This is a genomic window from Natronorubrum texcoconense, from assembly GCF_900100335.1.
GTDB classification, from domain to species: domain Archaea; phylum Halobacteriota; class Halobacteria; order Halobacteriales; family Natrialbaceae; genus Natronorubrum; species Natronorubrum texcoconense.
This window is the reverse complement of the sequence record NZ_FNFE01000008.1, coordinates 112,227-208,817: the sequence shown is the minus strand read 5'-3', so window position 1 is coordinate 208,817 and position 96,591 is coordinate 112,227. Positions and strand designations below refer to the sequence as shown.

Annotated in this window: 90 protein-coding genes and 2 pseudogenes (1 of these 92 cut by a window edge); 36 read left to right on the top strand and 56 right to left on the bottom strand. The window is 61.4% G+C overall.

The window, feature by feature from the left end:
• The first annotated feature begins 653 nt into the window (after nucleotides 1-653).
• The gene (locus BLT08_RS20550) at nucleotides 654-2,435 is read left to right on the top strand and encodes a hypothetical protein (protein ID WP_090311784.1); all 1,782 of its coding nucleotides are present in this window, start codon (nucleotides 654-656) and stop codon (nucleotides 2,433-2,435) included.
• A 45-nt stretch (nucleotides 2,436-2,480) separates the two neighbouring features.
• Here BLT08_RS20550 and BLT08_RS20545 read toward each other — a convergent pair whose 3' ends face one another.
• Nucleotides 2,481-3,947, bottom strand: coding sequence for a flippase (locus BLT08_RS20545; protein ID WP_245724299.1), 1,467 nt, complete (start codon nucleotides 3,945-3,947; stop codon nucleotides 2,481-2,483).
• A gap of 393 nt (nucleotides 3,948-4,340) precedes the next feature.
• Here BLT08_RS20545 and BLT08_RS20540 point away from each other — a divergent pair, with 393 nt between their 5' ends.
• The gene (locus BLT08_RS20540; protein ID WP_090311779.1) at nucleotides 4,341-5,495 is read left to right on the top strand and encodes a glycosyltransferase family 4 protein; all 1,155 of its coding nucleotides are present in this window, start codon (nucleotides 4,341-4,343) and stop codon (nucleotides 5,493-5,495) included.
• Nucleotides 5,496-5,814: 319 nt separating this feature from the next.
• Here the strand turns inward: BLT08_RS20540 and BLT08_RS20535 are convergent, their stop codons facing one another.
• The 3 genes from BLT08_RS20535 to BLT08_RS20525 form a co-directional block, all read right to left on the bottom strand.
• The gene (locus tag BLT08_RS20535) at nucleotides 5,815-8,139 is read right to left on the bottom strand and encodes a hypothetical protein (protein WP_245724298.1); all 2,325 of its coding nucleotides are present in this window, start codon (nucleotides 8,137-8,139) and stop codon (nucleotides 5,815-5,817) included.
• A 270-nt stretch (nucleotides 8,140-8,409) separates the two neighbouring features.
• Nucleotides 8,410-10,260, bottom strand: a complete 1,851-nt coding sequence (locus BLT08_RS20530) for an asparagine synthetase B family protein (RefSeq protein WP_139171347.1) — start codon at nucleotides 10,258-10,260, stop codon at nucleotides 8,410-8,412.
• Nucleotides 10,261-10,761: 501 nt separating this feature from the next.
• Nucleotides 10,762-11,358, bottom strand: a complete 597-nt coding sequence (locus BLT08_RS20525; RefSeq protein ID WP_090311774.1) for a DUF7344 domain-containing protein — start codon at nucleotides 11,356-11,358, stop codon at nucleotides 10,762-10,764.
• Nucleotides 11,359-12,169: 811 nt separating this feature from the next.
• Between BLT08_RS20525 and BLT08_RS20520 the strand changes: the two genes are divergently transcribed.
• Nucleotides 12,170-13,120: a transcription initiation factor IIB gene (locus BLT08_RS20520; protein WP_090311772.1), complete on the top strand. Its 951-nt coding sequence runs from the start codon at nucleotides 12,170-12,172 to the stop codon at nucleotides 13,118-13,120.
• A gap of 23 nt (nucleotides 13,121-13,143) precedes the next feature.
• Here the strand turns inward: BLT08_RS20520 and BLT08_RS20515 are convergent, their stop codons facing one another.
• From BLT08_RS20515 to BLT08_RS20500, 4 genes are all read right to left on the bottom strand, one after another.
• Nucleotides 13,144-13,332, bottom strand: coding sequence for a hypothetical protein (locus BLT08_RS20515; protein WP_090311770.1), 189 nt, complete (start codon nucleotides 13,330-13,332; stop codon nucleotides 13,144-13,146).
• Between the two features lie 277 nt (nucleotides 13,333-13,609).
• A complete protein-coding gene (locus BLT08_RS20510; protein ID WP_090311769.1) occupies nucleotides 13,610-14,659 on the bottom strand; it encodes a DUF8008 family protein in 1,050 nt (349 codons plus the stop codon).
• 62 nt (nucleotides 14,660-14,721) lie between these two features.
• Nucleotides 14,722-15,102, bottom strand: a complete 381-nt coding sequence (locus BLT08_RS20505; protein ID WP_245724297.1) for a hypothetical protein — start codon at nucleotides 15,100-15,102, stop codon at nucleotides 14,722-14,724.
• Nucleotides 15,099-15,569 carry a hypothetical protein gene (locus tag BLT08_RS20500; protein WP_245724296.1) on the bottom strand — a complete coding sequence of 157 codons (471 nt, stop codon included), beginning with the start codon at nucleotides 15,567-15,569 and terminating at the stop codon, nucleotides 15,099-15,101. Before BLT08_RS20500 ends, BLT08_RS20505 begins: the two co-directional genes overlap by 4 nt.
• A gap of 416 nt (nucleotides 15,570-15,985) precedes the next feature.
• On the opposite strand from BLT08_RS20500, the gene BLT08_RS20490 reads away from it, so the two are divergent.
• Nucleotides 15,986-16,282 carry a helix-turn-helix domain-containing protein gene (locus BLT08_RS20490; RefSeq protein ID WP_090311765.1) on the top strand — a complete coding sequence of 99 codons (297 nt, stop codon included), beginning with the start codon at nucleotides 15,986-15,988 and terminating at the stop codon, nucleotides 16,280-16,282.
• Between the two features lie 322 nt (nucleotides 16,283-16,604).
• Here the strand turns inward: BLT08_RS20490 and BLT08_RS22745 are convergent, their stop codons facing one another.
• The 6 genes from BLT08_RS22745 to BLT08_RS20460 form a co-directional block, all read right to left on the bottom strand.
• Nucleotides 16,605-17,606: a hypothetical protein gene (locus BLT08_RS22745; protein ID WP_139171346.1), complete on the bottom strand. Its 1,002-nt coding sequence runs from the start codon at nucleotides 17,604-17,606 to the stop codon at nucleotides 16,605-16,607.
• A gap of 136 nt (nucleotides 17,607-17,742) precedes the next feature.
• Nucleotides 17,743-17,934, bottom strand: coding sequence for a hypothetical protein (locus BLT08_RS22740; protein WP_139171345.1), 192 nt, complete (start codon nucleotides 17,932-17,934; stop codon nucleotides 17,743-17,745).
• Between the two features lie 256 nt (nucleotides 17,935-18,190).
• Nucleotides 18,191-19,054, bottom strand: a complete 864-nt coding sequence (locus BLT08_RS22735) for a hypothetical protein (RefSeq protein ID WP_139171344.1) — start codon at nucleotides 19,052-19,054, stop codon at nucleotides 18,191-18,193.
• A 1-nt stretch (nucleotide 19,055) separates the two neighbouring features.
• Complete coding sequence (locus BLT08_RS20480; RefSeq protein WP_090311760.1) at nucleotides 19,056-19,259, bottom strand: hypothetical protein; 204 nt, start codon at nucleotides 19,257-19,259, stop codon at nucleotides 19,056-19,058.
• A 498-nt stretch (nucleotides 19,260-19,757) separates the two neighbouring features.
• Nucleotides 19,758-20,234, bottom strand: a complete 477-nt coding sequence (locus tag BLT08_RS20475) for a GNAT family N-acetyltransferase (RefSeq protein ID WP_090311757.1) — start codon at nucleotides 20,232-20,234, stop codon at nucleotides 19,758-19,760.
• 633 nt (nucleotides 20,235-20,867) lie between these two features.
• On the bottom strand, nucleotides 20,868-22,073 hold the full coding sequence (locus BLT08_RS20460; RefSeq protein WP_090311751.1) for an alpha/beta hydrolase family protein: 1,206 nt from the start codon (nucleotides 22,071-22,073) through the stop codon (nucleotides 20,868-20,870).
• Nucleotides 22,074-22,769: 696 nt separating this feature from the next.
• Here BLT08_RS20460 and BLT08_RS20455 point away from each other — a divergent pair.
• Nucleotides 22,770-22,928, top strand: coding sequence for a winged helix-turn-helix transcriptional regulator (locus BLT08_RS20455; RefSeq protein ID WP_090311749.1), 159 nt, complete (start codon nucleotides 22,770-22,772; stop codon nucleotides 22,926-22,928).
• A gap of 14 nt (nucleotides 22,929-22,942) precedes the next feature.
• Here the strand turns inward: BLT08_RS20455 and BLT08_RS20450 are convergent, their stop codons facing one another.
• Together BLT08_RS20450 and BLT08_RS20445 are read right to left on the bottom strand one after the other, a co-directional pair.
• A complete protein-coding gene (locus BLT08_RS20450; protein ID WP_090311746.1) occupies nucleotides 22,943-23,746 on the bottom strand; it encodes a DUF6036 family nucleotidyltransferase in 804 nt (267 codons plus the stop codon).
• Nucleotides 23,743-24,669: a MarR family transcriptional regulator gene (locus BLT08_RS20445; RefSeq protein ID WP_090311745.1), complete on the bottom strand. Its 927-nt coding sequence runs from the start codon at nucleotides 24,667-24,669 to the stop codon at nucleotides 23,743-23,745. Before BLT08_RS20445 ends, BLT08_RS20450 begins: the two co-directional genes overlap by 4 nt.
• Nucleotides 24,670-24,855: 186 nt before the next feature.
• On the opposite strand from BLT08_RS20445, the gene BLT08_RS20440 reads away from it, so the two are divergent.
• Nucleotides 24,856-25,236, top strand: a complete 381-nt coding sequence (locus BLT08_RS20440; RefSeq protein WP_090311743.1) for a MarR family transcriptional regulator — start codon at nucleotides 24,856-24,858, stop codon at nucleotides 25,234-25,236.
• Nucleotides 25,237-25,554: a hypothetical protein gene (locus BLT08_RS20435; RefSeq protein WP_090311741.1), complete on the top strand. Its 318-nt coding sequence runs from the start codon at nucleotides 25,237-25,239 to the stop codon at nucleotides 25,552-25,554.
• Nucleotides 25,555-25,766: 212 nt separating this feature from the next.
• Here BLT08_RS20435 and BLT08_RS20430 read toward each other — a convergent pair whose 3' ends face one another.
• From BLT08_RS20430 to BLT08_RS20410, 5 genes are all read right to left on the bottom strand, one after another.
• Nucleotides 25,767-26,591 (bottom strand): hypothetical protein, encoded by an 825-nt coding sequence (locus BLT08_RS20430; RefSeq protein ID WP_217636391.1) that lies wholly within the window; start codon nucleotides 26,589-26,591, stop codon nucleotides 25,767-25,769.
• Nucleotides 26,592-26,981: 390 nt separating this feature from the next.
• Nucleotides 26,982-27,779 carry a protein sorting system archaetidylserine decarboxylase gene (locus BLT08_RS20425; protein ID WP_090311737.1) on the bottom strand — a complete coding sequence of 266 codons (798 nt, stop codon included), beginning with the start codon at nucleotides 27,777-27,779 and terminating at the stop codon, nucleotides 26,982-26,984.
• Between the two features lie 149 nt (nucleotides 27,780-27,928).
• Nucleotides 27,929-30,055 carry a PAS domain-containing sensor histidine kinase gene (locus tag BLT08_RS20420; protein WP_090311735.1) on the bottom strand — a complete coding sequence of 709 codons (2,127 nt, stop codon included), beginning with the start codon at nucleotides 30,053-30,055 and terminating at the stop codon, nucleotides 27,929-27,931.
• A gap of 222 nt (nucleotides 30,056-30,277) precedes the next feature.
• On the bottom strand, nucleotides 30,278-33,118 hold the full coding sequence (locus BLT08_RS20415; protein ID WP_090311733.1) for a DEAD/DEAH box helicase: 2,841 nt from the start codon (nucleotides 33,116-33,118) through the stop codon (nucleotides 30,278-30,280).
• A gap of 92 nt (nucleotides 33,119-33,210) precedes the next feature.
• On the bottom strand, nucleotides 33,211-33,840 hold the full coding sequence (locus BLT08_RS20410) for a hypothetical protein (RefSeq protein ID WP_090311731.1): 630 nt from the start codon (nucleotides 33,838-33,840) through the stop codon (nucleotides 33,211-33,213).
• 459 nt (nucleotides 33,841-34,299) lie between these two features.
• Between BLT08_RS20410 and BLT08_RS20400 the strand changes: the two genes are divergently transcribed.
• The 3 genes from BLT08_RS20400 (at nucleotide 34,300) to BLT08_RS20395 (ending at nucleotide 36,255) form a co-directional block, all read left to right on the top strand.
• Nucleotides 34,300-35,292 (top strand): PGF-CTERM sorting domain-containing protein, encoded by a 993-nt coding sequence (locus BLT08_RS20400; protein ID WP_090311726.1) that lies wholly within the window; start codon nucleotides 34,300-34,302, stop codon nucleotides 35,290-35,292.
• Nucleotides 35,293-35,581: 289 nt separating this feature from the next.
• Entirely contained in the window at nucleotides 35,582-35,755 is a 174-nt protein-coding gene (locus BLT08_RS23210; RefSeq protein WP_175529399.1) for a hypothetical protein, read from the top strand.
• A gap of 272 nt (nucleotides 35,756-36,027) precedes the next feature.
• A complete protein-coding gene (locus tag BLT08_RS20395; protein ID WP_090311723.1) occupies nucleotides 36,028-36,255 on the top strand; it encodes a DUF8149 family protein in 228 nt (75 codons plus the stop codon).
• A 3-nt stretch (nucleotides 36,256-36,258) separates the two neighbouring features.
• On the opposite strand, the gene BLT08_RS23205 is transcribed toward BLT08_RS20395, so the two are convergent.
• The 4 genes from BLT08_RS23205 to BLT08_RS20380 form a co-directional block, all read right to left on the bottom strand.
• The gene (locus BLT08_RS23205) at nucleotides 36,259-36,396 is read right to left on the bottom strand and encodes a hypothetical protein (RefSeq protein ID WP_175529398.1); all 138 of its coding nucleotides are present in this window, start codon (nucleotides 36,394-36,396) and stop codon (nucleotides 36,259-36,261) included.
• 113 nt (nucleotides 36,397-36,509) lie between these two features.
• Nucleotides 36,510-37,178 carry a cytochrome c biogenesis CcdA family protein gene (locus tag BLT08_RS20390; protein WP_090311721.1) on the bottom strand — a complete coding sequence of 223 codons (669 nt, stop codon included), beginning with the start codon at nucleotides 37,176-37,178 and terminating at the stop codon, nucleotides 36,510-36,512.
• A gap of 50 nt (nucleotides 37,179-37,228) precedes the next feature.
• Complete coding sequence (locus tag BLT08_RS20385) at nucleotides 37,229-37,804, bottom strand: TlpA family protein disulfide reductase (protein ID WP_090311719.1); 576 nt, start codon at nucleotides 37,802-37,804, stop codon at nucleotides 37,229-37,231.
• Nucleotides 37,805-37,806: 2 nt separating this feature from the next.
• Complete coding sequence (locus BLT08_RS20380) at nucleotides 37,807-38,646, bottom strand: SCO family protein (protein WP_090311717.1); 840 nt, start codon at nucleotides 38,644-38,646, stop codon at nucleotides 37,807-37,809.
• A 160-nt stretch (nucleotides 38,647-38,806) separates the two neighbouring features.
• Here BLT08_RS20380 and BLT08_RS23520 point away from each other — a divergent pair, with 160 nt between their 5' ends.
• Complete coding sequence (locus tag BLT08_RS23520; RefSeq protein WP_245724294.1) at nucleotides 38,807-40,438, top strand: hypothetical protein; 1,632 nt, start codon at nucleotides 38,807-38,809, stop codon at nucleotides 40,436-40,438.
• A 161-nt stretch (nucleotides 40,439-40,599) separates the two neighbouring features.
• Nucleotides 40,600-41,787: an iron transporter gene (locus BLT08_RS20370; RefSeq protein WP_090311715.1), complete on the top strand. Its 1,188-nt coding sequence runs from the start codon at nucleotides 40,600-40,602 to the stop codon at nucleotides 41,785-41,787.
• A gap of 11 nt (nucleotides 41,788-41,798) precedes the next feature.
• Here BLT08_RS20370 and BLT08_RS20365 read toward each other — a convergent pair whose 3' ends face one another.
• A complete protein-coding gene (locus tag BLT08_RS20365; protein WP_090311802.1) occupies nucleotides 41,799-43,127 on the bottom strand; it encodes an RNA-guided endonuclease InsQ/TnpB family protein in 1,329 nt (442 codons plus the stop codon).
• 361 nt (nucleotides 43,128-43,488) lie between these two features.
• Between BLT08_RS20365 and BLT08_RS23200 the strand changes: the two genes are divergently transcribed.
• Both BLT08_RS23200 and BLT08_RS20360 read left to right on the top strand, forming a co-directional pair.
• On the top strand, nucleotides 43,489-43,665 hold the full coding sequence (locus tag BLT08_RS23200) for a hypothetical protein (RefSeq protein WP_175529389.1): 177 nt from the start codon (nucleotides 43,489-43,491) through the stop codon (nucleotides 43,663-43,665).
• Between the two features lie 1,679 nt (nucleotides 43,666-45,344).
• Nucleotides 45,345-46,550, top strand: coding sequence for a Cdc6/Cdc18 family protein (locus BLT08_RS20360; RefSeq protein WP_090311712.1), 1,206 nt, complete (start codon nucleotides 45,345-45,347; stop codon nucleotides 46,548-46,550).
• Nucleotides 46,551-46,837: 287 nt separating this feature from the next.
• On the opposite strand, the gene BLT08_RS20355 is transcribed toward BLT08_RS20360, so the two are convergent.
• Nucleotides 46,838-48,040: a M24 family metallopeptidase gene (locus BLT08_RS20355; protein ID WP_090311710.1), complete on the bottom strand. Its 1,203-nt coding sequence runs from the start codon at nucleotides 48,038-48,040 to the stop codon at nucleotides 46,838-46,840.
• 354 nt (nucleotides 48,041-48,394) lie between these two features.
• Here BLT08_RS20355 and BLT08_RS20350 point away from each other — a divergent pair, with 354 nt between their 5' ends.
• The 3 genes from BLT08_RS20350 (at nucleotide 48,395) to BLT08_RS20340 (ending at nucleotide 51,766) form a co-directional block, all read left to right on the top strand.
• Nucleotides 48,395-50,263 carry an alpha,alpha-trehalose-phosphate synthase (UDP-forming) gene (locus BLT08_RS20350; RefSeq protein ID WP_090311708.1) on the top strand — a complete coding sequence of 623 codons (1,869 nt, stop codon included), beginning with the start codon at nucleotides 48,395-48,397 and terminating at the stop codon, nucleotides 50,261-50,263.
• 3 nt (nucleotides 50,264-50,266) lie between these two features.
• Nucleotides 50,267-51,205 (top strand): trehalose-phosphatase, encoded by a 939-nt coding sequence (otsB, locus tag BLT08_RS20345; RefSeq protein ID WP_090311706.1) that lies wholly within the window; start codon nucleotides 50,267-50,269, stop codon nucleotides 51,203-51,205.
• A gap of 204 nt (nucleotides 51,206-51,409) precedes the next feature.
• Nucleotides 51,410-51,766, top strand: a complete 357-nt coding sequence (locus tag BLT08_RS20340) for a winged helix-turn-helix domain-containing protein (protein WP_090311705.1) — start codon at nucleotides 51,410-51,412, stop codon at nucleotides 51,764-51,766.
• 110 nt (nucleotides 51,767-51,876) lie between these two features.
• Here the strand turns inward: BLT08_RS20340 and BLT08_RS20335 are convergent, their stop codons facing one another.
• From BLT08_RS20335 to BLT08_RS20310, 6 genes and pseudogenes are all read right to left on the bottom strand, one after another.
• Entirely contained in the window at nucleotides 51,877-52,641 is a 765-nt protein-coding gene (locus BLT08_RS20335; RefSeq protein WP_090311704.1) for a zinc metalloprotease, read from the bottom strand.
• A gap of 186 nt (nucleotides 52,642-52,827) precedes the next feature.
• Entirely contained in the window at nucleotides 52,828-53,088 is a 261-nt protein-coding gene (locus tag BLT08_RS20330; protein WP_342707669.1) for a hypothetical protein, read from the bottom strand.
• Nucleotides 53,089-53,969: 881 nt separating this feature from the next.
• A pseudogene (locus BLT08_RS23785) lies at nucleotides 53,970-54,402 on the bottom strand (DsrE family protein).
• A gap of 307 nt (nucleotides 54,403-54,709) precedes the next feature.
• Nucleotides 54,710-56,752 carry a bacterio-opsin activator domain-containing protein gene (locus tag BLT08_RS20320; protein WP_090311700.1) on the bottom strand — a complete coding sequence of 681 codons (2,043 nt, stop codon included), beginning with the start codon at nucleotides 56,750-56,752 and terminating at the stop codon, nucleotides 54,710-54,712.
• 677 nt (nucleotides 56,753-57,429) lie between these two features.
• Nucleotides 57,430-57,681: an MTH865 family protein gene (locus BLT08_RS20315; RefSeq protein WP_090311698.1), complete on the bottom strand. Its 252-nt coding sequence runs from the start codon at nucleotides 57,679-57,681 to the stop codon at nucleotides 57,430-57,432.
• Between the two features lie 209 nt (nucleotides 57,682-57,890).
• Entirely contained in the window at nucleotides 57,891-58,661 is a 771-nt protein-coding gene (locus BLT08_RS20310) for a hypothetical protein (protein WP_245724292.1), read from the bottom strand.
• A gap of 177 nt (nucleotides 58,662-58,838) precedes the next feature.
• Between BLT08_RS20310 and BLT08_RS20305 the strand changes: the two genes are divergently transcribed.
• Entirely contained in the window at nucleotides 58,839-59,228 is a 390-nt protein-coding gene (locus tag BLT08_RS20305) for a CopG family transcriptional regulator (protein ID WP_090311696.1), read from the top strand.
• Nucleotides 59,229-59,253: 25 nt separating this feature from the next.
• On the opposite strand, the gene BLT08_RS20300 is transcribed toward BLT08_RS20305, so the two are convergent.
• The 10 genes from BLT08_RS20300 to BLT08_RS20255 form a co-directional block, all read right to left on the bottom strand.
• Nucleotides 59,254-60,951, bottom strand: coding sequence for a cobyric acid synthase (locus BLT08_RS20300; protein ID WP_090311694.1), 1,698 nt, complete (start codon nucleotides 60,949-60,951; stop codon nucleotides 59,254-59,256).
• A gap of 121 nt (nucleotides 60,952-61,072) precedes the next feature.
• Entirely contained in the window at nucleotides 61,073-61,285 is a 213-nt protein-coding gene (locus BLT08_RS20295; protein ID WP_090311692.1) for a hypothetical protein, read from the bottom strand.
• Between the two features lie 335 nt (nucleotides 61,286-61,620).
• Nucleotides 61,621-62,880 (bottom strand): Cdc6/Cdc18 family protein, encoded by a 1,260-nt coding sequence (locus tag BLT08_RS20290; protein WP_090311689.1) that lies wholly within the window; start codon nucleotides 62,878-62,880, stop codon nucleotides 61,621-61,623.
• Between the two features lie 355 nt (nucleotides 62,881-63,235).
• Nucleotides 63,236-64,693, bottom strand: a complete 1,458-nt coding sequence (locus tag BLT08_RS20285) for a hypothetical protein (protein WP_090311687.1) — start codon at nucleotides 64,691-64,693, stop codon at nucleotides 63,236-63,238.
• Complete coding sequence (locus BLT08_RS20280; protein WP_090311798.1) at nucleotides 64,690-65,511, bottom strand: ABC transporter ATP-binding protein; 822 nt, start codon at nucleotides 65,509-65,511, stop codon at nucleotides 64,690-64,692. The genes BLT08_RS20285 and BLT08_RS20280 overlap by 4 nt, the downstream gene beginning before the upstream one ends.
• Before the next feature lie 212 nt (nucleotides 65,512-65,723).
• On the bottom strand, nucleotides 65,724-66,458 hold the full coding sequence (locus BLT08_RS20275; protein ID WP_175529397.1) for a phytanoyl-CoA dioxygenase family protein: 735 nt from the start codon (nucleotides 66,456-66,458) through the stop codon (nucleotides 65,724-65,726).
• Nucleotides 66,459-66,553: 95 nt separating this feature from the next.
• Entirely contained in the window at nucleotides 66,554-67,354 is an 801-nt protein-coding gene (locus BLT08_RS20270; RefSeq protein WP_090311683.1) for a ZIP family metal transporter, read from the bottom strand.
• A 101-nt stretch (nucleotides 67,355-67,455) separates the two neighbouring features.
• Entirely contained in the window at nucleotides 67,456-67,872 is a 417-nt protein-coding gene (locus BLT08_RS20265) for a universal stress protein (RefSeq protein ID WP_090311681.1), read from the bottom strand.
• Between the two features lie 123 nt (nucleotides 67,873-67,995).
• Complete coding sequence (locus tag BLT08_RS20260) at nucleotides 67,996-68,724, bottom strand: hypothetical protein (protein ID WP_139171342.1); 729 nt, start codon at nucleotides 68,722-68,724, stop codon at nucleotides 67,996-67,998.
• A gap of 174 nt (nucleotides 68,725-68,898) precedes the next feature.
• A complete protein-coding gene (locus tag BLT08_RS20255; protein ID WP_090311677.1) occupies nucleotides 68,899-69,588 on the bottom strand; it encodes a cob(I)yrinic acid a,c-diamide adenosyltransferase in 690 nt (229 codons plus the stop codon).
• A 151-nt stretch (nucleotides 69,589-69,739) separates the two neighbouring features.
• Here BLT08_RS20255 and BLT08_RS20250 point away from each other — a divergent pair, with 151 nt between their 5' ends.
• The gene (locus BLT08_RS20250) at nucleotides 69,740-70,105 is read left to right on the top strand and encodes a winged helix-turn-helix domain-containing protein (RefSeq protein ID WP_090311675.1); all 366 of its coding nucleotides are present in this window, start codon (nucleotides 69,740-69,742) and stop codon (nucleotides 70,103-70,105) included.
• A gap of 92 nt (nucleotides 70,106-70,197) precedes the next feature.
• Here the strand turns inward: BLT08_RS20250 and BLT08_RS20245 are convergent, their stop codons facing one another.
• The 3 genes from BLT08_RS20245 to BLT08_RS20235 form a co-directional block, all read right to left on the bottom strand.
• Nucleotides 70,198-71,340 (bottom strand): SPFH domain-containing protein, encoded by a 1,143-nt coding sequence (locus BLT08_RS20245; RefSeq protein WP_090311674.1) that lies wholly within the window; start codon nucleotides 71,338-71,340, stop codon nucleotides 70,198-70,200.
• Between the two features lie 137 nt (nucleotides 71,341-71,477).
• Nucleotides 71,478-72,071 (bottom strand): DsrE/DsrF/DrsH-like family protein, encoded by a 594-nt coding sequence (locus BLT08_RS20240; RefSeq protein ID WP_090311672.1) that lies wholly within the window; start codon nucleotides 72,069-72,071, stop codon nucleotides 71,478-71,480.
• Nucleotide 72,072: 1 nt separating this feature from the next.
• On the bottom strand, nucleotides 72,073-72,318 hold the full coding sequence (locus BLT08_RS20235) for a sulfurtransferase TusA family protein (RefSeq protein WP_090311636.1): 246 nt from the start codon (nucleotides 72,316-72,318) through the stop codon (nucleotides 72,073-72,075).
• A gap of 245 nt (nucleotides 72,319-72,563) precedes the next feature.
• Between BLT08_RS20235 and BLT08_RS20230 the strand changes: the two genes are divergently transcribed.
• The 3 genes from BLT08_RS20230 to BLT08_RS20220 are packed head-to-tail and all read left to right on the top strand — an operon-like array spanning nucleotide 72,564 to nucleotide 74,852.
• Complete coding sequence (locus BLT08_RS20230) at nucleotides 72,564-73,757, top strand: MBL fold metallo-hydrolase (RefSeq protein WP_090311634.1); 1,194 nt, start codon at nucleotides 72,564-72,566, stop codon at nucleotides 73,755-73,757.
• A 20-nt stretch (nucleotides 73,758-73,777) separates the two neighbouring features.
• The gene (locus tag BLT08_RS20225; protein ID WP_090311632.1) at nucleotides 73,778-74,335 is read left to right on the top strand and encodes a YeeE/YedE family protein; all 558 of its coding nucleotides are present in this window, start codon (nucleotides 73,778-73,780) and stop codon (nucleotides 74,333-74,335) included.
• 55 nt (nucleotides 74,336-74,390) lie between these two features.
• On the top strand, nucleotides 74,391-74,852 hold the full coding sequence (locus BLT08_RS20220; RefSeq protein WP_342707668.1) for a YeeE/YedE family protein: 462 nt from the start codon (nucleotides 74,391-74,393) through the stop codon (nucleotides 74,850-74,852).
• A 155-nt stretch (nucleotides 74,853-75,007) separates the two neighbouring features.
• Here the strand turns inward: BLT08_RS20220 and trxA (BLT08_RS20215) are convergent, their stop codons facing one another.
• Nucleotides 75,008-75,451: a thioredoxin gene (gene trxA / locus BLT08_RS20215; protein WP_090311628.1), complete on the bottom strand. Its 444-nt coding sequence runs from the start codon at nucleotides 75,449-75,451 to the stop codon at nucleotides 75,008-75,010.
• Nucleotides 75,452-75,550: 99 nt separating this feature from the next.
• On the opposite strand from trxA (BLT08_RS20215), the gene BLT08_RS20210 reads away from it, so the two are divergent.
• Together BLT08_RS20210 and BLT08_RS20205 are read left to right on the top strand one after the other, a co-directional pair.
• On the top strand, nucleotides 75,551-75,964 hold the full coding sequence (locus tag BLT08_RS20210) for a hypothetical protein (protein WP_394328203.1): 414 nt from the start codon (nucleotides 75,551-75,553) through the stop codon (nucleotides 75,962-75,964).
• A gap of 23 nt (nucleotides 75,965-75,987) precedes the next feature.
• A complete protein-coding gene (locus tag BLT08_RS20205) occupies nucleotides 75,988-76,335 on the top strand; it encodes a DsrE family protein (RefSeq protein ID WP_090311626.1) in 348 nt (115 codons plus the stop codon).
• A gap of 22 nt (nucleotides 76,336-76,357) precedes the next feature.
• On the opposite strand, the gene BLT08_RS20200 is transcribed toward BLT08_RS20205, so the two are convergent.
• Together BLT08_RS20200 and BLT08_RS20195 are read right to left on the bottom strand one after the other, a co-directional pair.
• Nucleotides 76,358-76,711 (bottom strand): SHOCT domain-containing protein, encoded by a 354-nt coding sequence (locus BLT08_RS20200; protein ID WP_090311625.1) that lies wholly within the window; start codon nucleotides 76,709-76,711, stop codon nucleotides 76,358-76,360.
• Nucleotides 76,712-76,798: 87 nt separating this feature from the next.
• A complete protein-coding gene (locus BLT08_RS20195) occupies nucleotides 76,799-77,641 on the bottom strand; it encodes a universal stress protein (protein WP_090311623.1) in 843 nt (280 codons plus the stop codon).
• 438 nt (nucleotides 77,642-78,079) lie between these two features.
• Here BLT08_RS20195 and BLT08_RS23190 point away from each other — a divergent pair, with 438 nt between their 5' ends.
• The 8 genes from BLT08_RS23190 to BLT08_RS20165 all read left to right on the top strand — a co-directional run bounded on the left by BLT08_RS23190 (nucleotide 78,080) and on the right by BLT08_RS20165 (nucleotide 84,793).
• On the top strand, nucleotides 78,080-78,229 hold the full coding sequence (locus tag BLT08_RS23190; RefSeq protein ID WP_175529396.1) for a DUF7512 family protein: 150 nt from the start codon (nucleotides 78,080-78,082) through the stop codon (nucleotides 78,227-78,229).
• Complete coding sequence (locus BLT08_RS20190) at nucleotides 78,230-79,264, top strand: sulfite exporter TauE/SafE family protein (RefSeq protein ID WP_090311622.1); 1,035 nt, start codon at nucleotides 78,230-78,232, stop codon at nucleotides 79,262-79,264.
• 76 nt (nucleotides 79,265-79,340) lie between these two features.
• Complete coding sequence (locus BLT08_RS20185) at nucleotides 79,341-81,191, top strand: cation:proton antiporter domain-containing protein (protein ID WP_090311620.1); 1,851 nt, start codon at nucleotides 79,341-79,343, stop codon at nucleotides 81,189-81,191.
• A gap of 168 nt (nucleotides 81,192-81,359) precedes the next feature.
• Nucleotides 81,360-81,950 carry a vitamin K epoxide reductase family protein gene (locus tag BLT08_RS20180; RefSeq protein WP_090311619.1) on the top strand — a complete coding sequence of 197 codons (591 nt, stop codon included), beginning with the start codon at nucleotides 81,360-81,362 and terminating at the stop codon, nucleotides 81,948-81,950.
• 470 nt (nucleotides 81,951-82,420) lie between these two features.
• Complete coding sequence (locus BLT08_RS23670; protein WP_281245280.1) at nucleotides 82,421-82,555, top strand: hypothetical protein; 135 nt, start codon at nucleotides 82,421-82,423, stop codon at nucleotides 82,553-82,555.
• 110 nt (nucleotides 82,556-82,665) lie between these two features.
• A complete protein-coding gene (locus tag BLT08_RS20175; RefSeq protein WP_090311617.1) occupies nucleotides 82,666-83,070 on the top strand; it encodes a helix-turn-helix domain-containing protein in 405 nt (134 codons plus the stop codon).
• Between the two features lie 326 nt (nucleotides 83,071-83,396).
• Entirely contained in the window at nucleotides 83,397-83,756 is a 360-nt protein-coding gene (trxA, locus tag BLT08_RS20170; RefSeq protein WP_090311615.1) for a thioredoxin, read from the top strand.
• Complete coding sequence (locus BLT08_RS20165; RefSeq protein WP_090311613.1) at nucleotides 83,753-84,793, top strand: NAD(P)/FAD-dependent oxidoreductase; 1,041 nt, start codon at nucleotides 83,753-83,755, stop codon at nucleotides 84,791-84,793. Before trxA (BLT08_RS20170) ends, BLT08_RS20165 begins: the two co-directional genes overlap by 4 nt.
• Before the next feature lie 36 nt (nucleotides 84,794-84,829).
• On the opposite strand, the gene BLT08_RS20160 is transcribed toward BLT08_RS20165, so the two are convergent.
• A complete protein-coding gene (locus BLT08_RS20160; protein WP_090311612.1) occupies nucleotides 84,830-86,065 on the bottom strand; it encodes an FAD-dependent oxidoreductase in 1,236 nt (411 codons plus the stop codon).
• 805 nt (nucleotides 86,066-86,870) lie between these two features.
• Nucleotides 86,871-87,413 carry a peptide-methionine (S)-S-oxide reductase MsrA gene (gene msrA / locus BLT08_RS20150; RefSeq protein ID WP_090311608.1) on the bottom strand — a complete coding sequence of 181 codons (543 nt, stop codon included), beginning with the start codon at nucleotides 87,411-87,413 and terminating at the stop codon, nucleotides 86,871-86,873.
• A gap of 142 nt (nucleotides 87,414-87,555) precedes the next feature.
• Between msrA and BLT08_RS20145 the strand changes: the two genes are divergently transcribed.
• Complete coding sequence (locus BLT08_RS20145) at nucleotides 87,556-88,329, top strand: enoyl-CoA hydratase/isomerase family protein (protein ID WP_090311606.1); 774 nt, start codon at nucleotides 87,556-87,558, stop codon at nucleotides 88,327-88,329.
• Nucleotides 88,330-88,805: 476 nt separating this feature from the next.
• A pseudogene (locus BLT08_RS20140) lies at nucleotides 88,806-90,014 on the top strand (orc1/cdc6 family replication initiation protein).
• Between the two features lie 113 nt (nucleotides 90,015-90,127).
• Here BLT08_RS20140 and BLT08_RS20135 read toward each other — a convergent pair.
• The 5 genes from BLT08_RS20135 to BLT08_RS20115 form a co-directional block, all read right to left on the bottom strand.
• A complete protein-coding gene (locus tag BLT08_RS20135) occupies nucleotides 90,128-90,790 on the bottom strand; it encodes a 2,5-diamino-6-(ribosylamino)-4(3H)-pyrimidinone 5'-phosphate reductase (RefSeq protein ID WP_090311604.1) in 663 nt (220 codons plus the stop codon).
• Between the two features lie 110 nt (nucleotides 90,791-90,900).
• Complete coding sequence (locus BLT08_RS20130) at nucleotides 90,901-91,413, bottom strand: cupredoxin domain-containing protein (RefSeq protein ID WP_245724291.1); 513 nt, start codon at nucleotides 91,411-91,413, stop codon at nucleotides 90,901-90,903.
• Nucleotides 91,414-91,677: 264 nt separating this feature from the next.
• Complete coding sequence (locus BLT08_RS20125) at nucleotides 91,678-92,232, bottom strand: class I SAM-dependent methyltransferase (protein ID WP_090311601.1); 555 nt, start codon at nucleotides 92,230-92,232, stop codon at nucleotides 91,678-91,680.
• 39 nt (nucleotides 92,233-92,271) lie between these two features.
• Nucleotides 92,272-93,144 (bottom strand): ZIP family metal transporter, encoded by an 873-nt coding sequence (locus BLT08_RS20120; protein WP_090311599.1) that lies wholly within the window; start codon nucleotides 93,142-93,144, stop codon nucleotides 92,272-92,274.
• Nucleotides 93,145-93,200: 56 nt separating this feature from the next.
• Nucleotides 93,201-93,410, bottom strand: a complete 210-nt coding sequence (locus BLT08_RS20115; protein WP_090311597.1) for a hypothetical protein — start codon at nucleotides 93,408-93,410, stop codon at nucleotides 93,201-93,203.
• Nucleotides 93,411-93,575: 165 nt separating this feature from the next.
• Between BLT08_RS20115 and BLT08_RS20110 the strand changes: the two genes are divergently transcribed.
• Both BLT08_RS20110 and BLT08_RS20105 read left to right on the top strand, forming a co-directional pair.
• On the top strand, nucleotides 93,576-94,850 hold the full coding sequence (locus BLT08_RS20110) for a Single-stranded DNA binding protein (RefSeq protein ID WP_090311595.1): 1,275 nt from the start codon (nucleotides 93,576-93,578) through the stop codon (nucleotides 94,848-94,850).
• Nucleotides 94,847-96,591 carry the 5' portion of a hypothetical protein gene (locus BLT08_RS20105; RefSeq protein ID WP_090311593.1) on the top strand. It continues 91 nt past the right edge of the window, so only the first 1,745 of its 1,836 coding nucleotides appear in the window; the start codon lies at nucleotides 94,847-94,849; its stop codon lies off the right edge, out of view. The genes BLT08_RS20110 and BLT08_RS20105 overlap by 4 nt, the downstream gene beginning before the upstream one ends.

Below are 96,591 nucleotides of genomic sequence, written 5' to 3'. Positions count from 1 at the left end.
ATTCTCACTGCGACTCACCCCTCCACCCCCTCCATCGACCGAGTCCACATCCCCGCTGACGACGTCCTCCTTCATTCTCACTGCGACTCACCCCTTTACCGGCGACGCCGCGCCAGTTCTCGCTGTGAACTCATTTCTCACCCCCTGACGACGGATCTGCCATCTTCGTTGACGAACTTACTGCTGCCCACGCTGCCAGCGACGTTTTTGTCCGCCTCCCGCTACCGCTCCGTTCCGCCTTCCTGCCATATTCGATAGTAACCCCACCGGTGCAACTACCGAACGTGACAGCCACGTGCGTCCCCCTGTATCGGTAGTGCGCTCCGTCTTGACCATCTCTCTTGCGGATAAGTCTCTAGCCACTGTCAGTCCGGTATCCCGGCGTATCGAATCGTTCGGCCAGTTTCTGCCACCCTGAACGGACGCAATTTGTAGTAATACTATATTACTATAGGGCTAGAAGCGGTCTAGGAGCCGTATTCCTGGTAAATTATGATTACTTGGAACGTCTCGTGATCTCACTAATATATAAAATTTCGCGATTATTCGTCGATGGTTTCGTGAAGGAAAATTCAGATTGGAGATATAGTCTATTAATTTTAAGATAAGTAGAGGAGAAAGTTTATGGTGGTAGTATTAGATTACCCGATTGCATGGCACGCGAATCTTCGGTACCGGATGACGATCGATGCGTCGGCGACGAACTGTCGTCGACCAGTAATGACGAGACCAGTGAATTACTCGGCCGGCGATCCTACATGAAGTTGGCCGGAGCAACCACCGCGGCGGCAGCGGTATTTAGTACCGGTGCGAGCGCCGACGATGGCGACTACGACGTCATCGAGGCGCGCGGGCAGGTGATCAGGATCGGTAACGAGACCTTCGAAAACAAGCTCGTCGACGTCTCGAACGGAAACGGAATCACGTTCGTCGTCGACGGTGCGGCAACCATCCGAAACATCGGAATCAGCGGTCTCTACCAGGGAGATGGCTTCATCTTCTCGATCACCGCTCCTCGAGGAACCGTCGAGTTCGAGAACATCTACATCGGCGACGGCGCGAACAAGTCGGGCTCGAGCTTCGTCCACGGTCCGGGCGCAATCTTTTACCACGCCAGCGCCAGCGCCGACGTCGTGTTCCGCGAGTGCAACGTACAGGGCTATCCCAACAACGGCTGGTACTGTTCGAACAGTTCCAGGGGCGGATCCGTTACGTGGGAGCGATGTTTCGGGAAGAACAACGGCGTCACGACGTTCCGGGCCGCCAGCGGCGGCGACACGCTCCGCGACTGTGTCGCGTACAACGACAACACCGACTACTCGACCGAGTACGGCAGCTGGGGCAACTACAACGAGAGCTCCGGCCGCCCGCTGTGGGTCTGGCAACCCGGTGGCTGCACCGTCGAGGACTGTCACTTCGACGCCGGCCAGTACAACGCGGCCGTGATCACGCACCACGGAGCGTCGGTCGCGCTCGACGGCGGCGCCGTCGCGGGCGGCACGCAAGGGCGTGTCAACACCTCCAACGCGGGGAGCAGTCCCGACCTTTCCATCCCAGACGGCGTTCCGACCAGTGCAGAGCAAGCCGCTTCGGGCGAGTCGGATAGCGGGAGCGACGGCGGTTCGGAACCCGACGAGGAGGAACTCGAGCACACGCTCCTTTTCGACGGCGACGCGTCGGACGTGACGCGATACGAGTTCTCGGTCGACGGCGACGTCGAACCGTCGAACTACGAGGGCGCGACGATCGACGACGCGGCCGGGATCGAAGATGCCGTCGCCCACGGCGTCGTCGCCGACTGGCGCGACGCCTTCCGATTCAGCGGCGAGCTCGAGGCGCTCACCGTCGACGGACCGGCGACGGTGTTGCTCGACGACGAGGAGATCGATCCGGCCGACTACGGCGAGGACCTTCCACACGTCCTCGAGGTCGAGGGTCAGGGTGAGCCGACGAGTTTCGAGATCACGGTCGACGGCACGATCGAACTCGACTCCGAGGACGAACCCGAAGACGAGGCGACGACGATTTCGGGATCGACCGTCCAGAGTTCGGTCACCGACGACAGCCTGACGTTCCGGTTCTCGGGTGCGCTGACGGACGTCTCCATCATCGACGGCGAGGCCGCGGTCAGCCTCGACGACGAGGAGATCGACCCGGACGACTTCGGCGACCACGAACTGCTCCCCCACGCACTGGTCATCGACGGGACTCAAGACGAGGAGCCGAGCGCGTACTCGTTCGAGGCGAGCGGCGCAGTCTTCAAGTCGACGTACCAGGACGCCACGATCGACGCGAACGACGTGATCGAGGGGCGAACCGTTCGCGGCGTCGTCGACGACCACCTCGACGCCTACTGGTTCGAGGGCGGCATCGAGGACTTCACGCTCCGCGGCAGAGCGGAGGTTGACGTGCAGTACAACGTCCGCAATCAGTAATCGCGGCCGACACTCACGGCCAGTATCGACGAACGCCAACGACGCTCAGGTCAGTTGCGCGATCGTCTCGCGCGGGTCGATCACGCCGCTTGCCGTGACCAACACGCCCCAGATAGCGATCCCGGCACCGATCACGCCGAACAGTGCCGGCAGATTCGACGCGTACGGAATCAACAGCAGTACCGCGAGACCCATCCCGCCGGCGATCGCCGTCGTCACGACCAGCGAACGAGCGATCCGAACGAAGTCGAGCGAGAGTTCGCTGTGCATGACGTAGACGTTCACCAGCGTGTAGATCCCGAACGTGATCACCGTCGCGACGGCAGCGCCGGTGACCCCGTAGGTCGGGATCATCACGATGTTGAGGCCGACGTTCGCGACCGCCGTCGATCCCTTCGCGTACGCCCGCGTTTTCGCCCGACCCAGGAAGTCGAGCCCCTGCGTCGTCACGTCGGTAATCGCCTGGAAGACGACGTAGACGCCGAGCACCTGCAACACCGGCGCCGCGCCGGCGTACTCGGCGCCGAAGACGAGCGTGACGGCGGGTTCGGCCACGAGCATCATTCCAACTGCGGCCGGCACGTAGAGCAGGAACATGTACTCGAGCGTCGTCTCGTAGATGTCTGCAGCGTGCTCGAGCGAATCGTTGGCCTTCTCCTCGCCGTACGTCGGCGAGACCGAAAACCCGAGCGAGCCGGCCGGAACGAGCACGAACTCCGTGATCTGCTTGCTCAGCACGTAGTAGCTGACCGCGACGGGGTTGATGAAGAACGCGACCAGGACCGTGTCGATCTGCCTGTCGAGTACGCCGGCACCGTGGGTCGCCGTCAGCGGCACGCTGTACTTCAGCATCCGGTTCCGGAGCGACTTGCTGCCGCCGCCGTCGGCGTACTTCGTGTAGAATCGGCGATAGAGGAAGACCAGCCCGACGATCGTTCCGAGGAAGACGCCGACGATGTACCCGAAGAGCGCTCCGGCGACCCCCAGACCGAGGGCCGTCAGGATGACGACGAACACCAGCCGTGAGACGTTGTTGATGACTTCGATGATCGCGCTCAGATCGACGCGATTGAACCCCTGAAACAGGGTCATGTGGTAGGAGAACAGCGACTGGAAGATCAGGTAGCCGACGGCGATCACCATCAGCGTCGAGAGCTCGGGAATGTCGAGGGCGGCGGCGAGCGGCTCGCGGGCGATCAGCAGCGCTCCGGAGACGATCGCGAGCAACACCAGCCGGTAGCCCAGCGACGTCCGGAGGAGATAGGGGATAGCCGAGGGTTCGGTTTCCTTCTTGTCCGACACGTAGCGGGCGGCCGAGCGGCCGATCCCGAGGTCGGCACCGAGCTGGGCGACGGCGATAACGGAGATGATCGTAAACAACAGCCCGTACTCGTCGTTCGTCAACAGGAATCGCGCGAGCACGAGCATCAACAGCCCGTTCGCGAGGTTGTTCACGAGGCGGGCGCCAAGCGTCGCCTTGAACCCGTCGACGATACGGTCAGTGAGCGACATGCTCGAGTAGTCGTCGATCGTCGGTGTAGTTTCGACACGGGTCACCGGAACGGCACTCGACGTCTCCACCGACCGAGCGTCGGAGCCACGAAATATCGACTGCACCACCAGCGGACTCCGACGGGCGATTCGACCATCGAGCAGGTAGAGACGGTTTCGCTGTCACTGACCGATACCTACCCGAACGAAGCCATTGTAATCCTCCACATACCCGATGTTTTATACGTCATACCGCTAGCCGACTGCCGGACGCGGGCCGAACGTAACGGAGCGAGAACCGATACCCCCTCTCAGTCGGTATCAGGGCTACTGTCTCACAGTTTCGACCGACCTATGAGGCGAAGAGATAGTACGTCGAAGATAACAAAGCAGTACGAGAACATCTCACCGGGTATGAAAATCGGCTTCTATCACGACGCTGCAGGGACCCGCCACGCCGGCGGAATCGCCGTCTACACCCAGCAGCTAGCCGCCGCACTCAGCCGATCGAACGACGTCTACCTCTACACCCAGCAGGGGGAGCTGTCGTCCGTGCTAACCGAATCGGACGTCACCGTCGTCGAAACGCCGTCGTTCGACGACCACTGGCTCCACTCGATCGAGGCGATGAGTCCGCTCACCGATCAGGATCACTCGAAGCTCCTCATGACGTACTGGGCCGCTCGGAACGACGTCGTCGACCACATCGACGACCACCTCGACGTGCTCGTTACCGCCCAGTTCCTCGACGATCTCCTGCTCTCGAACCTGACCGACGTGCCGACTATCTACACCTTCCACCAGTTCTCCGACGTCGGTCTCGGAATCAAACTGCGCGATGCACTCTCCCAGACGGAGCTGATTCTGGCGAACTCCGACGATACCGCCCGGAAGGTGTCGGAGACGTTCGACTACGATATCGGAGAGGTGATCTACCCGGGTATCGATCTGGATCAGTTCCGACCGGACGTCGATCCGGCGATCGACAGCGACGACCCGATCGTCCTCTTCGTCGGTCGGCTCATCGAAGCCAAGGGTATCGGCGACCTGCTCGAGGCGGTCTCCCGTCTCGACGGCCGCCAGGAACTCCACGTCGTCGGCGGCGGCGACGAACGGTGGGTGCGACGCCGAGCCCGCTCCCTCGGGATCGCGGATGCCGTCGTTATCCACGGGGAGGTCCCCAACGCGGAGCTGCCAGCCTATCACGCCGGTGCCGACGTGTTCTGCCTGCCGAGTCACGACGAGAGCTTCGGCATGGCGAACGTCGAGGCGATGGCGTGTGAACTCCCGGTCGTCACGACCGATCTCGAGGGCATCGAAACCTACCTCGCCAACGGTGAGAACGGGCTCCTCGCCCGGGCTGGAGACCCGCAGGATCTCGCCGACAAACTGACGATGCTACTCGACTCACCGCAGCTTCGGGAGCGACTTGGCGCGCGCGCTCGCGAGGACGTACGGCGGTTCAGCTGGGACGAGCAGGCGCGGGACCTCGAGCGATTCTGTTACGAAACGCTCGACATCGACGTCCCCGCCGACCGACCCGAACCGGAGCCCGTTCCGGGAGTGTAGGAGAAGCCAGTCGAATCGGGGCCCTTCGGAAGTGGAGGATGAGTTACCTGAGACCGGCGCTCTTCCAAGAGTGGGATGCAAGACAGTCCAACTGAGCCGCGGCTCGCGGTGTGAGTTCGAAAGGTGGCTCCCGCGCCTGAATCGGAAACAGATGCTGGCACGCGAACTGCTCCGGTACTGGATGACGGTCGCCGGGAGCCAGTCGGTACTTCGAGAGCCGTGAATAAAAGTCCTTCCTACCCACACCGGTGACGTGAGTCGAAAGGCGAGTCGCGCGCGACCGAACGGACACCGACAATCGCCAGCAATGACGGAGGTGTTAGCGGCTTCGGACGTTGTACTCGACGTCCACGGTCGCGTCGCCGGTCACCCGGAAGTCGACGATCTCGCCGTCGAACCAGTAGGCGTCGAGCGAATCGTCGACGCTCCCGGTGACGGACGTTCCCTCGATGGCGTCACCCTCGTCGACGGACGCGTCGCGGTAGTTCGAGGCGATCACGTCGCCGTCGACCTCGAAGAAGTAGGTCGTCTCGCCGTCCGCATCCGTCCCGTCGATCACGACCGCGTGCGGGAGCAGTTCCGCGTCGCCGACCTCGGCAGGGTCGACGCGTTCCTCGTCGACGTAGACGTGCGCCGAGCCGTCGATGAACGTGATATCGCTGACTGCGCCGGAAAACCGGAAGCGCTGGACGCCGCGTTCGATCGATCCCTCGAGCGTGCTCTCGGAGATGGTCGTCGACTCCGTGGAGTCGTCGCCCGGCATCCGACCGATCGCGCCGTCGACGCTGACCTCGTAGCTCGCCGGCGACCTGTTGCCGACGATCGTCAGCACGTGCGGTTTCTCCGCACCGTACTCGCTCGGATCGACTCGGTCGTCGTTGACGAAGACCCGTGCCGGACCGTCGACGGTGAGGTTCTCGAGGTCGCCGCTGAAACGGAAGGCGTCGCGCCAGCCGGCGACGGTTCCCGTAACCGTCCCGCTATCGATCACGTCTTCGTCGTCGATCGTCGCGCTCCGTTCGTTTGATTTCTCGACCTCGCCGGAGACGCTGAACTCGTAGCGAGTGCCGCCGGACGTGCCGACGCCGTCGACGAGCAGCAGGTTCTCGAGGTCTGGCTCGCCGGAGTAGTCGTCGGGGTCGATCTCCTCGCCGTCGAGTTCGACTCTCGCGGCACCCTCGTGGAAGCCGACCTCGAGCAGTTCTCCCTCGAACTGGAAGCCATCGACGTTCTCGGGTGTCGTCACCCAACCGACGGCGCTGGTGCCGTCGATCTCGTCGTGCTCCTGCAGATCACCGCGCTCGGGGTTCGGTTCGATATCGCCGCTCGTCTCGAAGTAGTATCTCGTCGGTTCGCCCTCGCCGATGACGGTGAGCGTGTGGTCGGGACCGGTTTCGTCCTCCTCGTCGCCGTCGTCGCTGTAGTCGTCGGGATCGATCACGTCGCCGTTGACTTCGATCCTCGCAGCACCCTCGTGAAAGCCGACGTCGACGAGGTCGCCGTCGAAACAGAAGCCGTCGACGTGGTCGGGCGTCGTCACCCAGCCGACGGCGCTGGTGCCGTCGATCTCGTCGTGCTCCTGCAGGTCGCCGCGTTCGGGGTTCCCGGTGATCTCGCCGGTCGTCTCGAAGTAGTACCTCGTCGGTTCACCCTCGCCGATGACGGTGAGCGTGTTCTCGGGAAGGTCCTCGACCGGCGGAGTCGAGTCGCCGTCGTCGGAGCGTCCCCCCGAAGCCGCTTCCTCGGCGCTCTCGGGACAGCCCTCGGGGACGAAGTGCTGTGGGTTCCCGGCGTCACCGCTGCCGTCGTCGGTCCGAAGGTTCGAAAGCGAGAGGTTCGGGTTCCCGTTCGTGGCGAGACCGACCCCCCTTCCGTTCGTGATGAAATGACAGTCTTCGAACGTCGCACTCCCGCCGAAGCGGCCCTCCCATACCCATGCGCTCCGGCTTGCGGTCCGGTTTCCGCTCTTGTAGCTGACGCAGTTTCGCACGCTCGAGCCGTTGTCCGGGATTCGGAACGCGGTGTGATGACAGTCGTTACCGTAACAGTTCCGGAGGTGAATCTCTCCGCCGCGCCCGTTGGAGTTGGATCCGGGAGCGCTGCCGTAGATCCCGAGCGCGCCGGCGATCGAGAAGTTGACGTTGGTCACCTCGAGCCGACCGCTGTGATCGGGGGCGACCCAGACGACGCCGCCGCGTTCGTTGGAGGAGGCGCGTGGGTTCCCCTCGCCCGCGTAGACGTTCTCGAGGGTCGACGTGTTCCCGCCCGTGTCGGCGAGCGAGAAGAGGTAGTCGTGAGTGTTGTGGTGGAACGTTCCCGTGATGCCGATGTTGCGGATCGTCCAATCCGTTCCCTGGGCGACGATATTGATCGAGTTTCCGTTGCCGAGATCGATGAGTTTGTTCTCCCAGGTCTCGCCGGAGCCGATACGAATCACCTGTCCACGCGCGGTGATCGTCTCGTACTCGTCGCTCGATGCGCCGGCGACGCCGGATGCGGCACCTGCAGCAATCGCCGTCGCACTGGCCAACTTGAGGTACGACCGGCGATCGATCGTGCCGCGTTCGGACCAGGTCGACTGTTCAGTATTGCTATCGCTCGTCTCGGGATCACCTGGATCCCGTACCGGATAATCGCGTGCCATGCGACCGGAGAACGATACTATTGTACCATAAACTTTCTCGCTCAATTATGTACAAGAAATCGTGATTTTCATTAAATAGTGTATGAAATTCCATTCAATTTGCTAACAGAGTGGTAGTTCTTTTATTGAGTCGCGTAGAATCTGCTTCGAACCAGCGATACCGCTATCGGTCAACGGACATACCGAGCCGCCACCGTCCTGGAACGAAGTGGTCAGCGGTCTCGCGTCGTGGAGGATCGTTTCGCCAACTGGGTCTCACACCCAAAATCGCTAGCCGAAGGTCGTCTCCTGGTGTGACTCGAGGACGCTCCGCGAGGAGTGAATATCGTCGACGACGGACGTGATCGCGAAGACCCTGTAGATCGACGTCCGCTCGTGTTCGGCGGCGGCATCGAGGAACGCCTGCACGTCGTCGGCCGAGAGGACGTCGTCGACCGCGTTACACTGCTCGACCTGATTTCGGATGCAGCCGATCGTATCGGGGTCGACGGTCGATCCCTTCTCGAGCCCGTTGACCGACCGGATAATCGGCAACACCGTCTCGAATAGCCGCGGATACCGGGACAGCAGGTCGTCGACGTGGGCCGCGACCGCGTGGCGAGTCGATGCGACGGGAGCCCGGTAGTCGGGATGGACGTGCTCCGCCGCCGCCGGCGAGAGCTGCTCGAGGAACTCGCGATAGAGGCCGTATCGCGCCTTCTGATCGGCCGGACAGCTCATCGCGTAGCGGAAAAAGTCGAGCGAGTAGAACGGGGACGTACTCCAGAAGAAGAGCCGGTTGCGGTCCTCGCCCTCGAACAGGAAGTTCACGCCGCGTTCGTAGACGAGGAAGTGGACGTACTGCGACGCGAAGTCTTGCTCTGGGTACGTCCGGATTCGGTCGCGGACGCTCCGTCGGATCTCCTCGGCCGAGACGCCCGTCAGCCGCGCGACCTCCTCGAGATCCAGAAAGGAGTTCTCCTCAATGACGTACTCGACGAGTTGGGACTCGGTCGCGAGCGGGCGCGTGGGCGTCAGATCGGGGAGCGCCTTATCCCCGCCGTCGCCGGTCACGTACGTGATTCCCGCGCCGTGGTCCGAACGCAGCTTGCGGAAGAAATCGAGAATGAACGACGTGAGAAGCCCGATCTGACCGGTCTTCGACTTGATGAGCATGTCCAGATCTCCGCCTTTCGGCGGCTCGATCTGATAGCGATTCCACTCGATATCGAACGTGCGGGCGAGTTTTTCGGCGATCTCGACGTCCGAGTCGGCGACGTACGTCTCCGAATCCATCGTCGCCGCGGTCGCGGGCGTCTCCGTCGCGTGATACCCTGCCAGAACGGATCGGGAATCGAGTCCGCCGCTCAGCGAGATTATGTCGCCGTCTCCGTATCCGGATCTGTTCTCACACGCCGTCTCGAATCGGTCCGCGAGTTCGGCCGCGTTACGGGTCCGACTCCGATCAGCAGCCGTCTGCTGTTCGAAATCGAGCCGGTGCAGCGCAGTCCGCGTAACCACGCCCTCGTCCGGATCGAACGTGAGATGGGTTCCCGGTCGCAGCCGGGTCACTCGTCGCATGAGCGTCCGCTCGCCGAGCGAATACCCGAAGAGGAGAGACTGTGCGACACCGACGGGGTCGAACTCGGTATCGTCGAGCGCCTCGATGATGTAGCGAAGTTCTCGAGAGAAGAGGAGCGCGTCGTCGTCGTGGTAGTAGTAGACCGGAAGCCGTCCGAGCAGGTCGTTGCAGAGACCGATTCGCTCGCTCCGTTTGTCGTAGGCGACGAGCAGGAACTCCCCGTCGGTCTCGCGTACCCAGTTGCGGAGATACTCGCTCGAGCCGTCGTCCGCCAGCACGCGTTCACCGACCTCGAGCAGCTCCGATCTCAGCGACTGGCTCTCGCTATCGTAAATGCGTCCTTCGAGGTACACCCACAGCGCTTCGGTTTCGACTACCTGCGTCGGATACTCGGGATACGTCGTCGTTCCGGCGGTGTACGCATCCGTTTCGAGAAGCGTCTCGGCGCGGTACCGTTCGTCGTGACACAGCGGTTCGAGCGAGTCGGAAAACGATTCGTCAGCCGTCGACTGTCGCGTGCGAGCGGAGATACCGACCATGAACGCATCGAGGAAAGACACGTATATTGTAATGTTACGGTTTATGATCAGTAGCGCTCGAATCCACGGATTGACGCCGAGCAACCGGTCCGTTTGACTCGGTAAACGGACCGATCGAAAGACGTGCTTACGGGCGAGAGAACCGCCGCCGAAAAGGGAATCCGTCGCCGAGACGACCGCTGCCGGAAGCCGACGCTAACGGTGTTTTCTCCCGACAGACGGTAGGGAGAAGAGCGTGTTCGACAGGAGGTTCGCCGACGGTCCCACCGATCGTGAGAGTCCCAACGGGCCAGCTCCCTCGAGTCGACCGACTCGAGACAACGGACGAGCGGAGCCCGGAGAACGGGCGGTGGAAGACCAGACGTGCGGGAGACGTGTGCGTGTGGGAGCAGTAGACGTACGCGAGCGCAGTGAACGCGCGGAGAAGAGCCACACCGCACGAACGTTGCCAGCCGTCGATGTGGCTGTCGCCGGAGGGACGGTTAGTATCCCGAAAACGTCGGCACAAATCCGACAGTACAGTTACTCGATTCGCGAGAGTTTGCCGTCGACGTTGCGCTCTAGCTGTCGGTTGGTCACGACGTGGGCGACCGAGAGGAGGAAGAACGCGACGACGACGACGCCGGCGAGTCCGAGCGTCGGAATCGACGATAGCGGCGGGACACCGAGGAAGGCACCGGTAACGAGTGCCGCACCCACGACGCTGAGCGTCGCGTACCATCGGTCCCATCGATCCTGTCGATGCGTATCCGTATCGAGATACATCATCAACAGATCGGCGTTGTCCGCGAGCGAGATCAGACCGCGGTCCTGATCGTACTCGACGATCCCGGCATCGTCCATCTTCGGAAGATGCGTCTGGTAAAGGGCAACGTATACTCGCTTACGCTGGTCCGAACTGAGTGCGTTGACCTCCGTGTCGTTCTCCCAGGCGGCGATCTGCTCGGCGAGTTCACCGAGCGTGACCGTTTCGTCGGATTCGAGCAAGTACGCGAGGACTTCTCGACGCCGGCGGTTTTTCAGGAGCTCGAAAATAACGTCTTTCGAGAGCCGTTGCTCCTCGTCTGAGTCGGCGACCGACGCAATCTCGTCCGGAAGCGAGGTATCGATCGACGACATTAGTCTCGACCTCCAGGCACTGAACGGCCGGTCCAGCCCCATCCGTTGGAGGAGAAACGTCTACCATACTGTCGGGTCGACGGGTTCCGCTGTCTGTTTGATCGGCAAATCGCAATCACGATTGACACACCAAGTTGTACACCAATACTGACACTCTTAAGGACGGCCACGTTTCGCACCGGCTGCAAAGCGGGTACGGAGAGGCTTCCCGGGGTTGCCAACACCGCATCGAATCGAGACCTCGGCGATCGATCCAGGCGGCGGATCGGTACGAACGGTATCGATCGATTGTGGTCGAGTATCTTTCGCGTACGTGCGAAAGCGTCGAGGGCAACGAAACGCGTCTCCGGGTCGAGGGGCAAAGGTGCGACACGACACTGGTTCGGAACGTTTGCTCGTAGCGACATAAAGTCGAGCGACAGTTCGCACGGGAAACTCGAATTTACGCAGTGAACGCGTGATTTACGACGGCTCTCCGTCGGACCAATTGGCGTATTTCCCGTCTCGTGTCCACACTGCACACAGAAGAACGAAACCGGTTCCGGCTGCTGGTTGCCAGTAACTGACTGATGAGACAGATATCCGACACGGTTCGTAGACCGACTCGATCGGAGACGGCGATATCGTGTTGATACTGCTCCGCTCGACGCGACTCCCACCGCGTGATAGTCACTCGCAGCTCTCGGAAACCCCCGTACAGTGACGGCTGGGCGAATATTCGTCGTCAGTCGGCGATCGAAGCGGTAAGTCGGCGTTTCTCGCGAAACCATGTGAACCCCTTACAGTGCCGGCACGGCTCTTTCCGCTACTGATGACGCGGTCCATTATCGATCACACGGAGACAGAATCAACGAAAACGGAGCCCGGGCTGTGTCCTGACTGCGAAACCGATACGATCATCCACGACCCGGACCGCGGCGAACGAGTCTGTGAAGAGTGTGGTCTCGTCCTCACCGAAGATCCGATCGACTACGGTCCCGAGTGGCGGGCGTTCAACGCTCAGGAACACGACGAACTCTCCCGCGTCGGCGCGCCGCTGACCCAGTCGATGCACGACCGCGGGCTGACGACGACGATCGACTGGCGCAACAAGGACGCGAACGGACACTCGATGTCGGCCGACAAGCACGGCCAACTCCATCGACTCCGCGTCTGGCAGGAGCGAATCAGGACGAAAAACGCCGGCGAACGCAACCTCAAGTACGCGCTCTCGGAGATCGACCGCATGGTCAGCGCGCTCGGCGTTCCGCGACCCGTCAAGGAGACCGCGAGCGTCATCTACCGACAGGCGCTCGATCAGGATCTCATCCGCGGCCGTTCGATCGAAGGCGTCGCGACCAGCGCCCTCTACACGGCGTGTCGGAAGGAGGATATTCCGCGCAGCCTCGAGGAGGTAACCTCGGTTTCACGCGTCGATCAACGAGAGATTGGTCGGACCTATCGGTACATCGCGGACGAGCTCGATATCAACCTCGAGCCCACGAACCCGCGTCAGTTCGTCCCTCGCTTTTGCTCCGAACTCGACGTCGGGAAGGACGTCGAGACGAAGGCCGTCGAGATCATCGACACGACGACCGAGCAGGGACTGCACTCCGGGAAGTCCCCGACCGGGTTCGCCGCGGCGGCGATCTACGCGGCCGGCCTGCTCTGCGACGAGACGATCCCGCAGCGAGCCGTCGCCGACACCGCACAGACGACCGTGGTGACGGTTCGGAATCGGTACCGAGAACAGCTCGAGGCGATCGATCAGCAGCCGGCCTAACTGCGTGCTATCGAGACGGCTAGTTACATGATCGACCGCTCTTCATCCCCTCTCCTGTTCGTATAGAGGTCTTGATCCGCCACCGCGTGGAGGTTCGCGTACGGCACGAACGCGATGAACGCGTCGTCCTCGTCGTAGAGTTCGATGCCGTTGTCGGTGTGTTCGTATCGATCGCAGTCGATCTGCCCTTCGGGGAGGATTGCACGATACATAGCTGACGGGACGCTCGCCAGGCGGAAATAACTGCGGTAGGGGATCGCAAGACAGTGGTAAGCGGGATCGGAACTGCATCCGACTACTCACTGCTCGAGCGGCTCCGTGGACAGCTGTTGTCTCCGGACGGCATCGGGTCGGCGTCTCCGACGTGACCGCCGAGGACCGCTCGAGCGGTGGACCCGCGGCTACCGCCGTGATGCGAGCAGCCGCGCGTAGCTGCAGTGGAGCGTGGATGGTGGGTCTCGAGGGCCGGTTCCGGCCCCGTGGACGGGTCTACCCGTGGACGTCAGCTGTCTCCGGGTCGCTCGAGTCGGGCGTCTCGTTCTCGGTTTGGCTCGTCGACTCGGTCTGGTGGGTCGAGTCGGTCGCCTCGTCACGTCCCGCCTCACCAGGGATCGAGGCGTCCGCCGGGAGGATCACCCGTCGTTCGGTGTACTCGAGGCCGTTCTTGCGTTCGGTCTTTCGGCGGACCGCGAGCCGGTTCTTCGAGAGATCCAGGAGGGAATCGATCGTTCGCGAGACCAATTTCTTCGCGTAGCTCTCGCTGATGCCGGGTTCGGTGCGGCGGATCCAGTGTTTCAGATCGCTCGCGGTGACGAACTCGACGACGTCCTTACAGCCGCGTTCCCACGGATCGTCGCCGACGCTCGGGTCGGTTCGGGCCTGCCAGAGTTTCGCGGCCAATCTGGTGGGCAGGGCGTTCGCCGCACTTCGGCGGCGCTGGTCGTCCATCCGGGCGAGTTGCTGGATCGGGAGCAGGTCGCCGTAGGCGAGCGAGACGTCGCCGCCGCGCTCGAGCGGGTCGGCGTGCTCTGGCAGTCGGTAGTAGGCCGCACCGTCGTCCTTCTCGATTCGCTCGAGGCGGCCCTCCGGGACGGTGACGGCGTGCTCGTCGACATGTTCGGTCCGGAGGTGGGCCCCTTTCTCGAGTTCGCGGGACTGCAGTTCCGCGATCCGCTCCTTGTTCGCGCCGGCCTTGTTCAGCGCCGCGTCGGTGACGCTATCGAGGCGCGTCGTTTCGGTCTCGAGTCGATCGGTTTCGGAATCCAGGCGATCGGTGTCGCGCTCGAGTTGCTCGGTATCGGCCTCGAGTCGTTCGGTTTCGGCTTCGAGCTCCGCGACCCGATGGTCGAGCTGGTCGACGATCCCTTCGAGTCGGTCGCGGTCCCGCTCGAGGTCCTCGATCCGGTCGTCCTTGCGCTCGAGGCGGGTCTCGAGGGTCTCGAGACGCTCGCGGAGGTGGTCGAACTCGTCGCGTCGGTCGGACTGTGCGGGCTGGTTGGGTGTCGGTTCGTCGGTCTCGGCTGCTGTCGGTGATGGCATCGGTGTCGAATGGTGTGGGTGGTTGCACGACGATGCGGGGGCGTCGGGAGGTGTCCGAGTCGTCACTCGGGCGGCGGATCGTCGGACTCGGTATGAGAGCCTCGGTCGTCGGAATCAGTGTGCGGGCGGCGTTCGTCGGTGGCCGCGCAGGAGTGACTGTCGTTGGTGGTCGCGCGGGAGTGACCGTCGTCAGTATCGACGCGAGAGTGGAGCACGACCAGCAGTGGGTTGATTTGGGCGCGGATCTCCCGCAGCCGACGCCTGGTCCGGGCGCGCGTCTCGTCGTCGAACGCCTCCGTGTCGGGGATGGAATCGAGAAGCCGCGCGACGTGCGCGTCGAGTTCCTCGAGGTGATCGATGAACCACTCGGTGGTCATCGTCTCGGGGACGGGCGGGGAGTCAGCGTGACGGAACGGCTCGGAATCGTCGGAATCATCGCTCACGGCTCGGCCCCCGCGTCGCGTTCACCGTCGGCCTCCGCGTCGCGTTCACCGTCGGCCTCCGCGTCGCGTTCATCGTCGACTCCTGCGTCGCCGTCGGCCTCGAGACACGGATCGTCCGCCGCGTCGACGAGCAACAGGCCGGGGCGGTCGTCGATCACCGCGAGATCGTAGACGCGGACCGAATCGCCGGGCTCGAGCCCGAGTTCGGCCACGGCAGCCGATCCGACGGCGATCCGAGCCGCGTCGTGGCGGGTGCACAGCACGTAGGCGGCGATCGGCTCCGTCGACTCGGCCGCGGGGACGAGTGCGACGCCGTCCGCGTGGGCGATGGCGTGGACTCGAGCCCGGTCGGTCCAGTCCCGGTCGCCGAGCACGGCGGTCGAGAGCGTGACCGTCCGGCCGGTGCTGACGGCGTGCGTGCCGAGGTAGCCCCGGCCCGTGGGGACGACGTACCTCGAGTCGGTCATCGGCGGGGTCCTCCGCGGGACTCGAGAATGGCGTCCTCGCTGACGACGAGCGCGGTGTCGCTGAGAAGTGGGAGTGCGACGGCTTCGTCGTCCGGATTGATCGCGTAGCGAGTTGGTTCGTCGTGGTCACTACCTACGTAGTTGTCATCCGATGCATCTGGCTCGTGAACCCTACAGTTATGGGCTCGGAGGCTATCTTGTCGCATGGCTTCTAGAATCCCTAGAGGGGATCGGAAGCCGCGTCCGACGTGCTCCAACACGTTGGGCACTTTGCGGTGAGTCCCCAATGGACCGGCTTCCAGACAACCCATCACAGGTTGGCATTAAATAAGTTACTCACTATCTCTGAGTTGGGGTACTGTATCTATGATCTTGAGATGGGAAATACTGAGTGTTTATGGCACATCGGAGGGCATATGAGCACAGTCAGCAATACCGAAAACGTGGTTCGACAACCTGCGGAGTGGATGCAGCCCGTCGACGACCGAATCCTCGAGATCTTCCGTGAACACGGGAATCTCACCCCGGCGGCAGTCGAGGAGTTCGGCGGTCCCTCCAGTAGCCACGCCAGCCGCAGGTGTAAGCAACTGGCTCGATACGGATTGCTCGAGCAGATCGTTACCGGCCTCTATACGCTTACTGATGAGGGTGGAGCATATCTCGACGAGGAGTTCGACGCCAGCGAACTGGAAATTGCAACCGACGATTCGTAGCGATTTGTCGTTAACCAGTTTGGAGATTACATAACCAATCTAAACCGCCAGAGCGGACTCGTGAACATTAGCCTGTTATTCCCTATTTGTAGACTGTTGGTGCTAACAATCAAAAGATCGAATGATAGCTAAGGCGGTTGAATTAGCTATGATAACAGCAATCAAAAAGGAGATGAACACAGAAAATCCGATTTCGTGTTCATATAGGGAAAATAGATCTGTTCTACGTACAACCCCCAGGAGAGAGGATGAAGGGAGAAGATTAGGGTAACTAAGGCTGTATACTAAAACGTATCAGTGTCAAATAATCCTCAATCAGATCTTATTCTAGTTGAGATTGTATCTCGAATAGAGTCTCACGAACCATTATTAGAGTACTTTCTGCTTCTCTTTCGTTCGGAACTAGCTCAGGATGGGCTACTTGATTTCGGCGGTCTTTTAAATATTCTAGGTGTGACAGAATTAATGGACGATCATCTTTCTCGAACTGGTCATCCAGCTCAGATAAAGTTTGGCCAAATGTTCGGTCGTCGATCGTTCTACCGGTTTCGTCTCGGTACCATTCCTGCAGATGACGCTCAACTGTTCTTAATGAAAGCAATACAGAGCAGGTCGGTAGACCGAAACAAAGTGCATTGATAGATTCAGTCAAATCAGATTTTGATTTTTCTGGCAAAGCCCCCCACAGTTCATCCTGAAAAAGCGTAGCAGGATCATTCATTACTCTTTCTGAATCAATAGCGCCACGATGCTGTAAAGTAATACGCACTTCTTCAGACAATTCTTCAGTTAATATCCGCTGCCAGGTTACCGAAAGAGTAACCGCTTTCTCCTTCTCAAATTCCGTTGCTTGTCGAGGCTGTTTTTTAATCCGCTGGTATTCCATCCCCTCTTCATCAGATGTCTCATCATCAGGGATCCCCTCTTCATCAGATGTCTCATCATCAGGGATCCCCTCTTCATCAGATGTCTCATCATCAGGGATCCCCTCTTCATCAGATGTCTCATCATCAGGGATCCCCTCTTCATCAGATGTCTCATCATCAGACATCTCTATTTCTTTCAGTTTTTTTGCCTCGTCTTCAAATAGCCCTCCCTTCACATTCGTCATAAATTCCATTTGATATTCCACATCAGACCGTATTTTAGAATCAAAACCAGTCTCGTCAAGTGTTTCGATAATACTGTCATAGCAATTATGTATGCCTAACGCTGTAAAATCGTATCTACCAGCCATTCTTAGTCGCATTAAATTCCATCCCAACCGAAGAGCAGCTGGGAGTGTTACCGTCTTAGATGACCGATCCTGATCAATTTCGCTCATTGTCACATGACTATAGCATGTGATCTTTAGCTTTGGGATATAGCAGATCTGTCTGCTAAGAATATATTATGAAATATTAAGTTTTATATAGATTGGTGAATTTTCTCGCAAACCGTGAGTCCGAGTTGATCTGCGATTATAGTTCGAGGTGGGCGGTCGCGTCCGTGACTGTCAGTCCATGTTGATCCGCGATTTCAGCCGCGAGATTCAGGGCTTCTTCTTCTCTCTGGGTTGTTTTATGGTCCTGAGCGAGCAGTACTAGCGCGTAGATGATCAGCAAATCGTCCTGTGGGTGGCGCATGACGATCATGTTTGGTTCCGTCTTCACTGATAAAACCTCGTAGGCATATCCGACAAGTACGGTTATCGGGGTCCCATCCCGGTAGATCAGTGCTGTAGACGATGTGTGCCATCCGATATCTGCCGGTCAAATTTTTCGCGAGCGCGGCGCGCGCTCTGCACGCCGCGCAATTACCCTGCCCCCTTAGGGGCAGCGGTGGACCATCCGAGCAGCGTGGATTACACCTACTGACCGTCAGTGGTCTCTCCGGAGAGGTCTTCGCTGGAATTTAACCTTATTTTCGTTAGGTAACGGTGGTTATTACGGATATTACCCAAGCTATTGTAACAAGGTACATAAGCACAGACATCACCGTGAACAAGACATTTTCAAAATAATGGCTCTCAACAGAATTCCATTTGTCATCCTTTCTAAGAATCTCTTCGACTAAGCTGGTTTCAGCCTTTGATTCATCATTTATTATCAATTGAGAAAGTGTCGTACTCATCATTGTACTAGGTATTGCAACTGAGACATTTATTAGTAATAATTGATATACCTCAATGTTGGAACTCCAATAAAATATCATTCCAGACATAAATAGTAGTAGACCGAATAGAAATGCTCTTAATGTCGCTGCTATATATTCGGAATATATAATGTCTAAACGCTCTTGATTTTCGTAAATAGAGGTCTCTAAAGCTTTGGAAAATGGTATTCGTCCACTTTCTTCTTGGAATGATAGTTGAACAGGATTCGGTCCTAATACTGGTTCTCTTTTAAACCAAATCTCATTAGTGAAGTCATCGTCTGTGAATATTCCGATATACTTTGATATAGCAGTTGAGACTGAAGTGAAAGCCAAAAGAAGGAGTGTTCCAGCAATAAGATAATTCATTCCTATCGTCCATTGGATGGTCAAACTTCCAACAAAAGTGTTTGAAGCAACTTCGATATAGGCGTCTGGATCGTCAGGAAGCCCTATGATTTCATCACCTATTGCTGTATAGACTGTTACTGCAATTGCAAGAACTGCAATACATATCCCGAATAATCCTTGAGATAGCTTTTGTATATGATGATATCTCTCTTGTTGTAGTCTAAGCAGAAACCTCAGGTCTTCCTTATCGCCTGAGAACAACTGTGTTCTATTATCCCCCTTCAGCATGTTATAGCTCCTTTGCTGAATTTATCAAAGCCACAGCCATGAATACAAATAATAAGATCAGAACAAAGGGCACCGCTAATTCCGAGATGACTTGGACCATTCCACTTATGTCGCCACCTTGGGTCGCCTCATGGAATAATACAACAACAGTAACTGCAATAATTATCGAGAATAACAGCGATACGACTTCGGCGGCGTCAGCCATTACCGGTTTTAAATTCACGATGAGCAGATAAACCTTGTTCTCACTGATCAGGTTAGCTCAGTTGATAACAGGTATCTCGTCTGTCTAATTTCTACAATATTTTACTACCCCATTTTCATGTGCTTCAACTGGAGATCTGCGTACGGAGGTGGGGGTGGGCGTTGTAATTTTTTGGCTCAGTCGCAAGATTCCAAGCCTAATCTTCTTGCGCTATTGAAAATGGAAGACGACGGCGAGATCCGTGAGATCGTTCAACTGGTTGCGCTCACCAACAGCAAGAAACTCGCTAAGACGCTATGATCGTACGTCCGTACCGCATTTTCAGTAGAGCAGTAGGACCACTGTGCCTTCGGGTGCAAACCAGTCGCCGAAGCAAGAAGTCCATGACGTCAGTCATGGAACCCATCACAAACGAGAGACCACTTCGAAACCCGGCAGGACTCCCCGTTTTTGAAGAACGTTCTCGACGAGGGGCGTTCGCATGGGTGATACTGACGATTATCCGTTGCAGAGCAGTTTTTCGAAGTGGACCATCTCCATGTCGATTTCTGCGTGCCATTTCCGACTCGTCTCTCGGTAGCCCTCGTTTCGGTACAGTGACTGGGACGCCGCTAAATCCTCGCTCGTGTACAACACGACCCGTTCATAGACCTGTTCGCGCATCCGATCCTCAAGGGCAGCAATCAGCGCCCGCCCGTAGCCGCGTCGCCAGTGATCGGGACAGATACGGAGACTCTTGAGTTCGACCGTCCGCTCGTTCACGGGCACAAATCCGCCGATAGCGGCGATTTCGTCTTCGACCTCGCCAACCAGAAAGTCACCATCGGCGAGGTACGCGTCCGGAACGTTCCGCAGGTCGCGATTCATGGCGGGGAAAAACTGCGGAAGCGTCGCCCGAAACGCACGCTCGTGAACCCGCCAAACGTCGTTCTTGTCACGTGGTTCGTAGCGACGGATTGCTAACTGTTCACCCATACCAAGACGACGGTTCTCCCTTCAAGAAGATAACGGCTCTGATGCTACGTCCTGGCTGGCAAACCACCAGTCAGCACAGTCCTCACACTGTACCGATGAAAGAGGCCCGTTTCCCCCTGATATACACCCCTATCCCGACGCCGCACCTCATTTTCAATAAAGCAGATCTTCGTTCTTCGTTCCGTGTGCTCTTGAGCGAGCAGTGACAGTGCATAGACGATCAACAAGTCATCTTGTGGGTGGCGCATGACGCTCCTGTTTGGCTGCGACTTCACTCATAACCTCTCGCACCTCCAAATTTTCGCGCGCACCGCAAGAGTGCGTTTCGAGTGCTTCGACTGGAACTGCAGAAGCGGGGCGGTTAGTTTGGGACCTTGGCCTTAGCCACAGCTGCTTGAGGTTCTATTCACCCTCCTCAGTAGACTCGACAATGCTGGTTATTGAGGGCCGTCCGATATCCACAGCCCCATAATTGCTCCTCGAGGTCAACAATCCGACACTCCTGAGCGAGCATCGAAATGAGGTGTGTGGTCGTCGGATCGATGTGGTTCTGAATCCTACTAGCGTCGGCGACGTTCCGCGCCTGGACAAATAGTTGTTTCACGCGGCGAGGGCGTTCTCACCTGCTTTTTGTCACGTTGCTCCAGCGTTCGACCGCTCGAGCGTCTCGTCCAGCCAGTCGAACGTTCGCTGGTGGAACACTGACTGTCCCATCCCCTCACAGTGACCGCCGGCCCCTTCCGCGTCGGTGAACTCGAGGTACGTCGTCGGTGCCGAGAGCGACGATGCGAGATCTCGAGACTGGCTCGCGAGACGGTCCGATTCGTTGTCGGTAACGAGCGTCGGACACCGGATCGCGTCGACTCGATCCTCGAGCGTGTACTGCTGGAGTTCGCGGACGTACTCGCCGAGCGAGTCGACGCCGTGGGCGGCCATCCGGGAGCCGAAGTACTCGAGGGAGTGTGGATCCTCGAGGCGTTTGTCGAGCGTCGCATCGGCGTCGGCGTCGCCCTCGAGGACGGCTTCCCGAAGCTCGTCGGGGACCAGATTCAACACGAGTGACCCGAGGTCGGATATGCCGGGGTCGGCGACGAGCGCGGCGAGTCGATGGTCGCCCGTGGCCGCTCGGGGCGCGAGGTAGCCGCCGAAGCTTCGGCCGACCAGTGCGAGACGGGAGGAGTCGACGTCCGTCCGTCTGGCGGCGTAGTTGACGACCGGACGAAGCACGGTCTCGTAGTCCGGACGAAAGAACAGACGCTTCTCGTAGAGGGTTCCACCCTGTCCCGGCCCCTCGAACAGCAGGCAGTTGTAGCCGCGGGCGATTGCGGGTGCCGCCAGCATCGGATACGACTCCTCGACGGGAGAGTCGTAGCCAGGAAAGCCGATTACGGTCGGTCGGACCTGCCCCGATGCGTTCGGCGCGAAAAAGTAACCGTCGAGGGTCGTCCCCTCGAACGGAATGTCAACGATCTCGCAGTAGCGGTCGAACAGGGAGGTCGCATCTCGAAAACATTCGCGCTGTCGACGCCAGGCCTCGAGCAACTGTGGATCGTCGAGGTCGTGTCTGTGGAAGAAGTACGCCGAGCGGTAGTACTCCGCCGCGCGGAGAAACGCCTGCCGTGCGCTCACCCGGTGATCGCCATCGAGTGAGTCCTGGGCAGCGGTCTCGACTGATTCGGCTGTCTCGAACCACTCGTGATACCAGCTGTCGTACTCGCCGTCCGTGATCCGGTCGGCTGTGGCAAGACACTCGCCGATCTCCGCACAGCCGTAAACCGTCTTCGCCAGCGCCCGCTCGAACTGGGCCTCGAACTCGTCATCAAACTGAGCGACCGACATAGCTCTCGGACGACGACGAAAATAATAAATCCGCTACCTGCTGCGGACCGAGACAGACGACCACCACCCTCGAGATGGCTACACGCTCGTGGGTCACACTCCGGCAGTTCACTCAGCACGGCACCCAACCGGTCAGGAGTGGAATCCGACGAGCAAGGCCATGTACCTGCCGAACGGGATTGCTGACAACGGAGGTCATCAACAAGAACGAGCGGTGCGTGCCACAGTCCCCAGACCACACCCACGGCGAGTGACGCAACCAGCGCGGATTGACTGGCTTGTCTCCCTCTTGGAGGGAACCTCGCCATCCGTCTGCTGATTTAGACAACACTGATCGAATCAACTCCCTCAGAAAACGTCGGTACTGAACCGACGTCGAAGCCCCCCATCCGGTGGTGGTATGCCAACCGGACGGGCCGATCGGAAATCAACCGTCGGTGGCTGGTGACGGTGAACCGATCCCGATCGGTGACGGTGGGGTCGATGTCTCACGTCGAACGGACCCTGTCGGCAACGACAGTACCCCTTCCCCCCGTCGGTTGGGTTACTCGACCGGTGGAAAGTAAGCTTATTGGCCGTTAACGGGGTTCTGAGGCGGTGTTTGCCGGTATTTCGAATCCACTCGAGCAGCGTTTTGAGTTGCGTCTCGTATGCTGAACGACCAGAAGTGAGCTTGATACTCGAGGCTCGTATCGAATCACGCCGACGGTGCTCTCCCAGCGGCTGTCCGAACTCGCCGACGCCGACAGCCTCGAGCGTCGATCCGACGACGAGAGTCCCCCGCACGTCGAGTACGAGCCGACTGAAACGGCGACCGAACTTCCCCGCCAAGATGGTCGCCGTCCGTCTGCGTAGCGGTGGAGACCGGGCTACTCTACCGGACTGACTGTGTCGCCTTCTTGGCGTACCCGGTCGAATTCGACGAGATACGCGACCCTGTCCCGGACGTCATCGATGTCTAGTCCAAGATCGGCACCCAGTTCGTCGACGGTCATCGGTTCATGGAGTGCCTGGAGGACTTCGAGCCCGCGGTAGTATCGGTTCGTCAGCTCTTGGATGCGGTCCTCGATTGGTGTGGTCACCCCGTATCGCTCGTCGAGTTCGATCAGCGCCTCGTTGGCGAAGGTGGCAAACTGGTCGTCGCCGAGCCGGTCGATCTGCGCTTCGAGTTCCTCTCGGACGACGTCGTATTCGAGGCCAGCCTGTACGAGCATAGTCATGTCCTCGATATCGTCGTCGCGACCTGCGATCAGCTTAAAAAGGAAGATATCCACGTTGCTGACCAGCCGAACCCGCAACCGATCCGTCGCGAGGAACGGCTCGCTCCGGTCGCGCATCCCCTCGGTCAGCACGAGTTTGTTCGCGACCTGTTGATTGAAGATGTCGAGGCGACAGCCATCGTCGTTCTCGACGCAGCTGGTCGCACCCAGCGCCCGGTAATCGGCTTCCAGCGATTGCACCTCCGAATATCCGAGGTCCATGAGGACGGCCCACAGCTGGCTGTACGCGTCGGCGTCCGCGACGACGAGGTCAATATCCTTTGTCGCCCCCTTGAGGTCGCGCAGCGACATCGCGCCGCCACCGATCAGGTAAACCGTGAGCGGGTCAGACAGCCCATCTGCGATTCGCTGGAACTCGTTCTCGATGTATTCGCGGCCGAATGTTGGTCTCATTTGGGTAGTGGCACCTCGTAGTCAGCCGCCAGCTCCTGGAAATCGTCCCACTCCGGGAGCTGGTCGTCGTCGACCGCTCCGTGTGTCTCGAGGTACCGGAGCAGGGCGTCGGTGTCGTCTTCGAGGCCGTATTTCACCGCTCGCTCTCGAAGGTCGTTCTCGTCGATATCGACGTGGATGAGCAACAGGAGACAGTACGAGCGGTGGCGGGTGTCGTTGTCAATCAGCAGCGTGTGACAGCAGAGTTCCGCCGGCGAGATTCCCGCGACGTCCTCGGAGTAGAGATAGTAGCGGTGGCGGGTCAACAGAAACTGGAGGTCGAACGCCGCAAACCGAGCGAGGCCGGTTTCGTGGAAGCTCTCCGCGTCGACCTCCGTCGCTGTCTGCGCGAGAAATTCATCGTGACCCTCCCAGAGAATCGTGCCATTCGGGGCGACCGCTTCGAGACGCTGTCGGTGAAGATGGTGCGTCAATTCGCGTGCGAATTCATTGAGTCGGTCGAAGTCGGCGTTGAAGTCGTATCGGCTGTCGTCCGTGCCGACGAGACCACGATCGCGAAGCCGTTTTAAAACTCGGTTGACCGTGTTACGGTAGTTTTCGCTTTGGTCGGCGATTTCGGAGACGGTTCGCGGCTGATCGAGATAGTAGAGTACCTCGAGGGCCTTGCCGGTCAACAGCTCAGGGAAGTCGATGTGGGAGTGCTGGCGGACGAGGTCTTGGTAGACTTCGACGGCCCGGCTACCGGAGGGAACGACCCGTTTTCGGCGACCGTCGCGTTCCGTGTAGACGAGGTCTTTCTCGACGAGGTCCGCGACAGCCCGGGAGAGATAGCTCTCGCTATGGTCGAGCTTCGTCGCGAGCTCGGAGATCGTGTCACCGCGTTCGACGGTAGCGAGGACCTCGAGTTCGATGCGTCGAAGCATTGTGTAACATAGTACGAAACTCGTATATTAACAAGTTGCGATTAATGTTACAGACAGCGGGTACGGGTCGGCGCTGCTATAGTAACAACTGGAACTGTTTACACACCGATCGCATAGCCGTCGTACGATCGGGTGTGCACTGACTTCCAGTGGCTAATGTAACTTACCCAACAAAATCAGTTACACATGCCCGTCGATTACGAGAACTACCGGCCGACCGATCTCCCCGACGAGAACACGAACGTGCGTCAGATCCTCGAATTCCTCGCGACCCACCCCGAAACGGGCTACCGGGCCGGTGAACTCACGGAGGAACTCGAGATCCCGCGCGGGAGCGTCGGAACCACGCTGAGCCGACTCGAGAGTCGCGGACTCGTTCGTCACAAGGGCCAGTATTGGGCGATCAACCCGGAGGCCTACGACGCCCACACGGCGAGCGTCATCGGTCTCCAGACCGTCGCCGAACAGTTCGAAGGCGACTACTATGATCAGAATCCGGACTGGGACGACGACCTCCCCGATCTCGATGAGCAAGCGGCGGACGACGAGTCGTCGGAGGAGCGGTAAATGCACGAGCGCGGCGTCGTCGTTGCAACGGACCCGTTTGGCAACACGCCGCGTCGGCCGTATCTGCTCATCAGCGATGAGACCCATCCGTTTCCCGGGGACCAGTACATCGCGCTCGGAATTACGACGAAAGAGTACGCCGAGAGCGTTCCCCTCTCCGGTGCGTTCGAAACTGGAACCCTCAATCGCGACTCGTTCGTGTCTCCGTGGGCCGTCGTCTCGCTACAGGCCACCGACGTGGATCGGGCTGTCGCTCGCGTCACCACCGAGCTGATCGAGACCGTCACCGATCAAACGATGCGGTACATCTGCGAGTAAAAACACCTCCCCCGAAAACACACCCGAGCGCACACATCGGACGAGCGATCAGGCGTTCGACTCGTCCTCGAGTCCATCGACAGTCCTCGAGCGCCCGATCACCGGAATCGGACTCGAAATGTGGAGGAACTAACTCGCCTCTCGGAAGAACACGCGAAATCGGAGGCCGGTCAGTTCGAAGCTGAGAATCAGCGTGTGAGGTGAACTCGAGCTTACGCTTCAAATTCGAGGGACCAGTCTCCCAACGCACCGATTGATACCCATGCGGTTCCCCATGTGAGTCCCTCGAAGATGATCGGCTCGCCGTCAATTTCAGACCCAGTATCGCCGCTTTGTGAAAGTATGGGTGTGGCATATGCGGGGTCGTCTGTATTGCCCTCGGGAAAGGCGACAGCCGTGAGGAAGTCCAGGTCGCCCGCAGGATTGAACTCACCGGTAACTCGTATGCGATCAGCAACGTCGATTGGTCCGACAACTGCTCGGCCCGCACCCGATGTCGAAACTGGCATCGTTCGAATCTCTGCAGCAGGTGCACGAGGTTGAGCGACGTGTATACTCCAGTCAGTATCTGCATCGATATCTAAGACGTAGTCCCGAGCATCAGCCATGGCCATCGGAGAACCAGTCGAAAACTCGGGGGCACTGTCGCCCATTCTACTGATAATACCCGGGTGGCTGTACAGCGTATCGCCATCCGTTCGATTGAGATCAACTGAGAAGGGTGCGGTATCGCTTCCGAACTCGTAGGCGAGTATCGTGGGACCCGACTCGAGCGCAAAACTATCAGTCACAGTGCTCCCGTCACCATTGAATTCACCGACGACAGTGGCATCGAATGGGAGTTCGTAGAGATCTGAGATCTCTCTGATTGTGAGTAGTGTATCGGCATCCGACCGGTCTCCATCGGGACCACTGCTACTCGCTGTATCGTCATTCGCCGTATCGTCCTCACTACTATCGTCCATACCTCCGGTACAACCAGCAAGCCCCGCCACCAACGAGGCCCCTCCTGCAGTAAGCACCCCTCTACGTCTCATACAGTTAATAATCGGGGCAGCGTATATAATTCTATGAGATTGTATTCAAATTGTACCAGGCACATTTCCTTCATCATGAAATATCATGTTGGATAGTAAATCAAACTCACTGCACACCTGATCGCACGGCAGTTGTGCAGTGGCGTTCAGCGACTACTCTCTACTGTTTGCCGAGACCGACGACTGTCTCTACGACTGAGCCGATTGGCACAGTTCCGCTTTAGGTACTCACGGTTTCGTCCTCACGAACGTCAGCGTGGCTTTTCTATCGCGTTTTACAGCACGACTCTGGACAGATGCAGACACAAACTGTTCGCGAACCTCGTCCGGACGGTCACTGATGGCGACTCTCGGATCATCGTCGAGTCTGACAGAGAAGTAACGGTTGTGCTATACGTTTGGGTCGTCGCCCTCACCACCAAGGTCGCCACGGTCGAGATCGACATCCGACGCCGCCCCGAAATCGATCTCCCCGCCGACCGGCGTCTCGGCCTCGAGCACCACCGTCTCCCCGGCCGTCATCGCGTCCCCGATTTCGACGTCGATATCCTCGAGTGCCACCCCGGGCGGAAACAGGAGGTCCACCCGACTGCCGAAGGCGATATGCCCGATTCGGTCGCCCCGCTCGAGTTCGTCGCCGCGCTCGGCGTAGGGGTGAATCCGACGGGCGAACGCGCCGGCGATCAGCGTCACCTCGGCGTTGCTCGGCGGCTGGTCGGCTTTCGCGTGCGGGTCATCGGCGACCGAATCGTCGTCACCACTCTCATTCCCCATTCCCTCAGACGACTCAGAGGCCGGCAGGTTCGACGACTCGGTTTCACACCGCACGTGCACGCGCTCGTTCCGATCCGAGTCCTTCGAGAAGGCGGGCCGGTTCGCCCCGGAGACGTGCTCGACGTCGGTCACCGACGCGGCGAACGGCGCGCGGACGACGTGGACGTGCCAGACGTTCATGAAGACCCCCAGCCGCACGCGGTCGCCCTCCTCGCGGAGCACGGAGACGTTTCCGTCGGCCGGCGAGACCACGCCCGTCGGCGGCGGCGTTCGTTCCGGATCGCGGAAGAACGCGAGCGTTCCGGCACCGAGCGCGAGTGCAAAAATACTCGCCGTCACGCTGAAGACGAACGCGAACGGCGCGGCGAGCAACGGGAGAATCGCGTACTTCCAGGCTCCCGGCGCGAAGTTCATGGGCCAACCCACGTGACCGATTCGTATGGCCGTTACGGTGGACTGCAGCGGCGTGAGAGACGCGAGACGGAGCGCAACGCGGATTGTGACGGCAAAAGACGGTGATGCGCGACGGAAAACTCGCGCACGCACTCCAAACGAACCGACCCCTATCGAAGCCCCTCGGCCGGCCGGTGGCGCGGCAGCGTAAACGAAAACGTCGCCCCTTCCCCGGCCTCGGACTCGACCCAGATCTCGCCGCCGTGGCGCTCGACGATGCGCCGACAGAGCGCGAGCCCGATCCCCATGCCGTCGTACTCCTGGCGGCTGTGTAGCCGCTGGAACACTTGGAAGATCCGTTCGGAGTCGTCGGGATCGATCCCGATCCCCTCGTCGTGCACCGACAGCGTCCAGACGTCGCCGGTTCGCTCGGCCTCGATCCGAACCCGCGGCGGCTCGTCGCCCGAATACTCGATCGCGTTCGACAGCAGGTTCTGGAACAGCTGTCGAAGCTGATTCGCGTCGCCGTGTACCTCCGGCAGCGACTCCGCGGTAATCTCGGCGTCCTGTTGCTCGATCATCACCTGCAGGTCCGTCAGGACGTCCTCGAGCAGCGCGTCCAACTCCACGGGCTCGAACGGGTCCCCCTGGGAGTCGATGCGGGAGTACGCGAGCAGGCCGTCGATCATCGACCGCATTCGCTCGGCGCCGTCGACGGCGTAGTCGATGAACTCCTCCGCGTCCGAATCGAGCTCGTCCGCGTAGCGCCCCTCGAGCAACTGGAGGTAGCTCGAGACCATCCGCAGCGGCTCCTGGAGATCGTGCGACGCGGCGTAGGCGAACTGCTCTAACCGTTCGTTCGACTCCTCGAGTTCGTCGACGGTGTCGCTCAATCGGCGCTCGTAGGACTGGCGTTCGATCGCCGTCGCGATGATCGTCGCGACGCTCTCGAGGAAGTCGACGTCGTGCTCCGCGAACTCCCGAGACTCCGTATCGTAGACGGTGAGGATCCCCCAGGGATCGTTCAGCGGCCCGATGGTCACGCCGATACCGCTTCGGACGCCGGCCTCAGTCAGTCCCGTCGTGTCGGCGATCTGTGTGTCCGTCCCGAACGCTTCGATGATTACGGGCTCACTCGCGTCGAGAGTTACCGCCGCCAGCGAACTGCTCTCGCTCGAGCGACGCGTTTCGCTGTCGATGAGCGGGTCCGCACAGCCGACCTGTGAACGGACCCGAAACCGGCGCTCGGGAGCGGTCGGCGTCCGCTCGAACACCCCACAGCACTCGACGTCGAGGGCCGTCGTGACTAGCTCGGCCGCTTTGTCGGCCAACTCCTCGGTATCCGTGTTCTCGAGTGCGTGCCGTCCGAGGTAGGCGACCGACTCGAGTTGGGCGACCTTGGCCGTGAGCGTCTCCTCGGCCTCCTTTCGCGGAGAGATATCCCGGAACAGCCCCACGAAGTAGCGGTCGCCGTCGTACGTGAAATCGTTGAGTGAGACGCCGAGGGGCACCTCGTGGCCCGCTTTGTGCTGGCCCGGCAGTTCGACGTAGGTCCAGTTCAGATTTCGCTCACCGGTCTCGAGGTATCGCTGCAGCGCGTCGAGATGTGTCTGCCGAAGCCGCGGCGGAATGATGTTGACCTTGCTCGAACCGAGGAGTTCGTCCGGCGAATGGCCGAGAATGCGCTCGATGGCGGGGTTGGCGTACTGGATCTCGCTAGTTGTGTCGAGAACGATAATCCCGTCGGGAAGCGCGTCGGCGAGCGCCTGAAACGTTCGGCCGTACGTGAGTCCGCTATCCGATCCTGATCCTACCGCCGACTCCGAGCCCGCTTCCGACTCCGACTCCGAGCCCGCTTCCGACTTCGACTCCAATTCCGACTCCGACCCTGACCCCGTCGCGCCCGGTCGGCCGTCGACGATACCCGCGATCCGCGGCTCCTCCCCGTCGGACTCGAGGTGCTCGAGGTGGACGACTCGGGAGTCGACGCTCCCTGCTTTCGTCCGAATCGAGAGGGTCGTAGAAATCGGCTGCCCATCCTCGCCGGCGACGAGGGATTCGAGGGACGGTTCGTCGTCCGCCACAACGTCAGAGAACGACGTACCGAGGAGATCCGAACGACTGTAGCCGGTCAGCGACGCGAACGCGTCGGTGACGTCGACGATCGTACCGTCCAAGCGGGCGCGAAAGCCCGCGATGTCTGCCGCCGCGAGAAGCGATCCCAGCTCGAAGCCGTTCGCCGGCTCGTCGAGGTCCGGCTCTTCGGACGGGGACGACGAGGACGGACCGGATTCCATTGCGCGTAGTTGGCCAGTCGTCATTATAAGAACTGGGTTCGTGAAAGCGGCGTCCGGCGGGCGAGACGAAATGAGAGACCGCCGAAACGAACACGAGCAAGACCCCGGAAAACGGCCGCTTTAGACAGGCCGCAGTGCGTCAGTTCCGGTGTCGCTGCGACCGTCCTGGGTTGTGTCGGAAAAGGGGTACAGCCAGACCGTATCAGTCCCACGCAGGTCGTATCAGTCCCAGAACGACTGGGTTCGCGCGTACTCTCGCTCCTTCGAGAGGATGTCGCGATAGAACTCGTCCTCGTTTTCCCGGAGCTTGTTGATGATCCGGGCGGCGTTGTGCGGCCCGACGCCGCGGGCGGCCATCGCGATCACGGCCTGCTTCCCGTGGCTCTGGACCAGTCCGGCGCTGCGATACGCCCGTTCGGTCATCGCCGCCTGCTCCTCGTCTTTCTCCTCGGCACGAACCGCCTGTACGACCTCGTCGGCCCACGGATTCAGCGAAGCGATCCGGGTCGAACCGCAGTCGGGACACTCGGGCTGGTCGCGGACCCGCTTGACCTTCGTCTTCACCTTCCACTCCGTGCAGTGCGTACAGAGCAGGATGATCCGATCGTTCTGGATCCGCTCCCGGACGGTGTTGATGACGCTCGCGTCCGCGTTCTCCGGCGCCAGCAGTTCCTTCCCGCTCGAGGAGCGACCTCCCTGTCCGACCGGCGTTCGGCCCCGGTGGGTCACGAGTTCGATCTCGCCCGACTGGATCCCCTCGAGCACGGCGCTCGCCCGCTCGACGTCCAGATCCTCGTGGAACACCTCGCGGATCGACTCCTGGTACATCGGGGTGTCCTCGAGCGCCGCGAGCAGTCGGTCGTTCGAAATCCGCCCCGACCCGCTGGCCTCCCAGCGTTTGAGCGCGCCGAACTTCGCCGAGACCTGCGCCAGTCGGAAGGCGAGCGCGTCCGAGTTCTTGAGCCCGAGTTCCACGATGGCCTCGACGTGGCCGGGATCGGTCTCCTCGAGCACCGACAGCACGTCGCTCGTCGCGACCGAGTTCGGTACCTCGAGTTCGATCCGGTAGGGGTCCGTCTCGAGCCCCACCGACGAGCCCGACTGCTGTCCCAGAAGCGCCGAGATCACCCGTCCGAGCGTCTCGTTGGCCGTGTGGCCGAACGGCGCGTTCAGGACGACGGACCGGCCCTGGCGCTCGAGGACGAGTCGGTCCGCCGTCGGCATCGGCGCCTCGGATTCGATCTGCCGCTCGAGTTGGTCGCAGGCCTCGGTGAGCGTGTAGTCGTCCGCGGGATATCGGTGTGCCAACTCGCGACCGACCGCGGCGGCGTCGGCCCCCGCCGAGAGCTGTGGCTCGGCCACCCCCCGAATTTCGCCGACTTCACCCGCCACAGCCGCCGGAACGGGGATCTCCTGGCCGATCCACGACGGCACCTCGCCGGCGGGGTCCTCGATCGGACTCACCTTGACCCGTCCCTCCTCGTCGTCGATCTCGGCGATACGCCACATCTCGCCGCGCTGGATGAACACCTCGCCCGGTTGGGCGAAGTTAACCACGAACCGCTCGTCCAAGGTCCCGATCTGACCACCCGAGGCGATGTCGTGGACCTCGTACGTCTCCTCGTCGGGGATCATCGAGAGATTTGCGTAGACGTACTGCCAGGTGCCGCCGGTCGTCTCGAGTCGGTCGTCGGCCTCGTCGAACCAGACGATTCGGTTGCGGTGGAGCTCCGAGACGACCTCGCGGAACGTCTCCTCGGGAAGGTTCCTGAACGGGTACGCGCGCGTGACGGTCTCGTAGGCCTCCCGGAGCGGCGTCGCACCGCGGCTCTGGACGAATCCCGGAATCTGGTTCGCGACGACGTCCAGACTGCCCTCGTGGATCGCGGCCGGTTCGACCTCGCCGTCGCGGGCGCGCCGAGCGATCGCGAGCGCCTCGAACGTGTCGTCGGGTCGGGTCGTGACGATAGTGCCGCTCGAGACCTCGTCCTGGCGGTGCCCCGCGCGACCGATTCGCTGGAGCAGTCGCGTCACCTGTCGCGGGCTCTTGTACTGGACCACGTGATCGACCCGGCCGACGTCGATCCCTAACTCCATCGAGGACGTACAGAGCAGCCCGTCCAGTTCGCCCGACTTGAATCGGTCCTCGACGTCGATCCGGGCCTCCTTCGACAGCGAGCCGTGGTGGACGCCGATCGGCAGCTCGAGTTCGGTGAATCGCGACCCCAGCGCCTCCGCCGTCTGTCGCGTGTTGACGAATATCAGCGTCGACTCGTGGTCCGCTACCAGGTCGCGGATCAGCCGAACGTGGCTGGCCGTGTCCGCTTCGGTCATCAGTTCGCCCGAGAGCCGGTCGTCTTCCTCGGTGGTTTCGGGCTGGCAGACGGTGACGTCGACGTTGCTGCCGACGTCGATCTCCCGGATCTCGCAGGGCCGCCCGCCCGTCAGGAACTGCCCGACCTCGCCAGGATCGCCGACGGTCGCCGAGAGGCCGATCCGCTGGATCCCGTCCGCGAGGTCCTCCAGACGCTCGAGGCCGATCGCCAGCTGTGCCCCCCGCTTGGAGGCTGCGAGTTCGTGGACCTCGTCGATCACGACGTGGGAGACGTCGACTAACGCCTCCCGCAGCCGTTCGCCGGTGAGCATCGCCTGCAGCGTCTCCGGCGTCGTGACCAGCACGTCCGGCGGATTCTTCGCCTGCTTGCCCCGCTGATACTGGGTCGTGTCGCCGTGACGGACGTCCACCTCGAGATCCAGATACTCGCCCCACCACTCGAGACGTTCGCGCATGTCTCGGTTGAGCGCTCGCAGGGGAGTCACGTAGAGCGCAGCAAAGCCCTCCGGAGGGCCATCCTCTGCCACGAGGTGATCGAAAACGGGCAACATCGCCGTCTCGGTCTTGCCACTCCCCGTGGGTGCGATCACGAGCGTGTGCTCGCCGGCCGACAGCGGCGGAATCGCCAGTCGCTGCGGTGCCGTTGGCGTCGAAAAGCCGCGCTCGGAGAGCGCCCCGCGAACCGTCGGTCCGAGGTGCGTAAACGCCGCGACGTCGCCCTCACTCATCGAGAGCCCGTAGGGGCGAGAACCGGATAAGCACCACGTTCCCGGCGGTTAAATCGGGCGGGTCGGACTCGAGAGTCCCCACGTGTCCGTCCTCACTCCTCGTCGTCGGCGCTCGAGTCGCCGTCAGCACCGTCAGCCGAACGCCCGTCCGCATCCACGTCGGTTCCCACATCGTCCTCGTCGATCACGTCCTCGACGTCTTCGTCGACGGACAGTTCGCCCGGTTCGGCCGGCTTCTCCTGAATCTCGTCGCTCGAGCCCGACGTAATCTTCGTGGACGACGGGTCGTCGGCGAGATCGACGTTCGTCTCCGCGTCGTCGACCGGTTCTCCGGCACCGGACGCGGAAGCGTCACTCGAGGTATCGGTGTCGGTCCCCGTCTCGTTGGTCGTATTCGCCTCGTCCGTCGTGTCCGCCTCGCTCTCGTCGGAGCCGACGTCACCGATCGGAATGGCCTGCGGTTCCGTGGGAACTGCGTCCGGAACGCGGTCGCTGACGGCCGAGGGGACGGCGTCGACGGCTTGCTCTCGGATCGCCTCGAGTGACGGTTCGTCCTCGTCACTCGAACCGAGAACGCGATCGAGGGCGTACGCGACGACGACGGTCCCGGCTGCCACGAGTACGAGCGTTCGGAGCGCCCTGCTCGAGTCGGTGTTCGTCACGTTCGGCGACCGGTCCTGTGGCGACGACGTATCCGTATCGACGGCGGATCGAACGCGCATCAAAAACCGTACAGTCCCGCCCCGGAAGTCGGTTCGGGGTGCCAGCGCAAGCGTCGAGCATCGACGATCCACAGGAGTCGGTGGACGGCCGTGAACTGCCGGAAGGGCGGCCAGTACGGGCAAGTAGTGACTGCATTCCGAATCACCGGTGGGGAGTAACCACTCCGAAACCAGCGTAAGTCGCCCCCTACTCGTTCCTGACATTCTGGTATTCAGGTCATATAAAAATGGATGAATGAAGTGGTTCGATCGTATGAATCGATTCAGATCACGGTCGGCGAACCGATGTCGTTGGGGCACTCGTCCTGTCCCCGGGTCGCCTCACGAGACCTTCGATCGCGAACGTACCACCGAATTCGAAGAGCGGTCCCGGACGCTCGAGCGTCGGGTCGCGACGGACGCACGGCCTGAAAGGTCGAGCGACGCGACCGACACGGTGACTTCCGGAGGGGACTCTCGATGAGTGCGAATCGAGCACGGACGACCGTCGTGGCTGGCGCGTTCGCATTCTGTCTCGTCGGCGTCCTCGGTGTCGCCCTCATGGGCGGCGTCAGCGCCGACGAGTCGGTAGCCGCATCCGGCGCGACCATCGATCCGGACGCGTCGACGAACGCGAACGTCTCCGAGGAGGCGTACGTCGAACCGGCCCCCGAAGTGGGCGATCCGTACTACGAAGCGAGCGACGGGAACTGGGTCAGCTACATCAACCCGCGCGACGAATACCGGTCCCCGTATCTGGGTGACGGCTCAGGGAAAATCGGCGTGACGCTCCTCAACGAAGCGGGCGAACCGATCGTCGGTGAAACCGTCCCGAACACGACCGTCACGATCGAGACCGGCGACGAGTTGAACTGGCATTCCCACGCCAATCCGGTGACCGTCCAGTACCCGCTGACCGACCACTACGACCGGCCGCTCGACGCCGATCAGTTCGGCACGACCGACGATCTGCCACAGGGCGACGGCTATATGGACTCCCACACCATCGAGATGCACGGCCAGCCCGAGGACGCGACCATCGAGTACGGAGAGGTCCAGATCGAGGGCGAACACGCCGACAAGATCGAGGTCGTCGGCTACATCGAGCAGACCCACGACACCTGGGACACGAGCGTCGATCCGATCGAGGACGCCGAATCCTACGAGGAAGTCGGCGGCGAGTGGACCTTCAAGCCCGACGGCTCACACGGCCAGGTCATCGCAGTCCTCCAGCTCGACGCCGACGAGACCGGCGTCAACGACGGCGACTCGAGCGAGGAGAACGGCGACTCGGACGATAGTGACGGAACGGAGCACTCGAGCGACGAAGACGATGGATCGTCGAGTACCGACGGAACGAGCAACGAAGACGACGCCGACGACGGCGACGAACTCCCCGGATTCGGCGTTCCGGCAGTGATCGTCGCGCTGGCGATCGCCGCACTCCTCGGCGTCCGCCGCCGATCGACCTGACGACGGACGAAACCGTTTCGGAGAAAACACGGTCCTTGCGTCGTGTCTGTGCCTCGTCGTTGCGATCTCCAACGACGACCGCGGAGACAACCGAGAAGCACCATCATCAGGAGTAATGAGGGTTCTATGATACTCTCACCTTTCAGTGTACTCTCGAAAATGGATTTCTACCATAGGAAGGAGACGGCAGGGGAAGAAAACCTCAACAAGCGGACTCACGGCATTTGTTTCGTGAAGTAGATTGAATACAACAGTAACGTTTTTAACAGCATGCTTATATTATTTTGGTATGAACGAAATATTACTCGGGATACTCGGCTTTCAAATTTCGATAGTCGCTGCACTCGATCTGATTCTCCGGGAAATTGGCCCCACCCCTGAGGGACCGGGCTACCTCCTGATCTGGGCGGGTGTACTGATCACGCTCGCCGCTATCGGTCTCAATCACGCCTCGTCTGAATAGGTAGCTGAGCACAGTGTGCGAGTCGGTGACACGCTCACGCGAGAGTCAGAGCCTGATGGGTTCAACTGTCGTACAGCGAACGGAAAACCGGTGGAACCGGTCGATAGTCTATCGCCCCCTCGAGTGAACGCATCAGTCCATCTATAATAAGAGTGCTGGCCGATCGGTCGATCGGAGAGTCACGTAAAGCACCTCGAGACAGCTAACACAGTGCCATCCTCGAAACCGTCCAACCAGTGAGATTTTGCCGCTCCGCTCGAGAGAGTCAAACGATGACAGCCGCCAGCGACTCGGACGATCCCCGCGTCCCGATCGTGTGTCCCGACTGTGAGACGACCTCCCGCATCCCCCTCTCGGACGTCGCCGACACCATCGAGCGACACAACGACCAGTTACACGACGGCGAGGACGTCGCGGCCGTCGACCCCGACATCGTCGAACGTATCGCCGACCTCGCTGCGACCGATCTCGGACTGCTCGAGGACTCCGAGCCGGAGTAAACGCTATCGACGCAGGGACGATCGAATCCGCCAGAGCAGTGACTGTGACGTCCCCTCGTTCGCCTCGCCGCCGGAGTTCGTTACCCGGCCCGCTTCGTCGGGATTGTCGTCCAGTCGAACGTCGGGGCGCTTCGAATCCATGGGATGGAGTACGACCACGAACAGAACAAGCGGTCCGCTTGCGATCGAAACCCGCAGGTTGGCACGATCGGAACCCGCGAGTTAGCACGATCGAAATCCGCGAGTCGGCGCGATCAGATCACGTCGAGGACGAAGATCGCGAGATACAGCTGTCCGAGGCCGGCGACGATCATGACGACCCCCGCAATACGCTCGAGTAACTCGCTGTGGGCAGCCAGTCGGCCGGCGCTCGCGACAAGGCCCATTCCAGTCGCGACCGTCAGCGAGATCATCAATACGACGACGCTGCCGACGTAGGTGCCGACGACGAGCGCCGCCGAGACTGGCGGGAGCGCTAGCGCCTGTGCGAGCACGGCGACGAACAGCGGCGCGACACAGCCCGCCGCAGCCAGCGCGTAGCCAGCGCCGAAGATTCCGAAGCCGAACACGCTCGAGCGGCGTTTCGGAAGGGGGATCGTGAGCGACGGAGCACGGTCGAAGACGACCAGCAGGCCGAACGCGACCAGAATCGCGCCGACGATTGGCTCGAAGAGGACGATGTTCGACAGCGTCGAGTGGCCGACCCAGTAGGCGGCGACCAAAAGTACGCCGAACGTCGCCAGGACGCCGATTCCGGCGACGAGACCGCGACTCAGCGCGCCGGACAGCGAAGCTTGCTCTCCCTCGGTCTGGCTCACGTAGAATCCGACGTAGCCCGGTAAGAGCGGGTACGCACACGGCGAAAAAAACGTCGCAATGCCCGCTACCAACGCGAACGTGAGCGGCAACGAGCCGTCAGTCATCGCCCGTCACCCGAGTTGGCATCACCGGTCCCCTCATCTGCAGTACCATCTTACTCGTCACCGGCATCGGCTTCGAGCGCTTGCTCGATTCCGGACACGAGTTCATCCGCGCTCTTGACGCCCGAATCGGCCCACTGAACGCGTCCGGAGGCGTCGATAGCGACGGCCGTGGGAAAGCCGCCCTCGAGGTAGCGAGCCGTGAGCTCGGCCGCCGGATCGTGGCCGACCATCCAGTCACCGTCGTGTTCGTCCCACCACTCGACGAGTTCCGCCTCGGTGATCGAGCCGTTCTCGCCGACGGACTCGTTAGTGACCGAGCAGAACAGTACGTCCTCGCCGATCCGCTCGTTGGCCGTCGCGAGCGCCGGCATCTGTTCGATACAGGGCGCACACCAGGTTCCGAACAGGTCGACGAACGTCACCTGTCCGATGGTAGGTACCTCGATCGTTCCCGCCTCGCTCCCGGGGGCGTCGATCGTCTCGATCTCGAGCGGCTCGTCGGGTTCGTCAGCCGATTCCTCGTTTAGCAGACGCTCGGTCGACGGGAGTCCGTAGACGGCGATCGCACCGGCGCCGGCAACGACGCCCGCACTCCCGAGGCCGGCGAGGACGTCCCGTCTCCGCATGCTCACTCCACCCCGACGACCGTCCTCGTGTCCTCGACGATCTGTTCGTTGTCGACCGCCCGCTCGGACTGGACGGCCGACGGATACGCCCGTTCCACGATTCCGTCTTCGTTGACGAGCGTGATCAAATTGTTGTGGATGAACGTGTACTCGCCGTGGTCGTGGTCGTCGTGGTCGGATTCGTTTTCGTGATCGCGGTCCGAGTCGTCGTGATCGTCGTGATCGTCCGCATCGTCGTGTCCCTCACCGTCGTGGTCGCCGTTGCCCTCGAACTCGTCGTGCTCCTCGAGTTCCTCCTCGTCGTCGATCCGCTGGAGTGGCAGTTTGAAGGTCTCGGTCATCACGTCCTCGGCCTCGTCGTTGGTTTCGGGCCGGAGGAAGTGCCAGTTGTCCGCCTCGTAGTCGATACTTCGCTCGGCCGCGTACTCACGAAGGACCTCGGGCGTGTCGCGTTCGGGATCGAACGTGAACGCGAGCAACGCGATATCGTCCTCGTAGCCATGTTCCGCGGCGTCCTCCTGAATCCACCGGAGTCGCAAGAGGAGGGCCGGACAGGCGCCGTCCGGACACGTCGTAAAGAAGTACGTCAGCAGAAACGGCTTCTCGCCGACGAAGTCCTCGAGCGAGACGGACGTCTCCGCGATCGGGTCCGGAATCGAAAACGAGGGGAACTCCTCGCCGTACTCCGGATAGGAGGCCCCCGTCGGGTGGTCCGGCGGCGGGAGAATCCCGTCGCCATCGTGGTTGTCGCCGGAAAGTGCCTGATCGACCGTGTCGAGACAGCCGGCAGTCCCAGCGACACCCGCGACCCCGAGCGCGCGAAGGTACGTCCGTCGTTCCATACGAGATGCGTAGGAGCGCGCCATGAAATGCTCGTTGGTTCGCTCACCGAATGTGAGACGAATCCGGTCGGGGAAATTCCGAACGTAGCGTCGAACGGACCCCTCTCCACTGCTGCGATCGAGAGCCGATTACATGTGGGTCGTCGTCGTAATATCCCGCGTGTCACCGTCGCGTTCGGCTCGAGCGGTCGGTTCGATCGTCCTCGGACTGGGAGCGATCGGTATCGTCGCAGGCTACTGGACCGAACCCGTCGCGGCCTCGAACGTCGCCGCCGGACTCGGTGACGATCGGACGCTCACCGTCCCGACGTGGCTCACGCTGCTCACCGGCGGGGCCGCCGTCGGAGCCTCCGCGCTGCTCGCCGCGCTCGTGACCGATCGTCGCTTCGTCGATACGGTCCACGAGTGGGGCGTTCCGCTCGCGGCTATCGCGGAGTCGAATCCTACCGAATCAAGTCCTGGCAAATCGAGTCCCGCCGAGTCGAGCCCCGTCGGATCGACGGGGCTCTCGAGACGAACGGTCGCCGCGGGATCGCTCATTGGTGGGGGTCTCGGCGTGCTCGGACTCGCAGCCGTGATCGTCGTCGGTCTCGAGGGACCGACGATGCCGACGGCGAACCTCGCCGTTATCATCGCGTTCGTGGGCGTGCGAGCCGTCCTACCGATGGTCGCCTTTCTCGTCGTCGATCCGTGGCCAACGATCGATCCGTTTCGGACCCTCGCGCGCGGTGTCGATAAATTAGTGACTCGAGTCCGAGAACTGGTGACTCGAGTTCGAGAACGCGTCCGGCGTCGCCCGTCGAACCCGAGCACGAACGAAACGAACAGAACGGACGGAACGAACGAGACGAACGAAAACGATTCGTCAGCGGTCGACTCGGCTCTTCTCGAGTACCCCACGTGGCTCTCGTCGTGGCCGGCGGTACTCGGGCTGGGAGCGCTCGTGTGGCTCGAGCTCGTCCTCCCCATCACGACCGATACGGAGCTCCTCGCGTTCACTGCGGTCGGCTACGCGGGGTACACCGTCACCGGTGCGGTCCTCTTCTCGCCGACGGTGTGGTTTCGACGCGCCGATCCACTGGCCGTACTCTTTCGGCTCTACGGGGCCGTCGCTCCGATTCAGCGACGCGACGGGACAGTTCGACTCGTCGTTCCGGGCGCTCGTCTTCGGGACGCGGACGTCGTGACCGACTCGAGCGACGTCGCTTTCGTCGTCCTGCTGGTCTGGGAGCTAACGTTCAACGGGTTCGTCGTGACGCGACCCGGCCGGCGGGTCGTCGAGGCACTCGTCGCGACCGGACTCCCCGCCCGCGTCGTCTACCTCGCGCTGCTCGTCGGCGGGTTCGCCGTCGCGCTCGCCGTCTACTGGCTGGCCGCACACCTCTCGCGGCGAACCGCACCGACCTACCTCTCGGAGCGAGTGCTCGCCCGCCGGTTCGCCCCGCCCCTGCTGGCGATCGCCGCGGGCTATCACCTCGCTCACTACGTCACGTTCGTTGTCTCGCTCGCTCCGGCGTCGCTGGCTGCGCTCTCGAGTCCGTTCGCCCCGCCGGTGAATCCGACGACGCTCGTCGTTCCCGGGTGGATGGGGACGCTCGAGATCGCCACCCTCCTCGCCGGTCACGTGCTCGCGATCTGGACCGCCCACGCGATCGCGTTCGACTGTGTTCCAGGTCGTTTGCAGGCGATTCGAAGTCAGTATCCGTTCGTCGTCGTCATGGTCTGTTATACGGCGCTCAGTCTGTGGCTCCTGACGCTGCCGACGATGGAGCCGGTGTACGTTGCTGGATAGGATGGAACAGGGGCTGGCAGCGAGGAGAGACACCTCGGTCGGTTCGATCGCCGCGGTTCGAACGATAGCTCGACAGTCGCGATTCGAGCGGCAGGTCGACAGCCGCGATTCGAGCAGCAAACCAATAGCCGTTTTGTCACTGGCATCCCAAGATCGGCGCAATGAACCGTCGGGGATTCCTGCGCGGAACCGCCGTGGCCGGAACCGCCGCCATCGCGGGCTGTCTCGAGCGGCTCGGTTTCGAAGAGCAGTCCGCCTGGTCGAACCCGCCGCTCGTCGAAAACCGACCCGACGCCGTCTACCTCCCCGCCGGCATCGAGGAGATGGGAACCTACGGGCGTGCGACCGACGGCGAGTACGCCGTCGAACTCACCTACACGATCCCGCACCGATTCTGGCTCGTCGCCGGCGAAACCGAACGCGTCGACGTCGACGCCGACGACAGCATGCATCTCATGCTCACCGTCTGGGACCCCGAAACGGACACCGTCCTTCCGGTGAACGCTGAACTCGACGTGCGCCGAGGCGGCGACTCGGTCACCGGACAGTTCTCGCCCTGGCCGATGCTCTCCCAGCGGATGGGCTTTCACTACGGCGACAACATCTCGCTCCCGGACGAGGGCGAGTACACGGCTCGCATTCGGATCGGCCGGCTCGAGGCCGAGAGGACGGGCGCGTTCGGGGATCGATTCGATAGCTCGTCCACGCTCGAGATCGACTTCGAGTTCAACCGGTCGGACATCCACGACCTCGAGTTCGAGCTGATCGACGAGGATCGACGCGGAGAGCGGGACGCTCTCGAGTTGATGGACCACAGCGACCACGGAGCGCACGACGGTCACGGGGACGACGAGCACGCAGATCACGGAGAGAACGATGATCACGACCACGACGACAGTGACGGGGGGCGCGGCCACGGCGACCACGGCGGCGACCCCGGACACCCGCCGACGTCCGACGGGCCGGCCATCGACGAACTACCGGGTGACGTCCTCGGAACGGAACGAAGCGGCGACGCGAAGCTATCCGTGATCGTCCCTAATACCGACCGATTCGCCGACGATGCAGCGTATCTGATGGGCTGTCTGCGGACCCCGTACAACGACGTCATCCTCCCGTCCGCCTCGTTGCGGGTGACGATCGACCGGGACGGATCGACCGTCCTCGAGGACGAACGACTGACCGAACGGATCGATCACGAGTACGGTCACCACTACGGACTCGCGGTCGACGATCTCGAGAGCGACGACGAGATCACGGTCGCCGTCGACTCACCACCCCAGGTGTCGCGCCACGACGGGTACGAGACGGCGTTTTTCGAGTTCGAAGACGTTTCGTTCACCGTGTGAACTACTCCGCCCTACTCAGCCGCTGACGCGGCTTCCTTGAGGGCGGAGCTTCCTGATTCAACGACGCGACTTGCAGATACTGACCGTGTATCCACAGTGGCCGCAGTCTCCACAGGCGTTCGAAAATCGCTGCGCGATTTTCGCAGCCCATCAGAATCGCAAAGCGATTCTGAGGACGTTGCTTTGGAGTGAACCACTCCTAGTTTCGCCAAGCCGCGCGACTGTACGTTCAACGCGGCGTTGAAATCCCTATCTACTTCAAACCCACATGACGGACACGAATGCTCTCGAACCCACAACGGCTTCGCGGTCTCAACGCCACACTCGGCACACTCCTTCGTCGTGCCTCGCGGTTCGACTTCGACTATGTGGCAGCCGTTCTTCCGTCCGTGGTGTTTCAGAATCGTGATGAAGTCTCGCCAGCCTACTTCGGCTTTGTTCCGAGCATTGCCATCGGATTCGAGCATCGGCTTCACGTCAAGTTCTTCGACAAACACTGCGTCGTACAGCGTCGTATACGCGTGAGCGAGTTTGTGCTTGTAGTCGCGTTTCTTGTTCGACATCCCCTCGTGAACCTTAGCAACGCGGCTACGCTGTCGTTCCCAGTTACGCGACTCGTATTTCTTTCGAGACAGGGAACGCTGTTCTCTCTCTAATCGCTCACGGTCATCATCGAGGTCGAGTCGTCCGATGGAGCGTCCATCTGAATCGGACACGAAGTTGAGAACTCCAAGGTCAAGTCCAACAGTGTCCTCTGAGTTGATGTCTTCTGGAGCGGGTTTCTTTGGAGTCTCGGTTTCGACGCTGAAAGACGCGTACCACACACCAGTGGCTTCCTGCTTCACTGTGACGTGCTTGATGTCGGCGTCATCAAGCACGTCGCGGTGGAGTCGAATAGGGATTTCGAGGGTTTCGCCACGCACTTTCTTGAGAATTAAGAGCCCACGGCCTTTGGGACCACTCTTTTTGTCGAGTTCGAAGCCCCGCTGGCGATACGTGAAGCTCTTGAATTCTCTGGGTTTCTTCCAGTTCAACTCTCCCACGGAGAACCCGTTCTGTTTGAGCTGTCCAAGCGATTTGATGCTGTGGTAGATGCGTTCCACAGCGGCTTGGAGTACAGTGGAGTAGACCTGTGTGAGGTCATTCCACCATTGTTTCAAGTCTGGTAGTTCGTCTCGGACTGTCCAGACTCGTTGTCGAACAGTGCCTTCACTTTCGGGTATTTGGTCGAGTCGGTAGAGTGCGTGGTTGTACACTTGTCGCACGGTGTTACGCTGCCAGCCCAGCGACTCTCGCTGTGGTTTATCGGGGAAGAGTCGGTAGCGTGGCCCGTAGTTCATGTGCGACGCCTCTCTCTGCTGATTAACACGTGTAGAATGTAATGGTTTGGTTTTGGATGGGTGTTTGAGAGTCGTGCGGGCGCTGTATCCCTCCCTGCTCGCGCCTTCGGCGCTCTCTGAGGAAGGGGGCTTAGCGCCTTCTCTTTCAGCTAACAAGCATGTGCCTTGCGAGCCGACCGACTGGACGGTCCGGATCTCCTGTAGACCGGGATCGGTGCCAATACCGATGGTGTGTTCGTTGCCGATGTCTATCGTCAGGTGGCAGAAGTTCGACCCTACGACGACGAAACGCATCGAAACCGACGATGAACCGACCGTACGGCTGGTATAACTAACCAAAGCTCTCGAGTACTCTCGGGGTATGTCTCGATCAGACCACTCAGATATGCGTATCGGCTGTCCGGAGTGTGAAGCACGCGTCGACGCGTCCGTGCCGCCGGGTCCGGGGATCCACGAAGAACGTGCCACGAACCGACTCCAGGGGAGGGAAACCGCGTGTCGGAACTGTGGACACGAACTCGAGCTGTACTACTACTGATCCTGCATCGACGTCGGTTTCGACGTTCGATTTTGGTCTCGGCTTCGGTTCGACTGGTTCTGAGTGGATTCCGAGTAACCATGTACGACGAACCCAGTATGAAAAACAATCAGTGACAGAAGACGGAACCAGACGAAATTCCAGTCGCTATCTGAAACCGTGCAACTGGCTACTATCGAGCGAGACGGACACACCATGTTTCCGGTGAAAATACACGAGGCCGGTACGCGAAGCTGACGGCCGGTGCGACATACTGACGGTCGGCACGCGATGCCGATAGTCGAGACACGACGCTCGAGAGCAGCGTCGCTACCGAGTCACACACCGTGTTTCCGGTGAAGACATGTCGTTGGTGGGCAGCGCAAAACGCCCTTCGTGGGTTCGCGGTTCACGTAGGTTCGCTATTCATGGATTCCCTGTACGGAGAGTACGCCAGGAATGAAACAGTACGAAAGGGGTAGCGATAGTGAGACCTGGGCGAGACCGGAGCAAGACTGGAACGAGGCCGTAAGTAGAGGAGATATAGGGGATGAGGCAGTGAGTGCGGGAATTGATGTGGCGAAGAAGAAACAGGCGTCCGTCCGGGACGATTATCGGTTGCACTGACACACCACGTTTCCGGTGAACGAGGAAACGAGTGGGGAGGCCGAAAGTGAGTGAAGCAACTGGAAGAAACGTAACCAGATCGAGTCGCGCGCACACACCGCGTTTCCGGTGAAAGGGGAAAAGAAGGGGTGTGGGGGGATCCGACTCGATGATCAATCCGGATCGATAACTACAGCGAAAGATTCGATTTGCGGCAGCGATAGCGAACTCGAATAGGACGAACTCGAGGAGAAGAGGATACCGAGGTCGAACGCTAATCACCAAAATCAAACGCTAACGGAGTCATTTAACGGTGTTATTCCACTGAAACGTTGTTGTAAAGACCAATAGTGAGGGGCAGCAGTGACGATCAACACACCACGCTTCCGGTGAAATGATCCGGTGGTATAAGAGAGAAACTAATTGTTTGCATGGCGTCGTCAAGTTTCTCTACTGGATTCCCTTACTCTTACTAGAATGTCACTTAGTGTAAGACCGCATCCGGTAATTATAAGTTTCCTCAGATCAAAAAGTCCATTGAGTCCAGAACTAACATAGAAATCGATGTGAGTCGATTGAAGGTGTTTCATCGGAAATTCGAGGTCGTGTATCTGTTCTCTGGTGTGTTTGTTCTCAGAAACCAGCCTCCTTCGGATCTCATAGGCGGTGTTTCGCCAATTCGTGGTGATACCCTCCAGTTATCCCTTCTCAATCGCTTCTGATTCCGCTATTCGTCGCTGCTGTCTCCGTAGCGTTGTGGCTGTTCTTCGGCCGAGTATCGTTAACCTGCCCTACTTACACCATAGGAGTACTCACACTGATGAAATCGTGTCCTGATGCACCGATAGCCAACCCCCACCACACCGCGTTTCCGATGAATGCAACCCCCGTTTCAACTGCACCCCCACACCCCCTTCACCCCGTTTCACCGGAAACGTGGTGTGTGTGTGCTCCACTTCTCACCCACTTCCGGTTCGTTCCACCCTCCCCTCTCGAGAATCGCTCTCTCCTCGATATTTCACCGTTTCACCGGTTTCCGGCGAACGAGTCCAAACAGTAAAGACGTTTCACCGGAAACGTGGTGTCTACTACCTATGTCGAGTTCCGGCGACGATCTCTTCACCCGAGACGATCCGATCTTCGAGAACAAAGAGCTGCTCGAGATCAATCACCTCCCCGAGGAAGGGCGTATCGTCGGGCGAGACGACGAGATCGCGGATCTCGCGAACGCCGTCAACCCGGCGATCTTCGGACAGAGTCCGAGCAATCTGCTCATCTACGGCAAGACGGGCACCGGAAAGTCCCTCTGTGCGAAGCACATCTCCGAACGGCTGGTCCGCGTCGCAAAAGAAGAGGGCGTCACGGCCGAGTTCGCCTACGTCGACTGTGCACAGGACAGCACCGAGACGCAGGCCGTCCAGACGATCGCCCACTCGTTGAACGACTCGGCGGTCACCGATATCAAGATCCCCGACAAAGGGCTCAGCACGTCGACCTACTACAAACGCCTCTGGCGGGTGCTCGACACCCAGTACGAGGTCGTGCTCATCATCTTGGACGAGGTCGACAAGCTGGACGACGACGACATTCTCATGCAACTCTCGCGCGCGGGCGAGGCCGGGAAACTCGAGAACTGCAAGATCGGCGTTATCGGGATCAGTAACAAGATCAAGTACAAGGATCGGATGGATGAACGGGTCAAGTCGAGTCTCTGCGAGCGCGAGTTCGTCTTCCCGCCGTACGACGCGAATCAGCTCCGAGATATTATGCAGGCGCGCAGCGACGCGTTCAAGGACGAAGTGCTCGATCCGTCGGTTATTCCGCGGGCTGCAGCGCTCGCGGCTCGCGAACACGGTGACGCCCGAAAGGCGATCGACATCCTCCGATACGCCGGCGAGATCGCCCAGTCGAACGGGAGCAAGACGGTTCGCGAGGAGTTCGTCGTACAGGCCCGCGAACGGGCAGAAACCGATCGATTCCGCGAGCTCATCCGCGGATCGACACCCCACTCCCGGTACGTGCTGCAGGCGCTCGCGGTGCTCGCACTCAACAGACCCGAGGAGGACGGCTTTCGAACGACGCGCATCTTCGACGTCTACGAGGAGATCTGTCGGCAGGAGGGCTCCGACACGCTCTCGCTGCGTCGCGTCCGCGACCTGTTAAAGGAGCACGCGTTTCTCGACATCATCGAACAGTCCCGACAGAGCGGCGGCAGCGCCGAAGGGAGCTACACCGAACACCAACTGCTCGAGGATCCGGACGTCGTACGGAAGGTACTCGTCGAGACGGACGAGACGTAGCGGCGATTCCGATCGATAGGCCGATAGTACGACGATATTTCACCGGAAGCCCGGCGTCCTCGGATCCGAAAACTTGCGACGGCGCTTCGGAGACTCGTCGCCGAGGTACCACAACGTTGGCGCTGGTCACACTACGACTTTGATGCTGATCACACCACAACCCCGGTAGCGAATTCACCGGAAACCAGGTGTCTGATTCGCTGACAGTCTGAACTGATTCACCGGAAACGTGGTGTCTCGAGTGAGGACTGGGATGTTCCCCGAGTTACGACTGGGAGTTCCTCGAGTTAGGACTGAGACGGCACACCGGTTTCCCAGCCCCGCGGTGAGTCGTTCAGCCGTTCGGCACCGTCCTCGGTCACGACGACGAGATCCTCGATTCTGACACCGAATTCCCCCTCGAGGTAGACGCCCGGTTCGATGCTGAACACCATTCCGGGCTCGAGTTCGCGGTCGTTGCCCTCGACGATGTACGGCGGCTCGTGGACCTCGAGGCCGACGCCGTGGCCGGTTCGGTGGACGAACGCGTCGCCGTAGCCGGCGGCCTCGATCGTCGTTCGGGCGGCTCGATCGATCGCGTCGGCTGTCACGCCGGGCTCGACCGCATCGACCGCGGCCTGCTGTGCCTCTCGGACGACCTCGTGGACTCGCTCGTACTCGTCTGACGGCTCGCCGACGACGATCGTTCGGGTTTGGTCACCCGGGTAGCGTCCCGTTCCGGCCTCGAGATCGGCGTCGACGAACGCCCCGAAATCCAACACGATGGGATCGCCGCGTTCGATCGTTCGGTCGCCGCTGTGGTGGTGTGGCCGCGCACCGTTCGGTCCCGAGGCGACGATCGTCTCGAACGCCGGCTTCCCGCCACCTTCGGCTGCGAGCAGGCGTTCGATCTCGGCCGCCAACTCCGACTCGGTCGTGCCGAGGAGGTCGTCACCGCGCGAGCGAATCTCGAGCGAGACGCGATCGGCGATCTGCCCCGCCCTCCGCAGCGCTTCCAGTTCGACCTCGTCCTTTCGAATTCGGATGTTCTCGAGGACGTCGCTCGCGAGACCGAACTGTGCATTCGGAACGCACGCTCGGAGATCCTGCGTGAACGTCGCCCACATCCGGTCGTCGACGAATATCGTGGGCGGTTCGTCGCCCGTTTCGTCGGTTGCCGCGCTGTCGTCACCACTCCCTTGCTCGAGCAGTTTCTCGAGAACACCGTCGATAACGGCCACCGGATCGTCGTTGTCGTCCCAAAGCCGGATCCCGAGCGAGGGGTCGTCGATCGGCACGTCGGCGAGCTGTCGGTCGTACATCGTCGGTGCGACGACGATGGGGTCGCCCGCTCGCGGAACGAACAGCAACAGGTGGCGCTCGGAGGGCGATTCCTCGAACCCGGTCAGATAGGTCAGATTCGGGCTCGGAAAACAGACGAGGAGCGACGCGTCGGTGCGCTCGAGTCGGCGTTGACAGTCCGCGATTCGGCGCTCGAAGAGCGATTGCATACTCGCGATTCGCGGGAGAACGGAAAGAACGTTTGGACTGAGAAGTGGTCTCTCGGCCGGGTAGCGGTGTGGCCGGTGTTATTCTGGGGGGTGAGGTAATAGTAATCTGAGGGTGGGTCAATGGCTGTCCGGGAGGCAAATCACTGTCAACTCGGCAGACCGCCAGTGTATTCTCTCCCACGCTATTGCGTGCCACTCGTCGAGAAATATCCGATATTGTTGCGCGATATCCGAAGTAGATCCGTTCATTTTTCCTCATTGTCTGGTGAGTCTGACGAGTAGTGGACGCTATTAGAGGTCCATGCGGATGCAGGCCGCGCAGCAACCCGCCACGAAACTGTGTATTATCAGCGAATGCGATTTACCGACGAGCGGTCGTCGTCGACGCACCCGAATAACGGACAGTTGCGGACCGACGGATACGGTCGTGTGACCGCTGACACGCAGGCCGACGAATCGACCTGTCCCGGTTCGCTGATCGTCGTTTCGAATCGGCAGCCGTACCGCCACGAGTACGAGGATGACGAGGAGGCTGCCGCGGAGACGGCGAGTCGATCCATCGAGGTCGACGAGCCGACCGGCGGACTGACTGCCGGTCTCGATCCCGTGGTCCAGGAGTCCGAAGGCACCTGGATCGCCTGGGGCGACGGCGAGGCGGACTTCGACGTTACGGACGAGGACAACTGCGTTGCCGTCCCGCCGGCGGAGGAGTCGTACACCCTTCGACGGCTCGATCTCTCGGACGAGGCGGTCGACTCCTACTACTACGGATTCAGTAATCGCGTCCTCTGGCCCCTCTGTCACGGCTTTACCGATCTGGTCGAGAATCGGTCGAACGATTTCGACTGGTACCGGACGGTCAACGAACGATTCGCCGACGCGGTGAGCGAGCACGCGACTGACGATTCGGTCGTCTGGCTGCAGGACTATCACTTCGCACTCGCGCCGGGAATGATCCGCGAGTCGGTTCCGCAGTCGACGACCATCGCGCAATTCTGGCACATTCCGTGGCCGCTGGCCCGGACGTTCCAGCACTGCCCGGCCGGTGGCAGCCTTCTCGAGGGATTGCTCGGAAACGACCTGCTCGGCTTCCACGTCGACCGATACGCCGAGCGCTTTCTCGACTGCGTCCAGCGGTACGTACCGGCTGCCAGCGTCGATCGCTCACGGCGGGTCGTCCGCTACAACGGGACGACGACCCGCGTCGTCGCGACGCCGATGGGTGTCGACGCCGAGTCCTACGACCGTGACGCGCGATCGGTCTCGGATGCGGCGGCGTCCGAGTTGCTCGAGCGATACGATATCTCGCCGGAGAACGTCATCGGTCTCGGCGTCGATCGACTCGACTACTCGAAGGGGATCCCGGAACGCCTGGCCGCTCTCGAGCGATTTTTCGAACGGAACCCGTCGTGGCACGGCGAGTTCACTTTCGTGCAGTCGTGCTCGCTCTCCCGAACGAATATTCGGACCTACGAGCGACACGGGGATCTCGTCCGAAGCGAGGTTACGCGGATCAATCAGCGATTCGGAACGGACGACTGGACGCCGATCGTCTACACCGAAGACTACCTCTCGAACGACGAGCTCTGTGCGCTCTACCGCCGTGCGGACGTGATGGTCGTGAGTCCGCTGTGCGACGGGATGAATCTGGTCGCCCAGGAGTACGTCGCCGCGAGCGTCGACGGCGATGGGACGCTCCTGTTGAGCGATCGGACCGGCGCCCACGAGACGCTCGGCTCCCACGCGCTGACGATCGATCCGGCGGATATCGACGGCTTCGCGAGCCAGCTCGAGGTCGCGGTCGCGATGCCGTTACACGGACGACAGCGCCGGATACGCACGCTCCGTAACCGGGTGTTCGACGGCGATCTCGAGTGGTGGATGGACACCCAGTTCGATTGGATTCGCCGGGTACATAACGAGCGCCGCAGCGATACCCGTCACGGTGGCGCGACTCGAGGAACAGACTCGGGAGCGGCTCGAGGAACTGACTCGGCCACCGCTCAGGATCGGCCGTCGGATTCGAATTCGGGTCAGTCTGGTGACTCCGACGCTAGTACAGAGATGGACTCCGGTTCCGATTCCGGTTCTGGTTCCGATTTCGGTTCCGGTTCCGATTTCGGTTCCGGTTCCGATTCCGGTTCCAGTTCCAACTCAGATTCAGATTCAAATCCGGACTCGGATTCGGATACTGACCCGCCCGAATACACCTCCACCGTGTGATCAATGTCGGACGCGACACCCCCCCAGCCGATGGACGAGCAGCGAGATCGAATTCGGTCGCGACTCGCCGGCGCGTCGCATCTCCTGTGCTGTCTGGATTTCGACGGGACGCTCGCACCGATCGTCGACGATCCCGACGCGGCGGTGCCGACGGCCGCAAACGAGGCCGCTGTGGCGACCCTCGCGGCGACATCGTCGGTGACGACGGCAATCGTCAGCGGCCGTGCGTTAGCCGACGTCCGGCAGCGAATCGACGGCCCGAAGACGTACGCCGGAAACCACGGTCTCGAACTCGAGCGCGGTGAGTCGGTCGCCGTCCATCCCGTCGCTCGAAAGCGGGCCGCGAAGATCGAGCGGGTCTGTACGGCGCTCGAGACGGCCCTCGAACACGTGCCGAACACGCGAATCGAGAACAAGCGACTGACGGGGACGGTTCACGTGCGATCGGTCCCGCCTGCGCTGCGGCCGATCGTCGAGCACCTGACGACCGCGGTCGTCGACCGATTCGGCGGCGACGTACTCGAGATTTCGACCGGAAAACGCATCCTCGAAATCGGGCCGTCGATTCCGTGGGGGAAGGGGAACGCGGTCGGCTTGATCGACGCGGATATGCCGCCACGGACGGTGCCGATATACATCGGCGACGATGTGACCGACGAATCCGCGTTTCGGACCGTCGAACCAAAGGGAATCGGGATTCGAGTCGGTGACGACGAGCCGTCTGCAGCCTCCTGTCGACTCGATGCTCCCGACGACGTCGCGACGTTCCTGGAGTGGCTCGGTTCGGTCGGCGTCGACTCACTCGAGCGAAATCGAACGCGAACGAGATCGCCGGACGGCCGATCGAGGACTGGTATCTACTCGAGACCGGATACCCGCTCGACCGCTGGCACACGGTCGAACGCCGATACGACACGTATCGATGAGATCCGCTCGAGCTAACTATCGGTCTCAGTCGCGTACCTGACACCAGGGCCCGATATTCGGCGTTGCCGTGTACCATCTTGGTCTCTACTAATCTTGAAATGTTAAATTTCGTAATTTTATTCGCTGTTTTCGGTGTCCGGTATCGTAGAAACCACAACCGAAAAAGGCGAAAGTATTAGTTACCGGTGGAAATATAGTGATAGATGAGAGTGAACGATAGTGAAGTTACGTCAACCTACTGATTTTTTGGTCCTCGAGGCGCTCGAGGACAAGGGTCGAAACGTCGCCACGAATCTCGCCGCTCACACGGGGAAGAGCCGCAAAAACATCAACACGAGGCTCCCGGTACTGGAAGATTACGGACTCGTCCGGAAGATCGGGCCGGCCGAACGGTCCGGGTTATACGAGATTACGTCCCTCGGGAAGGCAGCGCTCGTCTACCGGGAGCAGTACGACGAGGTCGACGACTTCGACTCGCTCATCGAAGGTCCAAGCGCGGGCGGGACCGGACAGGGTGGCGATGCGCAGGCGAGTTTCGTCCGCGGCGAGGACGAGAGCGACGACGACGAAGACTGATCCGGTCGTCCCGCTCCGTTGATCCAAGTCGAGTCCTCCCCGCTGATGCGTTTCCGGACGGCCTCTCTCCGTCGGCGCGTCAAGGGGCGGGGTGTGAAATTTGTGTTCGTCTACGGGAGAAACCCGCCGCTGTAGTCGGCGAGTTCGCGGCGCGCACAGGGCGAGAACGCCAGACTGAGCTTTCGATCGAGACCCGCGGGGTCGGGGTAGCTCGTACCGCATCGCGAGCTATCGTCGTCGTAGTCGGACGACCAGGCGTAACTGCTCAGCATCGGTGAGGCGACGATCGCATCACCGTACCGATAGGCGACGCCGTGATCGTGTTGTAAGCCAAGCGCGTGACCGACTTCGTGGGCGAGAATTTGCATCGTCCGCGGCGGCCGTCCGTTCGGAACGATCCGCCGGTCGGCGTCGGCTCCCGGTGACGAGAAGAGTTCGTCGAACGGGTCGAGGGCGGCGATGTGCCTGGCGCCGCCGACCGAGGCGATGTGCGGAAGCCCGTAGCCGGTCGGGGCCTGCCGCATCTGGCCGTCCGTGACGAGCAGGTTGACGTCGGAGACCGGTGACAAGTCACGGCGACCGATCGCCCCCGCAGCGAGCGCTGCCGGCCATTCGCCGCCGCTCGTCACTTCCGCACCGTTCTCGGTCGAGACGTCGACGGTTCCACCGCTCGAGACCGTGAGCGACCAGTGCTCGAGGTCGAAGATTCGCTCGAGATACTCGAGTATACGATCGGTGACGCCGCCGTAACTTGCCGCCTGCTCCGAGAGCCAGACGCGAATCTCGAGCGTGTCGACGGGGTCCCGGGTCGCGTACGCCAGCGTCCCGACGGAGGCGAGGGAGCCGGCCGTTCCGAGAAACACGCGTCGATTCACGATCGCTCCTCTCGCGCGCGACGGCCAGTTTGTACCGCTTCACATAGTACTCCATTATAGTCGGTCAGGTACGCCTGACACTCATCCCCACACCTATTTCGTCACCGAGACGTCGTCGTTTCCGAACTGCGGGTGTTGGCAGCAGGCGCTACCGTCGAACACAGCGAAAATCGTTGGGACGGAACGTCACTCCGGCAGTGGGCGTCGCGTATCGACGACGCGAGTACCGCGGTCGTCGACGCGTATCTCCGCCCAGGCGGGGAGGTCGTCTGTCGGTGTCAGCAACAGCAGGCCACCGTCGCTCGTTTCCACCAGTCGTCGGTCCGGGTCACGCTGTCTGATGCATGGCTTCCATCGTTCGGTACGCAGATTGGTCGTGACCTGGCAGTCGGTGTAGTAGTGGCCGTTTGCCCCCTCGTAGAGCACGTCGGCGGGTGTATCCGTCACCACGATACCACGCTCTCCGTCGGTCGATCGACGGTGGTTATCGCCGAGGCGGTCGTCGTACCCATCCCAGTCGTTCGAACTCGAGGCGACGACATCGGCCCTCGGGTTCACATACCGTTTCTTTAAGATATCGTGACTATCGACTTTCGTTATGAGTACTCCGCTGGCGAGTTCGGACTCAGGTACGCGACCGAGGGTGGTGCCTTCGCTGGCGTCTCGACGAGTCCTCTGTTGCTCGGCAGAATAGCTGTCGGCGTCGTTGGCACCGACCTATTGGGCCGCGTATCGTTCGCTTGTCGTCTACTGGGGTCCTCAGTACGTGTTGACATCCTCCTGCGCCTGAAGACGTCTCCAGAACGCGGAGCGTTCTGGTGTGCGAACGAGACGCGACGCGTCTCGTTAACGCAGGAATCCCGAGCGGTGAGAGTTTCAGGTTCGCAACCATGACTCCGCCACTTTACGGGAGTCCACATCTAACCCAGCCATCGTGACGGTGGCTGACTGGCGGTGCCAAACCGCCGTTACTCCTATCCTCAGTGTCTTTGGCTCTCATCTGTTTTTTTTGCCAGCAGGGAGCCGCTGACACGTCGACGAACTCGGAGTTATCGTCGGGCTTGCTCGACCGACGGGCACAATGACGAACCCTTCGAGGATTCGTGTTCACCGCGTCAGCGTTTCGGATATTGCCTCGTTGGGTGGCGGGCAGGCCGCCTCCGAAGGTTGTTCGGAATCCGCTCCGTTCCGACCTGACCTTACCAGCCTATGGAGACTCTTGTAACTTGAACGTTAGGATCGGAAACTCGGCTATGCTCTTAACGGTGGAATGTGGCACTAAGTGACGGCGCGTATCCACGGCCTGAAGGCCGTGGTATTGCGCCTGTTCAGCGTATAATCTCGTAGCCGTCGACGAGGTGCGATCGGATACTGGGGTGGCCCTCGTGTTCGTCGAGTAGTTCTGCCGGACTATCTTTGACCTCGTCGCCGACCTCGTAGGCGTTCGCACAGTATAGTAGCCACTGCAACGATTTACACACTGATCGCCAGACGGTTCGGCGATCAGGTGTGCAATGACTTGCAGTTGTTACTATAGTTACAGGCCGACATGAGCCCGGTCAGTTCGGCGTACAGCGAGTGATAGTCGTGATCCTCGTCCTCGAGTTCGGGAATCCACTGTGTTCCCGCACTGTCGAAGAGTATCTCGACGCTATCCCCCGCGTCGTCGAACTCCTGTGCGGTCTGGAGACCGTTGACGACCCGGCCGAGCTCGGATGGCGACTTTGTACCGGCGAGAACGACGATTGCTGCGTCTGGGATACGAATTGCCGTAGCGCGCCGTTCCGTATCGACATTGTGCGTTCGTGTGCCTGTTCGCTCTCCCAAGTTTTGATAGGGGAGCGTTCGACCGGTTGGACGACTGACCGTCCCGTCTCTCGAGCGTCTCGCCGTCCCGCCCGATATCGAACCGTTTGAGCCCGAACGCACTCGATTCTGCGCGGTTCGGTCGACGTGTGTCCCACCGCATCTACCACACCGGATTTCCGGTGAAGAGCTCTCGATCGTACCGAGAACGACTCTCCGGTAGCGAGGTCGGTCCGCACCTCGTCTGACATCGACTGTGCCGTCACTCCGTCTCGGTGCCGACCTCGAAGAACTCGCAGAGAACCGCTTTTAGCCCCTTTCGAAGGTGCTGGTGCATCGTCGGTGGAGTAACCCCCATCGCGTCGGCGATCTCCTCGCCGGTACTCTCCCGGGGCCAGTCGAAAAAGCCGCTGTAGTAGGCGAGTCGGAGCGTGGTCAGCTGTCGATCGGTGAGCTGATCGAGGATTCGGTTGCGACGCTCGGCTGCGGTCTGCACCGATCGGTCGACTTCGCGACGAGCGATGAGCTGTGTGTTCTCGTAGACGACGGTCAGCGCCTCCGCGATCTCTCGAACGTCCGCGTCCTGTGAAACCTCGATCACGCAGCATCCGACCCCGTCCTCGACGCTGACGTCTCTGATCGTCGCACCGTGATTCGCCAGCGTCCGAACGCCCGACTCGGAGAGACGCATTTCGATCGTACAGCTGGCATCGCCGTCGTGGATGAGTCGACACTCCTCGATCGAGTGGTGGTCGTTGGCCGCTTCGAGGACGGTTTCGCCGTCGATTCCGTCGACCGTCACGTACTGGACGGTCCGCCCGCTGGAGGTCGTTCCGGCCCATTCGAGCGAACACGTACAGCCGTACTCCTCCGAGAGGTCGAACGCGAACGTGTCGCCGCCGTCGATCCGGAACTCGAGTTCGACGACCGTATCGGCGAACAGCAGCTGTCGATTCTTCACGGCCATGATGGTGAAGCCGATGGTCTCGCCGAGGAGTTCGAAGCCGGCCATCTCGTCGCCGCTGAACGCCTCATCACGGCTGGCGAGGACGGTTAACACGCCGTAAATCGAGTCGTTGTGGTCGATCGGAACGGTGATCGCCGAACTGACGTCGTCCTCGCGAGCGGCGTTTCGCAACGGCTCGGGGACCGTCTCGCTCTTCTGGACGTCCATCTCCGTCTGGGCCGACCCCGTCTGGACGGTTCGCATTCCTAACCACTCGTGGTCGGCGTCGAGCGCTTCGACCGCCTCGAGGTAGGTTTCGGCATCGCCGGCACCGGTTCGGTACGCAAGCGTCCCTTCGCCCGTGCGCTCGGCGATCCAGGCGCCACAGTACAGCTCCGAGTCGACGAGCTGTTCACAGACCTCGCGCTCGATGGCGTCCCGCGATGGGGCCTCCACCAGCGTATCGATGACTTGCCCGACGACCGTGCTGATTCGATTGAGTGTCTCGAGTTGATCCTGACGCGATCGAAGCTCGCGTTCGCGTTTCGCCCGTTCGGTGATATCCCTGGCGAGCCAGACGACGGCTCGCTGTCCCTCGATTCGATCGTCGATCGGGACGACTCGAGCTTCGAACTGTCGGTCTCCGTCGGTCGTCTTCGCGCCGTACTCGATCGTTTGAATCGTATCGGTCCGAAGCGTTCGATCGATACACGCCTCTAGCTTCGCGGCGACGTCGTCCGGAAAGACGTTTTGGAGCTGTTCTCCCAGTAACTGGTCGGCCGGCTTCGTGTACAGTTCCGCAGCGTCCGGTCGCACCTTCACCTCGAGGTAGGTTCCGTCTTCGCCGAGGACGAACGCCTCGTCGGGCAGTTCGTTCGCGAGGATTCGGTGGTAGTCGCGGTCGGCGGATCGCGTCGACGGTCGCGTTCGCGCTGTCTCCACACTCGTTTCCGGGGTTGAGCGAATCGTCTCGAGAATTCGTTCGACAGGATCCTCGTCCGTTCCGGGAGCGACGTACTCGTCGGCGTTCCCCCGCAGCGCAGCCGTCGCGAGCGCTTCGCTTCCCGCTTTCGGGACCACGATCGTCGGAACGGCTGCATCGGTCGCGTGACACCGCTCGAGTAGGGCCGTCGTTTCCGCCGGATCGTCGTGTTCGATGACGACGGCGACGGGGCCCTGTGGGTCGGCTCCGTCTCGAGAAGCGGATCCGAACTCGCCCACGAGACCGTCTTCGAGAGCCGTCGCTACTGAAATTGCTCGAGTAGCGTACGGTGTCCCGTCGCGGAGTCGGCTTTGGAGGGAACTCGATCGTGCGTCTGTGATGTGCGTGACCGATCCGGATGGGTTCTCGTGGGACATGCGGTACCAGTATTTACCGATCGCTATCTGTCGCCGTCTTCTTTCTGTCCTATCACCACATCAGAATAAAAGACTACTGGTACATCGCCCCGCCGCTAGACGAGGCGTTCGGGAATTAGTGGGCGATGTCGAACTGTTGAACGCATTTCACAAAACCTGATACTAATTCGGTGGGAACTCGTGAGTATCGCTCACGGTCAGTTCGGTCGACACGCCAGACGTCTCGGCAGTCGGAGATGCGTTCGACGGTCCTACCCCTCGTTCGTCGCCAGCTCGCTTAATTCCTGGGACGGTGGATCGTTAGCACAGTGTACACGGTGTACACTGTGTAGAACTTGTGCACTGCTTGTGCGGTACCCTACCGATAGGCGAAAGTATTGCAGGTTGGGTGATCACCACGTAACATCGGGACTGTCACCACCTAGCGTCGAGGCTGTCACCACATTGTCCGTGCGATCACGCTCCGGCGGTGGTTACCCCGGCCCGGGGTCGCTGAAACTGGTGGCGGTGTCTGCTCCGCTGTGCTGAACCGACGACTACTGACCGCTGGGCAACTACTGAGCGGGGATCTACTGCCCCGTGATCGTCGGAGGAATAGGGACTGGAATCGCCGGGGAGCCAGTCCGTCTCCCGTGCGTGAAACGGTCGTTCGGGTGGTTCGAGTCCCGCCGTCCGAGTTAGATTTCGCCCTGTTCTTTGAGGTCCTCGATGATGTCGTCGACGAAGGACTCGGGGTCGTCGTAGGGGAAGTCCCCGCCCGAGGTTTTCGTGTTCAGTTCCATTGCGGTCATCGAGAAGTCGCCGGACTCGAACTTCGTCCCGGGACCGTTTGGCAGTGCCGGCACGAGATCCATCGGACTGGAGATTGGATAGTCGGCACCTTCGAACGCGTCGATCATCTGGTCGCGGATTTCGGATTCGTCTGCCATTGCGCGTGCTAGTTGTGCCCGATAAATAATAAATTTGCAGGTAGTTGCTATCGCTGACGGCGGTACGATGAGACCGCTACTGTGGCGATAAGGGCCACTCTACAGTAGCGCATGGCAATAATTCACGCAGGTGGGCCGCGCAACAGCCGACCGTCCTGTAGTAAGCGGTTTCGTTCTACACTTGTTAGCACAGTAGACAACCCGTCCAGCTACAGCCGGCGCATGAACTCCGGGAGGATCCCCCGCTCGCTCGAGTCCGCGGCGGCTGCCGGTTCGGCTCCGGGATGGTCGAACTCGGTACCGCCCTCACGCACGCCGGACTCGTCGAACGAATTCGCCTCCGGGCGGCCGGATTCCGGCCCACCGCCGGAACGAGCAGTCGCGTCGTCGGCTGTCGCCGCTGCTGTCGGCTCGTTTTCGGACGCTGTTGTGGCCGACTCGGCCGCCGAGTCGCCGGTCTCGGCCGTCGGTGCGTCGATCGGTGATCCGGCCGTCGCTCCGGTCTCGAGGCTTGCTTCGAACGCGTCCGGTGAATCGGGGCCGAAGTAGTACGGTTCTCTGGGGCTGAGGTACTCTCGAAGCTGGTGGTTGGCGTAGCCTGCGAGCACGATCGCGGGAACGACCAGCGGCTCGACCCCGAACAGCGTCGGCCCGGCGGTCAGGATGACGAGAAAGACCGCCAGCGGCGAGTAGACGAAGTACGCGAGCAGTCGGAACCAGGCCCCGACGTAGCCGTCGATCACGTAAGCGTACAGCCCGTAGGCACCGATCACGAGACCCACGTCGGCGTACAGCGCGACCAGGAACCCGGCGTCGCCGGCGACGAAGATGTGCATGTGCGCGGCGATGGCGCCGGTCAGGATCGTCGTCCGATTGACGTAGGTTTCGTCCAGTGCCATCCCGACGACGAGCACCGCGATTTGGAGCAGCGGCGCTGCCAACCACCAGGGGAGGGAACTGACGAAGAGGCCGAGAGACACGTCGATTACACCTATCTGTGTGGGCCAACCCCTCCCGTTCGCTTTAACGTTCGTTCCGTTTCGAGACTCGATACGAGCCTCGAGTGTCCGTCGGATTTACTCGAGACCCCCCGATCCTGTCTCAAAATCTACAGCTGTTCGAAACAGTAATGAGCCAGGAGTGTGCACTGTGTCGATATGGCGAAAGATACCGTCAGATACCCGGACGAGGTCGTCGAGGCGATCGACGAACTCGTCGACGACGGTATGTTCGAGAGCAAATCCGAGTTCTATCGCTTCTCCGCGGAGTACGTACTGACGCTGATCAACTCCGACCACGAGGTGGAGACGTTCAACTTCGACGAGATCAAGTCCGAACTCGATATCAGCGAGCAGGATCACGCAGCCGTGCTGGGCACGGACGGCGGCACGTTCTTCCTCGACGCCGTGATCAACGTCCGCAAACACGGCCTTCGCGGCGACTACGAGGCGGCGGAACGCTTCATCGACACCCACTACGATTCGACAGACCAGGAGTGTATTATTCTCGAGGAACTGCTCGGCACGTACAGAAATCAGTCGGCCTAACGCAACTCGACGCCGCGCTGCAGCATCACGGGTCGAGCGTCTCGTTGACCGACTTCTCGATCCCCTCGTCGAACGGCTCGCCGAGCGCTTCGAGATCGAGATTGTCTCGAACCAGCGCCGCGGCGCGGTCGTAGGGCGTCGTGCTGGATCCCGTCTCTTCGTCAGCTACTGTAGCCGAGTCGCTACCTAACGGCGACCACTCGATTCCGGCGTCGGCGGCGACGTGTGTGAGAAACGCCGACCGAATCGGTTCGTTGTCGAACAGCCCGTGGAGATACGTCCCTAGGACCCGTCCGCGGGAGGCGCTCGACTCGCCGAGCGGCCGAGCGACGTCCTCGAGCGTCCGCGTTCGTCCGGCGTGGATCTCGTACCCAGACGCCGACCCCTCGGCGCCCGCGAGCAACGGCGTCGCGGTCCCGTCGACCGGCACCGTCGTCTGCTCGAGCCGTTTGCTGCCCTCGAACTCGGTTTCGACCGGCAGCAAGCCGAGACCGTCGACCACGTCGTCCTCGCCCGTTCCCTCGAGCGAGGCGTTCGTGATCCGCTCGCCCAGTAGCTGATAGCCGCCACAGATTCCCACGATCGGCCCGTCGAAGTTCGTGAGCGCGTCGCCGAAACCGGCGCGATGGAGCGCCAGCAGATCGTCCACCGTGTTCTTCGTCCCCGGGAGGACGACGGCATCGGCGTCGACGTCCTCGAGCGTCGCCGCCACGTCCGCAGTTTCGTCTCCGCTGCTGTCGGTCGACCCGCTCTCGACCGGGACGAAGACGACCGAGACGCCGGGTTCGGCCGCCAGCGCCTCGAGGTCCGTCGCGTTCGAGATTCTGGGGAGTCGGGGGACGGCGATCCGGAGCCGCTGCTCGGCGGGCACGCCGTCGTCGCCACCCAGCACGCCGCGTTCGCTCGTCGACGGCAGGCCGACGCTATCCTCTTCAGGCAGCCCGGGATCGTCGTAGGGGAGCACTCCCAGAATCGGGACGCCGGTTTTCGCCTCGATCTCCTCGATGCCGGGCTCGAGCAGCGTCGGGTCGCCCCGGAATTTGGTGATGGCTGCGCCCACGACGCGCTCGCGAAGCGCGTCGGGGAGGAGTTCGACGGTGCCGTAGAGGCTGGCGAACGCCCCGCCGCGTTCGATGTCGACCAGCAGGAGGATGTCGGCGTCGGCGAACCGAGCCGTCTCGACGTTCGCGAGGTCCCGGTCGTGGAGGTTGATCTCGCCGATGCTCCCCGCGCCCTCCGCGACGATCACGTCGTGATCGGCTGCGAGCCGCCGGAAGGAGTTTTCGGCCGCGTCCCGAGCTTCCTCCCAGTATTCCTCGTAGTAGGTCCCGGCTGGGACGTGCTCGTGGGCCTCTCCCTGGAGCACGAGCTGGCTCTCGCCGTCGCCGCGCGGTTTGAGTAGGACCGGGTTGCAGTCCGTCGTCGGGGTCATGGAGGCGGCTCGAGCCTGCACGAATTGCGAGACGCCGATCTCTCCCCACTGGTCGACGTTTGGTCGATCGCCGTTCGACTGGTCGGAATTCGGTTCGTCGCCTGGGACGACGCCGGAACCGTCGTCAGTGACCTCCGCTCGCACGACCACGCGGGCGTTGTTGCTCATGTTCTGTCCCTTAAATGGGGCGACCGAAATGCCACGGTCGGCGAGCAGCCGACAGAGTCCGGCGGCGACCGTCGACTTGCCGACGTGGCTCGCCGTCCCCGCGACGAGAAGCGTTCGTGTCATCCGCGTTGGGGCTACTCGCGTGCCGTGAAGTATCGTCCTATCGGTTCGGCGTGGCGGGGACTCGAGCGAGTTAGAGATGATTCGAGCGCCTTCGCTGGTCGTTGCTCGAGTTCGTCCGTCGCTATTCGTCGTCGTAACCGGGTTCCGGCGGCTGGCCGTCCTCGAAGTCGACCATCTCCCCCTCGTGCGGTTCGATGTGGCTCAGAATTTCGTGGGGAACGTAACCGATGTTGTACCCCTCCTCGTCGTGGAGGACGATTCCCTGATCGTACTCGCGGAAGTCGAAGCAGTTGATCTCCTCGTAGGCGTTGCCGGGTTTGTAGACGACTTTCATGGGAAACCGTTCAACGGATTGGCTGGTTTGGATGCGCCCTGCACGTGAAGGGTGTTTTCAGGATCGGTGGTCGATTTCGAGTCAATACAATCACACTACTGCTGCAAATGAAACGCAATATCGATCGTTCTACTGTGATCAGTTGGGGAGGGGGGATTCCAGTGTAAACTCGTCTTTCCGGGTCATGCGGATCGATTGCTCCAACCCGAGTTGGATAGCTTGACTTGTAATCCATCTGGAGCGGTGGAGAGGGTCTATCTGGTTACATACAACTGTTCCAACTGAACCACAAAACCCCCTAGTTCCAGTGTACGGGGGGTGTTCCAGTGTAAAGACTACTTCCCGAGATCCCAGAGTATTTCTGCGACGCCTTCGAGTCGCTGGTCGTCTCCGAGGGCTTCAATCGCGAGTTCAGGGTCGATTGAGAGGGAATAGAAATTCGACATCCCTCGTCCCTGTCCTCGGCCACGACGGGACTGGGTCAGAATGTTTTGATGTGCAAGGTCGTTGAGTTTGGCTCGAACAGTCCGCTGTGATACTTGTCTCCCATCGATTTCTTTCGAGAAGGCACAGTATGTCTGATAGATATCCGTCGTCCCGGGATTTGGATTCCCGGTGATTTCGTGCTTGATTACTCCTGCAAGCGCCAATTTTCGCTGTGTCGTCTCAGATTCGATTAGCTCCCGATGAGCCTCCTTCTCGATCTTCCGGTGTGCTTCTTTAACGTGTCCCTCTCGGACGAGTTCTTCTCGCTCCTCTGCGATCTCACACGCATCCCGGAGCAAGCGGATTGCTTGCCTTGCATCACCCGTTTCATTGCTTGCTCGGGCCGCCGTCAACGGAATTGTAGCGTCATCAAGGACGTTACTCTCGAGGTTTTCAAACGTTCTCTCTGCGCCGTTGAACGACGTATCCACTAACCCTCTACCAGCGCGGCGTGCCAGAATGTCTTGAAGTTGGTTTGCATCATACGGATGGAAAAAAATCTCACGCTGTCCGAGTGATGACTGGACGTCCGCATCCAGATTGTTTCGGAATTGGGCGTCGTTCGTGATCCCAATCACACCGATCTTCGCATTCGAGATATCTGGACGTGAGAGCTCATAGAGAGCATAGTCATCTTCGCCGATTCCATCGATCTCGTCTAAAACGAGAACAACGATACCACCTAGCCTATCGATCTCGTTGAATACCATCTCGATGAGAGCCTTTCGTGGGTAGCCTTGTGGTCGCTCAACACCTCGTCCTTCCTTGATTTCTCGGAGTCGCTTCACCAGAAGTGTGAGAACGTGATAAGAACTATCGCAACCTTTGCATCGTGCGATCACGATAGTGACGTCCTCTCCCTTGTTGTCTGCCCACGTCCGGAGTTCCTGCATTTTCAGCTCTACAGCTACGGTCTTTCCTTGCCCGGTCGGGCCATAGACAAGTGCATTATGTGGTGACCCACCCGTTTGGAGCGGTCGCAGAATCCGATTAATTTCGGCTAATTCGTCCTCTCGTTCGGGGAGGTTAGACGGTGTGTATGAGTTGTTATCGGGCTCGAGAACAGCGTGGTTCTCGATGATAGGATCATCCGACGGGAATAATGACATGATACAACCATTCTTCTTCTCTATAATAAACCCCCCGTTCCAGTGTAGCTAGTGAGGGAGGGGGGATTCCAGTGTAAACTCACAAAAACAGGAATAGCACAACTGAATATTGACCCACCTTTTCTGAATAACATTGTTCTGAACGTTCTGTAATCCTAATATTGGTACTCCAACAGTTGTCTGCCCATACTGTCGGGGATTTACACTGGAATACCCCCCGTCCCCCTCTGCTAACTAATTAGTGGAAATGATGGAACGTGGAGGCTCGCTGTAAAAGTGAATGGCTGTGATCGACAGCTACCCTTTTGTTCGAAAATGTGGTGTATCTCTCTGCAAACTTTCAGCAGTCGGTTTTTCAGCCCCCTACCTGATACCGCTTCTCCCACCGCGGCCCCGCCCGACTCGAGAGCACCACTCCCACCACACCGAACCCCACCCCTGCAATCCCGAGCGCGAGCGCAACAGTCCCGGACGGCGGCACGACGACGAACCCGGCGACGAGCGTCGGCACGAGCGCAACGCCGACGCCGACGGTGAACATCGTGAACCGGACGGCATCGAAGAGGAACTCGTTGGGATCGAAGCCGGCGATGTAGACGGTCAGGCCGTAGTAGTACAGCGCGTAGCCCGCGAGCAAGAGAGCGCCGACGACTGCATCCAGCACCGTCGCCTCGAACCAGATCACGGCCGCCAGGTACGGCACTGCGACCGTCGGTGCGCCGACGAGAACGAACGCGATCCGTTTCGCGCGGAAGACGTCTTCGATCGAGACGGGGTAGGTGAGGTAGGCCTCGAGCGAATCGAACTGGGTCAGCCAGTTGTACGTGGTAAACGCCGTCAGTCCGAGTACGCCGCCGAAGAAGATTCCCGGTGCGGGCGCGATGCCGGTGATCGAGTCGACGACGCCGACGAGGGCGGCCACGAGCGCGAACAGGATCGCGGCCGAGACGAACGGCTTCGCGACGCCACCCGACGAGCGTGCCAGATCGAGCAACGTCTTCGAGACGAGTGCGCTGCTGTTGTCCGTCCCCAGCGGTAGCGAATCGCTGAGCCGTGCGAACCGGTCGCCGGCCGTCCGCGAGGGTCGGCCGTAGGTCGGGTCGTACAGCGCGAGCGATGCGACACCGACGAGGACGGTCCCGGCGGCCAATCCGAGTGCGCTGGCGAGCGAGCCCTCGATCGGGACGAACAGGGCCCAGCCGTCTCGAGCGGTTCCCGTCAGCCACGATCCGCCCGCGACGACGACGATCGTCCCGGCGATTGCCCACGTCGGTATCCCTCGCGTTCGAATCGCGATCATCGCGACGGTCAGCGCCATGCCGGCCGCGAACGACAGCGATAGCGAGAGCCACAGCGTTCCGATGGCGACCGGCGCGGCGGACACCTCCCCGACGAGGACCGCGTTGGCGACCGCCATCGGGAGCACGAACGCGACCGCGTAGAACAGCGCGTCCTTGACGAGGAAGATCCCCAGCAACCGGCGCCGGGACAGCGGCAGCGTCGTCGACGTCGAGAGGACGAGCGAGAGCCGACCGAAGACGTTCTCGAGCATGTCCGACCCCGCGAAGCCGGCCGTCCCGCTGTAGAGGCCGAAACCGAGCGCGAGGACGTGCAGCCCGGTTACGATCGTTCCGGCGGCGGTTCCGGTCTCGAGAAGCGCGACCGTCGCGCCGACGGTGAGGGCGGCGATGACGACCGGGAAGAGTACGAATCGCCAGCCGCCGAACAGCTGCGTGTGTAGCCGCCACTCCTCGCGGAGGAGGAGCGCGAACAGTCGCCACGTCGATCGCGGCGAGCGCGAGGCCGTACTCATTGTTTCGACTCAGCCCCTAGGCGATCGAGCGACGGTGCGTCGCGGACGTCGGCGTCCTCGACGCGCTCGAGGAAGATCTCGAGCAACGATTCGTCGCTGTCGATACCGTCGCCGCGGCCATTGCCGTCACCACCATCACCACCATCACCGCCGTCACTCCCGTCGAGCGACCGCTCCGTCACGAGCTGTCCGTCGGCAACGATTCCGACACGGGTACAGATCTCTTCTGCGACGTCGATGTTGTGCGTCGAGACGAAGACGGCGTTGTCACCGGCGGCGTAGGAGACGAGGAATTGCTTGACCTGCTCTTGGACCAGCGGATCGAGGTTCGCCAGCGGCTCGTCGATGAAGACCACGTCAGGTTCGTGGACGAAGGCCTGTGTGATCATCACTTTCTGTTGTTGACCCCGCGAGAGATCCGTGTGAAGCGTGTCGAGCTTGCTCTCGAAGCCGAGTCGGTCGGCCCAGACGTCGGTCTGCGTCGCGACTCGATCGGGCTCGAGCCCGCGGACGTCGCCGACGAAGTCGAGGAACTCCCGCGGCGTCAGAAAGCTCGGCGGCGATCCCTGTTCGGGCAGGATTCCGACCCGATGTCGCGTTTCGATCGGTTCAGCAGTCGGATCGGTCTCGAGGACGCGAGCCGTTCCCGAATCCGGCCGGAGTTGGCCGGTCAGAACGCCGATTGTGGTCGTCTTTCCGGCGCCGTTCGGCCCGAGAAAGCCGTATAATTCGCCCCGCTCGACGGAAAACGATAGCCCGTCCACTGCGTCGACATCCCCGTACGATTTCACCAGTCCGTCGACCTGTATCACACCCATCGATTTGCCGAACATTCGGTACGATTGGTAATAATTGTGCTGGCATCTCCCCCTCTCGAGTGTTTGGCTCCAAGGACCGACTATACCGATGGAGAGACGCTGTCTAGTGAGACTAGTTTTTGAAAGATCTATCGCGACAGGAGAGTGAGCGGTCTCCCGTAGATCCATCTGATGCACGTCACTAGCGCAGAAACAGAATTACAAATGAGCCGTTATGGCCGGCTTCCAGCAACCATGACGCCCGCTTGCTCGGATCCGTACGCTGGATCGTTGTAAATCACCCACGTAATCGTTCCAGGATCGGATTGTCGAGCGACCTGGGTTCCGTGAACCACATTTATGTGGAACAGGATTACGTCTCCCGCATTCGCTGGAACGCCGATCGTCTCGTCGAACGAGTGACTGGTTTCTGGAAGTTGCGGCCCTTTCTCCCCGTCGACGTGTTCGAGATCGCCGTCGAGGTGGCTTCCCGGTATGAACCGCATGCCGCCTTCGTCTTCGGGGAAATCGTCAAGATAGACGATCGCATTGATGAACGTTTCCGCACTGTGGGAGTAGAAGACGCGGTCCTGATGGAGATCGTGTTGTTCGATCTCGGCTGTCTCCGCGGGCATCCATTTTCGCCCTGTGGTATGATCGAGTTCCACGTTCGGTCCGATCAACTGTGTCATCGGGACGGTGATCCGGGGGTCTTGTATCGCCCGAGCCCAGACGCCCGACTTGAACAGATGATCGCTCGTCTTGATCGGTGCTGATCCGTGATCAGTTCCAGTATCAGCATTCTGAATCAACGTATCGTTCTCCGCCCGAAGCGCCTCAAGTTCCGATTCGTCGAACACGGACTCGAGTTTCAGATAGCCGTTTTCGTTGTATCGGTCGATCTCCTCGTCGGTCAGCTGATATTGTTCTTGCTGACCAACGCGCTCTGAGACTCGTGTGTGGATCATCTCCATGTTAATAAATACCATTGAGTATAAATCCTACTGTTTCGCAGTATCGCTCGAAGTGGTGAGTTGTTAAACGCCGTTCTTGGTGTCTGAACTCACTCCGTCAGAAACATGACGGGGAGCATGATTGCAACGCCGAGGACGATTCCGCCGACCAGTTCCCGACGACCGCCACCTCGAAGCTCCGCGCCGTGATCCAATGCCTCGGGAAAGATGTCGTGGAGCACCAGGTAGATCATCGCGCCGGCGGCGAAACCGAAGCCGAAGGGGAGAAACTCGCGGGCGACGCTGACGAACACGAACGCGACTCCCGCGCCGATCGGCTGTGGAATACTCGAGAAAACCGCCCAGCCGAAGATCTTCCAGTTCGGGAGCCCGTACGTGTGCAGCGGGATCGCGACGGCGAGCCCTTCCGGAATGTTCTGGATCGAGATCGCGACCGTGATGAAGACCGCCAGCGCCGGCACCGCGAGCCCCGCGACGACGAGGTCGCCGTCGACGCCCAGATCGGCGAACGCCACCCCGAGAGCGACCCCTTCCGGGAAGCTGTGGACGGTCAGAATGCCGACGATGAGGACGAGCTTCCGGAAGTCAGCGTTGGGCATTTCGCGGGGCTTGAACTCGTAGTCTGAGATGAGCCGGTCGGCGACGATGACGAGTCCGACGCCGACGAGGAGGCCGGTTCCGACTTGGGTTAGCGTGCCCTCCTCGAGCCCCTCGACGACGAACCCGAACAACGAGGCAAACAGCATAATGCCGCCCGCGAGCCCCCAGAGGACGACGGTCACCCGATCGCTGATATCGTCGACGAAAAAGAACGGAAGGGTTCCTAATCCGCAGACTACGGCCGTGAATATTCCGGCGGCGAGTACGAGTCCAAGCCCCTCGACAACCATACTATCTCTCGCTGTCAGAACACATTACGGTTGTCGATTCGGCGGGCAGACGGATCGACAGCCCACATCACTCCGCCGTTGATGTCCGCCTGCTCTTCGCATCATCTGACGACCGTCACCGGGGCCGTTGCGCGGCGAACAACCCGCTCGGCGACGCTCCCCAGCAGGACGCGGGAGACGCCGGACCGGCCGTGGCTTCCGATGACGATCCCGTCGACGTCGTGTTCGTCGGCGAACTCGACGATGCCTCGAGCGGCCGGTCCGCCGATGGTTTCGGTCGTGATCGTCACGTCGTGTTCGCTAGCGAACTCCCGCGCGCGCTCGAACAGCGCCTCGGCTCTCTCCTCCTCGATTTCGAGGGCCCGTTCGACGTTGTACGCCGTGTCGCCCCCGTACATCGCCATCGACGGATCGACGACGTGCAACACGGTGATGGTCGCGTCGGGAAACGTCGTGAGTGCATATTTGAGTGCCGCGCGAGCCGGTTCGGAGTCGTCCATCGGAACCAGTAGGTGCATAGCTACCGGTTCGACGACTGATCATATATAGGACGGGTGATATTCCCGCGTCGTGGAAGTACCCGTGCGATAGGTCGGGGCCCGATGTCGCCGGTTCCGTGCCGGCGTCTCGAGGTCGAGACGTCATTCGTTCCGAAGGAACTGACCGTCGGACGAGCGGATCTCGAGTGATTCGATGGCGACGGAAATCGCGTCCGCGTCCGGTTCGGTGACGATTTGTGCACCGATAAGAAGCACGTACGGCGCATCCGAGGTCCGGTCCGACTGGTCGTCGACTGGTGCACCGACTATCGTCAGGAACATCGTGCCGTCACCGTCACACCGTCGCCAGATCTGACTCCGGAAGGTGAACTCGTCGGACCGAAACCGCTGTCGACCGCCGTCGTCGCACTCGTGGCTGTAGTCGACGAGTCTGTCGAGGATCGCGGCCGGATCGCCGCCCAGTCTCGTGGTCACGGCGACCTCGACGCCGGGAACGTCTCTCGTGGTGAGGTAACCGTCCAGGTCCGGGGCGGCGATGATCGAGGGATTGTTACCGACCTGCGTGCTGTTGACGTCGTCCCAGGCTTCCGGGACCGTGATCTGAACCGTCCTGGTGTCGTCGGTGATCGTCCGTTGCGGGTCGTCGTCCGAATCGTCGGAGCGGTCTTCGCCGTTCCGCTCGTCAGCGCCGCTCTGAACGTCGGTACTGCCGATGGACCGCTGCTGGTCGGCCGGCCGGTCCGGTTCTTCCCGTGCACCCGCCGCCAGTACAGACGGGTTGCTTCCCAGTCCCGCGAGGAGTGCGCTTCCCGTCGCGAGGACGGTCCGTCTCCCTATCACCGATTTCGGCGACGTGCTATTCTCTCTCATACTCCCGACCGTACACTGGGAGGGAGTAAGAAAGCCAATTCGAGGTCCGGGCGACTGTTCGATTCCGCTCACTATCGCGACACCGCATCCGAGAGCCACCGATGCCGAGATCGAACGCTTCTAGAGCAGTAGTGCTGTCCCCGATCGGGACGGAGCGATGTGAGCCGTCGCCGTTCAGAACTCCGTGCCGCGTCGCGCCCGCTGGCCGTCGTCGATCGGGTGTTTCACCTTCCGCACGTTGGTGATCAGATCGGCTCGCTCCTCGAGATACGTCGGTTCGGCGTGGCTACCCGAGAGCACGAGTTCGAGCTCGGCCGGCTTCGCGTCGAGCAGCCCGTAGATATCGTCTTCACTGAGTAGTCCGCGATCCGCTGCGTAGAGCACTTCGTCCAGAATTAGCATGTGGACCCCGTCTTCGGGCGGCGCATCGAGATCGATCGGCGAACCCAGATCGGTCCCGTCGGCCGCCTCGAGCAACTCGCGAGCGCGTTCGAGTCCCGCCTGTGCCTGGGCTGCGTGGTCGGCCTCGTCGCTGCCGTCGGCCATGCCGTGCCAGCCGTAGTGGCCGAGGTTCTCGTAGCTGATTCCGGGGAGCGCGGCCATCGCGTTGTACTCGCCGCGGACGGCCTCGACGCTCGAGGCGCCGCCTTTCATGAACTGGAGCATGTGGACGCGGTAGCCGTGGCCCGCGGCGCGCATTCCCATGCCGAGCGTGGCCGTCGTCTTCCCCTTTCCGTCGCCCCACCAGACCTGGACGAGACCGAACTCTTCGGGAGCGGCGGGCTCGATGGTCTCGGCTTCGGGACTCCGACCCCGCCCCGGCGTGTTTTCGACCGTCGACTCCGACGGGTGATCGTCACTCATACGGTGTCCGTCGGCCCGGGCGTATATGTAGGTAGGCACATCGAGTGATTCGACGACCGGAGGAGCGATTCGACGACCGAACGAATGATTCGACGATCGGCGGTATCGACCAAACGTGTCTTTAGGCTTCGCTCCTAACGTGGTCGCAGTTATGCCACTCGAGTTCTCGTCGTCCGGCGACACGCCCGGTCTCGAGCGCATCATCGGCGTGTTGGACGACGCTGACTGTCGGGAGATCATCTCGCTGCTCGAGGCGCCCAAGACTGTCCCGGAAATCGCGGACGAGGCCGAGTTGCCGCTCTCGACGACCTACCGCAAACTCGATCGGCTGACCGAAGCCGACCTCGTCGAGGAGACGGTCGGCGTGCGACAGGGCCGCCACCACAAGTCGCGGTACGTGGCGAACTTCGACCGGATCGCGATCAGCCTCGACTCGGATCGCGAACTCCGCGTCGACGTCGACCGATCGAACGACCAGTCGCTCGGCATCTGGTCGAACGCGACGGAAAAATTCTGACGACCTCGCGCTATTTCTTCGCCGAACCTGGATCCGGGTTCTCGTTCTGAGTCGATCGCTGACTCCGTTCTCCATTCGCGTCTTCGGACGGCCTACCGATCGGAGCCGGACTCGTCGCCGGAATCGACGTCGGGTTCAATCTCGGTCGCCGTCGCGGACGGCTCGGTCTCGCCGCCGATATCTTGACCTTCCTTGATCGCCTGGGCCTCCGCCTCCATCGCTTCGACGTCCATCTCGGTCTGCTCGATCTCGCCGATGATCTCGGCAATGTCGTCGAGGCCGATCAGTTCGCGCGTCTCCTCGTCGAACTCGAGACTCTGGAGCGAGTCGTCGCCCTCTTTGACATCGCTACCGGAGAGGTGTTTGCCGTAGCGGCCGACCATCGAGGTGAGCTCTTGAGGCATGACGAACGTCGTCGATTCGCTCTGGCCGATCTCCTCGAGCGTCTGCATTCCCTTGTCGATGATGGCGCGTTCGCCCATCGATTCGGCGGATTTCGCGCGCAGAACGGTCGAGATCGAGTCACCCTGCGCTTCGAGGATCTGGCTCTGCTTTTCACCCTGTGCGCGGATGATCTCGCTCTGTTTGGCCCCTTCGGCCTTCTCGACGGCGCTGCGGCGTTCACCTTGGGCCTCGAGAATCATGGCGCGGCGTTTCCGCTCGGCGGAGGTCTGCTGTTCCATCGCCCCCTTGACGCCCTGGGACGGCGTCACCTCGCGGACCTCGACGCTCTCGACGCGGATCCCCCACTCGTCGGTGGGCTCGTCGAGTTCGGTACGAATTCGCTCGTTGATCATCTCTCGGCGGCTGAGCGTGTCGTCGAGCTCCATGTCACCGATGACGGCGCGCAGCGTCGTCTGAGCGAGATTCGAGACCGCTCGCTCGTAGTTCTCGACCTCGAGGAACGCGCGTTTGGCATCCATCACTCGGATGTAGATGACGGCGTCGGCCGTCACCGGGGAGTTGTCCCGCGTGATCGCTTCCTGACTCGGGACGTCGATCGTCTGGGTCCGCATGTCGAAGGTGTAGACCCGCGAGACGAACGGCGGGACGATGTTCAGCCCCGGCTCGAGCAGTTTGCGGTACTCTCCGAAGACGGTCAGTGCGCCCCTGTCGTAGGCGTCGACGATCTCGACCATCTGCCAGACGGTGATGACGACGAGCAGGAGGACGACGACTCCCGCGGTCAGCATCGGATCACCGAGCTGCAGCGGTCCGAATGCCAGAACGTTCATTATTCATATCAGGGGCGCTGTCCCAATAACCATTGGGTTGCGTTAGCGTCTATTTAGTTGCCGAACGTTGATATTATCGCCGATCAAGAGGCCAGTTCGATCTACTCCGTTGTGTCCGTACGGGTTTCGATCACGAGTTACACGAGGAGCTGAACGTCGGATTCGGCCATGTGCTGTAGCGCGGTCGCCGCGCCCACACCCGTCGTCACACCGTCGTAGAAGTCGTCCTCGTCGTACTCCATCAACTCGATCGTCATCTGACAGGCCTGCAGGTCGACGCCGGTTTCCAGCGAGAGTTCGATCAGTTCCTCGATACTGGCGGTGCCGTTCTCATCGATCCTCTTTTGCATCATCCGCGTCGCCATCGCGTCCATTCCGGGGAGCGCGGCGAGTGCGTTCGGCATCGGCATGTTGGGATTCCCGACGGCACTGAGCTTGAGGTCCCGGGATTTCTCCTCGTGGAGGATATCGAGCCCCCAGAACGTGTGGAAGACGACGACGTCCCAGCCGAAAGCTGCGGCTGTACTTGCGAGGATCAACGGCGGATACGCCATGTCGAAACTCCCCTGGGTGGCGACGATCGTCAGCTTCTGTCGGTCGTCGTCGTCGTCCAGTTCGGCCATCGACGCCTCGAGTTCCTCGACGCGCTCCCGAAGCGCCTGAACCTCGGCGGCATCGAACTCGCTCTCGCCGTCGGCGTCGACCGACGATGGGGGATTGTCCGTGCTCATGTTATTCCGTTTTCTTGACGTAGTGGGTGTAGAGGTCGCTATCCTCGACCTGGTCGAGGAGTTCGACCCCGCTGGTGCCGTCGGCCCAGCCCTGGATGTCGCTTATACTGCCCGAGTCGGTTGCAACCACTTCCAGGACATCGCCAGCCTCGAGGTCGTCGATGGCTTGCTTCGTCTTGACAATGGGCATCGGGCAGGACTGTCCTTTCACGTCGAGCGTCTCCGTGGTGTCGTATTGGGAACTCATAGTTGATTTCTATGCTCTGTATTGGAGCTATCATACAATATCGAATGCACCCATAAAAGGATGTCGATTATTGCACTGTATAAGAACACCTGTGGTTTGCGGAGGTTGGTGTATGTCTCTGTATGAGTGCTTCACGCGCCCTTCTCGGATTATAACCCGATACATCTCGCGAGCTATATTGTGTGATTTAGGAACTACTATACAAACGCTTAAGGGCTCGTAGCCGCTACCGAGTAATGTACAATATGGACGACATGGACTTTCCAACGCCGGATGTCGAGATCGAGTCGGTGACGCCGGACGGGCTGAAAGGACGCATCGACGCGGGCGAGGAGGTCACGCTCCTCGACGCCCGGATGGAGTCGGATTACGAGGAGTGGAAGATCGACGGCGAGCGCGTCGAGTCGGTCAACGTCCCGTACTTCCACTTCCTGGACGAGGAGATCGACGACGACGTTCTTGCAGAAGTTCCGGACGACCGTGAGGTTACGGTCCTCTGTGCGAAAGGCGGTGCCAGCGAGTTCGTTGCGGGCGCGCTGAAAGAGCGCGGCTACGACGTAAACCACCTCGAGGAGGGGATGAACGGCTGGGCACGCATCTACGAGGCCGTCGAGATCGAGCGCTACGACGGCGCGGGCACGCTCTACCAGTACCAGCGCCCCTCTTCGGGCTGTCTCGGCTACCTCGTGGTCGACGGCGACGAGGCGGCCGTCATCGACCCCCTGCGTGCGTTCACGGATCGCTACCTCGAGGATTCGGCGGAGTTAGGTGTCGAGCTAACGTACGCGATCGACACGCACATCCACGCGGACCACATCTCGGGCCTTCGAAACCTCGCCGAAGAGGGTGTTGAGGGCGTTATCCCCGAAGCCGCCGTCGACCGCGGCGTCACCTACGCCGACGAACTGACACTGGCCGAGGACGGCGACGAGTTCCAGATCGGCGACGCCACCATCGAGACCGTCTCCACGCCCGGCCACACCTCCGGGATGACCTCGTACCTGATCGATGGCGAACTGCTCGCGACTGGCGACGGGCTGTTCGTCGAGAGCGTCGCTCGCCCCGACCTGGAAGAAGGCGACGAGGGGGCCGAAGACGCTGCCAAACAGCTCTACGAGTCGCTGCAAGAGCGCGTGCTCTCTCTGCCCGACGAGACGCTAATCGGTGGCGCCCACTTCAGCGACGCCGCTGAGCCCGCCGCCGACGGCACCTACACGGCGCCAGTCGGCCAACTCGTTGACGAGATGGATGCCCTGACGATGGACGAAGCCGAGTTCGTCGAGTTGATCCTCTCGGATATGCCGCCCCGGCCAGCCAACTACGAGGACATCATCGCGACGAACCTCGGTAAACGGGAGACCGGCGATCAAGAAGCGTTCGAACTCGAGCTCGGCCCGAACAACTGCGCCGCCAGCCAGGAGTCGCTGGCCGGTGACTAACGCCTCATATCCACAGTCGAATGGTCACTGAACTCTTCGCTCCGGCGCTGTACGAATCGCTGTTTCCCGTGGGGATCAGCCGCTACGTCGTCGGCGGACTGCTCGTCGGCCTCGGAGCCGTCGTTATCTACCTCGGAACCGGCATCGCGGCCGGCGCGAGTACGTTCCTCGAGTCGACGCTGTCGTACGTCTCCGACCAGTCGTGGTTCCAGCGCTACCGGAGTTCACGGGACTGGCGGGTCGTTTTCACACTCGGGATCATCGCCGGCGCGTTCGCCTACGCGCTGACGTTCCAGTCCGGACTGGTCTCGAGCGGGCTTTACGAAGCCGGGGCGACCGGCGAGTTGTACGATGTCGGCGGTGTCACACTCTGGCTGACCGATGTCCAGCCCTGGCGGCTGTTCCTGGGCGGCATTCTCGTCGGGATCGGCACCCGGATCGGCAAGGGCTGTACCTCGGGCCACGGCGTCTGTGGCGTCGGCTCGGCCTCGAAGACGTCGATCGTCGGCGTGATGACGTTCCTCGCCGTGGCGATCGGAACGGCCCAGGTCGTAATGGCACTGGGGGTGAGTCCGTGATGAGCGAGATTCTCGTTCGAGAATCTCGGAAACGCGAACGGGGAGGTGACGACCCGTGAGCGGCAATCGCCACCCGCTGTTCATGCCGCTGATCTTCGTCGGCGGCCTGATCTTCGGCTTCGGGCTCGGTTTCAGTCATATGGCCCGACCCGAAGTCGTGCTGAACTTCCTGCAGTTCGAGGATTTCGGACTGCTGTTCGTCATGTTCGGCGCGGCGATCGTCTCTGGCATCGCGTTTGCGATCGTCCCGCGACTCCGCGATCGTGCGCCGTTGACGGGCGACACGTACGGCCGGCGGCTAAAATCGTTTGACCGCAACGTCCTGATCGGCGGCGCGATCTTCGGCGTCGGTTGGGGCCTCTCGGGGATCTGTCCCGGTGCGGCCTACGCCAGCCTCGGCGTCGGTAACATCACGATCCTGTGGGCACTCGCTGGGATGTTCGTCGGAGCCTACATCCAGGGCTACTGGCGCAGCCAACGCGCTGTCTCGGAAACCACGCCCGCAGGCGCTGACTAATTCGTTTCACGCACGTCTTGCGTTCGGCGCTCGAAATAGCGGGTGGTTCTGCTATCACGTGCGCCACCGCTGAGATCAGCGCATTGGTCGACTGAGCGACGGGGGCGTCGTCTTACACACCAAGCCACGCGAAGCGATTTGCCGGCAAACGCGAGCTAGCTGGGACCGCTGTGTCGTTCGATCAACTCCTCGAGTTGGCCCTTGCTTTGTGCTCCGACCGTCCGCTCGACCGGCTGGCCGTCGGCGTACAGTACGAGCGTCGGCACACCCCGGGCGCCGAGTTGCTGCGCCAGACGCTGATGGGCGTCGACATCGACTTTTGCGACCGCGGCGTCGGTCTCGGTTGCCAGCGACTCGATCGTCGGCTCGAGCATCTGGCAGGGTCCACACCAGTCGGCGTAACAGTCCACGAGCACGACGTCGTGCGTACTGACGACGTCATTCAGGTGTGCCTGCCCCTCGATTACGATCGGTTCGGACGGTGTCGCCATACTGTCGCCGGTCCCGTCCAGCTCGCCGTCGTTCTCGAGGCGCTGCTGAAGTTCTCGTTTCTTCTGCTCGCGGATCCGTTCTCGTTCGTCGTCCGGTGACTCGCTCATAGATCGTTCGTACGGACTCGGCGACCTTAGTAATTGTTCTTACTGAACAATACTGCGTGGTCGAATCGACTCTCATCGAGATACCGGTTCTCAACGGCGATCGTCCGAACTGGGGGGACGCTATATCGGCTCGCCGCTCGAGGACCGTTGCTGTCGTTTCTGGTCTCGTTTTCGGAAGCCTCTGGCGAATGCGGGACTGGGCGGACGCGAACCACTATTACGTCGCCGGTCGGTATACGACTGGAGTCGGGAACGGGGTTCTACTCGCGGGACGTCGCGCCGTTCCCGACGATGACCCACCACGAGTACGCTGACGCCGAGGCGCTAGCCGAACTCGCCCGCGTGGTCCGACCGGACGGCCGCCTCGTCACCGTCGACTGGTCAGCGACTGGAGACGGCGAGGACGGTCCGCCGGTGGACGAGCGGTTCGGCCCCGAAGAGGTGGCGAGCCAACTCGAGCGGGCCGGATTCACCGTCGATGACGCGCCCGTGGAGCGAACCGACATTTTATAGCATTGGGGTTATTATACATTATTGTGCCTGAACAGAATGCAGCGACCGAACGGCTCGGAATCGTCCTCGAGACCGCAGATCCCGAACGCGCTTGGAACGCACTTCGACTCGGTATTACGGCCGTAGAGAACGGCCACGAGGTCTCGGTGTTCCTTCTTGGCGAGGGCGTCGAGGCCGAGGGTGTCACCGACGGTCAGTTCGATGTCCGCGATCGGATGGAGGCGTTCGTCGACGGCGGCGGCGACCTACAAGCGTGTGGGACGTGTCTCGAGATCCGCAACAGCGAGGAAAGCGAGTACTGTCCGATGTCGACGATGTCCGACCTCCTCGAGATCGTGACGTCGTCCGACCGCGTGCTGACGATCGGCTGATCGCCGTCGCGCTACCGCCCCCTCATTCGTCCCGCTGTAAGCGCTCGCGGCGTTGTTCGAACTCCTCGTCGGAGAGATCACCGCGAGCGTAGGCCAGTCGGAGTTCCTCGAGCGCCGGGTCTTCTTCGGTCCGCGCCGAGCGCGCGGCCGCCTTGTATACCAAATAGCCGACGACGAGGAGCAACAGGAGGGGGAGCCAGCCTATTAGCCACATTCCCGTCCCGGTTGGACCGTTCCACGTGCCGCCGTTCCACATGTGGCCGCCACCCCACATACCCATCATCGGCCAGGCGACGGCCATCAGCAGGAGCGGCACGAGCACGACGAGTGCGACGACGAGCAACAGGATTCGAAGAAGCGTATCATCGTCAGCCATACGGAACGATTCGATCGATGCCGTAATAAGCACCAACCACAATTTCGAAAAATTCCCGCTAGTACTACCGCTCGAGTTCGTGCAATCTCACGCTCGGGACGGCGGCACGAGCATCACGTTCCCGTTCGCTCGAGCGACGATATCTTCGGAGACGCTGCCGAGCAATAATCTGCGGAGCCGGCTGTGGCCGCGCGAGCCGACGAGGATCGTCGTCGGATCGTGGGACTCTTCCGCAGCGAGAATCTCGTCGGCGGGGTCTCCCTGTCGAACCTCGGTCCGCGTCTCGATACTCCACGCCTCGAGTTGATCGGCCAGTTCACCCAGCCGTGTTTCTGGATCCTCGTCGTTCGAGAGCCCCGAATCCTTCGGCGTTTCGACGTGGACCAGCGTCGCTTCCTGGGTCGCGTGACGCAGATACGAAAACGTCTCGAACGCGCGCTCGGCGTTCTCCGAGAAGTCCGTCGCGTACAGCATCCGCTGGAAGAGATGCTGTCTGACGACAGCCGGGTCGTCGGCCGCTCGCTCGATGCGGTTGACCAGCAGCGGCGTCTCGGTCGTCCGGGCGAGGTTGCGCGCCGTCGAACCGATGACGCGATTCTCGAGCGGACTCTTCCCGCGCGAGCCCACGACCGTGAGACTCGCTCCGATCGTCTCGGCCAGTCCGGTAATACGTCGGTGAGGCGTCCCGCGGACGACGTGCGTCTGGACGTCGAATCCGGCGTCTTCGATGACCCGTTCGTATTTCCCGATCGCTTTCCGTCGCCGGGTCTCGAAGTCGATACCGGGCATTCCTCTGTGGACGTTCGACGGGATAACCGTCACGAGATGCATTTCTTCGATCCCAATCCGTCCGAGACACTCGAGACAGGTCTCGTTCTCGATGGTCGCCTCGCTGGCGGCCGAGAGGTCAGTGGCGAGTACCGCTTTCATACCGACCGTAGGTGCTGGCGGTATAATATTGTTTGGGTAGCCCAATACCGAGTGGAAAACAATCGCACACGAAGAAGTGCTGGATCTCGTTGTACGCCGACTCCTTGCGGTCGTCTGGACTCCCAGCGGACAGGATCGCTCGCTCGCACACCCCGGTTCGCGCCTACGCTCTCGCGACGCGAGATTGCACGTCTTCGCGACGCCAGTCGCCCGGAAATACTAACGCGGGCGACACGACGCCCCGGCACGAACTGGCCGATCAACGCAACTCCCATATTCTCATAACTTACACAGATATCTCCGTTGGATAGCCGTCCCATATTTCGCAGTAATATTGTACACTAGTCCCAAAAGCGTTATACCATCTCTCCGGGTAGAGAGCACCGAGTAGAAATCCATGATCCGCACACTATCGAACGCAAACGAGGGGCCGGACGAATGATCGAATTCGCAGCCCTCTCCCCACCGGTGCAGGCGATGCTCCTCGTGGGAGTCATCCTCGTTCAGGCGGTTGCCCTCTACGCTGGCTACGGCATCCTCGAGCGAGTCGCAACGCCACTGATCGACACGATCACGGACGCACGATAGATGGAGATATTCGGCCTCAGTCTGGCGCTGTTGGCGCTGTTCGTGAGCTTTGGGTTCATGGTCGGGGTGCTGTTCGGGTTCTTCGGGATGGGTGGGTCCTTCCTGATCACGCCGACGCTGTTGCTCCTCGACTACCCTGCCTCGGTCGCAATCGGTAGCGGGCTGGCGTTTTACTTCGGGACGTCCGTGATCGCCGTCCTGAAGCACTACGACGTCGGCCAGGTCGACTACAAACTCGGTGCGATCCTGTTCGTCGTCCTTTCGATCGGGATCGAACTCGGGAGTCGGCTCGTCTTCGGCCTCGAGGCGCTCGGCGTCGCCAACCTCGTCACGGGCGTCGCCTACGTCGTCCTGCTGGCTGGAATCGGCGTGCTGTTCCTGCGCCGTGCGTACAACCTCGAGGACGATGACGACGATGGCGATGACGATGACGGTGCCAACGACGACGAGATTCCGGCGATCGGCCAGAAGATTCAGTCGTACACCGTGCCGCCGATGATCTCCCTCACCTCCGGCGGTCGGGCGTCGGTGTGGACGATCGGTGGCGCTGGCGGGAGCGTCGGCCTCATCTCCGGGTTGATCGGTGTCGGCGGCGGATTCATCCGAATGCCCGCGATCTACTATTTGATCGGGACGCCCCTGACCGCCGCGGTCGGCACAAGCCTCTTTGCCGGCCTCTTCTCGGGCGCGTTCGGGACCTTCACCTACGGGATGTCCGGCAGCGTCGACCTCACGGTGGTCTCCTTGCTGCTCGTCGGGAGCGCACTCGGTGCGAGAATCGGCTCGGCGGCGACCACGATGGTCGAGGAGGACGACGTGATCGTCTACTTCGGGCTGATGATGCTGTTCGCCAGCGGCGGCATCGCGCTCAGCGAACTCGCGAACTGGCTGGGGACGGGTGCACTCGACATGCTGAGCGTGTTCCTGCTCGTCGGCTCGTCGTTTTTCGTCGCGTCGATGATCCTCTACAAGGTCTTTCAGTCGGCTGGCAGTGGGGAACCGGACGCACAGACGGCTCCAGACGGAGGTCGTTGATGATCTCGACGCACCGTCAGCACAGCGCCGAACCAACTGTTACTCTGCCTGGCACACACACGCGTAGGCGCTCGTGATGCTCGTCGCTACCGTTGCCCTCGTCCTGGCACTCGGTGTCGCCTCCCGCGTCCTCGCGGACCGACTGCAGATTCCCAGCGTCCTCTTTCTGATCTTCGCCGGAATCGCGATCGGTCCCGAACTCCTCGGACTCGTCTCTCGAGAGACGTTCGGTGGCGGGCTCTCGGCGATGGTCGGCGTCAGCGTCGCCATTATCCTCTTCGAGGGGGGCTACCACCTCCAGCTCGAGAAACTTCGGGAGAGTCCGACGGCGCTTGCTCGCCTCGTTACCGTCGGTGCGGCCATCACCTGGCTCGGGACGGCCGCCGCCGTCGTCGTCTTCCTCGAGACCAGCCTCGAGGTCGGCCTGCTGGTCGGCGCGTTGCTGATCGCGACCGGCCCGACCGTCATCGGCCCTATCCTGCAGGTCGTCACCGTCCGCGACCACGTCGCGTCCGTCCTCGAGGGTGAGGGGGTGATCAACGACGTGACTGCGGCGATTCTGGTGGTCGTCGTCTTCGAGGTTCTCATCGCCGACAACGGGAATTCGCTCTCGTTTCTCGTCAACTTCTTCGGACGGCTCTTCATCGGGCTCGGTATCGGTGCGCTCGTCGCTGGGATCGTCTGGTTCGCGCTCAGCCGGGGCAACCTCGCGCCGAAAACCGGGTCGTTGCACGCGCGCCTGATCGTTCTCGCCGGGATCGTCGTCGCCTACGGTGGCGCCGAGACGATCGCTAGCGAGACGGGGATCGCCGCCGCCGCGATGGCGGGATTCGCACTCGGCAACGTCGACCTGCCACACCACGAGGAGGTCATCGACTTCCTCGACGACCTTTCGGTGGTTGTACTCTCCTTTATCTTCGTTGCGTTGGCGGCGCTGATTGACTTCGAAGACATCTTTACGCTCGGGTTGGCCGGACTCGCTATCGTTGCTGCGATCACGCTGGTACTCCGGCCCGCCGTGATCTACCTCTCGACGACGGATGAACGGTTTACTCGCAACGAGCGGCTCTTTCTCAGCGCCGTCGGCCCGCGGGGAATCATCCCAGCCAGCGTCGCGACGCTGTTCGCCGTCGAACTGCAGGCGCTCGGTCGGCCACAGGAAGCCCAGTTGCTCGCTGGCACCGTCTTTCTCATCATTTTCGCGACGGTCGTCCTTCAGGCCGGCCTCGCACGACAGATCGCGAACACCCTCGAGGTTTCACCAATGCGCATAATCATCGTCGGCGGGGGACGGGTCGGCCTTTCCCTCGCCGCACGGCTCGAACAGGACGGAGAGAACGTACTGCTTATCGACAGCGACCCTGACGCGGTCGAGAAGGCCCGCGAACGCGGTCTCCGGGCGGTCGAGGGCGACGGCACCGACGCCGACGTCTTGGAGCGTGCCGGCGCGTCGGAGGCCAAGACGGTTATCGCGACCACGCCCGACGACGACGTCAACCTGCTGGTCTGCCAACTCGCGAAGACGGGCTTCGATGTCGAGAAGGTCGCATCGCGGGTCAATCAGCCGGACAACGTCGGAGCTTTCGAGTCGCTCGACGTTCGGGCGATCGACCTCTCGATGGCGACCGCGTGGTCGCTCGAGAACGTCTTAGAGCGGCCGTCGCTGTCGTCGTGGATGAACGAACTCGGCCGAACCGGCGACGTTCAGGAGATCGAAGTGACGGCTGCGGACCTCGTCGGGAAGACGATCGCCGAACTCAACGCTGATATTCCCGACGGCTGTATCGTCGGCCTGCTCACTCATCGGGACGGGACGACGGAGGTCCCGACTGGTAACCACGAACTTCGGAGCGGAGATCGAGTCACCTTTCTCGGCCAGACTGACGCGGTCGATGGTGCCGTCAAGCGGTTCCATCCCCACGACTGATCGCCGCCCGGCAAGAGATACAGTTGCGAGGACCGCCGGAGTAGAAACCCGGGCCCAAGCGCCTCGACAAGGACTGTTCTCGCGTGCTGGTCGCCACTACCGTCTGTGTACTATATTGTGGAAACCATACAAACTATTAAGACGGACCAGTCCATACATCAGGATACAATGGGCGAAACGGTCACACAAAGCGAGACAGCACAGTCTTACGGCACGCAGCAGTACGTGAACAAGCTCCTCGGTGCCTTCCTCGGCATCGCGGTGATCGGCTGGGGGGCCAGCGTGTTCCTCACCGCAGTGCACTTCTGGGCACTGCCGCTTCCCTCCGGAATCGAGCCTGAAGGAAGCATGGCCGTGATCACGAGCGCGTGGGCGTACGTCGGTCCGGTTCCGCTCGCACTGCTCGGTGCGGGCTACTACGCGACGATGATCGTACTGGGCGGGCTCTGGCTCGAGACGAAACACGAACTGCTCGGGACGGGAATCTTCGCGATCACGCTGGGCGGACTTGGTGCGTCCGCTTACTTCGTCTCCCTTCAACTCGGCGTTATCGGGGCGATCTGTCCGTTCTGTATGATCTCGGCAGCGGCGACGACGAGTCTATTTGCGATCGAAGTGATCGTAAAGCATCTCGGTGGTGGACGCGTCGCCCCACCGATCTCGAGTACGCGAATCTGGCCGCCGCTGATCGTCGCGACAATCTCGATTACGGTCGTCGCGATGTACGGTCTCACGCTCGCTCCAATTCCGGGCGTTTGAAAGCGGACATCACACGATCCGAAGCTGTTGACCGTCTCTTTCGTCGACCGACAGAACGGTAACGGGACGATCGACTCGAGTCGACTCGATTGGGCGAACTGCGCGTCAGACGACCAGTTTTCGGGTGTCTTGCAGATTCGGCCCTGTGGAGGCGACCCAGTCTGAACGTTATCTATTGTTCAATATTAACAATACTATCGCTGTTCTACTTTCTCATCATACCCAGTGACACCCTTCGTTTCGGAGTTGGTTCGGCGCTGACGCCGCCGGAACTCCGAGCTGACGTTCCGCACTCGGGGAGGCGACATATTTTAACTACGGCGTACACGGGCGGAGCCAGGAGTACGTCGTCGGCGCCGCCACCGACTTCGTTCGGTCACACGAGTACGACGCGCCGGCGACGGCCGATCGGTACGAGACGGCGACCGCTGGCGACTTCTCGTTTGCAGCCGGCGCCCGCCGGTTCGAAGTTGGTTCGGCAAATCTGGCCCCACGTCGCACTCAATGAGGCGATTCGAACCGTCGACGGTGTCGGCACCGATCTGATCGAGCGCCGAATCGGCGAAATCGACGCGCTCCTCGAGGCCATTGCCGACGGCTGGTAAGATTGCTGCGACGAGAACGCCGTTTTCGAACTCTGAACCGGCTCTACAGTGGGATTGCGCAATATTCACATAACCCTTATACCGCTGGGCCCCCTTTCCGGAACCAGAACATGGCTAACTCGATGGCAGAACAACTCCAGCAGGATATGGAGTGTGAAGGGCTGCTGGAGTGTATCCACGGTCTCAAACAGCTCGACAAGGAGTGTTTCCGGGCGATGGTCGAAAGCGATGAACCGCTGACGATCGACGAAGTCGCGGAGCGGGTCGATCGCGAGCGCTCGACCGCCTATCGATCGATCCAGCGGCTCCTCCAGAGCGGTTTCATCCAGAAAGAGCAGATCAACTACGATCAGGGTGGTTACTACCACGTTTATTATCCGACCGATCCGACGCAGATCTCGAACGATATGCAGCGAATGCTCAACGACTGGTACGCCAAGATGGGTCAGCTCATCCAGGAGTTCGAGGACAAGTACGAACACGTCGAGGACACCCCCACACCCGTCGAGGGATAGCTCCCGGCTCTCTCGAGAGCCGTGCTGATTTCACGACCCCATCGAGCTTTCACGCGGGATGTGTGTTAGTCACACACGTCTGCCGCACACCTCGCTCGAATCATCTGGTACGTTGTGTTCGTCCCAACAGTAGTTCAGAAGATGGGGAACGCTTCGATACCACTTTAGCACGGCTGAAACCTCGGAACCGGCCGCCCTCGACGCAATCTGATTCTCTGACTGCTCCGTGACCAGTTCATTCGAAACCATCGACGGCTCTCTTCCCCAATCAATATTGTATAGTGTCCACAAAACTCTTAAATACTCGAGGGCCGTACGAGGACGTGATGACAGTTGATGCATACAGCGACTCGCCCGAACGGTCGATCGACGAACCGATCCACATCGACGGCAAGCGTCACCTCGACGAGATCGTCGACGAGCACGACGTGGTACTCGTGGATTTCTTCGCGACGTGGTGTGGCCCGTGCCAGATGCTCGAGCCGGTCCTCGATGGACTGGCAGCCGAGACGGACGCCGTGATCGCGAAAGTCGACGTCGACGAACACCAGCAGCTCGCGGGCGCCTACGGTGTCCGTGGCGTTCCGACGCTCGCGCTGTTCGCGAACGGCGAACAGGCAGAACGATACACCGGCGCACTGCCGGCGGACCGGCTTCGCGACCTGATCGAGGGATACACTGAATGAGCGGGAGTCCGAACACGCCTTCGCCCGTCCGCGACGTGGTGATCGTCGGCTCCGGCGTCGCCGGGCTCTCGGCGGCGGTGTACGCCGCGCGAGCGGACCTCGAGCCGCTCGTCCTCGAGGGCCCGGAACCGGGCGGACAACTTACGCTGACGACCGAGGTGGAGAACTTCCTCGGGTTCCCCGAGGGCGTCGGCGGGATGGAGCTGATCCAGCGGGGCAAAGACCAGGCCGAACGGTTCGGCGCGGAGTTCGAACACGGCACGGTTGAGGACGCGACGCTTACGGACCGTCCACTCGAACTCGAGCTTTCGACTGGTGACAACCTCCGAACTCGAGCACTGATCGTCGCGACCGGAGCGAGCGCGCGCTGGGTCGGCGCGGAGAACGAGGCCGAACTGATGGGCTACGGGCTCTCGACGTGTGCGACTTGCGACGGCGCGTTCCACCGCGGCGACGACGTGCTCGTCGTCGGCGGCGGCGACAGCGCGATGGAGGAGGCGCTCTTCCTCGCGAAGTTCGCCGAGAGCGTCACGATCGTTCACCGACGGGAGGAACTGCGGGCCTCCGAGGTTATGGCCCGTCGCGCTCGCGAACACGACCGGATCTCGTTCCGCTGGAACGCGGAACTGCTCGAGATTCACGGTTCGCAGAACGAGGGCGTCACCGGCGCGACGCTGGTGAGCCACCCCGACGGTCGCCCGACGGAACAGCTCGAGGCGGGACTCGACGTCGCGGAGGAGACCGTCGCCGTCGGCGGCGTCTTCTACGGCGTCGGCCACGTTCCAAACACGGCGTTTCTCGAGGAGACGCCGGTCGAACTCGACGAGACGGGTCATCTGCTGACGCTCGAGGGGATGACGACCGAGACCGCGGTCGACGGAGTGTTCGGCGCCGGTGACGTGATGGACCCCGACTACCGGCAAGCGATCACGGCCGCCGGAACCGGGAGTATGGCTGCCCTCGATGCGGAGTCGTGGCTCGACGAGGAACTCGAGCGAGAGGCGCCGGCCGCCGTCACCGTCGCGACAACCGACTGAGGGAGTTGCCTCGCAGGACCACCGTTCGAGCCGACCTCACTCTGCGTCGGGTCCCTCGATTAGATCAGCATCCGTCGGTCCCTGTCCGTCGAACTCCCTGACGAACCCGTCCAGCATCGACGAAACGCCTGCACCCGGGAGTTCGGTTTCAGCGGTGGTGCACGCACGATCTACGCCGATCCTCTCGCAAACGTGATCGGCCGTCACCTCGGCCATCCGCCGGTACGTCGTCAGCTTTCCGCCGACGACGCTGGCGAAATTTTTGACGCCCTCGGTCGGGCCGTGATCGAGCACGTGAAACCCTCTGGAGATTCCGCGTCCACCTCGCGCGGCTTCCTCCGGTTCGTACAGCGGCCGAACGCCCCACCACGTCCGGACGTGTTCCGCGTCGGCGACGTCGGGAAGTATCGTCGCACACTCCGAGACCGTCTCTTCGACTTCCCAGTCGGCGGTCTCGTACGCGTCGGGGTCGTCGACCGGCACGCTCGTCGTTCCGAGGACGACCTCTCCGTCGTGGGGGACGATAATATCGCCGTCCGCGGGATCTCGACAGCGGTTGAGTACGGGCTCGAGTCCCTCGTAGTCGACTGAAATCATGACGCCCCGCGTCGGCCGCATCTCGACGTCGACGCCGGCCATGGCGGCCAGTTTGCCGGCGTGGGCGCCGGTCGCGTTCACGACGTACGTCGGTTCGACGGTCTCCGCGACGTCGTCGCCGAGCGAAACCGCCGCGATTCGGCCGTCTTCGACGGTTATCGACGTCACCGGCGCGTGGGGCAGGATCCGCGCACCGTGGTTTCGAGCGTCCGCCGCGTTCGCGGCGACCAGTCGCGACGGGACGACGACGCCGTCGGGCACCCACATCGCGCGCTCGACCGCGTCCGCGAGGCCGGGGACCGCGTCTCGAGCGGTATCGCCGTCCACCACCTCGATCGGGATTCCGATCTCCTCGCAGGCCGCGCGTTTCTCCTCGAAGTAGTCGGGATCGTCCTCAGCTAACTGGACGAACAGGCCGCGGGTCTCTCGGACGCATTCTCCGCCGATCTCTCTGAGGATTCGGCTTTCCTCGAGACACTCGAGGGCTCCTTCGGCGTCGCTCTCGGCGTAGCGAGCGCCGCTGTGGAGGAGCCCGTGAGACCGTCCCGTTGCGCCGGCCGAGAGCCCGTCTCGGTCGACGAGCGTGACGTCAACGCCGCGCAGCGCGAGGTCCCTCGCGATTCCCGTCCCGGTCGCGCCGCCACCGACGACGAGGACGTCCGGTTGACTGTTCATACGGGAGCGTCGGGTTCCGTACGGAGGTACTTTTCACCTCACGAGTGAGGCAATAGCGACGTGTCACGTCTCGAGAACCGCCGCTATCCGTCTGGAACGTACTCTGGGTTGACGACGTCGGAAGCGACTACTCGTTGTCGTTTATTGCCGTCGGAAAAGCATACGCCGAGGATCGTGGCATGATGATCTGGGATTGACGTACTCCATTGTGTCGGTCTTATGGAACCACAGGGGTAGTGTCACAGATCCACAATGGTTAGAGTTGGGTTTCGGTTGGTGTGTGTCGGTCTCGTATCTCCATCACCTCATCAACAGTTACTGCACGTCCAATAATAAAGGTTATCCTGTAGCCAATATCTACACTTAGGTGGACGAACCTATTCAAAGATATCTTTTTACCTCTATCTGATGGTCATATGTTCAATAGCTATACGTGTAGTGGGCTGGTTTCTGGTCAGTTTTAGAACGAGACCGGCGCCGGACGTTCGTCGTTGCTACCCACCGCATCGGGGTCGAGACGTCGAAACGGACCGTCGTCGCCGACGTCGAACTCGGCAACGAGTCCACAGCCGTACCACGCGAGACCGGTCGGCCTCGCGGGTAACAGGTTCGGCGCCGTCGTGCTCGCAGGACGGAGATCGCACACGCGCTCGAAACGAGGGATCCAGGCGCTACCAGGCTGGCTCTCCCGGACAAGCGCCGTCAGAAGACGAACGGAAGGTCGAAGCGCTTTGCACGCTGCTCTCGTTACGCTTTGGCACCGGCCAGGAAACCGAACGATCGACGCCCGCCGTCGACTCGCGTCTTACGGCGACGGCTGTTCGCTCGCGACGCTGTCGGCGAACTTCTCGCGGACCTTCTCGATCTTCGGCGCCGCGTGCATCGTGCAGTAGGCGTCGTTGGGGTTCTTCTCGAAGTAGTTCTGGTGTTTCTCTTCTGCCTCGTAGAACGTCTCGAGCGGCTCGATCTCGGTGACGATATCCTCGTACAGCCCCTCGTTCTCGAGTTCCTCGGCGAACGCCTCGGCGGTCTCGAGTTGCTCGTCGTCGTGGGCGTAGACGGCCGACCGGTACTGGCTCCCGACGTCCGGCCCCTGCCGGTTCAGCTGGGTCGGGTCGTGGATCGTAAAGAACACCTCGAGTAGGTCCTCGTAGGCGATCCGGTCGGGATCGTACTCGAGTTGGACGACCTCCGCGTGGCCGGTCCGTCCGGAACAGACCTCGCGGTAGGTGGGATCCTCGGTGTCGCCGCCGGCGTAGCCGGAGGTGACCGACTCGACGCCCTCGAGTTGTTCCATCGCCGCCTCGACACACCAGAAACAGCCGCCGCCGAACGTCGCGCGTTCCATGGGCGTTCGTTGGGGTCGCGCGAGGAAAGGTGTGACGGGTACCGACGCCGTTCTATCGACGCTTCGTTCATCACCGTCGGCTTCGTCCGCACTCGCTGCCGCGGTGCCAAGGGATTTCACGGGGGCCGATGAACGCCGGGATATGTCCTGGGACACTGTCCAACTCGATTGGAATGGAGACGTCGCAACGCTAACTGTCGACCGCCCGGAGGCGCTCAACGCGCTGAACGTGGCGACGCTCGAGGCGATGAGCGAGGCGCTCACCGAAGCCGCCGACGAAGGCGCCCGCGCGCTGATCCTGACGGGTGCCGGCGACGACGCGTTCATCGCGGGTGCGGACATCGAGTACATGAAGGATCTCTCCACCGCCGAGGGACAGGCGTGGGGCGAACTCGGTCACGACGTCGCGGACGCGCTCGAGGCGTTCCCCGCGCCGACGATCGCGGCCGTCAACGGCTACGCGTTCGGCGGCGGCTGCGAGATGGCCATCGCCTGCGACCTGCGCGTCGCCAGCGAGTCGGCCGTGATCGGCAACACGGAGATCGACCTCGGCATCATCCCCGGCTGGGGAGCCACCCAGCGGCTGCCGGAACTCGTCGGCGACGAGACCGCGCGGCGGATGATCTTCCTCGGGGAGCGCCTCGACGCCCGGTCGGCCGCCGAGGCGGGCATCTTCGGCGAAGTCGTCGCTGACGAGGACCTCGAGGAGACCGTCGACGAGTTAGCCGAGCGGATCGCGGCGAAGCCGGCAGTCGCGATGCGCGCGGCCAAGCAGGCGCTCAACCAGCGCTACGAGGGGTCGCAGTCGGCCGGCCTGACTTACGAGAAACGGGCGTTCGCCAGCCTGTTCGGCACCCCGGACCAGCGCGAGGGGATGGAGGCGTTCGTCGAGAAACGGGATCCGGAGTTCGAGTAAAATAAGTCACACGAACATCACGCTGCTGTTTTAATTTTCACACCCGCCAGTAGGTAACCATAGATGGGTCTATCGGCTGTTATTGATCGCGTACAATGTGTACCGGACCGAAGTATGAATACCACCTGTTCGAGTGAGTGGTTTTGTTTATATACACGGGGACCCCGTCGTTCGAGTGAATCCTTTGAAAGTTCGCTCTCTCAGAAAATAGTTAACCACCCATGCTGATATACTACGCTTCAACACTCTCTACGATGCCACCCTGTCGCTAGTATAGCTGCGTTTTATCATCTACCAAAATAAAATTTCCTTTTGTGGTAGTATTAATACATATTCTTTCCTTCCTCTATTCAAATGAATACACTCGAACGATGGGGTCTCTGGGTACAACGGCTTTTATATACATCACCACCCAGTCGAATCACTCGAACGGGTGGTCGAAAAATCTAAACGGACGTGTGAGAATGCTGTTAATAATGACTCGATTCGCCTTCACTCCGGGGAACTTCCCTTTTCAAAATCGGAACGCTCTGTTGGATGATTACACACCCGAGGAAATGGTCGGAAGGGACGACGAACTCGAGGAATACCACGCTGCGCTCTAGCCTGCGATCAACGCGAGCCAGCCTGATAACATCTTTTTATACGGAAAAACAGGGGTCGGAAAGACTGCGGCCACCAAATTCTTGCTTGACCGTCTCGAGGACGCCAGCGAACAACACGATGTTACGATTAATACTCACGTTGTCAACTGTGACGGTGCTGATACCAGTTATCGAGTAGCCGTCGAACTCGTGAACTCTTTCCGTGATGACAAAATTAGCGAGACTGGCCATCCTCGATCCAAAGTTTACGATCTGATGTGGGACTCGTTCGACGATCACGGTGGACTCATCATTTTAGTCCTCGACGAAATCGACCACCTCCAAGACGACTCCCTACTCTATCAGCTTTCTCGAGCGCGAGAAAACGACAACATCAGTAATGCACGCGTTAGCGTCGTTGGAATCAGTAACGACCTGACTTATCGGGATACTCTCTCCCCGAAGGTTCGATCCAGTCTCTGTGAACGGAGTATCAACTTTCCGGCGTACACCGCTGACGAACTAGAGGAAGTGCTGCGTCAGCGTCAATCCATTGCGTTTCAGGACGACGTTCTCGAGAACGGTGTCATTCCATTGTGTGCTGCGTTCGGAGCGCAGGAGTCCGGCGATGCGCGGAAAGCTCTTGACCTCCTGTTGAAGGCCGGAGATGTCGCGCATGAAGGTGATGCTGATATGGTTCGCGAAGAGCACGTTCGTCGCGGTCGTGGTCTTCTTCAAGAAGAGGAGATTACGCGCGGGATTTTAGGGCTCAATACGCACGAGAAAATTCTGCTTTATGCACTGGCATCGTACGTTTCGTCGGGTGACTCCCCCGTCCGATCTCGTGATTTGTATCGCCGGTACGAGATGTTTTGTGGAGGGGCTGGACACGATCCGCTGACGAGTCGATGGATGCACGACCATCTCGATGAACTCGAGATGCTAGGATTGGTCAGCGCTGAAAAGCGGAACGAAGGGAGCTCTGGGGGACAGTACAAGACGTTTGAGTTGAGCCAGGATTTGATTGCCGTCCTTGATGCGTTAGACGAGACGATTGAGACGGTGGGTGTCCATCGCTCGGTGCGAACGATGCTGGACTAGTGATGTGGTTCAAAGGTGTGTCCAATTGTTGGTCGGCGACTCTTTTTTGGTAACCGGACGGGTGGGCTTTGTCGCTACGATATCTGACACCGCATTGAATACCGACTCTCGAGTCAGCTATCCACCGTCCACCGCAGTAACGCCCCGTCGTCGATTCGCTTCACGCTCTCGAGGCTCAACAGCGGGAACTCGTCGACGAAGCCGTCACCGTCGGCGAGCGTCGGCGCGTCGCGGCCGCCGATCACCTTCGCGCCGACGTAGACGGTGAGCTCGTCAACTAGGCCGACGTCGAACAGCGAGAAGATGAGTTCGCCGCCACCCTCGACCATGAGCCGCTCGAGTCCCTGTCCCTGCAGCGTCGCGAACGCGCGCAGGAGGTCGACGCGATCCTCGCCCGCGGTCACGAGTTCCGCGTGGTCGGCGAGATCCATCCGCGAATCGATCGGCGCGGCCTCGCTCAGACAGACGTACGTCGCCGCTCGATCGTCGAGAACTGCTGCGTCTTCCGGCGTTCGACCGTTCGAGTCGACGACCACCCGGGCGGGCTGGGCCGACTCGCCGCGCTCGAGCCGCTGTTCACACAGCGTCTCGTCTTTGACGGTGAGGCTGGGATCGTCCGCGAGAACGGTGCCGACGCCGACGACGACGGCGTCGCTGTCGGCCCGGAGGCGATCGACTCGAGCGAAATCTTCCTCGCCGCTGATCGCGAGCTGCTCGCGACGGCGCGAGGAGAGTTTGCCGTCCGCGCTCATCGCTGCGTTGACGACGACGTGCATACCTCTGCTGTGTGGCCGACCCTAAAGAAGATACTGAGGCGTCGCAAGGACGGGACTGCCGTCCGGCTCGAAAACGCGCTCGCTACGCGACCGCGGCCGACTGCGTTCGATTACGCGACTTCGATGTCGCCGACCATCGTTCCGGCGTGGGGTTCACAGACGTACTGGGCCATCTCGTCGGTGACCTCGTCGATCTCGAGGGTCTGTGTCTCTCCCTCCTCGTCGATGATGTCGGTTTCGTAGTCGTCGACGACCTCGTCGCCGTCGTCTCGGATCTCGATGTTGTGACCGACACCGTCTAGGTTCTCCCACATGATCTCGTAGGACTCGCCCTCTTGCAAGGTGAGCGTCGGGTTCTCTTCGCCGTTGATCTCGTCCGGAGCGACGCCCTGCCAGGCCGACGTTTCCCCGCCGAGTTCGATCTCGCCGGGCTCGATCGCCTCGCCGTTTCCGTTATCGCCTTCCTCGTCCCCGTTTTCTTGGTCCTCGTCGCCATTGGCGGGTTCCTCTTCGTCCTCGTCACCGGGTCCCTCGTCGCCACAGCCGGCTAACACCGCTGAAAGGACCGCGACGCCGCTTAGCTTGAGCATTCGCCGTCGACTCTGTGTGTTATCGAGTGTCATCTCGTCTACTGAACGTCTTGTGCCCGTCTGGATAACCTGCCGCCTGGCACTCTCATGGCTGAAAGCTCCGGTTTTGGGCGTGAGAGAGTGGGTGAACCGACGCGACGATGGAACCGAGACAAACGGTCTCTGGTTCGAGTCGCCGCGGGCTCACGCTCTTCGTGAGACTATTCTCGAGGCTGTTTCGCGGTCGACCGTGGTTCGGCAGTCAGTGTACCGTTTTGCCCCTCGAAATCGGTTGTTGCCGTTCGTTGTCGGTCTCGATCACCGGCGCGCGACGATCGCGAACGTCTCGGGTCGATCACGGACGGCGTCGATCGAAAACCCGGCCTCCTCGAGCTGTGCGACGACCGCATCGGAGCCGAATCGTTCGTCCCGCGGCGGCCCGTCGTCACCCGATCCGTCGGCGGACCAATCGACGGTGACCAGGCGACCTCCCGACCGGATCGCTCGAGCGAGTTCCACGAACGCTTCTTTGTCGGCGTACTCGTGGTGGGTGTTCACCGAGAACGCGCCGTCGAGTTCGTCCTCGGCGAACGGGAGCGAGGTAACGTTCGTGGTCACCAGGTCGACGTTTGCGGGAACGCCGTGCTCCCGAAACCGGTCGTGCATCGCCGATTGTACGTCGACAGCGTAGAGCGTCCCGACGAACGGGGCGACGTCAGTCGCGTAGAATCCGGTACCCGAACCCAGATCGGCGACGGTCGCATCCGGGTCCGGATCGAGCAACTCGAGCAGTTCCTCTCGTGAACAGAAGCGGTAGCGCGACGGGTCGTCGAGGGCGTCGGCCCGCTCGACCGGGAACGTGTGAAATCCCATACCGTCGATTGGCCGGGGAGGGGCAAGAACGCATCCCTCTCACACGGCGAGTCCGACGTCGACGATCACCATGACGACGAAGCCGACGACGAACGTGAGCGTGGCGGCGTCGGCGTAGCCGTGGCCGTGGCTGGCGGGGATCATCTCCCGGAAGATAACGGCCATCATCGTCCCGGCGGCGAACCCCGCGGCGACGGGGAAGAGCCCGGTGACGAGGGAGACGAGCGCGAAGCCGAGCGCGGCCGCTATCGGCTCGGGGACCGCCCCGGAGAGGGTCGTGTACAGAACCGTCTTGGCGTTCGAGAGACCGGTTCGACTCGCCGGCACGGCCATCGCGAAGCCGTCGGGGACGTTCTGGATCGCGATGGCGATGGCGAGCGCGACGCCGACGCCCTCGAGCCCGCCCGCGAACGCGATGCCGATCGCCAACCCCTCAGGGACGTTGTGGATGGTGATCGCGCTGCCGACGAGCAGCGCTTGGCGGCGGTTCTCGCCGGCGTCCTCGCCGTCGCTGTTCCCCCCGCTGTCGCCATCGTCGTGACGTCCACCGCCGGCTTCCAACGTCAACTCGTCGGCTCCGACCGTCTCCTCGGCCCGGGCCGTCGGCGGATAGGTTTCGTCGGCCTCGTCCGCGAGCAACAGGTGGACGTGCGGAATGAGTCGGTTCGCGGCGAGCAGAAAGACGCCGCCGAGGAGCACGCCGACGACGACCTCCCACAGCGAGCCGAACTCGAGTCCCGGAACGACGAGCGCGAAGACGGCCGCGCCGAACATGATCCCGGCGGCGAGCCCGAGCGCGGCGTCGTAAAAGCGGTGGCTGATGCGCTCGGTGACGACGATCGGTAGCGCACCGAGTCCGGTCGCCGCACCTGCAAGCCCCGCGATTGCGACGACTTCGACGATCGAAACCACAGTGAGTCCGATATTCACACTAGGCGTCAAAAGCGTTCGCGTCGGCTGTCACTCCGTCAATCGATCCGCCGAGGATCGTCACTCGAGCCCAGCAGGATCCGGTAGACGACGTAACCGATCAGCAGGGCGAACGCGAGCGTCGCGACGGTTTCGGCGAACCAGATCGCGACGTACAGCGCCCGAGTGAGTATTCTAATTACCACGATTCCGCCGAAGATCGCGACGACGAACGCCAATCCACCGACTGCTGCGCCAACACGCTCCATACGATTACGTTCATTGCCACCGAAATGAACCTACTGCTGGTCGATCGATGACTGCCTGCTACTGTCCCAGTCTGTTTCGTTTCGTTCCGTCTCGTCCGGTTCCGTTTCTTTCACTTTCGCCCCGGTGCGGGAACGTTTTTTACACCCCCGCGCGAATATCCGATGATGGAACTCGACAATCATGCCGAGGATCTCGCCTCCGACCTCGGTGTCGACAAAGAGGAGGTCAAAGCGGACCTGCAGAACTTAGTGGAGTACAGCGTCCCCATCGACGAAGCCAAGCAGAGCCTTCGCCGGAAGTACGGCGACGGCTCGAGCGGCGGCGGTGGGGCTCCCTCGAGCAAGGATATCGGCGACATCACACCGGAGGACGGCAACGTCACCGTCACTGGCGTCGTGCTGACGGCCGGTAAACGGTCGATCCGATATCAGGGCGACGACCTCGAGATCGTTGAAGGCCGACTCGCCGACGAGACCGGCGTGATCGACTACACCTCCTGGGAGGACTTCGGACTCTCGCCGGGCGATACGATCACGGCGGGCAACGCGGGCGTCCGCGAGTGGGACGGCGAACCGGAACTCAACCTCGGCGAGAGCACGTCGCTGTCGTTCGAGGACCAGTCGCTCGATGTCGCCTACGAGATCGGCGGTGAGGCCCAACTCGCCGACCTGCAGACGGGCGACCGCGCGGTCACCGTCGAAGTGACGGTCGTCGACTGCGAGCGCCGGACGATCGACGGTCGCGACGGCGAGACCGAGATTTTAAGCGGCGTCTTCGGCGACGAGAGCGGTCGACTCCCGTTCACGAACTGGGATCCGGCCCCCGCGATCGAAGACGGCGGGACGATTCGCATCGAGAACGCGTTCGTCCAGGAGTTTCGCGGCGTCCCCGAAGTCAACGTCTCGGAGTTCTCGGTCGTCTCCGCGATCGACCGCGAGATCGACGTCGGCGCCGACGCGACGACGATGGACGTCGGCGAAGCCGTCCACACGGGGGGTATCTACGACGTCGAAGTCAACGGTAACGTCATCGCCGTCCGCGACGGGTCGGGACTGATCCAGCGCTGTCCCGAGTGCTACCGCGTCATTCAGAAGGGCCAGTGCCGAACCCACGGCAGCGTCGACGGCGTCGACGACCTTCGCGTGAAGGCGATCCTCGACGACGGCACCGGAGCCGTCACGGTCGTCCTCGACGACGAACTAACCCAGCAGGTCTACGACGGGACGCTCGAGGACGCCTTGGAGCAGGCTCGCGAGGCCATGGATCAGGAGGTCGTCGCGGACACGATCCGAGAACGTATCGTGGGTCGCGAGTACCGCGTGCGCGGTCACCTCTCGGTCGACGAGTACGGCGCGAACCTCGACGCCGAGGACTTCGAGGAGAGCGGTGACGATCCGGAAGCCCGTGCGAGCGCCTTCCTCACGGAGGTGGACGCATGAGCGCAACGGACGAAAACGGCGAGGAGATTCCGACCCGGGAGATCGCCTACCGACTGTTCGCGGCCGAGTACGACGATGCCTCGTTCTCTTACGCCGAGAGCGACGAGGAACGAGCACCGAACTACGTCATCTCGCCGACCGGTGCACGGCTCAACCGGCTCTTCGCCGTCGGCACCCTGACGGAGATCACGTCGGTCAACGAGGAGATGGTTCGCGCCCGCGTGGTCGATCCGACGGGCGCGTTCGTCGTCTACGCCGGCCAGTACCAGCCCGACGCGCTCGCGACCTTAGAACAGCTCGAGCCGCCCGCGTTCGTCGCGGTGACGGGCAAGGCCCGGACGTTCCAGCCCGACGATTCGGAGCAGGTTTACACCTCGATCCGTCCGGAGAGCATCGCGACGGTCGACGCCGACACCCGCGACCGCTGGGTCGTCAGCGCCGCCGAACAGACCGTCGACCGCATCGGCGCGTACGCCACCGCAGCCGAGAGCGACGCGAGCGGGGATGCGCTGGCCGACGCACTCCGCGAAGCCGGCGTCGAATCCGGCCTCGCCGCCGGCATCCCGCTCGCGCTGGATCACTACGGGACCACCCCGGCCTATCTCGAGGCCCTGCGCGACTGCGCCCTCGAGGCGGTCGAGGTCGTCGCCGGCGAGCGCGATCAGGTGACGCCGCTGTCGCTCCAGCCGAGCGACTCGCCCGACACCGACGCGACGTTTTCGTCGCTCGCGGCGCACGCCGACATCGAACTCTCGAGTCTCGAATCGACCATTGAGACTGAACCCGATGCAGAATCACAGCCGGCTGAACCGGCCGCGGCAACGGCCGGCGTCGGCGATGCCGAGGGGGACGCAAGCGTGGACGCCGGTTCCGAATCGATCGACGCCGGATCGGCGGCCGGAACGGCGACCGGAAGCGAACCCGACGCTGCCTCTGACGCGGAGTCCGCGGCGGCTGACGAGGCGGCCGACAGCGCCCTCGAGTCCGAGTCGGACGCTGACGCGGAGACGGATACTGGCGACTCGGCGGCAGCCGCCGGGACTGCCGATACGGCGGCGGCCGACGCTGACGACGAGACCGATGAGACCGACGAACAGACTGCGTCGTTCGACGAGTCGACCGACGTCGACGAGGCCGTCGACACCGACGATTCCGCTACGACCGACGATGGCGACTCCGCCGACGCCGCGGACGAGGGAGCCGAGGACGACCTCGGCGACTTCGACGCCGGCGACACCGGCATGTACGAGATGGACGACGAGGAGCGCGAACAGCTAGAGGAGGAGTTCGGCGCCGAGTTCACGACCGGAAGCGAGGTCGAAGAGCCCGGCGAGGCGGGGATCGACGTTCCCGAACCCGAGGACGAACTCGAGGATGCTCCTGACGGCGACTCCGTCGACGCTGGGGCCGACTCCGCTGACAGCGGAGCCGAGCCCGACGACGACCTCGGCGAACCGCCAGCGTCCGGACTCGAGACCGACTCGGAATCCGATGCGGCGGCGACTGACGATGGCGACTCCGAAGCGGACGACGAGACCGACGTCGAGGTCGACGACATCGACGCGACCGACGATACGGCACCGTCCGAGTCGGACGCCGAATCCGAAAGCGACGCGGACGAGGAGCCAGCCGAGGACGTGGATCTGGAGGCGTACGTCGTCGACACGATGGCGGATCTCGACGACGGCGACGGTGCCGACCGATCGACGGTCGTCGAGACGGTCGCCGACGAGACCGGCGC

What these genes read in the sequence shown, in the direction of transcription:
- BLT08_RS20235 (WP_090311636.1), bottom strand. Translation starts at nt 72,318, where the DNA reads ATGAGTTCCCAATACGACACCACGGAGACGCTCGACGTGAAAGGACAG.
- BLT08_RS22745 (WP_139171346.1), bottom strand. Translation starts at nt 17,606, where the DNA reads ATGAGCGAAATTGATCAGGATCGGTCATCTAAGACGGTAACACTCCCA.
- BLT08_RS20440 (WP_090311743.1), top strand. Translation starts at nt 24,856, where the DNA reads ATGCCCGTCGATTACGAGAACTACCGGCCGACCGATCTCCCCGACGAG.
- BLT08_RS20450 (WP_090311746.1), bottom strand. Translation starts at nt 23,746, where the DNA reads ATGAGACCAACATTCGGCCGCGAATACATCGAGAACGAGTTCCAGCGA.
- BLT08_RS20180 (WP_090311619.1), top strand. Translation starts at nt 81,360, where the DNA reads ATGGGCGAAACGGTCACACAAAGCGAGACAGCACAGTCTTACGGCACG.
- BLT08_RS20395 (WP_090311723.1), top strand. Translation starts at nt 36,028, where the DNA reads ATGACAGCCGCCAGCGACTCGGACGATCCCCGCGTCCCGATCGTGTGT.
- otsB (WP_090311706.1), top strand. Translation starts at nt 50,267, where the DNA reads ATGTCGGACGCGACACCCCCCCAGCCGATGGACGAGCAGCGAGATCGA.
- trxA (WP_090311615.1), top strand. Translation starts at nt 83,397, where the DNA reads ATGACAGTTGATGCATACAGCGACTCGCCCGAACGGTCGATCGACGAA.
- trxA (WP_090311628.1), bottom strand. Translation starts at nt 75,451, where the DNA reads ATGAGCGAGTCACCGGACGACGAACGAGAACGGATCCGCGAGCAGAAG.
- BLT08_RS20280 (WP_090311798.1), bottom strand. Translation starts at nt 65,511, where the DNA reads ATGGGTGTGATACAGGTCGACGGACTGGTGAAATCGTACGGGGATGTC.
- BLT08_RS20385 (WP_090311719.1), bottom strand. Translation starts at nt 37,804, where the DNA reads ATGCGGAGACGGGACGTCCTCGCCGGCCTCGGGAGTGCGGGCGTCGTT.
- BLT08_RS20165 (WP_090311613.1), top strand. Translation starts at nt 83,753, where the DNA reads ATGAGCGGGAGTCCGAACACGCCTTCGCCCGTCCGCGACGTGGTGATC.
- BLT08_RS20355 (WP_090311710.1), bottom strand. Translation starts at nt 48,040, where the DNA reads ATGCAATCGCTCTTCGAGCGCCGAATCGCGGACTGTCAACGCCGACTC.
- BLT08_RS20350 (WP_090311708.1), top strand. Translation starts at nt 48,395, where the DNA reads ATGCGATTTACCGACGAGCGGTCGTCGTCGACGCACCCGAATAACGGA.
- BLT08_RS20525 (WP_090311774.1), bottom strand. Translation starts at nt 11,358, where the DNA reads ATGTCGTCGATCGATACCTCGCTTCCGGACGAGATTGCGTCGGTCGCC.
- BLT08_RS20270 (WP_090311683.1), bottom strand. Translation starts at nt 67,354, where the DNA reads ATGGTTGTCGAGGGGCTTGGACTCGTACTCGCCGCCGGAATATTCACG.
- BLT08_RS20300 (WP_090311694.1), bottom strand. Translation starts at nt 60,951, where the DNA reads ATGACACGAACGCTTCTCGTCGCGGGGACGGCGAGCCACGTCGGCAAG.
- BLT08_RS20475 (WP_090311757.1), bottom strand. Translation starts at nt 20,234, where the DNA reads ATGGGTGAACAGTTAGCAATCCGTCGCTACGAACCACGTGACAAGAAC.
- BLT08_RS20290 (WP_090311689.1), bottom strand. Translation starts at nt 62,880, where the DNA reads ATGTCATTATTCCCGTCGGATGATCCTATCATCGAGAACCACGCTGTT.
- BLT08_RS20175 (WP_090311617.1), top strand. Translation starts at nt 82,666, where the DNA reads ATGGCTAACTCGATGGCAGAACAACTCCAGCAGGATATGGAGTGTGAA.
- BLT08_RS20365 (WP_090311802.1), bottom strand. Translation starts at nt 43,127, where the DNA reads ATGAACTACGGGCCACGCTACCGACTCTTCCCCGATAAACCACAGCGA.
- BLT08_RS22735 (WP_139171344.1), bottom strand. Translation starts at nt 19,054, where the DNA reads ATGCTGAAGGGGGATAATAGAACACAGTTGTTCTCAGGCGATAAGGAA.
- BLT08_RS20480 (WP_090311760.1), bottom strand. Translation starts at nt 19,259, where the DNA reads ATGGCTGACGCCGCCGAAGTCGTATCGCTGTTATTCTCGATAATTATT.
- BLT08_RS20135 (WP_090311604.1), bottom strand. Translation starts at nt 90,790, where the DNA reads ATGCACGTCGTCGTCAACGCAGCGATGAGCGCGGACGGCAAACTCTCC.
- BLT08_RS20500 (WP_245724296.1), bottom strand. Translation starts at nt 15,569, where the DNA reads ATGACCGACTCGAGGTACGTCGTCCCCACGGGCCGGGGCTACCTCGGC.
- BLT08_RS20225 (WP_090311632.1), top strand. Translation starts at nt 73,778, where the DNA reads ATGGTCACTGAACTCTTCGCTCCGGCGCTGTACGAATCGCTGTTTCCC.
- BLT08_RS20360 (WP_090311712.1), top strand. Translation starts at nt 45,345, where the DNA reads ATGTCGAGTTCCGGCGACGATCTCTTCACCCGAGACGATCCGATCTTC.
- BLT08_RS20195 (WP_090311623.1), bottom strand. Translation starts at nt 77,641, where the DNA reads ATGAAAGCGGTACTCGCCACTGACCTCTCGGCCGCCAGCGAGGCGACC.
- BLT08_RS20380 (WP_090311717.1), bottom strand. Translation starts at nt 38,646, where the DNA reads ATGGAACGACGGACGTACCTTCGCGCGCTCGGGGTCGCGGGTGTCGCT.
- BLT08_RS20550 (WP_090311784.1), top strand. Translation starts at nt 654, where the DNA reads ATGGCACGCGAATCTTCGGTACCGGATGACGATCGATGCGTCGGCGAC.
- BLT08_RS20490 (WP_090311765.1), top strand. Translation starts at nt 15,986, where the DNA reads ATGAGCACAGTCAGCAATACCGAAAACGTGGTTCGACAACCTGCGGAG.
- BLT08_RS20315 (WP_090311698.1), bottom strand. Translation starts at nt 57,681, where the DNA reads ATGGCAGACGAATCCGAAATCCGCGACCAGATGATCGACGCGTTCGAA.
- BLT08_RS20285 (WP_090311687.1), bottom strand. Translation starts at nt 64,693, where the DNA reads ATGAGTACGGCCTCGCGCTCGCCGCGATCGACGTGGCGACTGTTCGCG.
- BLT08_RS20250 (WP_090311675.1), top strand. Translation starts at nt 69,740, where the DNA reads ATGCCACTCGAGTTCTCGTCGTCCGGCGACACGCCCGGTCTCGAGCGC.
- BLT08_RS20520 (WP_090311772.1), top strand. Translation starts at nt 12,170, where the DNA reads ATGACGCGGTCCATTATCGATCACACGGAGACAGAATCAACGAAAACG.
- BLT08_RS23200 (WP_175529389.1), top strand. Translation starts at nt 43,489, where the DNA reads ATGTCTCGATCAGACCACTCAGATATGCGTATCGGCTGTCCGGAGTGT.
- BLT08_RS23190 (WP_175529396.1), top strand. Translation starts at nt 78,080, where the DNA reads ATGATCGAATTCGCAGCCCTCTCCCCACCGGTGCAGGCGATGCTCCTC.
- BLT08_RS20255 (WP_090311677.1), bottom strand. Translation starts at nt 69,588, where the DNA reads ATGAGTGACGATCACCCGTCGGAGTCGACGGTCGAAAACACGCCGGGG.
- BLT08_RS20510 (WP_090311769.1), bottom strand. Translation starts at nt 14,659, where the DNA reads ATGCCATCACCGACAGCAGCCGAGACCGACGAACCGACACCCAACCAG.
- BLT08_RS23205 (WP_175529398.1), bottom strand. Translation starts at nt 36,396, where the DNA reads ATGGATTCGAAGCGCCCCGACGTTCGACTGGACGACAATCCCGACGAA.
- BLT08_RS20275 (WP_175529397.1), bottom strand. Translation starts at nt 66,458, where the DNA reads ATGATCCACACACGAGTCTCAGAGCGCGTTGGTCAGCAAGAACAATAT.
- BLT08_RS20370 (WP_090311715.1), top strand. Translation starts at nt 40,600, where the DNA reads ATGAACCGTCGGGGATTCCTGCGCGGAACCGCCGTGGCCGGAACCGCC.
- BLT08_RS20515 (WP_090311770.1), bottom strand. Translation starts at nt 13,332, where the DNA reads ATGTATCGTGCAATCCTCCCCGAAGGGCAGATCGACTGCGATCGATAC.
- BLT08_RS20390 (WP_090311721.1), bottom strand. Translation starts at nt 37,178, where the DNA reads ATGACTGACGGCTCGTTGCCGCTCACGTTCGCGTTGGTAGCGGGCATT.
- msrA (WP_090311608.1), bottom strand. Translation starts at nt 87,413, where the DNA reads ATGGAACGCGCGACGTTCGGCGGCGGCTGTTTCTGGTGTGTCGAGGCG.
- BLT08_RS20160 (WP_090311612.1), bottom strand. Translation starts at nt 86,065, where the DNA reads ATGAACAGTCAACCGGACGTCCTCGTCGTCGGTGGCGGCGCGACCGGG.
- BLT08_RS23210 (WP_175529399.1), top strand. Translation starts at nt 35,582, where the DNA reads ATGAACGAAATATTACTCGGGATACTCGGCTTTCAAATTTCGATAGTC.
- BLT08_RS20430 (WP_217636391.1), bottom strand. Translation starts at nt 26,591, where the DNA reads ATGAGACGTAGAGGGGTGCTTACTGCAGGAGGGGCCTCGTTGGTGGCG.
- BLT08_RS20240 (WP_090311672.1), bottom strand. Translation starts at nt 72,071, where the DNA reads ATGAGCACGGACAATCCCCCATCGTCGGTCGACGCCGACGGCGAGAGC.
- BLT08_RS20540 (WP_090311779.1), top strand. Translation starts at nt 4,341, where the DNA reads ATGAAAATCGGCTTCTATCACGACGCTGCAGGGACCCGCCACGCCGGC.
- BLT08_RS20320 (WP_090311700.1), bottom strand. Translation starts at nt 56,752, where the DNA reads ATGTCCCACGAGAACCCATCCGGATCGGTCACGCACATCACAGACGCA.
- BLT08_RS20425 (WP_090311737.1), bottom strand. Translation starts at nt 27,779, where the DNA reads ATGAACTTCGCGCCGGGAGCCTGGAAGTACGCGATTCTCCCGTTGCTC.
- BLT08_RS20115 (WP_090311597.1), bottom strand. Translation starts at nt 93,410, where the DNA reads ATGGAGCGTGTTGGCGCAGCAGTCGGTGGATTGGCGTTCGTCGTCGCG.
- BLT08_RS20545 (WP_245724299.1), bottom strand. Translation starts at nt 3,947, where the DNA reads ATGTCGCTCACTGACCGTATCGTCGACGGGTTCAAGGCGACGCTTGGC.
- BLT08_RS20305 (WP_090311696.1), top strand. Translation starts at nt 58,839, where the DNA reads ATGGCGAAAGATACCGTCAGATACCCGGACGAGGTCGTCGAGGCGATC.
- BLT08_RS20190 (WP_090311622.1), top strand. Translation starts at nt 78,230, where the DNA reads ATGGAGATATTCGGCCTCAGTCTGGCGCTGTTGGCGCTGTTCGTGAGC.
- BLT08_RS20130 (WP_245724291.1), bottom strand. Translation starts at nt 91,413, where the DNA reads ATGACACTCGATAACACACAGAGTCGACGGCGAATGCTCAAGCTAAGC.
- BLT08_RS20185 (WP_090311620.1), top strand. Translation starts at nt 79,341, where the DNA reads ATGCTCGTCGCTACCGTTGCCCTCGTCCTGGCACTCGGTGTCGCCTCC.
- BLT08_RS20400 (WP_090311726.1), top strand. Translation starts at nt 34,300, where the DNA reads ATGAGTGCGAATCGAGCACGGACGACCGTCGTGGCTGGCGCGTTCGCA.
- BLT08_RS20245 (WP_090311674.1), bottom strand. Translation starts at nt 71,340, where the DNA reads ATGAACGTTCTGGCATTCGGACCGCTGCAGCTCGGTGATCCGATGCTG.
- BLT08_RS20410 (WP_090311731.1), bottom strand. Translation starts at nt 33,840, where the DNA reads ATGCGCGTTCGATCCGCCGTCGATACGGATACGTCGTCGCCACAGGAC.
- BLT08_RS20125 (WP_090311601.1), bottom strand. Translation starts at nt 92,232, where the DNA reads ATGGGATTTCACACGTTCCCGGTCGAGCGGGCCGACGCCCTCGACGAC.
- BLT08_RS20260 (WP_139171342.1), bottom strand. Translation starts at nt 68,724, where the DNA reads ATGAGAGAGAATAGCACGTCGCCGAAATCGGTGATAGGGAGACGGACC.
- BLT08_RS20265 (WP_090311681.1), bottom strand. Translation starts at nt 67,872, where the DNA reads ATGCACCTACTGGTTCCGATGGACGACTCCGAACCGGCTCGCGCGGCA.
- BLT08_RS20535 (WP_245724298.1), bottom strand. Translation starts at nt 8,139, where the DNA reads ATGGCACGCGATTATCCGGTACGGGATCCAGGTGATCCCGAGACGAGC.
- BLT08_RS20415 (WP_090311733.1), bottom strand. Translation starts at nt 33,118, where the DNA reads ATGAGTGAGGGCGACGTCGCGGCGTTTACGCACCTCGGACCGACGGTT.
- BLT08_RS20295 (WP_090311692.1), bottom strand. Translation starts at nt 61,285, where the DNA reads ATGAAAGTCGTCTACAAACCCGGCAACGCCTACGAGGAGATCAACTGC.
- BLT08_RS20110 (WP_090311595.1), top strand. Translation starts at nt 93,576, where the DNA reads ATGGAACTCGACAATCATGCCGAGGATCTCGCCTCCGACCTCGGTGTC.
- BLT08_RS20145 (WP_090311606.1), top strand. Translation starts at nt 87,556, where the DNA reads ATGTCCTGGGACACTGTCCAACTCGATTGGAATGGAGACGTCGCAACG.
- BLT08_RS20445 (WP_090311745.1), bottom strand. Translation starts at nt 24,669, where the DNA reads ATGCTTCGACGCATCGAACTCGAGGTCCTCGCTACCGTCGAACGCGGT.
- BLT08_RS20435 (WP_090311741.1), top strand. Translation starts at nt 25,237, where the DNA reads ATGCACGAGCGCGGCGTCGTCGTTGCAACGGACCCGTTTGGCAACACG.
- BLT08_RS20460 (WP_090311751.1), bottom strand. Translation starts at nt 22,073, where the DNA reads ATGTCGGTCGCTCAGTTTGATGACGAGTTCGAGGCCCAGTTCGAGCGG.
- BLT08_RS20230 (WP_090311634.1), top strand. Translation starts at nt 72,564, where the DNA reads ATGGACGACATGGACTTTCCAACGCCGGATGTCGAGATCGAGTCGGTG.
- BLT08_RS20200 (WP_090311625.1), bottom strand. Translation starts at nt 76,711, where the DNA reads ATGGCTGACGATGATACGCTTCTTCGAATCCTGTTGCTCGTCGTCGCA.
- BLT08_RS20420 (WP_090311735.1), bottom strand. Translation starts at nt 30,055, where the DNA reads ATGGAATCCGGTCCGTCCTCGTCGTCCCCGTCCGAAGAGCCGGACCTC.